The following is a 110,780-nucleotide window of genomic DNA, read 5'->3' on the forward strand; positions in this document are numbered from 1 at the left end:
CAGGACGAGGTGAAGGCCATCGTGGCCCATCTGACCGAAGCCGCCGTACCGGTCGTCACCATCAGCGGGCCGCCCGGCGTAGGCAAAACGGCCCTTGCCGTGCGGGTGGCGCATCTGGTGAAGGACCGCTACCCCGACGGCCAGTGGTTCCTTCGCGATGCCGACACGACGCCGCCACCGCCCGACAAGCGGGTCCTGATCGTGCTGGACGACGTCGAGGAGCTGGGGTGGGTCCCGGTCGGCAACAGCGCAGTACTGGTTACGAGCCGGAGCGACCTGGCTCTGGAGGGCGCATACGGTACGACGCTCGCAGTACTCGAACCTGCTGAGGCAATCGAGCTCCTTCGGGCCGTGCTCGGCGCAGAGCGTGCAGACCGGGAGCCGCAAGCGACAGCGGACATCGCCGACCTCTGCGGGTACCTGCCTCTCGCCCTGCGCATCGCTGCCGGGCACCTGGCCCTGAGGCCAGCTGAGCAGCTCGCTGCGTACGCCGATCATCTCCGGGGTAACAACAGGCTGCTCGCTTTGGCTCTGCTCGGTGACCACGACGCTGCTGTCGAAGCCGCCTGGTCGCCCTGGTAACTCAGCTGGACTGCTCCGGCAGCCGCGGCGCCACCTCGCCCTTGAGCGCCAGCTTCGCCAGGTGGTTGCGCGCCTCCTCGGCGAACTTGTGATCGCACAGTACGTCGTACGTCGTCGCCACCACCGCTGTGCGCGAGGTGAAGTCGCGGCGGCCACCGAGCTGGGCGTAGCCGATCGCGCCGAATGCCATCCCGAAGATCGCGCCCAGCACCACACCGGTGAGCAGCGCGGCCAGCCAGCCGCCATTGGTGGTGAACAGGCCGAGCAGGACGCCGACGAACAGACCGAACCAGGCACCGCTGGCCAGGCCGGCGGTGAGCGCACGGCCCCAGGTGAGCCGGCCGGTGATCTTCTCCACCTGTCGCAGGTTGTTGCCGACGATGGTCGTGTGCTCGACCGGGAACTTCTCGTCCGAGAGGTAGTCGACCGCTCGCTGTGCCTCCCGGTACGTGTCGTAGGTCCCGATCGTCAGGCCGGTCGGCCGGGGGTCCAGCGAGGGCATGCCCTGGGTGCTCATCGTCGTTCCTCTCCTCTTGCGTGCATGTCCATCATGGCCGACGGCTGGTGACGGCACATTGATAGCCTCGCGTCGATGACCGGGTGGAGGTGGGACATGGGCGCGACACGCCGGATGGGACGTGTGTTCGCGCGCCGGCCGGACCGTCCCGGTCCCCCGCTCGACCTGGTCGGCAGCGGCAAGCTGGAGGGCGCTCTGGTCGACTGGGCGTTCTACCGCGGCGGCCGTCGCGACACCCGCAGCGGCTCGTACGTCGACGCGCTGACCCGGGCCCGGCGTGGTGACGGCTTCGTCTGGATCGGCCTGTTCCAGCCGAACGAGCACCAGCTGGCCGTGATCGGGGCGGAGTTCGGGCTGCACGCGCTGGCGCTGGAGGATGCGACCGAGGCCCACCAGCGGCCGAAGCTGGAGCGCTACGACGACACGCTGTTCGCAGTACTGAAGACCGTTCGGTACGTGCCGCACGGGACGCTGACCGCGACCAGCGAGGTGGTCGAGACCGGTGAGGTGATGATCTTCTGCGGACCCGGGTTCGTGATCACCGTGCGGCACGGCGACCACGGAGAGCTGACCGGTCTGCGGCAGCACCTGGAGCAGGAGCCTGAGCGGCTCGCAGCCGGACCCGGCGGCGTACTGCACGCGATCACGGACCACGTGGTGGACAGCTACCTCGAGGTCGCGGACGCAGTACAGGCCGACATCGATCTCATCGAGACGGAGATGTTCAGCCCGCGCGGGTGGCGCAACATCGAGCGGGTGTACCAGCTCAAGCGCGAGGTGCTCGAGCTGAAGCGTGCAGTGGCGCCACTGACCGGTCCGATGCGAGCACTGTCGACCGGACGGCACCCGCTGATCGCCGACGAGACCAGAAACTACTTCCGCGACGTGGACGACCACCTCCTGCGGGTGAAGGAGCAGGTGATCTCGTTCGACGAACTGCTCAGCTCGATCCTGCAGGCCGGGCTGGCACAGGTCCAGGTCGCGGAGAACGAGGACATGCGGCGGATCTCTGCCTGGGTAGCCGTATTGGCGGTGCCGACGATGATCGCGGGGATCTACGGGATGAACTTCGATTACATCCCGGGACTGACCTCGAAGTACGGCTACTTCGTTTGTCTGGCAGCAATGGCGGCGGCCTGCTCCGGCCTCTACTGGTTGTTCAAGCGCAATAAGTGGCTCTGACATCTGTTGGTCAACTTCTGACCCCATTACTCCCCGGACGGTGAGTTGGCAACCTCGTGCCATGGCCGCCATTACCGGCGCCAGGCGGCCGGGGAACGGTTGTGGATGGTCTCAAGCACCTGATTCAATGCCGACATCGCGTTCGGTCAGTGGTCCACCACGGTCTGCAACCGACGGCATCGGGGGATGTCGAGACGATCCGTACCTGGGAGGGCTCCGTGCTACGCATTCACTTCACGCCGCGTGACCTGGCGCGGACGACCGTTTCGACGCGACCCGCACCGCTGTGGGAGATCCTCCTCAGCCTGCACATGCTGCAGCACTCCGACGGCCGGCTGGTCTTCGAGGACTGGCGCCGCCACGTCCGCACCAAGGTCGCGCCGGACCAGATGCGGCTGCTGCTCGAGCTGACCCCGGTGAAGGGCTACTCGCCCGATTTCCTCACCCCGGCCGAGTCCGCGCCCGACTTCGACACCGCGCTGGAGATGACGCTGGCCACACCCCGGCAGCAGATCCGCAGCCAGCTCGACCTGCTCAGCAAGTACCGTCCGGTCTCACCGTGGACCCGCGAGCTGGCCGAGGGCGACCGCAACTCGCTGCGCAAGCTCGGCCGGGCGATCAAGACGTACCACGACGCCGCCATCGCGCCGTACTGGAAGTCGATCGGCACTCACGTCACGGCCGACCACGCGCATCGCGGCGATGCGCTGGCCCGGCACGGTGTCGACCGGCTGCTGTCGTCGCTGCACCCGCGGGTCCGCTGGGTGGCGCCGGTGCTGCAGGTGCTCGACATGAACGACCGCGATCTCTACCTGGACGGCCGCGGTATCGAGCTGCAGCCGTCCGCCTTCTGCTGGCAGGTGCCCACCAAGCTGCGCGACCCGGAGCTCAAGCCGATCCTGGTCTACCCGATCCAGCACGCCCCCGGCATCCTGCGGCAGTCCGCGCTCGACACCGAACCACCCAGCGACGCCCTCGGCTCCCTGCTCGGCTCGACTCGCGCCGCCGCCCTGGAAGCTGCAGTGAGCGGCTGTACGACGACCGAGCTGGCCAAGCGCTGCAACATCTCCCCCGCGGCAGCAAGCCACCAGGCGACCGTACTGCGGGAAGCCGGCCTCATCACCACCCGCCGGGCCGGCGCCTCGGTCCGCCATGAGGTCACCCAACTAGGCATCTGGCTCCTTTCCGGCCACGGCTCCGGCACCCTGCGCCAAACCCCCATCGCCAGCTGAGCCCGGCTCCTGCGGGGAGTCAGAGCTTGTAGTCCTCGAGGAGGCGGCGGCCGATGATCATGCGCTGGATGTCGGCCGTCCCTTCGCCGATCAGCAGCATCGGGGCCTCGCGGTAGAGGCGTTCGATCTCGTACTCCTTGGAGAATCCGTAGCCGCCGTGGATGCGGAAGGAGTCCTCGACGACCTGCGAGCAGTACTCGCTGGCCAGGTACTTCGCGACACCGGCCTCGAAGTCGTTGCGGGAGCCGGCGTCCTTCTTCCGGGCCGCCTTCACCATCAGCTCGTGCGCCGCCTCGACCTTGACCGCCATGTCGGCCAGCCGGAACAGCACGGCCTGGTGCTCGGCGATCTTCTTGCCGAACGTCTCCCGCTGCTGGGCGTAGGAAATGCCGAGCTCGAACGCGCGCCGGGCAACCCCGCACCCCCGGGCCGCCACGTTCACCCGGCCGACCTCGACGCCGTCCATCATCTGGTAGAAGCCCTTACCCGGTACGCCGCCGAGGATCTGGTCGGCGGCGATCTCGTAGCCGTCGAAGATCAGCTCGGTCGTGTCGACGCCCTTGTAGCCCATCTTCTCGATCTTGCCGGGCACGGTCAGACCCTTGTCGACCTCGCCGAACCCGGGCTCCTTCTCGACCAGGAAGGTGGTCATGTTCTTGTAGACCGAGTCCTGTCCCTCATCGGTCTTCACCAGTACGGCGACCAGGTTGGCCGAGCCGCCGTTCGTCAGCCACATCTTCTGGCCGTTGACCGTGTAGGTCTCGCCGCCACCCCCCTCGCTTTCCTTCCCTTCTTTGTTCTTGGTCGCCTTGGTCTTGATGGCGGCGACGTCGGAGCCGCAGCCCGGCTCGGACATCGAGAAGGCACCTCGTACGTCGCCGGTCGCCATCCGCGGCAGGTACTTCCGCTTCTGCTCGTCGGTGCCGTGCTGCAACAGCATGTACGCCACGATGAAGTGGGTGTTGATGATGCCGGAGACGCTCATCCAGCCGCGGGCGATTTCCTCGACGCAGAGCGCGTAGGTGAGCAGCGACTCGCCCAGACCGCCGTACTCCTCGGGGATCATCAGCCCGAACAGGCCGAGTTCCTTCAGGCCCTCGACGATCTTGGTCGGGTACTCGTCCTTGTGCTCCAGTTCGGTGGCGACCGGGAGGATCTCGGACTCGACGAAGGCCCGGACCGTCTTCAGGATCTCCTCCTGGATGTCGGTCAGTCCCTCGGTCTGCTGCAACCTGCTCATAGTGAGGCTCCCTTGTCGCGCTTACTCGCGAGTATCGCGGTACACAGCATCGCCGTACCTCCCCGACACCCGCTGTGACACCGGCCACCCGAAAGCCGTCAGGTGGCTCACTCGTGATCGTTGTCACCGGACGGCATGGTCCGGCTGAGCGCGTTGAAGAGGATGACGATCTGTGGCGTCGCCTGCCAGCGGTGCTCGCGCTGGGCTTCGATGAGGCGCCGCCGGGCGTCGGCGAACTTGGTGGCCGCTTCCTCGTCGTCACCCTCGTCCAGCGCCACAGCCGCGTCGTCGACATCCTTCGCCGCAGCCTTGGCCGTCTTCGAGCCGCGGCCGTCCTGGGCCCGAAGCAAGGCGGCGAGGGTGCGCAGCTGGCTGATCCGCGTCGACGACGGGTTCGGGGTGACCTTCGGCTTCTTGGTGGGCTTGGGAGTCGGCGTCGGTGTCGGAGTCGGGGTCGGTGTGGGCTTCGGCTTCGCGGTGGCGGTCGCCTTGGTCACCACCGGTTGAGTCGGTACGTCACGCGCTTCGGCCTTCGGGTTGGACACGCCCTCCCTGAGCAGTGCCGCGATCACCACGCCGGCCAGCACGACCGCCAAGGCGAGGATGGCCTTCGCGAAAGGGAATCCGCCCTTCCTGCGCTGGTGTTCCGGCTCTCGTTCAGGCTGAAGCCCAGGCACGAGGTCAGCCGCTGGTGATACCGCGGGGGCCTCGGTCGGCGGCAGCACCGTCAGTACGCGAGTGCCTTGGTCTGCAGGGGCTTGCTCGAGGTAGCGGGTCACCTCCTCGACAGAGGCCGGCCGAGCTCCCGGTGCCTTGGCCAGTAGACGCGTGACGAGTTCGCCGAGACCAGCGGTCACCTCTGGACGGCGTACGACGATTGGTACCGGTACGGCTTCGAGGTGCTGGCGTAGTACGGCATCGAAGTTCTCGCCTACGAAGGGCGGTGCTCCGGCGAGCAGTTCGTACAGCACGCAGCCCAGCGAGTACCAGTCGCTGGCAGGAGTCGCCCGCTCGCCACGTACCTGCTCCGGCGACACGTACGCCGCTGTGCCGAGCAACACCGGTCCGGTAGCGCCATCAAGGCCCACTGCCTGCGCGATACCGAAGTCGGTGATCTTGAGAGTGCCGTCGGGCGCCAGCAGAAGGTTGCCCGGCTTCACGTCCCGGTGCACGATCCCGGCAGCATGTGCTGCGTCCAGCGCCCGCGCACCCTGTACGGCGATGTCGGCCACCAGCTCGACCGAGGGCAGCCCGCCGCTGCGCAGGAGCTTGGCCAGGTCGGGGCCGTTCACCAACTCCATCACCAGGAACACCTGGCCGTCCGCCATGCCGACGTCGTAGGTGGCGACCACGTTCGGGTGCAGCAAGCGGGCCGCCGACTGCGCCTCGGTGCGGAACCGGTCGGTGGCGTCCATCAGGTCGCCGTCCAGCCGGCGCAGCAGCTTCACCGCGACCGGCCGGGCCAGGGCCTCGTCCTCGGCCCGCCAGACCTCGCCCGCGCCACCGTGCCCCAGCAAGGTCAGCAATCGGTAGCGCCCTGCGAGTACCTCGCCGTTCACACCAACACCCCACAACACCTCAGCTGCCGACGGACCGACTCACCTTAGGCGGCAGCCGCTGCGTGTGCGAGTGGACGGTGAATTCCTTCAGCCGATCCGGAAGAACTTGTCGACGGGGAGTATTAGGTTGGTCGCATGAAGCGATCAAGAATCCCTGCCCTGATCGTGACGACGCTGGTCGCCGCCACGCTGACCACAACCACCGCCGCGGCCGCGCCCGCAGTACGGAGTGGTCATCGACCACCGACCGTGCAGTGTCAGTTCACGCCGACTCCAGAGAATCCGGCCGCGAAGCCGGTCACCCTGCCGCGGTCGACGGCGCTCGCGAAAGGCACCGTCGATGTGTACTTCTTGACCAACTACGGGCCTTTCGTGGTCCGGATGGACCGGGCGAACGCGCCGTGTGGCGTGTCGAACTTCGTGCATCTGACCAAGAGCGACTTCTACGACCGCACCCAGTGCTTCCGGCTGACCAACTCCGCGCGGCTCGGCGTGCTGCAGTGCGGTGACATCTACCGCCAGGAGGAAGGCGGACCGGGGTACAAGTTCCCCGACGAGGTGACCGGCAAGGAGACCTACCCGCGCGGCACCGTTGCCATGGGCAACCAAGGACCGGGGACGAACGGCAGCGAGTTCTTCGTCGTGCACTCGTTCGCGAACATCCCGCCGAACTACACGGTCCTCGGCCATGTCATCTACGGCATGTCCGCCTTCGACCGGATGGTCAAGGCCGGCATCACCGACCCGGACCAGGACGGCCCGCCCGTCCGCCCGATCCGCCTGCTGAAGGTCTTCACCCTCGGCTGAGCTCTCCGTCGATCCTCCCCCGGGCACGGATGGCTCGGGGGAGGGTAATTCGCCGGTCCCGGCGCTAGCGTGATCGGTGTGAGCAGACGCGGCCGGCCGCGGCATCCCGACGTACTGACTCCCGCCGAGTGGCGGGTCGTCGAGGCGGTCCGGCACGGGATGTCGAACCGGCAGATCGCCGGGCGGCGCGGGATCAGTGTCGACGCGGTCAAGTTCCATGTCGCCAACGCGTTGCTGAAGCTCGGCCTGGAGCGCCGGGCCGAGCTTCGGACCTGGCGAGGTGTGCCCGCGGACAGCGCTCTGCGTACCGGCGGAACCAGACAAGGAGTCGAAGCGATGAGCGTCCAACTGGGGTCGATCGGCCAGATCTCACGGCCGGTCAGCGACATCACGACAGCAGTCGAGTGGTATCGGGACGTACTCGGGCTGCCGCACCTCTACACCTTCGGTGACCTGGCCTTCTTCGACTGCGACGGAACGCGCCTGTTCCTCAACGCGGCGGAGGACCCCGATCGCGTCGGCGAACCGTCGATCCTGTACTTCCGCGTCGACGACATCCAGACGGCGTACGACGATCTCACCGCCCGGGGCGTCAGGTTCGAAAACGCTCCCCACCTGATCCACAAACACGAATCCGGCGTCGAGGAGTGGATGGCCTTCTTCCCCGACCCCGACGGCCACCTCCTCGCCGTCATGTCCCAGGTGCCACCCAGCTGACAATCAGTCGGTCGGTGGTTGCCAGACGTCGGTGCGGGTCATGCCGGCGGCGCGGCCCTTGGCGGAGATGACCAGGGCCATCTTGCGGGAGGCCTCGTCGATCATCTCGTCGCCGAGCATGACCGCGCCGCGGGCGCCGCCGGCCGCGGAGGTGTAGTGGTCGTAGGCGTCGAGGATGTTCTCGGAGTGGTCGTAGTCCTCCTGCCGCGGCGAGTACACCTCGTTCGCCGCCGCGATCTGGTCAGGGTGCAGCACCCACTTGCCGTCGAACCCGAGCGCCGCCGACCGTCCCGCGACGCGCCGGAACCCGTCCAGCTCCTTGATCTGCAGATACGGCCCGTCGATCGCCTGCTTGCCGTACGCGCGGGCCGCCATCAGGATCTGCATGAGGATGTAGTGGTACGCATCGCCCACGTCGTACCCGGGCGGCTGCTCCCCCACCACCAGCGACTTCATGTTGATCGACGCCATGAAGTCGGCCGGGCCGAAGATGATCGTCTCGACCCGCGGTGAGGCAGCGGCGATCGCGTTCACGTTCGTCAGCCCGAGCGCGTTCTCGATCTGCGCCTCGATCCCGAGCCGACCGACCTCGAGCCCGTGCACCTTCTCCAACTGCGTCAGCAGCAGGTCGAGCGCGACCACCTGCTCGGCGGTCTGCACCTTCGGCAACATGATGCAGTCCAGGTTGGCCCCGGCACCCGAGACCACCTCGATGACATCGGCGTAGGTCCACTCGGTGGTCCAGTCGTTCACCCTGACCACCCGGGTCTTCGTGCCCCAGCCGCCCTCGTTCAGCGCGGCGACGATGTTCTTGCGGGCATCCACCTTCGCGATCGGCGCGACCGAGTCCTCCAGGTCGAGGAACACCTGGTCGGCGTCCAGCCCTTTCGCCTTCTCCAGGAACCGCGAGTTCGATCCCGGGGTCGCCAGGCACGAACGCCTGCTCCGGAAGGCCTTGCCGGTGCTCGTCTCGTCAGCCATCGCCGCATCCTCTTGGCTCGGTTACCCGTCGGTCACCCGCAGCGTACGGCGAATCGGCCGCCACTCGCGGTGACCTCCCTCACGCGTTGCGCGGGTTGTGTCCAGCCTCACCCGTGCCGCGCTGTTGTGACAGGCTGAGGACGTGACGAGTGACGAGGCAGTGGCGGAGATCGCCGGGGTGATGAAGAAGGCCGGGCTCGTCTGGCTGGCTTGGGGCGGCGGCCGCCCGTTGCCGGCCTGGTTCGCCACCGTCGACGGCTCGTACGTCGTACTCGCGGATCGCTCGGGCAGCGCGGAGCAGCCCTTACCGGGGCTGGCCGAAGCGGGCGCCGCCGATGTCGTCGTACCGGCCAAGCCTGCTACGAACCGGTTGGCGGGGTGGAAGGCGAACGTGCGGCGGTTGGAGCCGGGCAGTGAGGAGTGGACCGCTGCTGCGCAGGTGCTGCGGACTGAGCGGCTCAATGCGGAAGACCTGGACACCCAGCTCGAACGCTGGAAGACCGAAGCTGATCTGCTCGTCCTGGAGCCCACCGGGGTGATCAGCGAGTCGGCGGGCCAGTGGGACGACCGATCGCGCCTGGAGACTCCGGCGGGCAGTCCGGCGACGACCCGCGGCAAGCGGCCCATCACCTTCCACCGGCGCAGCAAGCGCCGCCCCAAACTGAGCTGATCGGCGCCGAACGCGCTGGTCAGCGGGTCGGGTGGCGGGCGGGCGGCGTACGGGCGGTTAGCCTTCGGGCATGAGCAGTTCACCGTCGCGCGTTTACATCGCCCGGCTGGCTGGTCTCCCGGTGTACGACCCGAACGGGGACCAGGTCGGCAAGGTCCGCGATGTCGTCGTGATGCTCAGACAGGGTCACCAGCCGCCGCGGGTGCTCGGGCTGGTGGTCGAGGTGTTCACCCGGCGGCGGATCTTCCTGCCGATGACCCGGGTCACCTCGGTCGACGCCGGCCACGTGATCACCACCGGGCTGGTGAACATGCGGCGCTTCGAGCAGCGGGCGACCGAAGTACTGGTACTGGCCGAGCTCCTGGATCGCAAGGTCACCATCCGCGAGACCGGCGCGACGGCAGTCGTGTTCGACCTGGCGATGGAGCAATGGCGGACCCGCGACTGGGTGCTGTCGAAGGTCGCTGTGACCGAGGGAGCCAAGCGGTTCCGGCGGCGTGGGCAGTCGCACGTCCTGGACTGGGCCGATGTCAGCGATCTCGGGCAGGCCGAGGAGGGTCAGGGCGCGACGCACATCCTCGCCGCCTTCGAGTCGATGAAGCCTGCCGACCTGGCCGGCGTACTACACGAGTTGTCACCCAAGCGGCGCAAGGAGATCGCGGCCGCGCTGGACGACGAGCGGCTGGCCGACGTACTGGAGGAACTGCCGGAGGACGACCAGGTGGAGATCCTGGCCGGCCTGGACACCGAGCGAGCGGCCGACGTACTGGAAGAGATGTCACCGGACGATGCCGCAGACCTGATCGCGGACCTGCCGACCGAAACCGCCGAGCGGCTGCTGACGTTGATGGAGCCCGACGAGGCGGAGGACGTCCGGCGCCTGCTCACGTACGAGGAGCGTACGGCCGGCGGGCTGATGACCTCGGAGCCGGTGATCCTGCCTGCCGACGCCACGATCGCCGATGCGCTCGCGCACGTCCGCAATGCCGAACTGAGCCCGGCGCTGGCCGCGATGGTGTACGTCTGCAGGCCACCGCTGGAGACCCCGACCGGTCGCTTCATCGGGATCGGCCACATCCAGCGGCTGCTGCGCGAACCGCCGTCGGCGCTGGTATCCGTTGCCCTCGACACCGATCTCGACGGGTTGCGCGCGGACGACAGCCTGCACACCGTCAGCAAGTACCTCGCGACCTACAACCTGGTGGCGGCGCCGGTGCTGGACGACGAGGGCCGGCTGCTCGGCGCGGTCACCGTGGACGACGTACTCGACCATCTGCTCCCGTCCGACTGGCGCGAGTCCCAACAGCAGCCGGAGGTGGATCGCAATGCCCCGTGACGACCGCAGTTCCGACGACCGCCGGCTGATGCGGGCCGCGGACCGGCTGGACATCCCGCGCGAACTCCGCCGGACGATCGTGCGCCGGCGCGCGTACGACGCGGATGCGTTCGGCCGGCTGTCGGAGCGGATCGCCCGGTTCCTCGGCACCGGCCAGTTCCTGGTCTACATGACCGCGACGATCCTGTTCTGGGTCGGCTGGAACATCTTCGCGCCGGAGCACCTGCGCTGGGACCAGTACCCGTTCATCTTCCTGACCCTGGCCCTCAGCCTGCAGGCGTCGTACGCCGCTCCGCTGATCCTGCTCGCCCAGAACCGCCAGGAGGCCCGCGACCGGGTCCAGTACGAGCGCGACCGCGACGTGGATGCCCGCAGCCGCGCCGACATGGAGTTCCTGGCCCGCGAGATGGCGGCCCTGCGGATGTCGGTGGGCGAAGTGGCCACCCGCGACTTCCTCCGCTCCGAACTCCGCTCGCTGCTGGCCGAACTCGAGCACAAGGACCGCGAGGACGACCGGGTCTGAGATTCTTTGCGGCCGAGCTACCCTCGCCTTGAGCTGCGGGAGGATCGGATGAAGAGTCGTTTCAAGCCGGATCGTGGTCTGACCAACCGGATGGTGGTGACCAGCTTCCTGCTGGGCCTGCTGTACGTCGGTTTCGTCGCGGCGCTGATCGCGTTGACGAAGAGCGCCGTCCTGGCCGTCCTGATCGCGGGCGGGATGCTGTTCGCGCAGTACTGGTTCTCCGACCGGATCGCGCTCTACGCGATGCACGGCCGCATCGTCAGCCCGGAGGAGGCGCCGCAGTTGCACGGCGCGATCGACCGGTTGTGCGCGCTGGCCGACATGCCGAAGCCGCGGGTCGCGATCGCGGACGTCGACCTCCCGAACGCGTTCGCCACCGGCCGCAATCCGTCCAAGGCCGTCGTCTGCGTGACGACCGGGATCCTGCGGCGCCTGGACGCCGATGAACTCGAAGGTGTCCTCGCGCACGAGCTGTCCCACGTGGCGCATCGCGACGTGGCCGTGATGACGATCGCGTCGTTCCTCGGCGTACTGGCCGGGCTGATCACCCGCTTCGGCCTCTACAGCGGCCTGGGCGGACGGCGCGATCAGAACACGGCCGCCATCGTGCTGACCGTCGTGGCGGTCTCGGCCGTGGTCTATGCGCTCTCGTTCCTGCTGACGCGCGCCCTCTCGCGGTACCGCGAGCTGGCGGCGGACCGGGCCGGCGCCGTACTGACCGGGCGGCCGTCGGCGCTGGCCTCGGCGCTGACCAAGATCAGTGGGGACATCGCCCGAATACCGTCGCGCGACCTGCGCCAGGCGGAGGCGTTCAACGCGTTCTTCTTCGCTCCGGCCATTTCCGGCAAGGGCGTCAGCCTGTCGTCGCTGTTCTCCACCCACCCGCCGCTCGAGACGCGCCTCGACCGGCTCGGTGTGCTGTCCCGCGAGCTGGGCGAGCAAGCTTAGCCACATGGGCCTTCTCGACATCCTGCTCGGCAGGAGCAAAGCCGTACCGCCGAACCTCGACCAGCTGTTCTCGCTTCCCTCGGCCGCCATCACCTTGGAGACCGCGGCCGGTTATCGACCGACCGGCAGCGGCTCGGTCTGCTTCAAGGCAGCCGAAGGCGGCGGCTTCTCGACGCTCCGCGACGAGGTCGACAAACTGCTCGCCCTCGACAACGGCAAATTCACCAGTACGACGGACTTCTTCGGCTTCACCTGGCTCGTCCGCGAGACCACGCCCGACGATCTCGAAGGCCTCGTCACCGACCTGCACGCGGTGAACACCTCGCTCGTCGACGCCGGCTTCGGCGCTGCGCTGCTGTGCACGCTGGTCTCCTTCACCAACGGCACCCGGTCGCTGGGGCTCGTGTATCTGTACAAACGCGGCTCGTGGTACCCGTTCGTCCCCGTCGGCGCCGACCGGCGCGACAACGCGACCGAACTCCAGATCAAGTCCATCGTCGGCGCCGACCTCCGCTTCGAACCGGACCTGGCCCGCTGGTTCCCCGTCTACGGAGCACCCGGCCTGTAGCGGCGCTTGGTTAGGGTGCCCTTGCCGGGCCTACGTCACATGGACTGGAGTCGGGGGCTAGACGGGGAGCACGTAGCCTGGGACGTATGGGTCTTACTGCTGATCAGGTGACGGTTGCGCTCGGTTCCGTGATGGACCCGGAGATCAAGAAACCGATCACCGAACTGGGGATGGTCGAGTCCGTCGTCGTCCGCGAAGACGGCGTGGTCGCAGTACGGATCCTGCTGACTGTTGCGGGTTGTCCGATGAAGGACACGCTGCGTCGTGACACCACCGCCGCGGTGAGCGCGCTCGACGGTGTCACCGGCGTGGAGATCGACCTCGGGGTGATGTCGACCGAGCAGCGGGCTGCTTTGCAGACCCAGTTGCGTGGTGGCGTCGCCGAGAAGGAGATCCCGTTCGCGCGGGCCGACTCGCTGACCAAGGTGTTCGCGATCGCGTCCGGCAAGGGCGGCGTCGGCAAGTCGTCGGTGACGGTGAACCTCGCGGTCGCCATGGCGGCCAAGGGGTTGTCGGTCGGCGTACTGGATGCCGACATCTACGGACACTCGATCCCGGCCATGTTCGGCGTCGCCGACGAGCGCCCGACCGCGGTGAACGACATGATCATGCCGGTGCCCGCGCACGGCGTGAAGGTGATCTCGATCGGCATGCTGAAGCCCAAGCGCGACCAGGTCGTCGCCTGGCGCGGCCCGATCCTGGACCGCGCGCTGGTGCAGATGCTCGCCGACGTGTACTGGGGCGACCTCGACGTACTGCTCCTCGACCTCCCGCCCGGCACCGGTGACATCGCGATCTCCGTCGGGCAGCGGCTCACGTCCGCCGAGGTGATCGTGGTGACCACCCCGCAGGAGGCCGCCGCCGAGGTGGCCGAGCGCGCCGGGACGATGGCGCAGATGGTGCACCAGCGAGTGGCCGGCGTGATCGAGAACATGTCGTACCTGCCGTGCCCGCACTGCGGCCCCGAGCACCGGATCGAGATCTTCGGCTCCGGCGGCGGGGCGCGCGTCGCGGAGACGCTGTCGAAGCGGCTCGGCTACGACATCCCGCTGCTCGGCGAGGTACCGCTGGACGAGCGCCTCCGCAGCGGCGGCGACAACGGCCAGCCCCTCGCGATGGCCAATCCGGAGACGCCGGCAGCCCAGGTCCTAGAACAGATCGCCGACCGCCTAGGCGGCAAACCCCGAGGCCTCCTCGGCCGCCAACTAGGCCTGTCCCCCGTCGGCCGTTAATCAGCTCGTACGACGGTTAGCCCACGCGCGGTTGTTCGTCGCCCGCTCGCGCGCGGTTGTTCGTAGAAGTCAACTCATGACCGTTGGTTGGTGTTGACTTTTGGGATGCCGATTCCTATTGAGCATCCGGTGCTTACTGATGGTGTGGTGGTTTTGCGTGGGCCGCGGGCTGACGACCTTCCGGGGGCGATAGAGCGGAATGTCGAAGACGGTGGATCGTTCGGCGTGCAGGATGCGCGGAACTGGATCGGGTTCGGGATCGCCGAGGCGTGGGCGGCGGGGACTCAACTGGTGTTCGTGGTCGAGTACGAGGGCCGGTACGCCGGGTCGGTGGGGCTGCGGCCTGACTCGATGGGCAATGCGAGCGTTCATTTCGGGTTGAGCCGCTGGGCTCGGGGTGCTGGTGTGGCTGCGCGGGCTGTTCGGTTGGTGTTGGGGTTCGGGTTCGAGGTGTGCGGTTTTCACGTGATCCACTGGTGGGCCGCGGTGGGGAACTGGCCGTCGCGCAGGGTTGCCTGGGCGACCGGGTTCCGGGCGGGGCCGATGATCCCGGGGCTGGCGGAATTGGCGGGCCGGCGTACGGATGCGTGGACGGGATGGATCCTGCCGGGCGATCCGCGCGGGCCGAGGCAACGATGGTTGGAGGTTCCGGTGCTCGAGACGTCGCGGATCAGGCTGCGCGAATGGCGTGCCGACGAGGTCGACCGCATCAGCTCGGCGCGGACGAACCAGGCGACCGCGCATTTCCTGCCGTTCATCCCGCAACCGTTCAGCGTCGAGGACGCACGCTGGTGGCTCAAGGACATGGCCGAGCAGGCAGCGACCGGCCGCCGCCTCAACTGGTGTATCGCGGACGCCTCGACCGATCTCGGACTCGGCAACCTCACCCTGTTCAACCTCGACAGCCACGGCGACGGCGAGATCGGCTACTGGATGCACCCGGACGCCCAGGGCCGCGGCGTGATGACAGAAGCCCTGCGCTGCTTGACTTCCTGGTACTTCGCGGCGCCGGCCGACGGTGGTTTCGGCGGCACCCGCCTGGTGATCCGTACGGCGGCGACCAACAAAGCGGCCCGCAAAGTCGCCGAGTCAGCCGCGTTCCGCCACGTCGGTACCGAGCGGCAAGCTTTCCGCCTGGCAACCGGCTCCGACGACCGAGTCAGCTACGACCTACTCGCCGGAGACTCCGCCGCCTCCTGACAGCGGCAGCTAAGACCTCTTGGCGTCCGACCAGATCGCACGAAGTGGCGACATGCCCTCTTCGACGTAGCCGGCGATCGGCTGGTTGCCACCCTCCAGATACCACTGCTCGAGCGCCGCGAAGTAGCCGAACACCAGAGCATTCGCCGCCACCCGGGCCTGCGCCTCGGTCAGCCCTCGACCGCCGCCCGCCAAGAGCGGGGCGATGCGCTGACCAGCGCGGTCGAGAGCAGCACAGGCTGCCATCCGCACGGACGGCTCCTGGAAGAAATACCGCACCCGCCGCCAAGGACTCCGCTCCCCTCGCAAAGCCCCCTCGGCAGCAGGCGTCGCATCGTCAGCGGCCACCGCTTCGTACCTGAGCACGATCTGCAGCATGCTCTCGACCGGATCGTCGACGTCGAGGATCTCTGCGAGCGCCTCTTCGCTCATCGTGTCGAACTCGTCGGCGACCAGGATTCCCTCTTTGGTCCCGAAGTACCGGTAGACCGAGGACGGCGAAACCTCCGCGGCGGCCGCGATCTCCTCGATCGTCACCGCCCCGAAGCCACGCTCGTCGAACAGATCGAGCGCGCACTCCTGGATCGTGCGCCGCGCCTTCACGCGCCAGCGTTCCCGCAGACCGGTAGCCATGCGGCCAACCTACGAGAAAGTCACATGCTTCAGCAAGTCACTGCCTGATAAAGTCACTCGCATGAGACAGTCACTATCTGAAAATCGATCAACAGGGCGCGGCACGACGCTGATCGCCGCTGGTCTCTCACTAGTCGTGGGAGCAGCAGCGATCGTCGACCAGGCCGGGAGGCAGAGCCTCGTCGAGCACGCCACGACCGCCTACGCGTCGTACGGGAAGCAGCCGTCGGCAGGCCTGCTCTACGGCCTGCTGTACGGCGTGGCGGTGGTCGACGTGGCGCTGTGGTTGCTGGTCACCAGAGTCGCGCGCGGACGCCGACAGCTCGCTGCCGGCCTGGCAGCTGTCATGGCGCTGATCAGCGCAGGGCTGGCCGCACTGCTACTGACATCCTCCGAGTACGGCGTACGCATCTTCCCGCCGCTGTGGGGACTCCTCGCGCTGCTGCCCGCAATCGCCGGAGCAGTCGCGATCCCTTACCTGATCCGTCGACGGACCTAGGTGGACTCGGGGTCGTACGGCGCGCGCTGACCGGACGGCAGGCGTTGGGGGGTGTCCATCAGGTCCATCGACGACGAGACGGGCTTGTCGAAGTCGTCGTCGTCCATGCCTTCGAGCAGGTGTTTGCGGACGAAGCTGCGCGGGTTGAGGTCGCGGACGTCGAGGTCGGCGAACTCCGGGCCGAGTTCGTTGCGCAGGTCGTTCTGGGCGTTGTTGACCATCCGGCGGACCTGGCGGAGCAGGTTGCCCGCCGTACGGATGAACTCCGGCAGCCGGTCGGGGCCGAAGACGAGGATGGCCACGATCGCGATCACCACGATCTCGAGTGGCCCGATGTCGAACAGCATCTCCCTCACCCCTCCCACAACGACACAAGCACCGCGGACAGCGTAGCCCGCACCCGGTCGAACCGCCCGCCGGGTCAGTCAGTCCGGCCGGCCCGGTCGCCGGCGAACCCCGAAGTCAGCCAGTGCGATCGTCCCAAGTCGATTGGCGGACCCAAAGTCAGCCGTCCCGAGTTGACCGGCGGATCCGAGGTCAGCCGGTCTGTTGTCCCAGAGCCACGGTGACCTGGCGCGGTTTGCCACCCCGCTCGAACTCGAGGCGGACGTTCTCGCCCGGACGGTGGGTGCGGATCGCCACGATCAGCGCCTCCGCGCTCTCCACCACCAGGCCGTTGATCTTGGTGATCACGTCACCCGTGCGCAGCCCGGCGCGAGCCGCCGGTGAGCCGGCGTTCACTTCGCTCACCCGGGCGCCGCCCTCGAACTGCATGTCCACATTCGCACCGATCACCGGGTACGACGCCTTGCCCGACTCGATCAGCTGCTGCGCCGTACGCCGTGCCTGGTCGATCGGGATCGCGAATCCCAGCCCGATCGAGCCGCTCGTGCCCTCCTCGGCACCGCGCACCGTGGCGATCGCCGAGTTGATCCCGATCACCCGCGCGTTCATGTCGACCAGCGGACCGCCCGAGTTCCCCGGGTTGATCGCCGCGTCGGTCTGCAGCGCGTTGATGTAGGAGATCTCGCCTTCGCCGCCGGCCGTGACGGGCCGGTTCTTCGCCGAGACGATCCCGGAGGTGACCGTGCCGGCCAGACCGAGCGGCGACCCGATCGCGACCACGTCCTGGCCGACCACCGCGAGCTCCGACTGCCCGAACTGGACCGAAGGCGCATCCAGCCCGACCACCTGGACGACGGCCAGGTCGTACGCCGGCGAGCGGCCGACGAGCCGGGCCGTCGAGCTCTTGCCCTTCTGCGTCACCACCTGGATCGAGCCGCCCTTGGCCGCGGCAGCGACGACATGGTTGTTGGTCAGGATGTGGCCCGCGTTGTCGATCGCGAAACCGGATCCGGTCGCGCTCGAGTTGTCGGCGCCGTCGACCTTCAGCTGGACGACGCTCGGCAGCAGCGTCGCGGCGACGGCCGAGACCGAGCCGCTGCGGATCTTGGGATCGGCACCGACACCGATCGCCGGACCGCTCGGGTCGTCGACCGGACCGTTGTTGTTGTCCAGCGCGACCACGCTCACCGCAGCGCCGGTGCCTGCGATCAGACCGACGATCAGCGCCACGATGGCGGCGATCAGGATCGTGCGGTTGTTCTTGGGCGGCGGCGCCGGCGTGTACGCGCGGGCCTGCTGCTGATGCCAGTCGAGCGGCGGAGGCGGCGTGTACGCCGGTCGCTGCGTCGGCCAGGCCTGCCCCGGGTACGCCGGCCGGAACCCGCCGTCGAGCGGCTCGGGCCGCCCGAAGCTCCGCTGCGTCACCGACCGAGCCGGAGCCTGCCGGTACGGCGCGTTGCTCCCAGGCGCTGGAATCGACGCCGACCCGCCGCCAACCCCAGGCGCACCCACAGCACTAGGAGCACCCGGCGTGGGACCGGCCGTAGTACTGGCTTCGGGTACGACCGGGCCTGCTATCGGTCGCTCCGGCGGCAGTACGCGGGTGGGTTCCGGGTCGGCCGGGTCTCTCGGCGTACGGACCGTCGGTTCGGCGTCATCGGTGCTCACGGTGGCCGCCTCACGTCGTCGTTGGTTCGGTCGTGCAGTCCCCACCGGGCTTCCGATAGGCACTCCCAGAGTCGATTATCCCAGTTTCCAGGAGAGGGCACTCATCGGCGTGAGCCACTTCGCCATTTTGGCCAGCCCGGTGCCCACCCGTTCCACCGCCGTCACGCGGGGCAACGGCTGGTGCGGGAAGGCGGCGACGACCTTGCCGAGCTGGTCGTACGGGAGGTCGCCGACCAGGGTGTAGACGATGCCGCCGGAGGACCACATCGCGTACGACGGCATGCCGTACCGCTGGTAGACCGTCGCCCCCTCGTCGGTGGTGATCGCCGTGTACCCGGCGACGGCCGACGGATCCAGCTCGCCGCGCTGCTCGAAGAGGGAGACGTTGAACAACCCGTCGGAGTACGAGAACTGCAGGGAATTGCTCGCGGTGTCCTGGTGAACGTCGTACAGCTGCAGGTCGGAAGGCAGCGAGGCCGAGCACGTCCAGCCCTGGGAGCGCAGGCTGTCGACCTTGCTCATCCCGACCGACTCCACCCCGCCCGGCACCATCGGGGGTAGGTGGCTGAGGAACTCGGAGTTCTCGATCTCCAGCTCGGTGAACACGGTCGCCCGGACCAGCGTCGTACCGTCCGGGCCGAACAACTGCCGCTGCAGCAGCAAGCCGGTCGCCTTGTCGATCCAGAAGCGCGCCGCCAGCGTCTTGTCCCCACGCAGCGCCTCAACCAGTACTGCGGCGCGCCCGATCGTGGCCGTGCAGCACTTGTAGACCAGCTCGTACGTCGCTTTGAGCAGCGCGAGCGGTCCGCCGTCGACAGTAGGGCCGACCTCGTGGCCGGCGCGCTGCACGAACGCCTTGGCGCCCGGTGACGAGCCAGAGCCGACCACACTGATCTCGGAGCCCTGCGAGGCGGCATGGACGATGTCGAGCATCGCCGAGCTCGCCCCTGTCGGTCCCCAGGACGTGATGATCTGCGTGCCGTGGTACGAAACGCGGTCGGGCGCTGCCGCGGCTCGCTCCAGCCAGTTGACGGCTGTAGGTGAGTCATCGCGCGGCGCGACGGCGACGGCCGCGGCGGGCATGGGCAGGCCGAAGCCGATCAGTACGGTGCTGACCAGGACGGCGAGCCGGGAGAGGCTCACTGCTCAGCGCCCCGCGAGGGCCACCGGCTGGAGCGTCGGGCTCAGCCCTGCATACCCCGTCCCGTTGAAGGAGTTCAGCATCGCCACCGGGTCGGTGAACGGCGCACCGTTCGTCGCAGCGGCGTGGTCAGCGGAGAAGCTTGCTACTGGCGGCTGCAGCACCGGCGGCTGTTCTGTGCGCGCCGGGTCGCCCAGAACGAACGCAGTACCGAGCAGTGAAGCGACTGCGGCAGCCGAACTCGCTGCACCCAGTACGGCGGTACGCCGGCGGGCGCGGCTGACACGGGACCCCGGCCGGGTCGCACCGGTTCGCGCAGCGGGGAAGGCCGAGCGCTGCGGGAACAGCGAGACCGGCGTCACCACCGGCCGCACCTCCTCGCGCGGCTCGGTCGAGAACGAGGGCACACCCAGCAAGCGCTGCATCAGGTCACTGGACGGCTCGATCGGCTCAACTGCGGCCAACCGCGCCTTCAGCCGGCGCTGGGCGTCCACCTCGCCACGGCAGGTCTCACAGCCGACCAGGTGACTCAGCACCTTGTCCCGCGAGTCGTGGTCCAGCTCGCCGTCCACGACGGCGCTCAGCTTGTCCAGCGGGTGTTGCGGCGTCACTGCTCGTCACCTCCGGCGACGAACGGCCCGTCCGCGGGCGGGCCACTGACACGGGTCTGACCCGACCGTGGCGCGCGGTGCTCGAGGTGCTTGCGCAACATCGAGCGGCCCCGGTGGATCCGGCTCCGAACGGTCCCCAGCTTCACGTCCAGCACATCGGCGATCTCGTCGTACGTCATGCCCTCGATGTCGCAGAGCACCACGGCCGCGCGGAAGTCCTCCGGCAGCGCGTCCAGCGCGTACTGCACATCGTGGTCGAACAGGTCGGAGTCCAGCTTCTCGGCCGGGCCGGAGCCCTTCGCGGGCAGCCGGTCGTGCGCGTCCTCGGGCAGCCCGTCGAAGCGGATCCGCTGCCGGCGGCGCGCGCCGTCCAGGAACAGGTTGGTGGTGATCCGGTAGAGCCAGCCCTCGAAGGTGCCCGGCGTGTACGACGACAGCGAGCGGAAGACCCGGACGAACACTTCCTGGGTCAGGTCCTCGGCGTCGTGCTTGTTCCCGGTCAGGCGGTAGGCCAGCCGGTAGACGCGGGCGGAGTGGGTGCGGACGATCTCGTCCCAGGACGGCAGCACCTCGGGCTGCGGCTGGGGCGCGTACACAGGCGCCACGGAGGTGTCGACCGGCTTCACGACAACGCCTCCCTGGGCACCCGTCCTGCGATCCGCACTCTGCGGGGCAACGAGCGTGACCACCATAGTGTCGCGTTCACCGTCCTCTTCGCACTTCGGGAGCACCCGGGCCGAACCCTGAGATGCCGGTACGCCGAGTCAACGGGCCCCGCGACCGGGAAGTTCCCCGCTCGCGCGATCACTCTCGTAGTACAAGACGTATGAACAGGCATTTCGGTTGAACGCTATTTCTCTTCGATGACTGCGATGGGGTCGCCGTCGCGGACGACCTCGCCTTCGGAGACCTTCATCTCGGTGATCGTGCCGGCCACTTCGGCGAGCACCGGGATCTCCATCTTCATCGACTCGAGGATGACGAGGGTGTCCTCGGGGCCCACCGTGTCCCCGGCCTTGGCGGTGACCTTCTGGACATTGGCCACCAGCTCGGCCACCACGGTGTGACTCACGCGCCGCTCCTCCTCCGCCCGGAACGTTCCGGGCCTGCTGGAGGATCCTAGTTCTCGTTCCTGAGAGATTGCCTAGCCCGGTACGACGCGACGCGGGTCCGGCCGGCGCAGGTCGGCGTACAGAACTTCCGCGGGCGTCGCTCGGCCGAGTTGACGAAGACACGCTCACAGTCGGTCGCCGCACAGTGGTGCAGGGCTTCGAATCCGTGCCCCGCAGCGAAACCGGCGAGGCCGAGCGCCGCTCCGGCGGCCAGCCACTCGGCCCACGTCGCCCCCGGCTTCGCCACGTGCAGGTGCCACGGCGCCCCGTCGTGATCCGACAGATAGGGCCGTACTGCGTAGTCGGCGAGCAGGTCGTTGAGGACCCCGGCCGCCTCGCGTGGCTCGGCGCGGAAGACCGCCCGGAGACGTTCACGCACCGCCTTCACGGCCGCCAGATCGGCCTCGTCGACGGTCGCCGTCGGCTCGCCGTGCTCGAGCAGGAACCGCTGCAAGGCCTCCGGTGAGGTCAGCTTCTCCGGTTCGAGGGTCTTGGTGTTCACCAGGTCCACGGCGATCCGGATCATCCGGTCGGGCGTTGTCAGGCTTTCCACTCGACCGAGCGTAACGGCTTTGATAGCGTAACGCGTAACTTCATAGATCCCGTTACAGAGGAGTTGTGATGCTGGCCCGCTATCTGACCGCCGCGACGCTCGCGCGGGTCGGGGACGAGATGGTCGCGTTCACCCTCGTGCTGCTCGTGCTGGAGCGCACAGACAGCGCAGCGCTGGCCGGCGTCACCGGAGCGGCCTACGCAGTACCAGCGATTGCGACCGGTCCACTGCTCGGCGCGTGGCTCGACAGAACGCAGTACCGGCGTACTGCGCTCGCCCTGAACCAAGCCGTCCTGGGCGCGGTGATGCTCTCCATGCTGGTCGTGGTCGGGCACAGCGCTCACTGGGTGACGCCGGTGCTCGCAGCAGTCGCCGGTACGACGCTTCCGCTCGTCAGTGGCGGCTTCACGAGCATGCTGCCGAGCTTGGTCTCGCAGGATGCTCTCCCCCGGGCCAACTCGTTGGAGGCGGCCAGCTTCGGCGCAGCCACGATCACTGGCCCCGCAGCCGCCGCCACGATCAGCGCAGCCGTCTCGGTAGAGGCAGCCGCAGCGCTGATCGCTGTCACGGCAACTCTCAGCATCCTGGCCATCACGCGGCTCCCCGCTCTCTCCCCGGCCAACGGAAGCCACGAGCCCTTCCTGGGTTCAGTAGTAGCCGGCTTTGCCCACCTGGCCCGTACTCCGCGCCTGCGAGCGTCCACAGTGACCACGACTCTGCTCATGGGCCTCACCGGCATGCTCCTCATCACCCTGCCGCTCCACATGGGGTCGCTCGGCATGCCACGGTCGGCGGCGGGCTACTTGTGGGCGGTGTTGGAGTTAGGCAGTGTCACCACAGCGCTGGTGCTCGGCCGCCTTCAGACGCGATGGCGTCCCGAGCACGTCGTCATGGTGGCCGTGGCCGCTTATGGGCTGGCGTTCAGCGCGTGGCCGCTGGCTGGCAGCTTTGGCGTGCTGCTGGCACTGGCCGCGGCTACCGGCCTACTCGAAGGGCCGATGCTCCCGGCGATGTTTGCCGCTCGCCAGCTCTACAGCCCGCTGGAGCTGCAAGGCCGGGTGAGCACAACCGCCGCCAGCCTCCGAGTAGGCGCGGCCGCCCTCGGCCAAGCAGTAGCTGGCCTCCTGGTGCCGTCGGTAGGCACCCGCACAGCACTCCTGCTGATCGCCGCAGGTCTGGTCACCGCTTCAGTTGTCGGCAAGGGGTTCAGCCACGGCAGAAAGGAGGTCGCACATGCTGGTTAAAGCCTGGGCCGAGGGTTGGGCCATTGCTCGCGGGACACCCGCGCCTGTCGAGGTAGCCGAGGGCTATCGCATCGATGTCGGCCTACCGGGCCACGTCGTGCGCTATGTGCTCCCAGCCCACGCGCCTGCGCTGGCGGCTCGCCTGACGACTCCTGGCACGTGGCTGAAGATCTGCGACGCCGCACCGTCGCTCGACGAGCGCTGGCAGGTGCAGGCACCGGAGTACCTGATGACCGCACAGCTGACTACAGAGCCGCCGGCCAGCAGGCCGGAGTACCAGCTGCAACTAACGCAAACCGGCAGCGTCCTCGACGTGGTCGTCAGGAGCCAAGGCGAACTGGCGGCGCGCGGCAAGGCAGCGCTCGCCGGGGAACACGCGGTGATCGATCAGGTGGTCACCGAACCCGGGCACCGCCGCCGAGGGCTCGGCACCACCGTCATGCGCGCACTCAGCCAGGCGGCCCGCCACCGCGGCGCTCGTACCGGAGTACTGGTCGCGACAGCAGACGGCCGGGCGCTTTACCACGGCCTCGGCTGGTCCCTGGTGTCTCCAGTCACCGCTGCTCGACTGAAGACACCAGGCGACCCCGGCGAAGCACTGGAGCCATCTGGCGACCCCGGCGAAGCACTGGAGACGCCTGGCCGCGGCTGTGGGTGAAGGTCAGTCGAGGATGACTGAGCGGGTGAGGCTGCGGGGCTGGTCTGGGTTGAGGCCGAGGGACAGCGCCTTGGCGACCGCGACGCGCTGGGCGACCACGAGCGACGCCATCGGGTCGAGTTCCGGATGGTGCACGACCGTGGCACCGGTGGCGCGAACGTCGTCGAGCAGGCCGGCCGGCGCCTCGCCGAAGATCCACACGCCGCGCCCGGGCTGAGCGATCGCGATCGGGCCGTGCCGGTAGTCCATCGCCGGGTACGCCTCGGTCCACGCCGACGCTGCTTCACGCTGCTTGAGGCCGGCCTCGTGCGCGAGCCCCACGGTCCACCTGGTCCCGACGTACGTCACCTGCTCCAGCTTGGCGAGCTCGTCCACGTCGTACGCCAGCGCAGCTTCGGCATCGGCCGCCGCCTGACTCAGGTCCTGACCGAGCGACGCCCGCAACAGCCCCAACGTCGTGGTCGCGAACCGCGTCTGTACTACGGACTGCTCGTCGGCGAAGTCCAGCAGGATCGTCTGGTCGGCCAGCTCGACGATCGGGCTGTCCGCGGTCGCGGTGATCGCCACCGTCGGCAGGTCGGTGTTCCGGACCAGGTCGAGAATCTCGGTGGTCGTGCCCGAGCGGGTGATGACCACCACCGCGTCGTACTGGCGTCCGGCCGGGAACTCCGACCCGGCGAAGGCGTCGGTCTCCCCTTGGCCGAGGTCCTCGCGCAGGGCGGCGTACGCCATCGCCATGAACCACGACGTACCGCAGCCGACGGCTGCAACTCGTTGTCCAGGCTTGGGCAATGCGCCACCATATTGCGCGAAACCGGCCGAGACCTGCCGCCACAGCTCGGGCTGAGTGGCGATCTCAGTGCTCACAAAAGGCGTGTCGGTCATGTCGTCTCCGGACTTCTGATGGTCGAAACTGCTCGAACGTGATCGAATGGTGCCAACCGGCAGCCGTCCGGCTGACCGATTGTGTGAAGGAGGAGCCCCGGGTGAAACGTTATGAACGGCTGAACACGTTGCTCGAGTCGCTTGCGGAAAAGGGCGCCATCGATGTCGACGAGCTCGCCGAGCAGTTGCACGTGTCCGCGGCGACGATCCGGCGGGATCTCGACCACCTGGGCAAGCAGCAGCTCCTCACCCGGACCCGCGGGGGTGCCGTCGCCAACGCGGTCTCCTACGACCTTCCGCTGCGCTACAAGACTGCGCGTTTCGCCTCGGAGAAGCAGCGGATCGCGCAGGCCGCGGCGACGCTGGTCCGCCGCGGCATGGTGATCGGCATGAACGGCGGCACCACGATCTCCGAGGTGGCGCGGACGCTGGCGACCCGCCCGGAGCTGTCCGCCGAACACGGCGAGCCGGCCTTCACGCTCGTCACCAACGCCCTGAACATCGCCAACGAGCTGATCGTCCGGCCGCACGTCAAGATGGTGCTCACCGGCGGCGTGGCCCGGCCGCAGTCGTACGAGATGATCGGCCCGCTGTCGCACCGGATCCTGGCCGACCTGTCGCTCGACATCGCCTTCATCGGCGTCGACGGGATCGACGAGACCGGCGCCACCGCCCATCACGAGGGCGAGGCCAACATCAACCAGCTGATCGTCAGCCGGGCCGCCAAGGTGGTCGTGGTGGCCGACTCGTCCAAGCTCGGCCAGCGGGCCTTCGCCCGGATCTGCGAACTGAGCGAGATCGACACCCTGGTCACCGACGCGCAGGCCGACGAGTCCCAGCTGGCCGTCTTCAAGGAAGCCGGGATCGACGTCATCCGGTCCTGACATCCCGCACCTCCCGCTCGCTCGCTGATCCGCCGGGTGCCTGTTCCAGGCTGCCCGGCGGTTGGTTTTTGCCCACTCAACTAGATCATATCTGCTCAACCCCACAAGTTACGAGCAAGAGTGCGCAGTGTGAGCGCGGGAGACGCTGAATCGGGACCCGGGGACGCTAGGCTTCTCGTCAGCAGCTACACCGATCAGGGAGGGCATCATCGCCACGGGCATCGACCCCGCGTCCTGGGCCTACGCCGAGGACTACACCGGTGAGAACGAAGTCGTCACCGGTGCACGGGCGAGCGCCGAAGACAGCGGCGTGTCCCCGATCGGTCCCGGCGCGGCCTCCGCGCTGAGTCTGCTGGCGGCCGCGGTGGGCGCCAAGGCGGTCGTCGAGATCGGCACCGGCACCGGCGTCTCCGGGCTGGCGTTGCTGCGCGGGATGCGGACGGACGGCACCTTGACGACCGTCGACATCGACGCCGAGAACCAGCGGCTGGCCCGCAAGACCTTCCTCGACGCCGGCGTACCGTCCAACCGGTTCCGCCTGATCGCGGGCTCCGCGCTCGACGTCGTCACCCGGTTGACCGACGGCCATTACGACCTGGTCTTCTGCGACGCCGACAAGCGCGAGTACACGGCGTACCTGCACGAGGCCCTCCGCCTCCTCCGCCCCGGCGGCGTGGTCGCCTTCGCCAGCACCCTCGCCCACGGCCGCGTCGCCGACCCGGCCCACCGCGACCCCGACACCACCGCCATCCGCGACGTCATCCGAGCCATCCGCGACGACGACACCCTCGTCTCCGCCCTCCTCCCCGTCTCCGACGGCCTCCTAACCGCCGCCAAACGCTTCCCCTGAACCGAGCACCCCTTACGCACCGCAAGCAAGAACTACGCAGTGTGGTCGACGCTGTGGTAAAACTACCTAAGAAAACCGACAATGACGCTAATCTAGCCAGCGATTAGCATGATTGTAGGTTCTTTTAGGGGGTTTGAGAGATGCGGTCCTTTGCCGACCTCGATCGCTTGATCGGCCAGGTGCCGGCCCACATCGTCATCAGACTGCGCGACATCGACACCGGGCGCGGCAGCGAAGCGCTTTATCGCCACCAGTTGCCCGCCTTGCTGACCGAACTCGCGGCGCGGGCCAGAGTCGAGAGCATCACAGCGTCGTCAGCCATCGAGGGTGTCATAGTCCCCGATCCGCAGCGAGCAAGACGGATCATCAACGGCGAAGCCGGCCTACTCCGCACCCGCAGCGAGCAGGAACTGGCCGGCTACCGCAAGGCGCTCGACTACCTGTTCCAGGAGGACTGGCACCCGCTGAATGTCGGTCTCGTCCTGCACCTTCACCGATTGCTGTGGTCCGAAACGACCCTGGAGGGCGGGCACCTCAAGGTGGACGACAACCTTGTGGTGGACCGCTCTCCCGACGGCACCGTCACCGTGAGGTCCAAGCCCGTGCCGGCGTCGAAGACGGAGGCTTATCTCGCTGACCTACTCGACCGATATGTGGCGGCCCAGGCTTCGGCCAGGCATCATCCGGTACTCCTGGTCGGGTTGGCTGTTCTGGATCTCCTGGTCATCCATCCCTTTGCCGACGGAAACGGCCGGGTAGCCCGCGCGCTGACGAATGCCCTGCTCATTGATGCCGGTTACGAAGTCTGCAGATGGGTGTCACTCGAGCAGTCGATCGCAGACACCGCAGATCAGTACTACGAGACGCTGCTGCGCTCAACCCATGACTGGCACCAGGACTCCGCCGACCCGTGGCCGTGGCTCGGCTACTTCGTCGGCATGCTCGCCTCTGCCTACGACACCTTCGCCCGAAAGGCGGCCGCTGATCGGTCCGGCAACAACAAACAGGAAAGAGTGCGCACCTTCGTCCTCAAGCACGCAGCGGCGGTGTTCAAGCTGGCCGATGTCCGGACGGCCTTGCCAGGGATCAGCGATCAGACGATCCGGCTTGTTCTCGATCAACTGAAGTCCGAGGGGAAAGTGGCGCCCGAGGGAACCGGGAGAGCGGCCCGCTGGCGTCGCATTCCCCAGGACTAGCAAACAGTCCACCCTCGAAGGCTGCGTGGTGAGGATCAGGCCGTGAGTAGGTCGGCCAACCGGGTGATGGCTGTGGTTACTGCTTGTGGGGTTGTGGCGAAGCAGAGGCGGTAGTGGCCTGGGAGGGGGGTGTGGAAGGCGGCGCCGGGGGTGAGGTGTAGGTGGGCTTCGGTGAAGATGCGGTCGGCCAGGGTGCGTTCGGCTTCGAAGGTTGGTTCTGGGAGGAACTGGCTGAGGTCCAGGTAGAGGAAGAGGCCTGCGGTTGCCGGGAGGTAGGGGATGCCCGCGGCGGCCAGGGCTTCTGTTGTGAGGTGGTACGACGCTGCCAGGCGGGTGCGGGATTCGGTCAGGAAGGTTTTGGTCCACTCGCGGTCGGCGAGGAGGTCGCGGAGTACGGCTTGGGTGTCGCTCGAGGCGGTGGCGAGGCGGCCCAGGCGTTGGGCGATCGTGCGGACCTCGGGGTTGCGGGTGTGCAGGACGCCGACCTTGAAGCCGCTCAGGCCGAAGTCCTTTGCGAAGCCCCAGACGACGTGCAGTCGTTCGTGCGGCAGCGACGACGGCACCAGGCTTGCTGTGCTGACGAAGGATGCGGAGCCGTGGACGGAGCCGGCGTAGATCTCGTCGGCGATCAGATGCAGGTCGTGCGCCGCGGCCACCTCGGCCACAGCTCGCAGGGTCGGCTCGTCATAGGTGACGCCCAGCGGGTTGTTCGGGGACAGCAAGGCGATGGCGCGTACGGGCACCGGCGCATCGCGGATCGGCCGGTCGACGCTCTCCGCGGTCAGCTGGAGCCCGGTCTCGGGCCACGCCGGGACGACCTCCACGCCGGCCCTTGCGGAGAAGGCGAAGTCGACACCGGCGAAGTACGGAGCCGGTACGACGATTCCGTCGCCGGGGTCGCAGAGAGCGAAGGCGAGGATCTCGAGGACCGCGCCGGCTCCGCCCAGCACCACGAGGTCGTCCGGTTTCACCTCGGCACCCTGAAGGCCCGTCAGAAAATGAGCCACCTCTGCGCGAAGTGACGGAGATCCCGCCAGTTCCTGGTACTGCGTGTCCTCGGCTGTCAGTCGCCGAGGCGCAGTGAGTTTCGGTTCGAGGAGATCGAAGACCAGCCGGTTCTCCGCAACACTGAGATCGACATAGCCGTCGGGGTTGTCGGGTGACCACGGGTCCGCCGACATGACGGCGTACGGGTCGGCTGTCATCCGGAGAATCTTGTCAGTTCGGCGGTGACCTGGTGCCAGGCTTCGGTGAGTGGGTCGATCACCTCGAAATGCCCGGCGCCCTCCACCCGCATCAGCCGTGCGGTCGGATGCGCCGTCACGTAGGACTCCGCGACCGTGATCGGCACTCGCGCATCCGCCGTCCCGTGCACGATCGCCACCGGAGCGATCGGGGCCGGCAGATGCACGGGATCGAGGTCGTTGCGCACACCACTGCCGATGAAGTCCTGTACTGCGCCGTCGTCCAGCCCCAGCCGATCCGCGAGCAGCAAGTCGGCCACCGGAGCGAGCGCGACCGTCCCCCGCAGCAGCACGGGGTTGAGCGTCGCCGCGGCCCACAACGCCAAATGCCCACCGGCCGAATGCCCGGTCAGTACGAACCCGGCATGCACGTCCATCAACTCCGGCAGGCGATCGAGCGCAGTCCGTACGTCGGCGGTCGTCAGGTCCGGCTGCCCCGGCTCCCGCCGGTACTCCAGCGACGCCACCGGCCACCCCTCGTCGGCGAGCGCCTCACCGAGCGGGCGAGCATGGACCCGGTCGTACTCCGGCCGCCAGAACCCCCCGTGGATGAACACCACCACCGGCCGGTACGACTTGGCCTGCCAGACCTCGATCACCTGGTCCGCGTAGTCGCCGTACCGGAGCAGTTCGTCGGGCTCCCGCGCAGCACGGGTCAGGACGGAACGGTCCTCGCTCATTGAGACCTCCCATCGGGGAGGTCAGGACCTCCCGAGGTAACGCAACGCGTTCGCGGACAGCAGTTTGTGTTGCTGCCCGTCGGACAGGAAGCCGGCCTTCCGAACCACCTCGCCGACCGGCCGTTCGCCTAGCGGATAAGGGTAATCGCTGCCGAGAATCAGTTGGTCCTCGCCCAGAGTATCGACCAGCAACCGCAACGCGGGCTGCTCGAACACCACCGTGTCGACGAAGAATCTGCCGACGTAGTGGCTCGGCGGGTGCTCCGACCGGCCGCGGACGACGTCGCCGCGGCGCTGCCAGGCGTTCTCGACCCGGCCGAGCCAGAACGCGAAACTCCCACCGCCATGGGCGAAACAGATCCGCAGCGACTCGGGCAACTGGTCGAACGCACCGCCGAGGATCATCGCCAGCAGCGACAGGTGGGTCTCGCCGGGCATCCCGGCCAGCCAGCGCGCCATCCAGCGGTCCAGTCGCGGACCGCCCGGCATGTCCCACGGGTGCACGAGAACGGGAGCGCCGACCTCGGCACAATGCTTGAGGAAAGCAACGATCCCGACGTCGTCGAGGTCGCGATCGCCGACATGGTTACCGATCTCGACGCCCGCATGCCCGGCGGCGAGACAGCGGTCGAGCTCGGCGCAGGCCGCGTCCGGGTCCTGCAACGGCACCTGGCAGAACGGGATCAACCTGTTGTCGTCGGCAAGTGTTTCCAGGGTCAGGTCGTTGAAGATCCGCGCGACCTTGACCGCCTGATCCACCGGCCGGTCGTAGGCGAAGAAGACCGGTGTGGGCGATACCACTTGCAGATCGATGCCATCGGCATCCATATCCCCCCGCCGGACCGCCGGATCCCACGTCTGTGGGCCGATCGGACGGAACTCGGTCTCGCCGACCATGATCATCGCGGCCCGCTCGGAGTCGATCCGGAGCCATGGCCAATCGGCCCCGCCACAAGCTGCCGCGAGATCGGGCCAGCCCTTCGGGACCAGGTGCGTGTGGACATCGACGACCGGGTCGGTCACGCGAGCCACCCGGCGTAAGGCCGGACGCCCAGCCCTTCGCGCCGGCCGACCACCCCCTGGTACTGGCTCATCAGGCCTTGCCTGGGTGCACTGTGCCGCAGTTCGGGCAGGTGCGGGCGTCTTCGCTGTCGTAGAACGCTTTGAAGACCGGCGGCAGGTCCTCGACGATGTCGTTCACCTGCAACTCGACCTCGTGCACGATGCCGTTGCAGTTCGCGCAGTACCAGCGGAACTTCTCCAGCGTGCCCTGTTCGCGGACCCGCTCGATCACCAGGCCGATCGAATCCGCGTCGCGTTGCGGCGAGTGCGGCATATTGCGCGGCAGCACCCACATCTCGCCCTCGTTGATGTCCACCCGGGCCGGCCCGTCGTCGGTCATCACGTCGACGTGCATGGTGCCCTTGATCTGATAGAAGAACTCCTCGTACGGGTCGACGTGGAAGTCGGTGCGCGAGTTCGGCCCGCCGACCACCATGGTGATGAAGTCGTCCCCGGTCGGGAACATCTGCTTGTTGCCGACCGGCGGCTTCAGCAGGTGCTTGTTCTGCTCGATCCACTCGGGGAAGTTGGTTGACTCCAGGTTGACCATCGGGTGCTCACCTCTCCATTGAAGTGTGCGGCAGTACTGCGACCGCCTGGATCTCTATCAGCAGGTGCGGATGCGGCAGTTGGTGCACGGCCACCGTCGTACGGGCCGGTCCGGTCTCGTCGAAGTACTCCGCATACACCTCGTTGTACCCGCCGAAGTCGTTCATGCTGACCAGGTACGACGTCAGGCTGACCACGTCTTCCAGGCCGGCTCCGACCGCCGCGAGGATGTCCCGGATGTTCTCGATCACCGTCCGCGTCTGCACCCGGATGTCCAGTTCGACCGTCCCGAACTCGTCCACGGAAGCACCCGCGATCGTGTTGTCCGGGCGCCGGCTCGACGTGCCCGAGACGTAGGCGAACCCGCCCGCCACCTTCACGTGCGGGAACTTCCCCCGTGGCTGGGCCTTCCCCGCCACCACCTTGCCGTCGCTCATGAGAGCTCCACGCAGACGTTGGTGAGTTCGGAGTAGAAATGCAGGGAATGGGTGCCGCCCTCGCGGCCCAGACCGGAGAGTTTCATACCGCCGAAGGGCGTGCGGAGGTCGCGGAGGAACCAGGTGTTGACCCACACGATGCCGACGTCGAGCGCCGGTCCGGCGCGGTGAGCGCGGCCGACGTCGCGGGTCCACACGGTGGCCGCCAAGCCGTAGCGGCTGTTGTTGGCCAGCGCGAACGCCTCCTCCTCGGTGTCGAAGGGAGCGATGTGGCAGATCGGGCCGAAGATCTCCTCGGTATTGGTGCGCGCATCGGCAGACAGACCGGTGATGACCGTCGGTTGCACATAGCAACCACCGTCGCGAGCGTCGCCGAACGCCGGTACGCCGCCGCCCGCGAGGACCGTGGCGCCTTCGGAGCGCGCGAGGTCGTAGTACCCGAGCACCTTGTCGCGGTGCTGTTTCGAGATCAGCGGCATGTTCATGGTGGCTTCTTCGGCGGGCCAGCCGAAGGTCAACTCGTCGGCTCGCTGGGCCAGCCGCGAGCAGAACTCCTCGAAGACCGGCCGCTCGACATAGAGCCGTTCGGTGCACAAACAGACCTGACCGCCGTTGGTGAAGACCGACCGGACAGAGCCCTCGACGGCCGCGTCCAGATCGGCGTCGGCGAAGATCAGGCCCGCGTTCTTGCCGCCGAGCTCGAAGGAGACGGCCTTGACGCCGTCCGCCGCGGCCTTGGCGATCGCGCTGCCGGTGGACGATTCGCCGGTGAAGGTGATCGCGTCGACGCCCGGATGCTTCGTGAGGAACTCCCCAGCGGACGAGGGCCCGAAGCCGTGCACGAGGTTGAAGACACCCTCCGGTACGCCGGCCGCGGCCATCACCTCGGCGAGGACGGTCGCCGAGGCCGGGGTCTCCTCGGACGGCTTCACCACCACGGCGTTGCCACAGGCAAGGGCTGGCGCCACCTTCCAGGTGAGCAGCAGGAGCGGGAGATTCCAGGGCACGATGATCGCCACCACGCCCGCAGGCTTGCGTACGGCGTAGTTGAGCGCCCGCCGCCCATCAGCGAGCACGGTCGTGTACGACTCGGTCGGCGTGGTGGTGGCGAAGTCGGCGAAGGCGCGGAAGTTGGCGGCGCCGCGCGGGATGTCGAGCGTCCGGGCCTGGCTGATCGACTTGCCGGTATCGCCGACCTCGGCCGCGATCAGGTCGTCGAAGCGCCGCTCGAGCTCATCGGCGACCCGACGGAGTACGACGGCTCGTTCCTGCTCGCTCATCCGGCCCCACGGCCCACTCAAGGCCGCCCGAGCGGCATTGACGGCTGCGTCCACGGTCGCCTCGTCGGCCTCGCAGACGTCGAAGATCTTCTCCCCTGTCACCGGGCTCAGCTTGGCGAAGGTCGAGCCGCCTGCGACGAACTCTCCGCCGACAAAGTTGCGCAACAAGCCAGGCTCACCGGGCTGACCGGTGAGCAATTCGGGTCGCCAGAGCGACGTCATCTCCGCCTCCGCAGAACTCGAAGAACAGCCCCGAGAACACCGGTAGAAAGGAGAATCGAGGCCGCCAACGCCTGGTGCTGGCGGTGAACCCGAGCGCGGACCTCGGCGTACGGCGTAGTGGAGAACGAGACCAGTTCGTAGCGGGAGACGTAGCGACCCGGCAGTGCTCGTTCCAAGGCGTGCTCGATGCGTTTGCCGAGGCGGAAGACCGGTGAGGCGACCTTGTCGCGCATTTCGACGAAATTCGCGAGTGCCATCTCCGCGATCGCCTCGGTGTTCTCGCGCCGGCGGTGCTCGAACAGCGGCAACGCGCGCGCCCACGTCCCGGCCGTGTCGTCCAGGCAGCGATCCAGCTCGACGACGTCCTCGAACGCGCAGTTCGCGCCCTGCCCGTAGAACGGCACGATCGCGTGCGCGGCATCACCGATCAACGCAGTACGACCGTGTGCCTGCCACGGCGACGTGTGCACGGTCCCGAGCACACCGACCGGGTTGTACTGGTAGTCGGCGATCAGGGAAGGGGCCAACGGCAACAAATCCGGGTACTGCGAACGGAAGTGCGCCTCGATCGCGCCGGCGTCGGCCAGCGCGTCGAACGACCCGGTCGGCCAGAACAGCGTGCAGGTGAAGGACCGATCCGGGTTCGGCAACGCGATCATCATCGACGTACCGCGCGGCCAGATGTGCAGCGCACCAGGATCGAGCGCGAACTCCCCGTCGACGGCCGGAATGCTCAACTCCTTGTAGCCGTAGTCCAGGAAGTCGACGTCTTCGGTCACCGCTCCCTCGCCGAGCAATTGCCCACGTACTGCGGACCCGGCGCCATCCGCCCCCAGTACGACGTCCGCCGACGCCTCCACCTTGCCCGCGGGCGTCTCGAAGATCATCGACCCGGCCTGGGAATCGAGCTCCACCAGCCGATGCTCGAAGCGGATCTCCACCCCGGGCGCGGCAGCGGCCGCGTCCAGCAACGCGTTGTTGAGCGCGCCGCGGCTGATCGAGTTGATCGCCCGGTCCTGGGTCGCGCTGTACTGCTGGAAGTCCAGCGGTCCCTCCACCGGATGGATCATCCGGCCCTTCATCGGCAGCGCGTCGCGCATCACCTCGTCGACCAGCCCGATCCGGCGCAGTGCGTCCAGCCCGCGTTCGGAGATCGCCAGGTTGATCGACCGGCCGCGTTCGACCTGCGCGACCCGCGGGTCCGGCCGCCGTTCGTACAGCGTCACCGACAGGCCCCGCCGCGCCAGGAAACAGGCCAGCAAGGAACCGGTCAGGCCGGCACCGACGATGGCGACACGCTCTTTCATTCACACTCCGTCAGGTGGTGATCGGGAAGACGTCGGCCAGCGCTCGAGCGGCGCGCCAGCAGTCGTGGTACAGCGAGTAGAGCGGGACGGGCGCAAGCCGCAGTACGTCGGGCTCGCGGGCATCGGCGATCACGCCGTACTCCGAGCGGAGCACTTTGGCGAGCTCCCCCGCAGTACGGTCCCCGCCGATCCGAAGCGAGAGTTGGGCACCTCGCTGCAGCGGGTCGGTCGGCGTGATCACCTGCAGGGGCCGGCCTGGGGTCACGTCCGCGAGCAGCCGTTCCAGGTACGCCGTGAGGCGGATGCTGCGCTCACGGAGTACGCCGATGCCGACCTTGTCGAACAGCTCGAGCGACGTCCGGACCGGGCTCATCGAGAAGATCGGCGGGTTCGACACCTGCCAGGCATCCGCCGACGCGGGCGGGCGCGACTCGGGCGCCATCTGGAACCTGGTGGACGCCTCCGTGCTCCACCAGCCCTCGAAGCGCTGGATCGAAGGGTCCCCGAGGTGGCGCTCGTGCACGAACGCGCCCGCGAGCGCACCCGGGCCGGAGTTGAGGTACTTGTACGAACACCAGGCCGCGAAGTCCACATCCCAGTCGTGCAGCGACAACGGGACATTGCCGGCGGCGTGGGCGAGGTCCCAGCCGACGACGGCTCCGGCTTCGTGACCTGCCGCGGTGATCGTGGGGATGTCCATCAGCTGGCCGGTCAGGTAGTTGACCCCGCCGAGCAGGACCAGCGCCACGTCGGGAGTCAGGCGCGCCAGAACATCCGCAGTACGAAGGCAGTCTTCTCCGTCGCGGGGTTTGAGCCGTACTACGGCGTCGTCGGGATCCAAGCCGTGGAAGCGGGCCTGGCTGCGCACCGCGTAGCTGTCCGAGGGGAAGGCCGAGTCCTCGATGACGATGCGGAAGCGGTCCGCGGTGGGACGGTAGAACGACACCATCAGCAGGTGCAGGTTGACGGTCAGGGAGTTCATCACGACCGTCTCACCGGGGAGTGCGCCGACGAGTCGGGCGGCGGGAGCGGTGAGCAGTTCGTGGTACGGGAGCCAAGGGCGCGTCGCTTCGAGGTGTCCCTCGACGCCTAGCGCGGCCCAGGAGTCGAGATCCTCGAGCAGTTCGGTGCGGGTCGCCTTCGGCCGGAGTCCGAGCGAGTTGCCGGCGAAGTAGGCGACATCGGGGTAGTAGCCGTTGTCGACCGGCGGTACGTCGAACAGCTCGCGGTGCCCCGGGTCCGCCTTGTCCAGCGCGAACGACTCGGCCTCGGAACCCGGTTCTTCCAGCGGTGGTTGCGTCACGGTTTGACGACCTGGCCCTTGCCGAGCACCGTGACACCGCCCTTGGACACGGTGAAGCCGCGCTCGCGGTCGAGGTCCGGATCGACACCGATCTCGATACCGTCGGGGATCTCGATGTTCTTGTCCAGGATGACGTTCTTCAGGACGACGTTCGCGCCGATCTTGCAGTTGTCCATGATGACCGCGCGCTCGATTTTCGCGCCGGCGTTGACGATCACGTTCGCGCCGATCACCGAGTGGTCCACGGTCGCGCCGGAGATGATCGAGCCGGCACAGACGATCGACTCGCCGACGGTCGCGTTGTCGGTGAACTTCGCGCCGGGCAACTGCGGGTGCGAGGTGAAGATCGGCCAGTCGGAGTTGTACAGGTTGAAGACCGGCTGGATCGAGACGAGGTCCATGTGAGCCTCGTGGTACGAGTCGAGCGAACCGACATCGCGCCAGTACGAGCGGTCCCGGTCGAGCGCACCCGGGACGTCGTTGTCCTTGAAGTCGTAGACGCCGGCCTTGCCCTCGGCCACCAGCATCGGGACGATGTCGCCGCCCATGTCGTGCCGGGACGCCGGGTTGGCCGCGTCCTTGCGAAGCGCCTCGACCAGCACATCGGCGCTGAACACGTAGTTGCCCATCGAGGCGAACGTCTCGTCCGGCGAGTCCGGCAGCCCCGGCGGATCGGCCGGCTTCTCCAGGAACTCCGCGATCGCGTGGCCGTCGTCGGCCGTCTTGATCACGCCGAACTCCGAGGCCTCCGCGCGCGGTACCCGGATCCCGGCCACGGTCACGCCGTTGCCGCGCTCGATGTGTGCCTGCACCATCTGCGAGGCGTCCATCCGGTACACGTGGTCCGCGCCGAACACGACGATGATGTCCGGCTTGGCGTCGTTGATCAGGTTCATCGACTGGTAGATCGCGTCCGCACTGCCCTGGTACCACTGCGGGCCGAGCCGCTGCTGGGCCGGCACACAGGTGACGTAGTTGCCCAGGAACGTCGACATCCGCCAGGTGATCGTGACGTGCCGGTCCAGCGAGTGCGACTTGTACTGCGTCAGCACGCACAGACTGCGGATGCCCGCGTTGACCAGGTTGGACAGCACGAAGTCGATCAGGCGATAACTCCCGCCGAACGGCACAGCCGGTTTGGCCCGGTCCGCCGTGAGCGGCATCAGCCGCTTCCCCTCGCCGCCGGCCAGCACGATTCCCAGGATCTTCGGTGCCTTCGCCATGTCCGCACCTTAGCTTTGCTGTGCGGTTTGCATAAGGCGGTTGCGAGTGTCGGACACTGTGAGCATGCCCAGACTCGTCGAACCGACTACCGCCGTTCACCGATCCTTCCTCGAAGCCTGGGACGAGCTGGAGCCGGAGCAGGAGCGGTGGATGGGTGCGCACGGGGCTTGGCAGTCGTGGACCCGCGACGAACTGGAGGACCCGGAACAGTTCGCTGCACTGGTCGAAGCGATCCGCTCAGAGGCGCTGCCGGAGACCGAGCTGCCGCCGGACCTGGTGCACCAGACAATGCTCTGGTACGTCGAAGGCGACCAATGGCTCGGCCGCCTCTCGATCCGGCACACCCTCACCCCGGTCCTGCACGAACTCGGCGGCCACATCGGCTACACCGTCCGCCCGTCCGCCCAACGCAAGGGCTACGCGACCCGGATGCTCACCGAGTCACTCCCCTGGGCCGCCCGCCTAGGCATCGACACCGCTCTCGTCACCTGCGACGTCGACAACATCGCCTCCCGCCGCGTGATCGAGTCGGCCGGCGGCGAACTGGAAGACGAACGTCACGGCAAACTCCGCTTCTGGGTCCCCACCCACGTGAGCTGACCCGGCTCACGGCGTACCGGCGGTAGTAACCGGTTGCTCCGGGGAAGCGAGGACGAGTCGGCTGCGTGGAGGTAGAGGCGCGGCTATTGTCGGGGCATGAAGGTCGCGATCTTGACTCGTGAGTTCCCACCGGACGTGTACGGCGGGGCGGGGGTGCATGTGGACTTTCTGGTTCGCGAGTTGCGCCGGCTGCTCGAGGTCGAGGTGCACTGCATGGGTGAACCACGGCTGGGCGCGGTCGCGCACTCCGAGGACGACCCGCGGATGCCGCACGCGAACGCGGCGCTCCGGATCCTCTCGACCGACCTGACGATGACCGCCGGTGTCTCCTCGGCGGAGCTCGTGCACTCCCACACCTGGTACGCGAACATGGCCGGCCACTGGGCCAAGCTCCTCTACGGCATCCCGCACGTGGTGACCGCGCACTCGCTGGAGCCGCTGCGACCGTGGAAGGCGGAGCAGCTCGGCGGTGGGTACCGCTTGTCGAGCTGGGCCGAGCGTACGGCGTACGAGGCGGCCGATGCGGTCGTCGCGGTCAGCAACGCCACCCGCGACGACATCCTCGCGAGCTACCCGGCGATCGACCCCGCCAAGGTCCACATCATCACCAACGGCATCGACTCCGACTTCTACCACCCCGACCACTCGACGAACGTGCTCGAGCGGCTCGGCGTCGACCTGAACCGGCCGTACGTGACGTTCGTCGGCCGCATCACCCGGCAGAAGGGCGTCCCGCATCTGTTGCGCGCCGGGCTGCAACTGGATCCGTCCGTGCAGCTCGTCCTGCTCGCCGGCGCCGCCGACACGCCCGAACTGAAAGCCGAAACGGACGCACTGGTCGACGAACTCAAAGCCACCAGGGACGGCGTTTTCATCGTCTCCGAGATGCTGCCGCGCGAAGAGGTCCGCCAGGTACTCACGCACGCGCTCGCGTTCTGCTGCCCGTCGGTCTACGAGCCGCTCGGCATCGTCAACCTGGAGGCGATGGCCTGCGAGACAGCCGTCGTCGCCAGCGCGGTCGGCGGTATCCCGGACGTCGTCGTCGACGGTGAGACCGGCACGCTGGTCGCGTACGACGAGAACGACATCGCCACCTTCGAGCGGCAACTCGCCGAGGGCATCAACGCGCTGGTCGCCGACCCCGCCAAGGCCGAGGCGATGGGCAAAGCCGGCCGCGCCCGGGCCGTCTCCGACTTCGGCTGGGACGCGGTCGCCAACCGCACGGTCGAGCTCTACCAGTCGCTGCTCTAGCCGGCGTGGGTGGGCTTAGGTCCACTACCGGTTGGGGTTCAAGGCCCCTCGTGAGCGCGCGACGGCGGCGGTTGGGTTGAGGCATGAACTCGACCCTGACAAAGACCGTCGCAGCCGTCCTCGCGACTGCTGCCCTCGCCGCCGCTCCGCTGTCCGCCTTCGCCGGCACCACACCTCCGACGCATCCCTCGCTGGCTGAGGGAGCCACCTCGGCGGTCTCGTCGTTCCGCGGTTCGCTCGTTTCCGTGGTCGAGGTCGGCCAGGTGAGCACCGCGGAGCTGAACGCCGCCGCCGAGGCGACCGGGTTCCACGGCACACCTGCTGCCCGGTACGACGTCACGGCGTACCGGCTTGTCTACCGAACCGTGGACCACGACGGCCGTCCGACCACCGCGAGCGGGCTCGTCGTGCTCCCGAACGGCAAGCGCGGCCGGCTGACCGTGGCCGAGTACCTGCACGGAACCATGGCCGACAGGTCCACTGCGCCCTCGGTCGACGCCAGTGGCCCGGACAGCCTCGTCACCGCTCTGCTCGCCTCCACCGGTCTGGTCGGCATCGCGCCGGACTACCTCGGGCTCGGCGTCGGCCACGGCCTACACCCGTACGTCGACACCAGGACCGAGGTCGGCGCCAGCGCGGACCTGTTGCTCGCAGCAAGGACCTTCGCCGCGTGGCACGGCGTCGGCCTCAAGCGGGACGTCCTGGTCACCGGCTTCTCCCAAGGTGGCCGGGGCAGCCTCGCCTTCGGGCACGCGTTGTCCCGTGGCGAGGTGGGTCACTTCCGCCTCGGCGCGATCCAGGCGGTCGCCGGACCGTACGACCTGGTCGGTACCGAGATGCCTGCGGCCTTCGACGGGCGGGTGCTGCCCGCGACGGCCGCCTTCTATCTCGCCTACCTCGCGGTCGCATGGAACCGCACGGTGGGCTTCTACGACGATCCGGCGGAGATCTTCAAGTCGCCGTACGCGGGGACTGTCGAGGGGCTCTTCGACGGATCACACAGCTACGAGGACATCGTGGCCGGGCTGCCGGACTCGCCCGAGAAGCTCTTCCAACCGGCGTTCCTCGATCTGCTCGAGCATCCAGCCGGCCGCTACCTGCAGGCGCTGCGCGACGCGCATCAGGTCTGCAACTGGGCGCCGCCGGTGCCGGTCCACCTCTACACCGGCACTCTCGACACCGACGTCGCGCCGGCCAACGCGACCGCCTGCACCGCCAGACTGACTCGGCACGGCGCCAAGGTCAGCATCCACTCGATGGGCGCTGTCGACCACCCAGGCACCGCCCTGGCCGCCTACCCGCTCATCATCCGCGAGTTCGCCAAGGCGGCCTGAGCTGGTTCACCTCAGCTGGCCGCCGCCGCAGCCGATGCCGGTCTCTGCGGTTCAGCCGATGCCGGCGGTGGGGGTGTCGTTGGTGAGCCAGGTGGTGAGGAGGCGGGCGCCGGCTCCGGTGGCGCCGGTGGTGTATTCGAGCGCGTCCGCCGGCGACTCCGCGATGCTGGACAGGTCGAGGTGCGCCCACGGCACGTCACCCGCGAAAGCCTTGAGGAACAACGCGGCCGTGATCGACCCCGGCCCCTTCGACGAGTTCACCGAGTCCGCGATCGGCGTCGAGATCAGCTCGGTGTACTCGTCGGGCAACGGCATCCGCCAGAGCCGCTCGCCGGAGGCCTCGCCCGCGTCGGCCAGGTTGTCCGCGAGCGCGTCGTCGGTGGCGAACAACCCGCCGTACAGCATCGATCCGAGCGATACCTTGATCGCGCCGGTCAGCGTGGCGATGTCGACGATGACGTCCGGCCCGAGCTCCTTCACGGCGTACGCGAGTCCGTCGGCCAGTACCAGCCGGCCTTCGGCGTCGGTGTTCTTCACCTCGGTGGTGCGTCCGCCGTAGTGCCGGATCACGTCGTCCGGCCGGTACGCCGTACCCGACGGCATGTTCTCGGCCGAGCAGATCAGCCCGGTGACCTTCACCTTCGCGCCGAGATCGCGCAGTGCCGACATCGTCGCGATCACCGAGCCACCGCCGGTCATGTCACGCTTCATCGACACCATGCCCTCGCGCGGCTTCAGCGACAGACCACCGGTGTCGTAGGTGATCCCCTTGCCGACAAGGACGACGTACGGCGTGTCGTCGGTCGCGCCCGGCGGGGTGTAGTCGAGGCGGATGAATCGTGGCGGCCGGGTCGATCCCTTGCCGACGGCAAGGATCCCGCCGAACCCGTCGGCGGCCAGCTGCTTCTCGTCCCACACCGTCACCTCGAGCCCGGTGGCTGCGGCCAGCTCCGTCGCGCGGGCGGCCATCCAGGCGGGGTCCTTCTCATTCGACGGGGTGGTCGCGAACTCGCGCGCCAGCCAGCCGGTCCGGCCGACCACCAGGCCGCGGTCGATCGCGTCGTCGCGGTCCTCGTCGGTACCGTCGGTCAGCTCGATCCGGCCGACCACCGGCTTACCGGTGTCGACGGTCTTGCGGTGGAACGTGAACGAGCCGAGCACGACACCCTCGGCGAATGCCTGCAGGCCGGCATCATCGATGCCCTCGGCAACCACCACGGTGAGCTCGTCCTTGCCCCGGCCGAACCGCGCGATCGCCGCACCGGCGTGTCGCAGATCCCTCGGGGTGCCCGCACCAGCGCCGACCAGCAGCACCTCGGCGACCTCGCCGGTCAGCAACGGGTACGCCGCCGTGGTACCCGCGGATCGCCCGAAGCCGGCCGCCTCCTGCACCTCCAGCAATCGGTCGAGGTCGACCCCTAGACGTTCCCCAGCCTCCTTGGCGGCGGCGGGCAGACCCGCCTCGCCGACCACGATCACCCAGCTACGGGAACCGTGAACAGGAAGCCCCGGCTGCCAGACGACAGCCGGCAGGACGGGGAACACGGTGCGTGCACTTCGGCGAGCCACTTCGGCGACCTCACAGTTTGATCAAATGGACTGACTTCACGCTGGCCCCACCGTAACGACCCCGGCCGGTGCCCGAAAGCACCCACCGGGGTCGTTGGAGTTGTGCGGGTGCGCTCGTGCAGATGCACCCCGGAGAGTCGGCTCAGCCGACAACGGCCTTCAGCGCGTTCCCGAGCTCGGTCGCCTCGTCGGCGTTCAGTTCGACGACCAGCCGACCGCCGCCCTCGAGCGGGACCCGCATCACGATCCCGCGGCCCTCCTTGGTGACCTCGAGCGGACCATCGCCCGTCCGCGGCTTCATCGCCGCCATGCGCGCACCCCTTCCCTCATGGATCTTGCCCTCTTCGGTCTTGAGCGACGACACCACACGGTGGACCGTCGCCGGCGCCGTGCGGTGATGCGCCGTCGGCGCGTATCGCAGTGTGTATCGCGACCCATTATCCCCGATGTCAGGCCAAGGCCGTGCACCATACGGCAGACTCAGGTCTCGTGCACGCCCGTTCAGCTCTCTTCGACCTGTACGGCGACCACCTGCGCGCCCGTGGTGCGCGCGCTCCGGTGGCCGCCCTGGTCCGGCTGCTCGCGCCGCTGGGCGTCCATCCGCCGGCCGTCCGGACGGCCGTGTCGCGGATGGTCCGGCAGGGCTGGCTGGAGCCGGTCCGGATCGACGGCCTGCCGGGGTACGCGCTGACCGCCCGGGCGCGTCGCCGCCTCGACGACGCGGCCGCCCGGATCTACCGCACCGAGACCGGTTCCGACGGCAGCAGCGAGTGGGACCGGACCTGGCATCTGAGCATCCTCCGCGAGGTGCCCAACGCGCGCCGGCGCGAACAGCTCGCGAGCCAATTCGCCTTCCTGGGTTGGGCTCCGCTTTCCGACGCGGCCTGGGTCGGGCTGCGCAACGACACCGAGGTGGACCAGATCCTCGGCGTCGAGGGCATCGCCGCGGACCGGTTCCGGGCACCGATCGAGGACGACGCGGTCGAGTTCGCCCGACGGGTCTGGAAGCTGGACGAACTCGGCGCGTCGTACGACAGCTGGCTGAACGAGGCGAAGGCGCTGGCCGAGAGCGCCGGGCCCGATGTCACCGACGAGCAGGCGTTCGCGGTCCGGTCCAATCTGGTCCACGAGTGGCGCAAGTTCCTGTTCCTCGATCCGGGGCTGCCGGCCGAGTTGCTGCCCGAGGACTGGGCCGGCACCCGGGCGGCCGAATTCTTCGATTTCCATGCGAATCGGCTGGGCCACGCGGCCGGGCGTTTCGTGGACAACTGCCTGACCGTTCACTGAAAATCTCACCGACTGTTGGGAGCTAGGCACGATGAGTGACTCCGTCCTGTACGACGTGTCCGAGGGCATCGCCACGATCACCCTGAACCGGCCGGAAGCGATGAACTCGCTCGACACGGCCACCAAGGTGGCGCTGCGGGACACCATCCGGGTGGCCGCCGACGACAACGCCGTACGGGTTGTCGTGCTGACCGGGACCGGGCGCGCGTTCTGCGTCGGGCAGGATCTGAAGGAGCACATCGGCCTGCTCGAGGCGAACGACACCGAGGCGCTCTGGAGCACTGTGCCGGACCACTACGCGCCGATCGCGCTGGCGCTGGCGGAGATGCCGAAGCCGGTGATCGCGGCCCTCAACGGTGTCGCGGCCGGAGCCGGCGCGTCGATGGCGTTCGCGTGCGACTTCCGGATCGTTGCCGACACGGCCGGTTTCAACCTCGCCTTCACCGGCATCGCCCTGTCCTGCGACACGGGCATCTCGTGGACGCTCCCCCGGCTCGTCGGCCAGGCTCGCGCGACCGAACTGCTCTACTTCCCCCGCACGATTCCCGCCTCCGAGGCACTCGAGCTCGGCCTGGCGACCACCGTCGTACCAGCCGGCGAGCTCGCCACCGCCGTCGACGAACTCGCCGCCAAACTCGCGAACGGGCCGACTGTTGCCTACGGCGCGGTCCGCCAGTCGCTCGCGTACTCAGCGACTCATTCGCTGGCCGAGTCGCTCGCCTTCGAGGCCGCCAAGATGGAACTCACCGGCGACACCGAGGACCACAAGAACGCCGTCGCCTCGTTCGTAGCCAAGCAGAAGCCCAGCTTCCACGGGAGGTAGTCAGCGGGCGATGCAGTCGGCGAGGTGGTCGTTGACGATGCCGGTGGCCTGCATCAGCGCGTATGCGGTGGTGGGGCCGATGAAGACGAAGCCCTTCTTTTTCAGGGCTTTGGACATTGCGACCGACTCCGGGGTGGTGGCCGGGACGTCGTCGTTCGTCTTCGGGGCCGGGCGGTTCTCGGGCTGGAACGACCAGAGCAGCTCGGTCAGCTCGCCGTCTTCCAATTCGAGCAGAGCCCGGGCGTTGGCGATCGTCGCGTTGATCTTCAAGCGGTTACGCACGATGCCGGTGTCGGCCATCAGCCGGTCGAAATCGTCCGCGCCGTACGCCGCGATCAGCTGTGGGTCGAAGTGGTCGAACGCCTTGCGGAAGTTCTCCCGTTTGCGCAGGATCGTGATCCACGACAAGCCGGACTGGAACCCCTCCAGCGTCATCCGCTCGAACAGCCCGCGGTCGTCGCGGATCTCGCGACCCCATTCGGTGTCGTGATATTCGATGTACTCCGGGGCCGAGGTCGCCCAGGTGCAGCGGGGCTGCCCGTCTGGGCCGATCACCGTCATCGGGCAAGATCCTTCGTGAGGCGCTTGAACGAGATCCGCATCATCAGCTCGAAGCCGGGCCGGACCAGCGGCCAGGCGAGTCGGCCCAGACGGCCCAGGGGCGGGATCACGTCTTCCGACCAGACGAACGTGCTACCGCCCGGCGCGGGCCGGACCTCGAACGTGCCGGTCCCCCGGACGATGGTGCCGAGGTGTTTCACCGTGCAATCGCGCGGCGGATCCCAGTGCGTGATGACCATGTCGTCAGTGAACCCCAAGCCACCGACAGAAGTTCGCGCTGCGACTCCGCCGCCGACGCCACGGCCGTCGTTCTCGGTAGCCCATACGCGCGTGAACAGCATCCAGCGTGACTGGCGATCCCAGTCCATCACCGTGTCCCACGCCGCCTGCGGCTCCAGCGGCAACTCCACCGAAGCCTCCGCGTGACACGGCCCGCTGTCAGTCATCAGCCCGGTCAGCTCGGCCGCTGATAAGCACCCGCATCAGGCGCCGCACTATGCCGCCCTCTGGGTGCTTGCTCACTCGCTTGCCCGTTCTGTTCCGGCTGCTGATCAGTCGAGGTCGCTTGCGGCTCCTGGTGCCCATTGGCCACGGCCGCGGCTGCCGGATCGGCCCACAACTGCCCACTCCGCGGTGCTTCCTGCCCACCTGCCGCCGGACGCTCACCAGCCGACTCGGCTGCCGGCCACCAAGCTGCCTGCTCCTGCGCTTCCTCGGGCCGCTCCAGCACGGGCTCCGGCGGTACAGGCGGCAACGGCGCCTCCAGCACAGACCCACGCTCCGCCTGGGAGTCAGAATCAAGGTCGGTCTGGGCGATGGGCTCAGCCGGCTGCGCGATCTCGGGCTCGCCGGGCTGCTCGGGCTCAGCCGGTTGGGGAGTCGCCTGCGCCTCGGCGACCGGTAGGTCCGCGTCGCGCTCGGCGGGGCGTGGGGCCTCGGGGGTCTGGCGTGGTGCGTCGGCGACTGGTTGGTTTGCCGTCGGTGCAAGTTCGCGCTCGGGGGCCGGGGCGACCTCGGGCTCGGCCGTCTGCTGGGACTCAGGCGCCTGCGCGACGACGGCCGCCTGCTCAACCTCCGGTGCCTGCGCCTCGGCCGCCTGCTCAACCTCAGGTGCCTGCGCGACCTCGGCCGTCGGCTCAGCCTCAGGTGCCTGCTCAACCTCAGCTGCCTGCTCAAGCTTCGGTGCCTGCCCGACCTCAGCTGTCTGACCAACGTCAGCTGTCTGCGCAACCTCGGGTGCCTGCTCGACCGCTGGCGCCTGGTCGGCCTCCAGCGCCTGGTCGGGTGATGGGGCGGTGGTGGTTTCGGCGGGGAAGTCGCCGCCTACGAGGATGGGGAGTTGGTAGCCGGTGTCGTCGAAGTCGTCGGCGTCGTAGGTGTGGCGTGAGGTGAAGCCGGCGCCTTCAGGACCATGCATGATCGGGGTGACGGCTCGTTCGAGGTCGGCGATGCGGCGGTCGCGTTCGGCGACCTCGCGGGCGACCCGTTCGAGCAGCGTGTCGACCTCGTCCATCCGGTAGCCGCGCAGCGCGACACCGAAGCGGGCCGTCTCGATGTCGTCGGAGGTGAGCGCTTGCCGGGCCGGCACGGACATGTCCGGCCGGTCGTCGTACGCCGTACTCATGGCGCCCCAGCGCCCGGAGGCCACCACGGCGACGGCCCCGATCAGGACCACGACTATCAAGGCGAAGAACCACATCACGGGACCGATCGTGCCATGCCGCGGTACCTCACCGCACAATCGCTCCGGGTTTCACTGCCCGTCCGAACCCAGCCGGTGCGCCTCGCGCCGCTCGCGAGCCTCCGGGCTGTCCACCTCGGCCACGTCCCGGGCCGCCGCTTCGGCCGCCTCCTGGGCCGCGGCGTCGGCCAGCTCGCCGGACTTGACGATGTAGCTGATCGCCTCGTCCACGTCGTCGGTGATCACGAACATCTCCAGATCGGCCGCCGAGATCTTGCCGTCGGCAAGCATCGTCTCGCGCAGCCAGTCTGCCAGCCCGCTCCAGTACGACGTACCGAACAGCACCACCGGGAACGACGTGACCTTGCGGGTCTGCGCCAGCGTGAGCGCCTCGAACAGCTCGTCGAGGGTGCCGAACCCGCCCGGCATCACCACGAACCCCTGCGCGTACTTCACGAACATGGTCTTGCGGGTGAAGAAGTACCGGAAGTTCATCCCGATGTCGACCCACTCGTTCAGCCCGCTCTCGAACGGCAGCTCGATCCCGAGCCCGACCGACACCCCACCGGCCTCGGAGGCGCCCTTGTTCGCCGCCTCCATCACACCCGGTCCGCCGCCGGTGATGACGGCGTACCCGGCCTCGACCAGCTTGCGCCCGAACCGTTCGGCCGCGGCGTACATCGGGTCGTCCGGCCTGGTCCGCGCCGAACCGAACACGCTGATGGCAGCACCGAGCTCGGCAAGCATGCCGAAGCCCTCGATGAACTCCGACTGGATCCGCAGCACCCGCCAGGGGTCGGTGTGCACCCAGTCGGACGGTCCGCGGCTGTCCAGCAGGCGCTGCTCCGACGTCGAGTGCTGCACCTGGTTACGCCGCATCACCACGGGCCCGCGCTGCTGCGACTGCGGGCGGTCCGGGTGGATCGATGGTTCTGCCATACGCCCAGATTAGTGCGGCGGGCCACCACCGACCCGCCGCACGGCCGTGTTCAGCCAACCGTCAAGAGACGGCTAGTCCGCCGTCAACCAGCTTCTCAACCGCTGTTCACACTGCTCGATCTCCGCCTCGGGCACGTACTCCTCCTGCTTGTGCGCGAGCAGCGGGTCGCCCGGCCCGTAGTTCACCGCCGGTACGCCGAGCAGCGTGAACCGCGCCACGTCGGTCCACCCGAACTTCGGCTGCGGCTCCCCACCCACCGCCGCCAGGAACGCCGCGGCAGCCGGTCGCTCCAGCCCCGGCAACCCGCCCGGAGCAGAATCGGTGATGGCGACCTCGAACCCCTCGAACACCTCCCGGACATGCGCCTCGGCCTCGGCCTCCGACCGGCTCGGCGCGAACCGGTAGTTCACCGTCACCGTGCACAGATCCGGTACGACGTTGCCCGCGACGCCGCCGCTGATCCCGACCGCGTTCAGCCCTTCGCGGTACTCCAGCCCGTCGATCGGCACCCGGCGCGGTTCGTACGCCGCCAGTCGCGCCAGCACCTCACCGGCCGCGTGGATCGCGTTGCGTCCCATCCACGAGCGCGCCGAGTGCGCCCGCTCGCCGCGCGTGGTGATCTCGGCCCGCATCGTGCCCTGGCAACCGGCCTCGACCACCGCGTTCGACGGCTCCATCACGACCGCGAAGACGCCCTGCAGCAGTTCGGGATCCGACTGGGAGAGCTTGAACAAGCCGTTGCGCTCGGCCTCGATCTCCTCGCAGTCGTAGAAGACGTACGTCACATCGCGGACCGGCTCGGTCAGCGTCGCCGCGAGCCGCAGCCCGACCGCGACCCCACCTTTCATGTCGCAGGCGCCGAGGCCGTGGATCAGTCCGTCCGCGCGCCGCGACGGCAGGTTGTCGTTCAGCGGCACGGTGTCGAGATGCCCGGCGATCACGATCCGCTCGTCGCGTCCGAGCTCGGTCCGGGCCACGACCGTGTTCCCGTGCCGGCTCACCGCGAGATGCGCGTACGCCGACAGCGCCGCCTCTACCGCGTCCGCGATCTCCTCCTCCGTGCCACTGACCGACGAGATGTCGACCAGCGCTTGGGTCAGGTCGGGCCCGGACTGGGTGAGATCAAGCTTGGCCATCGGTCTCCTCGGCAGGTGGTGGCAGGAACACACAGAACTCGTTGCCCTCGGGATCGGCGCAGACCCACCAGCCGATCTCGTCGTCCTTGGGCCGCAGCAGTGTCGCACCCGCGTCGAGGACGGGCTGCAACTCGTCCGCGGTGACGTCCCAGTGGATCCGGTTCTTCACCATCTTCGGCTCCGGCACCGGGATGAACACCCAGTACGGGAACGGCAACCCAGGAACGTTCTCCAGCCAGTACCACGGGTTGGCCGGATTGTGCATGACATCACCGCCCACCACCCCCGCCCACCAACGAGCCTGCGCCTCCGGGTCGGCCGAATCCACGATCAACTCCATCAACCGGTACGCCGGAACGCTGTCCCGCACGAACCCACAGAACTCGCCGCCCTCGGGATCACCCAGCACGGCCCAGTGCTGCTCGTCGGTGATCGGGCTCTGCACCGTCGCGCCGAGCTTCTCCAGCTCATCGATCGAGGAAGTGAGCACGTCCAGATGCACCCGCTGCTTCACCGTCCGCGGCTCCGGCACCTGATTGATCCAGACCGTCTTCTCCGGCCGATCCCCCACCAGCACCGCCGGGTTGTCCGCCGGCGACGTCAACCCCAGCACCTGCCCCCAGAACGACGTCATCGCGCTCGGGCAGTTCACATCCACACACAGGTCCTTGAACCTCGCAACAGCCATCCCCAAAGGCTAGTGGGCCGCCGTGCTGTGTTTGCGTTGGTAGTGGCGATTGACTCGTTCACGATTGCCACAGGACGGCGAGCACCAGGTTTGGCGCGGATCGTCCTGCAGGAAGTACTTCACGCAGCGCGCCGCCGGGCAGGCACGAAGGCGCGCTCGGTCGGGGCTGATCAGGAAGTCGATTCCCGAGCGCCCCACAGCGCCGACAAGCAGAGCAGTCGGGTCCGAGCTACGAACAGACCAGGTGGTCGCAGGCCCACCGTCCTCCGGCCAGTCCAGATGCGCAGTGCCCAGCTTGTCGGCGGCTTTGTTCAGCACAGCGAGCGCAGCATCTGGTTCCAGCAGCCGGTCGGCATCGGCGCGACTCGGCGGCGCTGGGCTGACGGCACGAGCGAACAGCGAACGCACCGCACGCCGTACGGCGAGCAGCGCCTGCCGAAGGTCGTCGTCCACGGTCACGGCCGACGAATCAAAAGGACGCCCCAGTACTCCGGACGCCAGCGGCGCGATGTTGTCGACCCACTCGGCCAGCCCGCGATCCGTCGCCAGCAGATCCGCGACACCACCTTGCCCGTCGTGCCGGATCGTCGCGGCAAGCTCGAACGCCAGCGTGGTCATACCCTCCAGTCTAATGGCAAACCCACTTGCTCCCATGTGGATCGTCGATCTAGGTTTCTCTCGCGATCACTACCGTCAAGGGGAGCAGCGTGAAGCCCGAGGTGACAGCGGCCGTCGACCGGCTGAACGCAGTACTGGAGGAGGTTGACGAGGCGGCGGTGCGGGCGCCGTCGCGGTTGCCGGGCTGGTCCCGCGGACACTTGCTCACGCATCTTGCGAACTTCAGCGAGGCGATGACCCGGCAGGTCGAGGAAGCGCTCGCTGGACGGTTGGTGGAGATGTACGACGGCGGCCGTCCGGCGCGGGATGCCGCGATCGAGCGCGGCGCCGGGAGGCCGGCCGAGGAGCTGAAGCGGCATGTTCGGGAGGCGGGTCGCGGACTGATCCAGGCGTGGCAGGAAGTCGGGCCGGACGACTGGGACCGGCCCGTCCGGCATCGGGAGAGCACGGTGGCGGCGACGGTGTACACCGGTTGGCGGGAGTACGAGATTCACACCGTCGATCTCGGTTTGGAGCCGACCAGCGACGCGTGGTCGAAGGAGTTCTGTCTGCATCTGCTGGAGTTCCTGCGCCCGAGGACTCCCGACAACCTCCACTTGGTCCTGCGAGCGCCAGACCTCGAATGGGAAGCAGGCACAGGCGAAACCCGCGTGCTCACCGGTGCGCTGACGGACCTGACCGCCTGGATGGCAGGGCGCGAACCCCAGCGCCCGGTGAGCGGCGACCTCCCGACGCTCAACCCCTGGCCCTAGGAGCGGCTGACGACGGCTGTGCGGGCCACGCCGGACAGCTTCGCTGGGTTGCGGACGGCGTAGAGGCCGGTGATCAGGCCGTTCTCCACGTGGACGGTGAGGACAGCGTCGAGCTTGTTCTCGAGGTGCAGGATGAGCGCCGGGTAGCCGTTGACCTGGACGAGTTGCAGCGACGCCGAGGCGGGGATCCTGCTCAGCAGCTTGACGACCCGCTCGGCTCCCCGGACCGGTACCTTCACGGCCTGTACGACGCCGCCGCCGTCGGCCAGCATGACGACATCGGGCGCGAGCATGTCGAGCAACCCCTGCAGGTCGCCGGTCTCGACGGCCCGCTGGAAGGCGGTCAGCACCCGCCGGGATTGGGCCGGCGAGACCACCTCGCGCGGCCGGCGCGCCGCGACGTGGGCTCGGGCCCGGTGGGCGATCTGGCGGACGGCGGTTACGTTCTTGTCGACGGCCGCCGCGATCTCGTCGTACTCGAGCTGGAACACCTCACGTAGTACGAAGACCGCCCGCTCGGTCGGGGTCAGCGTCTCCAGCACCAGCAACATCGCCATCGAGACGCTCTCCGCCAGCTCGACATCGTCGGCGACATCGGGTGCGGTCAGCAGCGGCTCGGGCAGCCAGGGGCCGACATAGGACTCCTTGCGGCGCCGGAGTGTGCGCAGCCGGGTCAACGCCTGGCGGGTGGCGATCTGGACGAGGTACGCGCGCGGCTCGCGCACCGAGGCGAGGTCGACGCCCGTCCATCGCAGCCAGGTCTCCTGCAGCACGTCCTCCGCATCGGCGGCCGAGCCGAGCAGCTCGTACGCGACCGTGAACAGTAAGTTGCGATGGGCAACGAAAACCTCGGTGTGCTCGCTCATCCCCGGCTCCTTCCGCTCGGCCTGCCATCCACCAGACGCCGGCCGGCGCCGATTCGTGACATCGGCCGTCGGTGGCGCTCGTCACACGGTCGGAGGTGTCACAGGACAGCAGCGGCCGGCATCTCCTGGTCGTAACCATCCAATCCCACGAGTGAGGACGAAGTCATGGAACCCCGTATGGACCTGCTGACCAACGAGCTCGGCGCCAGGCTCGGCAAGCGATTCGCCGGTATCGGTCAGGCGATCCAGCAGACGACACTGCCCCGGAGCACCCAGGAACTGGTGATGCTCCGGGTCAGCCAGATCAACGGCTGTGGTTTCTGCGTCGACTTCCACACCAAGGAGGCCGCGGCCGGCGGTGAGACACCGGTCCGGATCAACCTGGTCGCGGCCTGGCGCGAGACGACGGTGTTCACCGAGGCCGAGCGGGCCGCTCTGGCACTCGCCGAGGAAGGCACCCGGCTCGCCGACGCGTTCCACGGCGTCTCCGACGAGACCTGGGAACAGGCACGCAAGTACTACGACGAGGACCAACTCGCCGCGCTGGTCTACCTGATCGCCGTGGTCAACGCGGCCAACCGGCTCGGCGTGATCGTCCGCAACCAGGGCGGCTCCTACGAACCGGGCATGTTCGCGAGCTACACCCACAACTAGCAGACGGGGTGATGGCGCCGGCCGGGAGTTGCGGGCCGGCGCCCGCGGCGAGCACCGAGCCGTACTGCGTTGCTGACGCTACTTCATGCCCGTCGTCTTCATCGCGTCGACCAGGCGTTTCTGGCCGGCGACGAAGACTACGACGGTCGGGATCGCCGCGATCACCGCGGCGGCGAGGATGAGGTTCCACGCGGAGGCGTACTGACCCTGCATGCCCGAGATGCCGAGCTGGATCACCCGCAGGTCGGGATTCCTCGTGATGGTCAGCGGCCAGAGGAACGCGTTCCAGTTCGCGAGGAAGAACAGCACCGACAACGAGGCGAGCACCGGCCGGCTGAGGGGCAGGATCACACTCCAGTACCGCCGCCAGTAGCCGCAGCCGTCGAGGTCGGCCGCCTCCTCCAGCTCCCGTGGGATGTTCAGGTAGTACTGCCGCAGCAGAAAGATGCCGAAGGCATGGAAGATGCTCGGCACGATCAGGCCGGCGTAGCTGTCGAGCAGGCCGAGTTGCTTGGCGACCAGGAACAGAGGCACCAGGATGACCGGCAGCGACACGAGCAGCGTCGACATGATGCCGGAGAAGATGAGCCCGCGCCCCGGGAACCTCAGCCGGGCCAATGCATATGCAGCCATCGAGTGGAAGAACAGCGCCACCACCGTCACGATCACCGCCACGATCGCGCTGTTCAGCAGGAAGCGCGGCATCGGGATCTTCAGCAGCACGTACTGCAAGTTGTCGAGCGTCCACGACGACGGCCAGCCGAACGAGAACACATCCTCGGCCGGCTTCAGCGCGCTGATCAGAATCCACAACAACGGCGCCACCGCGATGATCGCCAGCACGTGCGCCAAGATCGGAAAGAACCTAGTCCTCATCGAAGCGGCCTCCTCGGGTGAAGGCGAACATGAGACCGGTGCAGAGCACCAGGATCGCGACGACGACGGTGGTGAGCGCAGCGGCGTACCCCATGTTGTTGAAGGTGAACGCCTGTTCGTAGATGTAGAGCACGACCGTGCTGGTGGCGCGGGCCGGACCGCCCTTGGTGAGTACGTAGACCAGGTCGAACGCCTGGAGGCCGGTGACCGCGCCGATGGTCGAGTTCACCACCACGAAGAAGCTGGTCGGCCGCAGCAACGGCCAGATCACGTAGCGGAACCGCTGCCAGGCGCTCGCCCCATCGATCTGGGCGGCGTCCTCGAGTTCCTTCGGGACATCCTTCAGCCCGGCCAGGAAGACCAGCATCTGGTAGCCCATCAGGAACCACACGCTGATCACCACATAGGTGCCGAGGGCAAGCGACGGCGTACCGAGGAACGACACGTCGCCGAGCCCCAGCGGCGCCAAGAGGTTCGCGATCGCGCCGCGCTTGTCCACCAGCAGGAACTGCCAGATCAGGCCGACCACGACGAGGCTGACCACGTTCGGGAGGAAGAACGCCGAACGGACCCAACCGATCCCTCGGAAGTGGTTCCGGACCAGCATGGCCAGTGCGAAGCTGACCACGAACGCCAGCGGAACGAACGTGACCACGTAGATCCCGGTGATCCTCAGCGAGGACCAGAGCTGGTCGTCGTGCGCCATCAGTTTGTAGTTGGCGAGCCCGACGTACGAGTAGTTGCCGAAGCCATCGACCTTGAAGAACGCGACACCGAAGGCGAGCACCATCGGCAGGGCGACGAAGGCGAGCAGACCGAGCACGTCCGGTGCCAGGAACGCGTAGGCCGCCAGGGCCTCCCGCCGCTTCTTGGTCATCGAGGCCTTGGGCCGCCGGGGCCTGGTGACCGCGGCGGACGGACGCGGGGGTGCTGTCGTGGTCACCATCAGCTGATGGGAGCGCCCTGGTAGGTCTTCAGGAAGGTGTCGATCCTGGCCGCCGCGTCTGCCGCCGCCTTGCCGGGGTCGGCGCCGTTCAGCTGGCAGGCCTGGATCGCGTCGGCGATCGGCTGGTAGACCTCGGGTGGGAACCGCGGCTCCGGCTTGCCGGTCGGCGCGATCTCGCTGACGAACTTCTTCAGCACGCCCTCGCCGAACGCACCCTTGGCGTCGGCGGCGGTCTGGACCGACTTGCGCGGCGGCACGTTGGTCTTCACGACGGTGTTCCACTGCCGCTGCCGCTCGACCCCTTCGGCATCGGTCGAGCCGAGCGCCCAGGTGATGAACTTCGCGGCCGCCTCCGGGTTCTTGCCCTTGGCATTCGCCACGAACGCCCAGCCGCCGAGGTCGGTGGCCGGCTTGCCGCCGTCGGGCGTCGGATGCGGGATGATCCCGTACTTGAAGTTCTTCGCCTTGGTCCGCAGATCCGCGACGGCCCAGATGCCGCTCTGCTGCATCGCGACCGCACCGGAGCCCAGGTTCGACACCACGTCGCCGCCGCCGTCGCCGAGGGCCTTGCGCGGAGCGACCTTGTTCTTGATCGTGTCCTGCCAGAACTTCAGCGCCTGGACGGCCGCCGGCGAATCGAAGGCGACCTTGCCGTCCTTGATCGGCGTCCCGTCGCCCTGCCAGAGGAACGGGTACCAGGTGAAGTTCTGGTAGTACCCCGGCAGCGTCTCGAACATCACGCCGTTGCGCTTGGCACCGGTCAGCTTCTGGGCGACGGCCAGTGTCTGGTCCCAGGTCTTCGGCAGATCTGCCTCCGACAATCCGGCCTTCTCGAACGCGGCCTCGCTGTAGTACATCGCCAGCGGCTCGATCTCCATCGGCAGCCCGTAGATCTTGCCGTCGACACTGCGTGCCTCGAGCAGTCCGGGCAGGTAGTCCGCCTTCGACTCGGCCGGTAGTGCCGACGACAGATCCTGCAGTACTCCGCCGTTGTAGTAGCGCAGGAAGTCTCCCGGGCTGATCAGGAAGATGTCGGGCCCCTGGCCGGACTGGAACGCCGTCTGCAACGTAGTACCGCTGAGGTAGTCCTTGCCGGGGATGTAGCGCAGCTTGACCTTGACGTCGTTGTTCGCGTTCCACTGCTCGGCCAGCGACACGAACCACTTGCTCTGCGGCCCCTGGTCGTCGGACGGTCCGTAGAAGTTCCAGAACGACATCTCCTTGCCGCCGCCACCGCTGTTGTCATCACCGCAAGCAGTCAGCAGCGGGCCGCCGACCGCCGAAGCAGCGAGTGCGCCGAGGCCGCCGCGCAGGACGGTACGCCGGCTGGGGCGGCTGGGTGGCCTTGCAGAGAAGGGAGTTGCGGACATCAGAGACTCCAGGAGGTTTCGAGCGTCCGGGCGGGCAATCGATTTCTCGCAATCTACGATCGCGAACCTGACCGGTCAAGGGGGCCACCTCGCCAAGCTCGATCAGACCACTCGAGCGCCCTTGTTTTGAACGTTTCGAGCAGGATGCAGACGTTGACACTGCGTCAGCCCACTGCCTACGCTGCGGAAATCGATTTCTGAGTTCGAGCCGGAAGCGGGGCGAGGATGCCGAACCGTGCGGGCGAGTTGCCGCGGGAGCTGGTGACGCGAGGACTGGAGGCGGCCCGCAGTGCGATCGAGACCGAGGCGGCTGCGGTGTCAGCGCTGGCAGGCCGCCTCGACGGAGTGTTCCTCGACGTACTGACCGCGGTCGCCGCCTGCGAAGGGCATCTCGTCGTCACCGGGCTCGGCAAGTCCGGCCTGGTCGGCCGGAAGATCGCCGCCACCCTCGCCAGTACCGGTACGCCGGCCACCTTCATCCATTCCGGTGACGCCCTTCACGGCGACTCCGGTGCGGTCACCCCACGCGACCTGGTGCTGGCTCTGTCCGCCTCGGGCGAGACCGCCGAGGTGTGCGCCTTTGCCCAGATGCTCGCGGACCGGGACATCCCGGTGATCGCGATGACGGGCGCTGAGGAGTCCACGCTGGCCAAGCTCGCGACGTACACGCTCGACACGATGGTGTTGCGCGAGGCCGATCCACTGAACCTCGCCCCGACCGCTTCGACGACCGCGGCCTTGGTGATGGGCGACGCGCTCGCCTGCGCCCTCGTAGTACTGCGGGAGTTCACGCACCAGGATTTCGCCCAGTTCCATCCGTCGGGAGCACTCGGCCGCAAACTCCTCGGTCGCGGAGAAACTCTGTGAACCGCCGGTACGACGTATGTGTGCTCGGCTCGTTCATGAAGGACCTGGTCGCCAGCGCCGAGCGGCGGCCGCTGCCCGGCGAGACCTTGCACGGCACCGGTTTCGCGGAGTTCCTCGGCGGCAAAGGGGTGAACCAGGCGATCGCCGCGGCCCGGATGGGCGCCCGGACCACCATCGTCGGGACGATCGGCGACGACCGGTACGGCGAGGAGTTCCTCGAGCTGCTCAAGTCGGACGGCGTCGACACCGAATGGGTGCTGCGGCATCCCGAGCTCGGCACCGGCGTCGGGTTGCCGCTGGTCCTGCCCGATGGCGGCAACTCGATCATCATCGTGTCCCGCGCGAACTCCGCGATCACCCCGGCCGACATCGAAGCAGCCGCCGAGGTGCTCGCGGCAAGCGGCGTACTGAGCGTGCAACTGGAACTCCCGGTCGAGGCGAGCCGCGCTGCCCTCGAGCTCGCCTCGGCCGCGGGGGTGACGACGATCCTGACCCCGGCGCCGGTCGGCACGGTGGACCCTTCGCTGGGCGAGTTCGTCGACATCCTGGTCCCGAACGAGGTGGAGGCGGCCGCGCTGACCGGGCTCGACTGTGACGACGAGTCGGAAGTACCGGCGATCGCCCGGCGGCTGACCGCGGAGTGGGACCTGCGCGGCTGCGTGATCACGCTCGGAGCCCGCGGGGCCTTTGTCCGCGACGAACTCACCGGCGAGGAGCTCCGGGTTCCCGCGCACCGCGTCGCCACAGTGGACACGGTCGGTGCGGGCGACGCCTTCTGCGGATCGCTCGCGGCGTCACTGGCGGCAGGCGCCGGCCTTGCGGACGCAGTACGGCTTGCCAATGCCGCGGGCGCTCTGTCCACGACGATCCACGGGGCCGCTGTCTCCGCACCCGACCGGTCCTCGGCCCTCCGCCTGCTCGACGCGCAATCCGTCGAAGAGCCTGTTGGTCGCCTTCGCTCATGAGACCCTAGTGCCGTCCAGACGGCCGGTGGTTGTGGAGCGGAGAGCGAGCATGACGACGATCTACGACGTCGCGCGTAGATCCGGCGTGTCGCCGGCGACCGTTTCGCGGGTACTGAGTGGCCGTCGCAACGTGGATCCGGAGCTGTCCGAGAAGGTCCGCGCCGCCGTCGCCGAGCTCGGCTACCGGCCCAACGGCGTCGCGCGGAACCTGCGCAAGGCGAGTACGAACCTGTGGGCCGTGGTCATCTCCGACATCGAGAACCCGTTCTTCACCTCGCTGGTGCGCGGGCTCGAGGACGTCGCGCAGACCGAGGGCTACCACGTGGTGCTGTGCAACTCCGACGAGGATCCGGCGAAGGAAGCGGCGTACGCGTCCGCCGTACTGACCGAGCAGATGGCCGGCGTGGTCGTCTCCCCCACCTCGACCGCCGAGGGCGTGCTGCAGTTGGCCGAGGCGAAGACGCCGATGGTGTTGATCGACCGCCGGGTGGACGGCGTCGAGGCCGACACCGTGCTGGTCGACAACGAACACGGCGCGGCCGAGGGCGTGAAGCACCTGATCGACGGCGGCTACGAACGGATCGCCTGCATCACCGGCCCGCGCCGCGTCAGTACGGCGATGGACCGGCTCGCCGGGTACCGGTCAGCGCTACGGGCAGCCGGGATCCCTTACGACAAGGACCTCGTCCGGCATGCCGACTTCCGCGAGGCCGGCGGGTTCGCCGCTATGGAGAGCCTGCTCGAGTTGCCCGAACCACCCGAGGCGCTGTTCGTCAGCAACAACCTGATGACGGTCGGCGCGCTGGAATGCCTGGCGAAGCGAGGACTCCGAGCGCCTGACGACATCGCCCTGGTCGGCTTCGACGACATCCCGTGGGCCGACCTGGTCGTCCCCTCGCTCACCACGGTCGCCCAGCCGACGTACGAACTAGGCCGTACTGCGGGCCTGCTGCTCAAGGACCGCATCGCCGCGCCGGGGCGTCCCCCGTCGACCGTCACGCTCCGGACCGAGCTCCACGTCCGGGCGACATCGGCGCCGAAGCAGAAGTAGCAGCCTTCCGCGGGTCGTAGTACGGAACCCAGCGGGCGAGCCAGCCGGTGCCCGCGACGGTGAGCGCGCCGAGAGCGACGGCGGCAGCGGCCAGCGGCGCGACGAAAGTGATCGCGCTGATCAGGATCGGACCGACCACGCTGCCGAACTCCGCGCAGAAGGTCCATCCGCCGAGGAACTGGGCACGCAGGTGGGCGGGCGCGGCATCGGCGCCGAGCGTCTTGACGATGCCCGAACCGAGACCGTTGCCTATGGCCATCAGTACGGCGACGGCGAGCACCCCGAGCAGCGCCGTACTGAAAGGAAGCGTGAGCATCCCGACGCCGAGCAGCAGCGTCGACGGGACGGCGATCCAGACCCGGCCGAAGCGGTCCATCACCAGACCGGCCGGATAGAACAGCAGCATCTCGATGCCGTTCGTGATGCCGAAGACGATCGAGGTATCGGTCGCGGACAGCCCGATGTGCTCACCCCACAACGGAATCAGGCTCGTCCGGGCCGCGCGGGCGACGGCGATCACGAAGACGCCCGCACCGAGCGTGAGGAACGTCCGCCGGTAGTCCCAGAGCACCTTCCTGATCGGCTGCGGCTCGGATTTCACGGCGACGCCCTCGGGTTCACCGGCGGTCAGGAGAAGGATGCCGGCACCCACGGATCCTGCGACGCCGACACCGTAGGCCCCGGTCAATCCCCAGAAATGCCCGGCTGCGGCACCCAGGAACGGGCCGATGAAGAGGCCGATCCGGCTGACACCACCCAGCGTGGACAGAGCACGGGCGCGAAGCTCGACGGGCACGACTTCGGTGACGTACGACTGCCTCGCCAGGCTGAAGACCGCGCCGGCCAGCCCCGCCACCAGGAGTGCGACGCCAAGCAGCCAAGGTGTTCCGGCCAGCATCGCACCGGCCCACGCGACGGCACTCACGGCCGCGGCGGCGAGCAGCGCTCGGCGTTCCCCGATCCGCACGACGAGCGCCCCGGCCGGAAGCGATCCCGCGAACTGCCCGATCCCGAGCACCCCGACGAGGAAGGCCGCGAATCCCACGGACGCGCCAAGCCGCAACGCCGACAACGCCACCACCGGCAGCACCGCGCCTTGCCCAACCGCATTCAGCACCGTCGGCCCGAAAGCCGGCACCGCTACCTGCCAGAGACTGAACTCCCGCGAACCCATCCGCGTCTCCTCGCCGCTTTATCTCGACATCAAGATACACGACATGAAGACAAGCGGTCAGTGCAAGTTGTCCACCACGTCCTCGAGCTCGGTGACGAGTGGGGCGATCCAGTTCTTTGACGGTGGGACTGTGATGGTGCCTTCGGTGATGATCCAGGCCAGTGCGCGGGTGATGAAGCAGACGCCACCGACGGCCAGCTGGCGGCGTACGAGGTCGGGGTCGGCGCCGGAGACTTCGGTGTAGTGGGCAACGATCGGGTCGGGTTGGTGGCCGAGGGCGGCGGCGTCGCGGACGAGTGTGTAGAGGTCGCTCAGGTGCGGAGCCAGGTAGGCCAGCGGCCAGTCGACCGCGGCCCAGCGGGTTCCGTCGGTGACCAGGTTCTTCGGTACGAAATCGCCGTGTACGACGGCTGCCGGCGTCTCGTGATGCAGTTGGTCGAGCGCCGGTACTGCGGTCGCGATCACCTTGGCGGCGAGCTCGGCTCCGATCGGCTCCATCCCGCCGACGAGTTCGGCCAGCTGATCGGCGGTGAACTCGCTCTCACCGGCCGCCGGTCGCGACTGAATCTCCGCGAGCACCTCGATCGCGGCGAGGAAGCCGTCGGCAGACGGTTCCTGCTCCAGATTCAACCGGCCGACGTCTGCCAGGACCAGCACCACCGCATCGTCGAGGTCGGCATGATGGATCAGCCGCGGCGCGGGCAGGTCGAGCGGCACCACGAAGCGTTCGTACGCCGCCGCCTCGCCGGCCTGGGCGTCGCTGCCCCGCTTCACGATCACACTGCGGAGCCCGAAGGAGACCCGCCAGACCTCCGACGAACCCCACTCGCGCAGCAGTTCGCCTTTCAGTTCGTGCAACGAGGTCGCCTGGGTCGCAGTGAGTACAGGCTCCGCCACAGCGTCGATCCAGCCGGGCAGCATGGTCAGCTCCTTGCCTCCGGGCAGCCGATCACGCACCGCTGCCGATTCCTCGCGAAGTGTCCGGCCCCGAGGGTATTCGGTCCGGCCGACCAAGCGTCTGGCAGGCTTTGCGGTATGACTGACAACGCCACTCACGCCTGGGGCTACGGCCTTGCCACCGTCACCGAACAGGGCAGCACCCTGGACGTCTGGTATCCGGCCCCCGAACTGGGCGCCGCGCCCGCGGAGAGCAAGGCACCGGCCGAGCTGATCGCTGCCGAGGGCAACGACGATCTGCGCCGGGTCCGCCGGGTCGTGGTCAAGTCCGACATAGTCCTCGAGCAGGCGCCGGCCGACACGGCGGATGCGTACCTGCGGCTGCACCTGCTGTCGCACCGGCTGGTCCGCCCGCACGGCGTGAACCTGGACGGCATCTTCGCCGCGCTGCCGAACAACGCGTGGACCTCGCACGGCCCGGTCCCGGTCGAGCAGGTCGAGCAGGTCCGGCTACGGGCCCGCGCGGCCGGACTGCACCTGGCCGTGACGAGCGTCGACAAGTTCCCGCGGATGACGGACTACGTCGTACCGAGCGGTGTCCGGATCGCCGACGCCGACCGGGTCCGGCTGGGCGCGCACCTCGCCGCCGGGACCACCGTCATGCACGAGGGCTTCGTCAACTTCAACGCCGGCACGCTCGGTACGTCGATGGTCGAGGGCCGCATCGTCGCCGGCGTGGTGGTCGACGACGGCAGCGACATCGGCGCGGGCTCGTCGATCATGGGCACTCTGTCGGGCGGTGGCAAGCAGGTCATCTCGATCGGCAAGCGCTGCCTGCTGGGCGCGAACGGCGGCATCGGCATCTCGCTCGGCGACGACTGCGTAGTCGAAGCGGGCCTCTACGTCACCGCCGGTACGAAGGTCACGCTGCCGGACGGCACCGTCGTCAAGGCACGCGAGCTGTCCGGTCAGCCCGGGCTGCTCTACCTGCGGAACTCGGTCACCGGCGCTGTCGAGGCGCGCCCCCGCAAGGGCGAGGGCATCACTCTCAACGAAGCGCTGCACGCCAACGCGTAGACCGGTGGATGCCAACCAACGCGCGCCACAGTACGTCGTACCGACTGTGACTCATCCAACGGAACCAGGGCCCTCCCGCCGGACGTTGAGACACGTATGCCGGTGAAGCGCGGTCCGATAGTCGCTGTAGCAGCAGTGGGTGTGCTGGCGCTCGCTGTCGCCGCGGGTATCTCCGCGATCAACGGCAAGGGCGTCGGACCGCTGCTGCCGCCACGGGAGCAGTGCGAAGCGACAGCGGGCGGCAACACGGTCGTACTCGACCTGGACCAGGCGGAGTCGGCCGCGATCATCGTCGGAGTCGCCGTACGACGTGGGCTGCCGGCCAAAGCCGCCACGATCGCCTTGGCCACGGCGTACCAGGAATCCAACCTACGCAACGTCAACCACGGCGACCGCGATTCACTGGGTCTGTTCCAGCAACGGCCGTCGCAGGGCTGGGGAACGGCCGCGCAGGTGCGTGATCCGCACTATGCGTCCTGGAAGTTCTACGACGCGCTGTTGAAGGTGCGGAACTACCAGCAACTCGCGGTGACCGTCGCTGCCGACAGGGTGCAGCGCAGCGCGTTCCCCAACGCGTACGCCGATCATGAGGCTGACGCGCGGGTTCTGGCGTCAGCGTTGACAGGCAACACCAAGCAGGCATTGAGCTGCACCGTCAACACCTCGTCGATGCAACCGGAAGCGATGGGCACCAACGGCCTGACTCCACGCGCCGAGGCTGTTCGCCAGGATCTGCTGAAGACCTTCGGGAAGCTCTCGATAGGGGGCTACGAGCCCGGCGGCACCAAGACCGGACACATGGAAGGCTCCGCGCACTACGACGGTCGCGCGCTCGATATCTTCGTCAAACCGATCTCGACGGCGAACACTCTCAAAGGCTGGGCGCTCGCGCAGTACCTCGTCGCCCGGGCAGACCATCTGAAGATCCGCACGGTCATCTTCTCCGACCGCATCTGGACGGCAGGCTCCAAGTCCGACGACGGGTGGCGCACCTACACCCCACCCGACCGCCCGGGCAACAAAGACACCCTCCGCCACCTGGACCACGTCCACGTCGACGTCATCGAACACTGATTGCTGTCAGGGCAGCGGGATGGAACGTACTCACGGCTCCCCCAGCCGATGCTGGAGGAGCCGTGAGAGGTGAGCTGTTCGTTACTCGTCGTGTTCCTGCGGGGGCAGGGCGGCGATGAACGGGTGGTCCTTGTCGATCTTGCCGAGCTTGGAGGCGCCGCCGGGCGAACCCAGGTCGTTGAAGAAGTCGACGTTCGCGGTGTAGTAGTCCTTCCACTGCTCTGGGGTGTCGTCTTCGTAGTAGATCGCCTCGACCGGGCAGACCGGCTCGCATGCTCCGCAGTCGACGCACTCGTCGGGGTGGATGTAAAGCATCCGGTTGCCCTCGTAGATGCAGTCGACGGGGCATTCCTCGACGCAGGCGAGGTCCTTGAGGTCAACACACGGCTGCGCGATGACGTAGGTCACTGGTACTCCTCCTATAGCCAGCAAGCGCAGCGGTCAGGGTGCTGCGGTGCGGTGGTGCTCGATGCAGTCTCTAGTATCAGGCTAGTACTACGCCCACTCTGCCAGGAGTCCGCATCGTGTCAGGCCTCAGCGCCCGTGATATCGGCCACCGTGTCGTGGTTCGCCATCGGCTCCCCGGCGGTCAGCTGACCGATGTGCTCGGCGTGCTCCAGTCCCTGGACGCCGACTCGCTCGTGGTGCGTCATGCCGACAGTACGCCGTACGCGGTCAAGCTGGCCGATGTGAGCGCGGCCAAGCCGATCCCCCCGCTCCCGCTCCGGCCGGTGGATGTGGAGCAACTGTTCCTCACCACAGCGCTCGGCCGCCCCGCTGTGGAGACCGTGCACCTTGGGCAGTGGTTGCTCCGGGCCTCGCAGGGCTGGACGGGCCGGGCCAACTCGCTCCTGCCCGCCGGAGACCCTGGGATGCCGCTGAGCGACGCGCTGAAGCAAGCCGTGGCCTTCTACGAGGAGCGAGGACTTCGTCCGCTGGCTCTGGTCAGGCTTGGCACGCCCCTCGAAGCCGAGTTCCGGCAGCACGGCTGGGTCGAGTCGAGGCCGGGTGAATCGGATGCGCTCGTCCTGCACACGTCGTTGGATCTGGTGAACGGCGTACCGGCGTACGAGGTCGAGGTGCACGGCAAGCCCGACGACGAGTGGTACGGGACCGCCTTCGACGGTGAGGTGCCTGCCCCGGCGCCCGCGGTGATGGAGGGTGCTCCCAAGGCGGTCTTCGCCTCGGTCCGCCTGGACGGCACAGTCGTCGCCGTCGGCCGCGGGTCGATGACGGGCCATTGGCTCGGCATCGACGGAGTCCGCGTCGTTCCGGAGTACAGGAGGAGGGGACTGGCCACCGCCGTGCTCCAGGGGCTCGCGCGCTGGTCAGGGGCTCAGGGCGGCCGGCGGACCTACCTTGAAGTGCTCGAAGGCAACACCGCCGCGCTCAGTACCTACCTGAGCCTCGGCTACACAGAGGCCTACCGCTATCGCTACCTGACCAACCGGTGAGCAGAAGCCGCCCCAAGCACCGCCAGCACGACAAAGCCAGCCAGTACGACGCTCAGCGCGTCGGCGGGCGACGTGTGCCCCGAGGTGAGCCACGCGTACACAGAGCCCGACACAGCGACTCCGAGAGCCCCCGAGAGCTGGGCGTTGGTAGCGACGACACCGGAGAGGTCTGACGCGTACTGCGTCGGCATGCTCGACGTCACCGCTCCGATCAACGTGTTGGCGCTGATCCCCAGCCCTAGCCCTCCGATAGCGAGCAGGCCGAACAGCAGCGGCCCAGCGACTCCACCGAGCAGCAGGTAGACCAACACAGCCAGGTAGCCCGTTGCCAGCAGCAAACACCCGATCACGGGCATCCCGCGGTAGGTGCGCCGCAACCGAGGCAGTACCGGCCCGGCCACGCCGAACGCGGCCACCCAAGCAACCATCGCGAATCCCGCGTACGCCGGGCTCTTGCCGAGTCCCTGCTGGAGATACAACGCGAGGACGAACAGCAGTGCGAAGTACGTGCCAGTGGTGAACGCGTGCGCGAGTAGGCCGGCGCGGACCGAGGCGTTTCGTAGTACGGGACGGGCGATGAGCGGACGGCCACCGCGAGCGACGGCTTGGCGTTCGCCGTACTCGAAGAGGGCGAGCATCGGGGCGCTGAGGGCGAGGCAGATCCAGGACCAGGCGGGCCAGCCGCGTTCCGATCCGAGCAGCAGCGGCACGATCACCAGCAGGACGGCAGCGGACAAGGTGAGTACGCCGCGCAGGTCGAGCGGCTGCCGCTCACCGTGGACCTCGTCAGCCGGTAGGACGCGGCGAGCGACCAGCAGCAGGACGACACCGATCGGCACGTTGATCAAGAAGATCGGCCGCCAACTGGTACCGAACAGGTTCGCCGCGATCAGCAGGCCGCCCAGGACCTGGCCGGCCACGGCTCCTCCCGACAACGCGATCGAGAAGTACCCGAGCGCCCGCAGCCGATCCCGGCCGGCGAAGTGCAACTGGATACCGCTCAGCACCTGCGGAACCATCAGCGCCGCACCCGCGCCCTGGACGAACCGCGCCACCGTCAGCGAGTAGATCTCCGGCGCGACCCCACACACCAGCGAAGCCGCGGTGAACACGGACAGACCGAGCACGAAGACGCGCTTGTAGCCGAACGACGACCCCAGTCGCGCACCGGTGATGAGCAGTACTGCGAACGCGACCACGTACCCGGAGACCACCAGCGCGACCTGTCCTTCCGACGCGCTCAGATCGAGGCCGATCGACGGCGCGGCGATGTTGGCGACGGCCGTATCCACGTTCGCCATGAACTGCCCGGTGAGCAGAACTGCCAGCAGAGCGGACCGGCGGGAGGTGCGGGTGAGTAGGAGCATGTGGATGGAACGGCGTACGGACCGATCGTGTGAGGGCACAGTAGGGTCGGCCCATGGCAGACCACACGGCGGAGCGGCCGGAGTACGTGGGTGACTACGAGGGCACCGTGCGGGTGGAGTACACCCCGCATCCGGACGACGGCGTGGCGGATCCGGGCGAGATCGTCTGGACCTGGGTGCCGTTCGAGGAGGACCACCACCGCGGCAAGGACCGGCCGGTGCTGGTGGTCGGATCGGACGGTCCCTGGCTACTCGCGCTGATCCTGACCAGCAAGGACCACGACCGCGATGCCGCCGACGAGGCGCGCTGGGGCCGCGTTTGGCTCGACATCGGCAGCGGCCCGTGGGACAAGGACGGCCGGCGGTCCGAAGTACGGCTGGATCGCGTACTACGGATCGATCCCGGCCAGGTCCGCCGGGAGGGCGCCGTGATCGGCGAGGACCTCTTCAACGACGTCGCCGATCACCTGCACCAGCTCCACCGCTCCTGAGCCGAACCGTCCGGCGAGCCTGTGAGCCCGATCGGAGCAGGCTCGTGGCGGACGATCAGCTCGGCGGACGCGGTGACGTCGGGGTCGAGGGCGGCGTGGTGCCCGGCTTCGGGCCGCAGCGGATGTCGTCGGCGGCGTTGTACTTCGTGGTGAAGGACTCCGTCTTGACCCGCTGACCGTTCTTCGCGAAGTACCGGTAGATGGTGATGTCGAAGCCACCGGTCGGCGCCTGCGTCCGGCAGTCGGCCGCGGTGTTGTAGACCACCGAGGGCGAGCGGAAGTTCGACTTCGCCGAGGCGCCCGCGGTGATGTCCCAGACCTTGGTGCCCCAGATCTTCACCGTCAGCGTGCCCTGGTTGCCGGGCGTCGACGGCGTGAAGATGGTCTGCACCAGGATGCCGTGACCGGAGTCGTTGAGGAACTTCAGATCGACCGAACCCCAGGCGACGGTGGCCTCGCGGCCGACCGGGTAGCGGCTGATGTAGACGCTGTGCGCCTTGTGCTCGACATCCTTCAGCCCGGCGAAGAAGGCCGCATTGAAGGTGGTGGTGGCCGACTGCGAGACGCCACCGCCGAGGTCGAGGACGAACTTGCCGCCGTTGATGATGTTGCCCTCGGTGAAGCCGTTCTCCTTGGTGCGCTCGCCGACGATCTTGTTCAGGCTGAACATCTCGCCCGGCTTCAGCAGCGTGCCGTTGATCCGGCGGGCCGCCGTACCGATGTTCACGTTCCGGTAGGTGGCGTGCGGGAAGTGGGTGGTGAACTGACCCATCACTTCCTTGATCCCGAGCGCCTGCGCCGCCTCGGTGGTGACCTTCGCCTTGGACTTGGCCAGGCCCACCGACGCCTTCCGCTCGCTGCCGGTCTTCGGCAGGATCGACAGGATCGCGGGCACCACCTTGTCGCGGGCGACGACCATGCCGTCGACGGCTGGGATCACCTGCGGCTTGCCACCCACGATCTCGACCCGGGCGTCCTTCGGCAGCGACTCGAGCTGCTTGAACCTCTCTTTGAACAGCGGCTCCAGCTTGGCCGCGTCCAGGCTCGGGGTGAAGTCACCGTCCTTGGCGACCAGCTTCAGCGCGGGGGCGAACTCGCTCGGCTTGAGGTCGACGCCCTTGTCCCCGACGGTGAGCCGGATCGGCCCGGACATCGCCGGCTCGGCGTACTCCTTCATGGCCTTGTTGATCGCGTCCGTGCCGGCCGAGGGCTTGCTCACGTCGACCGGGAGGTCGCGCGGATTGCCGTCGGACGGGAAACCCGACACCAGGGTGTCGGCGGCCTTGTCGTTGTCCAGCTGGAGACCGTCGGCGGGCGCGTGCTGCACCGGCTTGGCGTCGGTGAAGGTGATCGTGCCCTCGGTGGCCGGACGGTTCACCTGCTCGGCCAGCTTGTCGACCGCGGCCTTCAGCTTGGCCTCGTCGCGATCGATCACCGGCGCGACCGCGTCGCCACCGGTCAGTACCTGCCACATCCGGGCCGGGTTGAGGCTACGGCCGGCCCCGGCCGCCTCGACGGTCGCGTCCACGTCGAAGCTGAGCCCGGCATCGGCCGGCTTGACCTGGTACGTCGAGTCGCCGGCCTTGACCTTGATCGGCACGCTCAGCCGGTCCTTGATCCCGGCCTGCAACTTCGCCTTGGCCGCCGCCTCGGACAGGCCGCCGAGCGGGATGCCGAGGACGGTCGTGTCCCCTGGAGTCTTGTCACCGGTGAATGCGTACGCGGCGCCGTAGGCGATCACGAGCACCCCGAATCCGGCCGCGGCGATGATCCCCGCGAGCTGTTTTCTCCCCACCGGACAGAGTCCTCCTGCTCGAACAACCAGACAGACGCCACTACCTGTCGAATGGCAGAACCGGCATTCTACGGGATGAGGGCAGCCTCAGTTGCCCCGTAGTTCCCGGTATCGCCCCGCGTAGTAGATCAGTGCCGCAGGGTCAACGGCCTCGTCCGCGCCCAGGCTCAGCACCTCGCCGACCACGATCGTGTGGTCCCCGCCGTCATAGGTCGCCGAGGTCCGGCACTCCAGCCAGGAGAGCGCTCCCCCGATCACCGGGCAGCCCGTCTTCGGTCCGGGCGCCGTACCGATGCCGTCGAACTGGCTGAGCAGATCGCGCCCCGACTTCGCGAACCGCTCCGCGATCGGCTGCTGGTCGGCACCGAGCACCGAGACGGCCCAGAACCCGCACTCCAGTACCGCGTCGTGCATCCGGACCCCCTTGTCGACACAGACCAGCACCAGCGGCGGATCGAGCGACACCGAGGTGAACGCGTTCGCGGTCATCGCGTGCGCGACGCCACCCTGCAGGGTGCTCATGATCGTGATACCCGAGGCGAACCGGCCCAACGCCGTACGGAACTCCCCAGGCGCGACGCTGCCACCGGGATCCGAAGTCACCACAGCAGCCTAAGCCGCGGGATTGGTTGACGGCTCAACGCGGTGTGTGTCACCTGTCACTGTCGTCCCTCACCTCCCGTACTCCGCCGCCGCGGGCCGACCCGTAGCGCCGGGTCCGCGTCGTCGCGGCGGCGTTGTCGGTCAGAGGCCGGCGAACAGGTCGTGTTCCTGTCCGTCGGGGCCTGGTGCCGGGGTGCCCTTGACGAGGCGGTAGTGCTCGCTGGCCCAGATCTGGTGGCCGTTGTTGTTGGACAGCGCGAAGAACGGACCGTCGACGGTGATCTGGGTGGCGTGCGCCTTCATCGCGTTCATCTTGCGGTCGACGTACTCCTCGCCGTCGATCACACAGTCGATCAGCCGGTCGGGGGTGATCATCTTGTACTCCGCGTCGGGGTCCATGCCCTCGAACGTGGTGGTGTCACCGGCCTCACGGAGCCTGCGCAGGCTGTCGCGGAAGCTGTTCTCCGACATCGCCATCCAGTAGATCTTCGCGATGTCCCAGGGCTCGCCCAGGTCTTCGCGGTACGACCGGGCGGCGGCGAGCGCGGCCGCATAGGTGGCGACGCGGTGGGCCTTGATGTGGTCGGGGTGTCCGTAGTTGCCGAACTCGTCGTAGGTGACCAGGACCTGCGGGCGCAGCTCGCGGATGATCGGGACCAGGTCGTTGGCCGCGGCGACCAGGTCGGCCTGCCAGAAGCTCTCCGGCCGGGTCTGGGGCGGAACGGCGGCGTTGCCCTCGTCGTCGTAGATCATCCCGGTGTCGCGGTACTTGCCCGGGCCGCCGAGGAACCGGTGGTCGGTCACGCCGAGCTCGTCCATCGCGGCGGCCAGCTCACCGATCCGGTGCCGGCCGAGCTGGTCGGTCTGGTCGGCGGCCAGGTGCTCGAGCTCGGGAACCAGCACCTCGCCTTCCTCGCCGAGAGTGCAGGTGACCAGGGTGACGTGGGCGCCTTCGGCCACATACCGGGCCATGGTGACGCCGTTGTTGATCGTCTCGTCGTCGGGATGGGCATGCACCAGCAGCAGCCGGCGGTCGGGAAGCTCGCTCATGCGGCCAGCCTACGTCGCAGCGCAGACAGTTCTCGGCGACCGCGGTGGGCCCGCCGGCTGCTCGATCTCAGCCGAACCGGCGCACCAGCAGGCAGCCGGCCTGGAACCTCGACCGGGCGCCGAGCCCGGCGATCAGCGCGCTGATCTCCGACCGCACGGTGCGCAGGGAAAGCCCCAGTTGGCGCGCGATCGCGGCGTCCTTGGCACCGGTGGCCATCAGCCGGCCGATCAGCACCTGACGGTTGGACAGTTCGCTCGCGGCAGCCGCGGACCGGCGGCGCGACCCCAGCTCATAGACCTCGCAGACGACCTCCGGCGCGAAGTCCTCGATCCGCACCGCAGGAACAGCCTGGTAAACCGACATCCCCATCTCCTCCCCAGTTGTCCAGCAGGCTCAATTCTCGATTGGTCCAGACCGGCTCACCAGGTACAACCCATACAGTTCACCCATACAAAGGCGCCGATCGAGGGGATGTGCGGGTGGAATCCCAGTTCGCTGCTTTGCTCCGCCGGCATCGCACGGCGGCTGGGTTCACCCAGGACGAACTGGCGGAAACAGCCAAGCTGAGCGTCCAGGCGATCAGCACACTCGAGCGTGGTACACGGCGCTTTCCCCAGCCGGCCACCGTCGACGCCCTGGCCGACGCGCTCCGGCTCGACCCCGACCAGCGCGCCGCACTGGCCTCCGCGGCCTCGCGTCGCGGAAAGACTGCTGCTGATCGCAAGAGCCGGTCCGAGCCGCAGGAAGCCCCCTCGCCCCGGCAATTGCCGTTCATCAGCGGTGACTTCACCGGCCGGGTCCAGGAGCTCTCCGCGCTCATGGAGTACCTGACCGGCGGCAGCGGCGTGCACGTGGCCGCCATCACCGGCATGGGCGGCATCGGCAAGACCTCGCTGGCAATCCATGCCGCTCACCAGCTGGCCGACCACTACAAGGACGGCCAGCTGTACCTCGACCTGCGTGGCTTCGGCATCGGACCGCCACTGGAACCACTGGACGCCCTGACCTACCTGCTCGAGGACCTCGGCGAGACACCCAGCGCAGACCTCACCGTCGCCGCGGGGAGACTCCGTACTGCGCTGGCCGGGCGCCGGCTGGTCCTGCTGCTCGACAATGCGTCCGACCAGGAGCAGGTCCGCCACCTGCTGCCCGGCATGGGTGGTTGTGCCGTGATCGTGACGAGTCGACGCAGCCTGGCCGGACTCGGCGGCCGCCAGTTCCACCTGGGCGAGCCACCGCTGGAGGAGGCGGTGGCGATGCTCCGGCGCATTTCTGAGCGCCCGGACGCACCAGAGGCGGAGTGCGCGGAGGTGGTGCGGCAGTGTGGCGGTCTTCCGCTGGCGATCCGGATGGCCGGTGCGCGGCTGGCCTCCCGTCCGACCTGGCCGGTCGCCCATCTGGCCGAGCGGCTCGCGGACGGGCGTCGCAGGCTGGACGAGTTGCAGCTCGACGACTCCGGCGTACGGGCCACTCTGGTGCTGTCCATCGAGCAGTTGGCCGGCAGTGACGACCCGGTCGATGTCCAAGCGGTGACGATGTTCGCGCTGCTCGGTCTGTCCGACTGTGTGGACCTGACCTCGGCCCTGGCGGCCGCACTGTCGGACAGCCCTGAGCCAGAAGCTGTCGTCGTACTGGAGCGGCTTGTGGACGTGCATCTGCTGAACACGCCGGGTCCCGGGCGCTACCGTCTGCACGACTTGGTCCGGGTAGCTGCGCGCGAGCTGGCCGAGCAGATGCTGACCAAGGAGGACAGGGCCGAGGCGAAGACCCGGTGGATCAAGCGACTCTCCGCTGTGGTGTGGAAGGCTAGCGAGCACATCGGGCACGGCGTCACTCGCGAAGGCTGGCTCCAGCCCGAGTGGCTCGAAGGCGCTGACGACCTGACCAGCCAGGACGACGTGCTGCACTGGCTCGACGTACAGCGGTCCAACCTCACGCCGACCCTGCAGCAGACGGTCGCCGACCACCCGGAGTACGCAGTACAGCTCGCTGTCGGACTGAACGCGTACTACGCCCTTCGCCGCGGCTGGCTCGAATGGCTCCAGGCCAACGAGGCCGTACTGCGACTCGCCACCGAGGGCGACGACCGGATCGCCGAAGGACTCGTGCTGCACGACCTCGGCGCCGCCCACGCCGAGCTGGGCAACTACGAGCAGGCCGTCGATCCCTTGCGCCGGGCCATCGTCGCGGCCGAGGCCTCCGGCGACGGCAACCTGCAGGCCCTCTGCCTGAGCAGCCTCAGTCACGTCCTCGAACGCACCGGCCGGATCGCCGCCGGCATCCCGTACGCCGAACGCGCGCGCGAGATCGGCCTGCGACTCGGGATCCCACCGCGAGCCGCCTGGGCCTGTCTGGCGCTCGGCATGCTGTACCTCAAGACGGACGCCGCCGAGGACGCAAGACGACTGTTCACCGAAGCACTGGAACTCCTGGCCGAGCCCGGGCAGGAACGGTTCCGCGGCATGGTCGCGCAGAACATCGGCGTCGCCTACCGCGAGGCCGGCCAGTACGACGTCGCCGCCGAAGCGCTCCGGGAGAGCCTCGAGCTGTACCGCGCAGCAGGTGCCGCGATCTCGCAGGCAGAGGCACTCAACGAGCTGGGCCGGCTGTGCCTCGCACAGGGCCGCTACGAAGAGGCAGTCGAGTACCAGAGTGAGGGCCTGGCGATCGCCGGCCAGTACGGCGACTGGCTGTGCGAGGCAGACATTCGCCAGAGCCTCGGTGAGGCACACCGCGCGCAAGGGATGCTCGCGGAGGCCCGCAGGGAGTGGCGTATCGCGCTGTCGATCCACGAGCAGCACAACACCCACGCCGCGGGCCCACTGCGCGCACTGCTCAGCTCAGCCTGACGTCAGCTGTTCCCGGAGAACAGAAAGGAACGGACGATCGGGAGCAAGCCAGTCGAGCTGGTCCAGCTCGGCCGGACCGACCCAGCGGATCTCGGCGTGCTCGTGCAGAACCGGCTCGCCCGCGACCAGCTCAGCGAAGTAGACGCGTAGTAGGTACCGCTCGCCGATCGGCTCCTCCAAGCCGAACGACTTCCCTACTGACACGTGCAGGCCGAGCTCCTCGACGAGCTCCCGCTCCCCCGCGGCCTCGTCGGTCTCGCCCGGCTCGACCTTCCCGCCGGGAAACTCCCAGCCGCCATCAGCTCCACCGCGACGCGCCACGAGCACCTGCCCGGCCCGGAGCACCGCGACGCCGATCACCACCTGCCTGTCACCCATGGGTGAGCGCATGAGTGAGCCCATGAGTGAGCACTGTGCCAGAAACTGTCGGCGCACTGGGGCAGGATGCGGACATGCCGTTGCAGAACAGGGTGTTGCCCACCCAGGAGATCGTGGCCGAGCCGGGCCGCGGTCTGCTGATGGGTAATCGCGGATCCCTGCACGGCATCGACCGGCGACTGGGCACGACCCGCTGGCGGTCGAAGGCCTGGATCTGCTGCGTGCTCGACTGGAAGGGCGTGCAGCGCGATCCGATGCCACCAGGACGCTGGACCGCGCTGTTCTTCTTCGACGAGGCCGTGGCACTTGCCGCCGGCCACCGTCCGTGCGCCTACTGCCGGCGCCGCGATTTCCTCCTGTACGCCGGCGCCTGGGCCGCTGGGCACGATCTGCCCACCCGCCCTCGCGCCGCGGAGATGGACGCACAACTTCATCTGGAACGTGTCGAACCACGTACCCGCCGACAACGGACAACCATCGCCGAACTGGCCAAGCTCCCCAGCGGCGCGATGATCCGGTACGACGGAACGCCGGCCCTGGTGCTCGACGGATCGGTGCTGCCGTGGTCGTGGAAGGGCTACGGCGCAGCCCTGGAAGTGCCGGGCCACCGACAGGTCGAAGTACTGACTCCACCGGCGAATCTCGTTGTCCTGCAGGGCGGATTCACTCCATTACTCCACCTGTCGGCCATCGGCAACTCAGGGGAACCTAAGTAGAAACACGCCGTACCGACAGGTCTTCCGTTGTGCGCCGAGCGAGGGCAAAGTGTGCCCATACTTACAGCGACAAAACCATCACTGGAGTCGGTATGGGCGACGGCAACAGCACTGTGGCAGCAGTGCAGCGTGCTCTAGAGGTGTTGCACACCACAGTGGGCAAGCTCAGCCAGGAGTACGGTGACACCCTCGGCGTCCGCCGGTTGGTGTCCGACGTGGCCAGGCTGAGTGACGACCTGGTAGAGCTCGGCCCTCCCGACCCGCATCACAGACCCGGACCTGTTCCGGAGGAACTCGAGGAGATCCCCGACGTGGAATACGACGCGTCCATGTGGACCGACGCGGAGCACGAAGGCTTCGGCGCACCTGACCGGCACGCTCCCTGATGGCGACCACGGGAGTGAGTGCGCCTGGGCGCGCGCAGATCAAGCAGAAGACGCTCCGGACCGATCGCTGGTGGCTGGCGCCGCTGCGGATCGGTGTGATCCTGGCTTTCTTCGTCGTCTACGCGACGGTCCGGATCTTCATGAACAAGTACTACTGGGTCGACGCGTACCACTACCTGACCCCGCTGTACTCGCCGTGCGTGACGTCCTCCTGTGTCGAGGGCTCGAGCCACCTGGGCACCTGGTTCGGGGACTTCCCCCGGGTCATCCCGTTCAGCATCATCACGTTCGTGGTGCTGGCCGGCTTCCGCGGCACCTGCTACTACTACCGCAAGGCGGGCTGGCGGTCACTGCTGCTGGCACCGGCCGCCTGCGCCGTGCCGGAGCCGCACAAGAAGTACAACGGTGAGCGCAAGTTCCCGCTGACCGCGGTGAACCTGCACCGCTACTTCTTCTACGGTGCGCTGGTCTTCGGTCTGCTCAACGTCTACGACGGCACGCAGGCCTTCCACGGCAAGGACGGCGGCTTCGGCATCGGTCTGGGCACGCTGATCATCTGGATCAACCTGGTGATGCTGTGGATGTACACGCTGTCCTGCCACGCCTGCCGGCACATCGTCGGCGGCCGGCTGAAGAACTTCTCCAAGCACCCGTTGCGCTACCGGTACTGGACCTTCGTGTCGAAGCTGAATCCCAAGCACGGCACGTACGCGATGATCTCGCTCTTCACCGTGATCATCACCGACGCGTACATCATGTCGGTCTCGGCCGGCTGGTTCTCCGACCTGCGCTTCATCAACTGATTCGGACGCATCACACTTATGACTGAGCTGGAACGACACCAATACGACGTGATCGTGATCGGCGCCGGCGGCGCCGGTCTACGGGCCGCGATCGAGGCCCGCGAACAGGGCAAGCGCACCGCGATCGTCTGCAAGTCGCTGTTCGGCAAGGCGCACACCGTGATGGCCGAGGGCGGCTGCGCGGCGGCGATGGGCAACGCGAACTCCAACGACAACTGGCAGACCCACTACCGCGACACCATGCGCGGCGGGAAGTTCCTGAACAACTGGCGGATGGCCGAACTGCACGCGCAGGAAGCCCCCGACCGGGTCTGGGAACTGGAGACGTACGGCGCGCTGTTCGACCGCACCCCGGACGGCAAGATCAGCCAGCGCAACTTCGGCGGTCACACCTACCCGCGGCTCGCCCACGTCGGCGACCGGACCGGACTCGAACTCATCCGCACCCTGCAGCAGAAGATCGTCTCGCTGCAGCAGGAGGACTTCGCGGCCACCGGCGACTACGAGGCCAACCTCAAGGTGTACGCCGAGTGCACGATCACGGAGCTGCTCAAGGACGGCGACGCGATCTCCGGGGCCTTCGGGTACTGGCGCGAGTCGGGCCGCTTCATCCTGTTCGACGCACCCGCGGTCATCCTGGCCACCGGCGGTGTCGGCAAGTCGTTCAAGGTCACCTCGAACTCGTGGGAGTACACCGGTGACGGGCACGCCCTGGCGATGCGGGCCGGCGCGACCCTGATCAACATGGAGTTCATCCAGTTCCACCCGACCGGCATGGTCTGGCCGCCGTCGGTGAAGGGCATCCTGGTCACCGAGTCGGTCCGTGGTGACGGCGGGGTGCTGAAGAACTCCGAGGGCAAGCGGTTCATGTTCGACTACGTGCCGGACGTGTTCCGCGCGCAGTACGCGGAGACCGAAGAAGAGGCGGATCGCTGGTACAAGGACGCCGACAACAACCGGCGCCCACCGGAGCTGCTGCCGCGTGACGAGGTCGCCCGGGCGATCAACTCCGAGGTGAAGGCCGGCCGCGGTACGCCGCACGGTGGTGTCTTCCTGGATGTCTCGTCCCGGCTCCCCGCCGAGGAGATCAAGCGCCGGCTGCCGTCGATGCACCACCAGTTCAAGGAACTGGCCGATGTCGACATCACGGCCGAGCCGATGGAGGTCGGGCCGACCTGCCACTACGTGATGGGTGGTGTCGAGGTCGACCCCGACACCGCGTCGTCCGTCGTACCGGGTCTGTTCGCTGCCGGTGAGGTGGCCGGTGGCATGCACGGGTCGAACCGGCTGGGCGGCAACTCGCTGTCCGACCTGCTCGTGTTCGGCCGCCGGGCCGGCGCCGGCGCGGCCATGTACGTCGAGTCGCTCGGCCAGAACCGGCCGAAGATCGCCGAGGCCGACATCGACTCGGCAGCGGCCGAGGCGCTGGCGCCGTTCGAGCTCGAGGGCGGCGAGAACCCGTACACGATCCACCAGGAACTGCAGCAGTCGATGAACGACCTGGTCGGCATCATCCGCAAGGCCGAGGAGATGGAGCAGGCGCTGGCGAAGCTGGCCGAGTTCCGCGGCCGGATCGCGAAGATGACCGTCGAGGGGCACCGGCAGTTCAACCCGGGCTGGCACCTCGCGCTCGACCTGCGCAACATGCTGACCGTGTCGGAGTGTGTCGCGAAGGCGGCCCTGCTGCGTGAGGAGTCCCGTGGTGGTCACACCCGGGACGACTTCCCGGGCATGAACGCCGACTGGCGCAAGCTGCTGCTGGTCTGCTCGCTGCAGGCCGACGGCTCGGTCGACGTGGTGAAGAAGGACCAGATCCCGATGCGCGAGGACCTGCTGGAACTGTTCGAGCTGGACGAGCTGAAGAAGTACCTGACTGAGGAGGAACTGCCGGCATGAGTTACAAGGGCAAGTTCCGCGTCTGGCGCGGGGACGCCGAGGGTGGTGACCTCAAGGACTACGAGGTCGAGGTGAACGAGGGCGAGGTCGTCCTCGACGTCATCCACCGGCTGCAGGGCACCCAGGCGCCGGATCTGGCGGTCCGCTGGAACTGCAAGGCCGGCAAGTGCGGCTCGTGCAGCGCCGAGATCAACGGCAAGCCGAAGCTGATGTGCATGTGCCGGATGAACACGTTCGAAGAGGACGAGGTCGTCACGGTCACGCCGATGCGCACCTTCCCGGTGATCCGCGACCTGGTCACGGACGTCTCGTTCAACTACCAGAAGGCCCGCGAGATCCCCGCGTTCACGCCGCCGGCCGACCTGAAGCCGGGCGAGTACCGGATGCAGCAGGTCGACGTGGAGCGCTCGCAGGAGTTCCGCAAGTGCATCGAGTGCTTCCTGTGCCAGGACACCTGCCACGTGATCCGTGACCACGAGGAGAACAAGGAGTCCTTCTCGGGTCCGCGTTTCCTGATGCGCATCGCCGAACTGGACATGCACCCGCTGGACGCCGCCGACCGCAAGAACGCGGCCCAGGAGGAGCACGGCCTCGGCTTCTGCAACATCACCAAGTGCTGCACCGAGGTCTGCCCCGAGCACATCAAGATCACCGACAACGCCCTCATCCCGATGAAGGAACGCGTCGCCGATCGCAAGTACGACCCGATCGTCTGGCTCGGCAGCAAGATCCGCCGCCGCGCCTGACACCCGCAGTACGAAAGGAGCCGCCCCCAGCCACAGGCTGGGGGCGGCTTCTGGTTTCGGTGAGGCTAGTTCTTGGCGGCCTTGGCGAAGTCGGTGGTGTAGGTCTTGCTGATGTCGATGGTGTCCTTCTTCGGCTTGACCGCCGGGGAGAACTTGCCGAGGACGGCGAGCGCGTTCTTGGCGCCGTCGGGATCCATCACGCCGGTGGCGTTGAACATGCCCTTGGAGTCGGTGATCGACTTGATGTAGAGCTCCTTGTCGGTGCCCGCGTAGTCGGCCGGCATCTTGGCGGCGATGGCCGCCGCGTCGTTGCTCGTGATGAACCCAAGCGTCTTCACGAAAGCGTTCGCCAGCTTCTGTACGACGTCCTTGTGCGCGGCAACGTAGTCGCAGGCCATGTAGAGCGAGCTCGCCGGGTACAACCCCCCGAGCGCCTTCTTCGTCCCCTCCTCGGTCCGCATGTCCAGCAGGATCTTGCCGTCACCCGTCTTCGTCAGCCGCGCGACGGTCGGGTCGGTGGTCATCCCGGCGTCGATGCCGCCGGAGTTCATCGCGGCGATGAAGGTCGAGTCCGCGCCGGCCTTCACGGTCGTGTAGTCGGCCGTCCCGACTCCGGCGTTACCGGCCAGGTACTGGGTCAGGAAGTCGGTCGAGGATCCGGCGCTGGTGACGCCGAGCTTGCGGCCCTTGAAGTCCGCCGGGCTCTTGATCGTGCCGGCCTGGGCCTTGGACACCATCTCGACCTCGCCCGGCACGTTCGCGAACTGGACGACGCTCTGCAGGCACTTGCCCTTGGCCTGCATGTCGATGGTGTGGTCGTAGAAGCCGACCACCCCTTGGGCCTGGTTGGCCAGCAGCGCGGTCTCGGCGGTGACACCGGCCGGGGTGTCGACGAGTTCGACGTTCAGCCCCTGGTCCTTGAAGTAGCCGAGTTGTTCGGTCAGTTTGGCCGGCATGTAGATCACCTTGGCCGCGCCGCCGACCATGATGGTGACCTTGTCCGAGGACGACGAGCCGGACGACGTACCGGACTTGTTCTGGGTCTGGCAGCCGGTGAGGACGAGGACGGCGGCCAGCACGGGGACGCCGATTGCAGCAGGACGGATTGTCACGGTTGTCTCCTAGGGGAAATCAGATGGCGGCGACGAAGGATGCCTGGGCCGGTGGACGCCAGCGCAGCAACCGCCGTTCGGCGAGGCCCAGCACGACCTCGGCCAGCAGTGCGAGCACGGTGGTGATCAGCATTCCGGCGTAGATACCGGCTGCGTCGAAGGAGCCTTGGGCGGTGCTGATCAGCAGGCCCAGGCCCCGGGTGGCGCCGGTGTACTCACCGACGATGGCGCCGATCAGGGCGAACCCGAAGGCAGTGTGCAGAGACGCCAGGATCCACGAGGTGGAACTCGGGACGACGATCGACCAGAGCACCTGGGCCCGGCCTGCACCCAGAATGCGAGCGTTGTTGACCAGGTTGCGGTCCACCTCACGGGCGCCCTGGAAGGCGTTGAAGAAGACCGGGAAGAAGACCAGCACGAACGCGGTGGCGATCTTGGACTCCATCCCGAGCCCGAACCAGATCACGAACAATGCGGCCAGCACGATCCGCGGTACGGCGTTGAGGGCCTGGATATAAGGCGACACGACCTCGGCGAGCAGCCGGGCCCGGCCGAGCAGGATGCCGAGCACGACGCCGACCAACGAGCCGAGGATGAAGCCGAGAGCGGCTTCCTGCAGGGTCACGCCGATCTGCGCCCAGATCGAGCCCTGCGCTGTGCCGTCGGTGAACCAGATGACCAGCTTGTCCCAGATCAGACTCGGCTTGGAGTAGAAGAACGGGTCGAGCCACAAGCTGACGGACAGCTCCCAACCGCCGAGGATCAATACCAGCAGCAGTAAGCGGAGCGCGTAGACGAGTGTCTTGTGCCTACGGCGTACGGCGACGGCCGATCGGCCGGTGCGGCGGGAATCACGCAACACGGGAGGCTCCTGTCTTGCGGGCGATCGCGACCTCGTCGGACAGCGAACTCCACACTTCGCGATAGATGGCGATGAACTCGGGCGTCATCCGGATCTCCTCGACGTTGCGGGGACGCTCCAGGTGGACTTCGAAGGTGTCCTTGATCCGGGCCGGGCTGGCGGTCATCACCACGACCCGGTCGGCGAGCGTGATGGCCTCCTCCAGGTCGTGGGTGACGAAGATGACCGCGGCGCTCGTGCCGGACCACAGGTCGAGTAGTTCGTTCTGCATCAAGGCCCGGGTCTGGACGTCGAGGGCCGAGAACGGTTCGTCCATCAGCAGGATCGACGGCTCGTTGACCAGCGTCTGGGCCAGCGCCACCCGCTTGCGCATGCCGCCGGACAACTGGTGCATGTAGTAGTCCTCGAACCCGGCCAGGCCGACCCGGGCGACCCAGTCCCGGGCCAGCGCGTCGGCCTGCTCCTTCGGCTTGCCCTGCCAAAGGGGGCCGGAGGCAACGTTTGCCAGCACGGTCCGCCACGGCAGCATGGCGTCGGCCTGGAACATGTACCCGACGCCCGCCGGGATGCCCCGGACCGGTTGACCGTTGACGCTCACGCTGCCCTCGGACGGCGGCTCGAGCCCCGAGACGAGCGACAAGGTGGTCGACTTGCCGCACCCGGTCGGCCCGACCACCGCCACGAACTCACCGGCCGTCACCTGCAGGGTGATGTCCTGTACTGCGGTGTGGGCGGTCCCCGCGCTGGTCAGGAACCGCTTGGTCGCATGGTCGATGTCGACCAGATAGCTCATCGCTCGCCCACCTCTCCTCGAACCCGCCGGCCCGGTTACGGGCGCCTTGCCGGCGGATGACAGCTCTGTTGCTTCGAAAAGGTAGGGAGGATTCGCCGCAGGCGGATCCCTTGCCGTCGTTACCCGCCCATTCCCCATAGCCCGCGTTCTGCGCATTTCGCTCAGAGCCGGGTTTACGGTGGGCAGATGGTGGCTCGATTGCGCGGCATGCGCTTCACGCGGCAGCTCCTGCTGCTGCAGATCGGCCTGGTCGCGCTGGTCGTCGGCATCGGTTTCGGGCTGGTCGCCTGGCTGCTCGACCAGAGCCTGGAACATCAGTACGAGCAGCGCGCACTCAACGTCGCGCGAACCGTCGCAGCGGAGCAGCACCTGGGTGATCTCGTCCGGGCCGGCGACCAGCCGGCGGTCCAGCAGATCGCCCTCAACGCCTCGCGGGCGACCGGGGCACTGTTCGTCGTGGTGACCGACGCGCGCGGCATCCGGCTCGCCCATCCGACCCCGGACCAGATCGGCAAGCCCGTCAGCACGGATCCGTCCGAAGCGCTGTCCGGCCGCGAAGTGGTGAACATCGAGCGCGGCACGCTCGGGCTGTCCGCGCGCGGCAAGGTCCCGGTCCGCGACTCGGCCGGTGCGATCGTCGGTGAGGTCAGTGTCGGCTTCGATGCGGCCGAGATCCGGCACGCGCTGCAGGATCTGATCGGCGCCACCGCTCCCTTCGCCGTCGGAGCGCTGCTGCTCGGCGTCGCCGGATCGACCTGGCTGTCCCGGGTGCTGAAGCGTGGCACGTTCGGGCTCGAACCGGCCGACCTGGCCGACCTGGTCCGCGAGCGGGAAGCGGTACTGCACGGGATCGGCGAAGGAGTTCTCGCGGTCGACACCGACCGCCGGGTGACGATGTGCAACGACGAGGCAGTCCGGCTGCTCGGCCGGCCGGTCGAACCGGGGATTTCGCTGAGCGACCTGGATCTTCCACCCCGGTTGAGATCCGTGCTCGACGGCGACCGGGCGGACAACATCCTCACGGTGGCCGGCGATCGGGTGCTGGTGGCCAACCACCGTCCGGTCCATCGCGACGGGCGGGATCTCGGCAGCGTGCTGACGCTGCGGGATCGCACCGACCTGGAGCAGCTGACCAGCGAGCTGGACGCAGTACGGAGTATGACCGGGGCGCTTCGTGCACAGCGGCACGAATTCGCGAACCGGATGCACACAGTTCTGGGGCTGTTGCAAGCAGACGCGCAGGACGACGCATTGGAGTATTTGCGAGCCGTCACCCAGTTCCAGGACGCCGACTCGATCAGCGAGTCGCCGGCCGTCCGATCCGCGACCATCAGGTCGTTCATGGCGGCCAAGACCGCACGGGCGGCCGAGCTCGGGGTGACGCTGACGCTGTCCGAGGCCAGTTGGGTTCAGCAGCGGCTGGTCGCGCCGGTCGAGGTGGTGACGGTTCTGGGCAACCTGGTCGACAACGCACTGGACGCGGCGCACGCGTCGACGCGTCGACCGGGTGGTGTCGAGGTCGACCTGCTGTCGGAGGGCACGCGGCTGGTGATCTCGGTGGCCAACACCGGCGACGGGATAGCGCCTGATCAGACCGAGGCGATCTTCGTCGAGGGCATCTCCAGCCGGGGTACCGATCGAGGGCTCGGGCTGGCGATCGCCCGCCAGACGGCCCGGCGGCTCGGTGGCGACATCGCCCTGGCGAACCCGGGCTGCGACGGTACCGAGACCGTGTTCGTCGCGCAGCTGCCCGACGTACTGGAGGAGGCGGGCAGATGATCGGCGTTCTGGTGGTGGAGGACGACTTCCGGGTGGCTCAGGTGCACGCGCTGTTCGTTGCCCAGGTCATCGGTCTGGAGGTCGTCGGGGTGGCGCACACTGCTGCCGACGCACTCGGGCTGGCCGCGGACCTCAGGCCCGATCTCGTGCTGCTGGACAGTTATCTGCCCGACCGGCCGGGGATCGAGATCGCCGCCGAACTGCACGCCGACATCTTCATGGTGACAGCGGATTCGTCGGCCGCCTCGGTCCGTGCGGCGTTCGCCGCGGGTGCGCTCAACTATCTGATCAAGCCCTTCGGCTCGGAGCAACTGACGTCCCGGCTTCGTGCGTATGTGCGGTATCGGACGTTGCTCGGTGACCCGTCGGACGAGCTGACCCAGCAAGCGATCGACCGGGCCGTCGACGCACTGCACGAAGCCGATCGGCCGCCGACGCCGAAGGGTCAGTCGCCGGTGACGGCACGGCTGGTGACGACCGCGCTACGGCAAGCCGGTGGACCGCGGACCGCGGCCGATCTGGCTGCCCAGCTGGGGATCTCCCGGGCGACCGCCCAGCGGTACCTGGCCGCGCTGGCCGACGACGGACGCGCAGTACTGAGTCTGCGGTACGGCTCGACGGGACGGCCGGAACACCAGTACCGCTGGGCATCTCACTCTCGCGGGTGAACGCCGATCGGGGGACGGCTCCCCTGCCGGGGTGACGCGGCATGGGCCCGTGCTGTCCTAGGGTCGCGACTATGGATGTGGTGCTGGTCGGGCTGATCAACGTCGGCGTGTTCATGGTCATCTTCGTGCCGGTCTCGCAGCGGCTGCTCGGCGTGCGATTCGGGTTCGGCCGGCTGGCGATCGGGGCCGGGCTGACGCTGGCGATGTTCGCGCCCTTGATGAACGCGCTCGCCGGGCCGTTGCCCTGGACCGGCTCGACCGGAGCGGCGATCGCCCTGCTGGCACTGGACGCGATCTGCTCGATGCTGGCCGGGCTGATCTTCCTGGTGCTGGCCGAGGCCGTGGTACCGACCGGTTCGTTGCCGAGGGTCCGCGATCTGCGGCGCGATCTGACCGGGCGGGTCGCCCGTACGCAGCGCTACCTGCAGATTCTGCGGATCGCGATCCGGCACGGCCTCGGACCGTACCTGCGTGGCCGTCGCCGGCCGGGGCGCGAAAACGCTGCTGGGCAAGCAGATCTCGCCCGCTCGCTCAGGCTCGCGCTGGACGAAGCCGGTGTCACCTTCGTCAAGCTCGGTCAGGTGTTGTCCACTCGCAGCGACGTCATACCGGCCTCCGTCGCGCTGGAGCTGAGCCGCCTGCAGGACCAGGTCTCCCCTGCTCCCTGGCCGCAGATCGAAGAAGTGCTCAGCCAGGAGTTGGGCGCGCCGCCCCGGCAGATCTTCGCCGAGTTCGGCCCGGAACCGCTCGCCGCCGCCTCGGTGGCCCAGGTCTACCCGGCGCGCCTGATCGACGGCGAACAGGTTGTCGTGAAGGTCCAGCGGCCCGGTATCTCCGCGCTGGTCGAACGCGATCTCGACATCGTCCAGCGGCTGGCCAGGACGCTCGAACGCAACACCGACTGGGGCCGCTCGATGGGCGTCCGCGCACTCGCCGCAGGGTTCGCCGACGCGATGCGGGAGGAACTCGACTTCACCGTCGAGGCGACCAACATGACCAGCGTCGCGGCCGGCCGAACGATTGCCGCCAGCAACGACATCGTCGTACCCGAGCTGCATCCGCGGCTGTGCAGCCGGCGGGTGCTCACGATGCAACGGCTGGACGGGATCCAGCTGGGCACGGCGGCCCGCTCGATCGCCGAGCGCGGCCTGGACGCCGCCCGGCTGGCCAAGGTGTTGTTCGAGTGCCTGCTCGGCCAGGTCGCGATCGACGGGGTGTTCCACGCCGACCCGCATCCCGGCAACTTCCTGCTGCTCACCGACGGCCGGATCGGGATGCTCGACCTCGGCTCGGTCGGCCGCCTCGATCCGTCCACCCGCGAAGCCCTGCAGCGGTTCCTGCTCGCGGTCGACCACGGCGACCCGACGGCCGCGACCGACGCCCTGCTGGAGATCGTCTACCGGCCGGACACGATCGACGAACAGTCGCTCGAACGCGCGGTCGGCCAGTTCATGGCCCGCCACCTCGGCGCCGGGGCCGCCCTCGGACCGGCCATGTTCAACGACCTGTTCAAGATCATCACCGGGCACGGACTCGGCGTTCCGCCCGAGGTGGCCGCGGTGTTCCGCGCCCTGGCCACCATCGAGGGCACGATCTCGCGGATCTCGCCTGGCTTCGACCTGGTCGCCGCGTCCCGCCAGTTCGCGGCCGCCCATGTCACCGACCGGCTCGCCCCCGACGCCTTACGCCGTACGGCGACCCAGGAGCTGGCCACCTTGCTGCCGATGCTGCGCCGGTTGCCTCGGCGGATCGACCGGATCGCCGCGGCGGCCGAGTCGGGCCGATTGAGCGTCAACGTGCGCCTGCTCGCCGACGAGCGCGATCGCCGGCACCTGACCGGCCTGCTCCACCAGGCGTTGCTCGCGGTCCTCGGCGCCACCGCCGGCTTGATGGCGGTTCTGCTCCTCGGTACGCCGGGAGGCCCACAGGTCACCAAGTCGCTGGGGTTGTACCAACTGTTCGCCTACAACCTGCTGGTGATCTGCGCAGTGCTCGTACTGCGGGTGCTCGTCCTGGTCTTCCGGCTGCCCGACAGCCGGAGTTGACTTCAAGTTCACTTGAACTCTCAGGATAGCGGGCATGTCCTTGACCGAAGCGCACAAGCCCAAGCTGTTCACCGGACCGCACTTGCCCCTGGTGCTCGGGGTGATCGCGCTGGTCACCCTGGGCGCGTTCGAGAACCGTGCGGTCGGTACTGCGTTGCCGACGATGGTCCGCGAGTTCGACGCGATCGGCAGCTTCGGCCTGGCCAATGCCGCCCCGAACGCGAGCTACCTGGTGTCGCTGGCCATCGCAGGGCTCTGGGCCGACCGGCGCGGCCCGATCCCGACGCTCCGGGCCGGTGCGATCACCTTCGCGCTCGCCCAGCTGCTGGTCGGCACTGCGCAAGGGATGCCGATGGTGGTCGCCGGACGACTGCTGAGCGGTCTGGCCGAGGGCCTGCTGGACGTCGCGCTGATGGTGCTGGTCGCGCGCGCACTGCCCGCCGTACTGCGGCCGCGGATGTTCTCGTTGTTCGCGGCGATGTGGATCCTGCCGTCCGTCCTCGGACCGTTCGTGACGGGACTGGTGACCGAACAGGTCGGGTGGCGATGGGTGTTCATCGGCGCGGTCGCGTTGCTGGTCCCGAGCTGGCTACTGCTCCAGCCCGCGATGCGGTTGTCCGCGCGCAGCGCCGCGCCTGAACGCAGCCCGAAGGAGACGGCCGAACTGGAAGCGTGGCGATCCGCATTGCCTTGGGCGTTTGCCGCGTCGGTGGCCTTGTTCGCGATGACGCTGGCCGGTGACAAGCTCCAGGCTCACCGCTTCGCGGGCGGCCTGGCGATCGTGCTCAGCGTGGTGGTGCTCGCGCTGGCCGCCGTACGGGTGATGCCGCAAGGCACGTTCGTCGCGCGACGCGGGTTCCCGGCAGTGGTCGCAGTACGGGGGCTTGGTGGCGCCGCGTTCGCCGGGACAGGCGCTTATCTTCCGCTGCTGTTGACCTTGCGGCACGACTTCAGCCCTTCGAGGGCAGGCATCACGCTGTCGATCACCGGCGTGAGCTGGGCGTTCGGCTCCTGGCTGCAGGGCCGCGACCACGGCCTGCAACGAGTGTCCGTACTACGTATCGGCCTGGTCCTGATGACGCTCGGGCTCGCTGTCACCTCGTTGCTCGCGTGGAGCGACGGAGCCGGCTGGGTGGGGTTGATCGGCTGGTCGTTCGCCGGCGTCGGCATGGGTCTCAGCTCGTCGAGCCTGTCGGTACTCACCCTCGATCTCTCCGACGCGGGCAACTCCGGTCGCAACACGAGCGCCGGTCAGATGGCGGGAACGATGAGCATCGCCACCGCGCTCGCGGTCAGCGGCACGCTGCTCGCCCTGAATTCCTCGGATCCCGGACCCTGGGTCTTCGGCACGATCATCATCACCAGCGCGGGCCTTGCTTTCGGTGCACTCCTCACCTCGCACCGGGTCCGCCCGATCACCTCCTGACCGGCAGCTCCGTCCCGCCGCCGGCCGACGGCGTACTGGCACTAGAGTGTGCGCATGGCTGAGCTGCTGACGGACGACCAGATCGATGCCGCGATCCGCGACCACCTCCCGCAGTGGAAGGTCGACGAGAACGCGCTGGTCCGCAGCGTCAAGAAGGACAGCTTCCTGGACGGCATCCGGCTGGTCGCGACCGTCGCCCAGCTGGCCGAGTCGATGAACCACCACCCCGACATCGACATCCGCTACACCACGATCACCTTCCGCGTCAGCAGCCACGACGCCGGCGGCATCACCGACGACGACCTCGTCCTAGCCCGCCACATCGACACCGCCGCCGGCTGACCCCTACCTCCACGAGCGGCTGCGCCTGGGCCGCGGGCGGTGGAAAACGACGATATTCGGGGCATGCGGCAACGGTAGTAACTATTTGACGGTTACGGTTGTGTCGTGACGACTGCTGACGAGTACCGCCTGCTGGGGTTCACCGACGCCGATCGGGAGGCCGCCGAGAAGTACGAGGCCGACCCCGTGGCCGTGGCCAAGCTCGCCTCCGAGCTCCGCCGGGAGATCGGTGGCTTCCGCGGCGAGGGCGCGGGGCCGACCATGCCTGACGACACCCGGGACTCGGTCGCCGCGTTCCTCGAGACGCTGCCGGACATCCGCCGGTACCACGCCGAGCGCGGGATCAGCGACGAGATCAGCTGGGCCACCCTCGCGGATCTCGGCAAACAGCTCGATGTGAGCCGCCGGACCAACGGCGAGTACGGGCTCGAGACGCACTGGTGGATGACGATCCACTGGACCGGCGCGATCTACGCCCTCGGCCGGCTGCAGTTCCTGCTCCACCAGGTGCCGGACAAAAACCCGGTCCCCGGCGTCGAGCCGGGCGAATGGGTGATCGGCGTCCACATCCCCGAGACCGGCCCGCTCACTCCCGAGGCGGTCGACGACAGCTTCGCCCAGGCCCGCGAGTTCTTCCCGCGCCACTTCCCGGAGTACCCGGTGAAGACCGCGACGCTCGGCTCCTGGCTGATCGACCCCTACCTGCTGGACAACCTGCCGCAGGACTCGAACATGGTCCGGTTCGGCCGCCGCTTCACCCCGTACGGCGAACCCCGCGACGCCCAGGACAGCGCCATCTTCTTCACCTTCCGCAGCCACGACCTCGAACACCTCGACAAATACCCCCAGGACACCACCCTGCAGCGCCTCGTCATCAACCGCATCAAATCCGGCGGCACCTGGCAAAACGCCTTCGGCTACCTCCACCTCTAACCGGGTGGGAGGCGGTTAGCGGCGTGGGGTGCCGTTCTTCTCGAGCCAGGTCAGGAGTTCGATGTTGCTGACGCAGCGGATGTCTGGCTGGGTGCAGGTGTCTTGGACGAAGGTGGTGAGGGCGTCGGAGTACACGCTGTTGTTCCAGTGGTTGAAGTGGTTGCCGAGGAAGAGCGGTGGGTTGCCGGTGGCTCGGGAGCGTCGGAGCGCGAGCCGGTACGTGGCGAGGACCTGTGCCTTCAGAGCGGGCGCCTGTGACGCCGGTGCCTCGCGTGCACCCGTCTGGGCGTACCAGAGGTTGTAGTCCATCGACAGCGTGTTCTTGTGCGTCCCGGCCAGTTCGACCGACTGCAACGGGAAGTTCCAGATGCCGTCGGTCTTCTTCGGCCAGGCGATGTACCCGGGCTCGGACGCGTCGTACAGCATCCCGCGCTGCCGCATGACCTGCCGGTACGCCGAACGGTTGCCCTCCAAGCACGGCGTCCGCATCCCCTTGACCGTGGCCGGGTCGAAGGGAGCGGCCAGCGGCTTACCCGCAGCCAGGGTCGGCCCGTTCGCGACCATCAGGTCGAAGGCCTTGAGTTCGTCATTCCACTGAGTCGCGTTCCAGCCACCGATCCCGGTCTTCCCGCAGAAATGCCCGTTCGCATGCGTGCCGATCTCGTGCCCCTCGGCGATCGCCTGCCGCAGTACGGCGGTCCGCCGCACCACCTTCGCCGGATCACCCCAGCCGATCTCGGAGGCGCCCGGGCTCTTACCCGGCGGCTTGTAGTCGGCCCGGTGCGAACCGGGGTAGAGATACGGCCCGGACAGGAAGAACGTCATCCGCGCGTTGACCTGCTTGGCGATTTGCCGCCAGTGCGACCACAGTGTCAGATCGCCGGCGCCGTCGAACGACACGACCACGAACAGCGGCGGTTTGCCGTTCGCCAGCTTCGCCGGGAACGTCCGCGTCACCCGAGCCGCATTCGCACCCTTCACCGGCGAAGGCGTCGGCGTGCTCGGTGTCTGCGAAGGGCTAGCTGTCGGCCTAGGCGTCGAGGACGGGCTCGGCGTCGGCGACGTGCCCGGAGACTTGGAGGGCCGCACCGAGGGCGTCCCCGCAGTACCGGACGGGGCTCCCTCCAACGGAACGTCCCCGCAGCCAGAAACCAGCGCCGCGGCAACCACCACCGCGCCGATCAGTACGCCGATCCTTCGCCTCACCACGCCTCTACTGACGCACGCCCGGGCGACCTGGTTGGCCCAGGACACACCCTTGCGGGGAAAGCGAACGTTCGATCGTTACCCGGCCGTGACCTTGGCGGCTTTGCGGCGCCCGGCGATCCGGCGCGACGTCTCCAGCACCAGACCGATCAGGAACGCCAGCCCGAGGCTGAACGCGAGCGCCTTCAGCGAGTCGTGCGCGAACGCGTCGCCGCCGATGTAGCCGAGCAACGCGACGTACGTGTAGGCGATCGTCACGCCCGCGATCGTGAAGACGATGAACTTGCGGAACGAGTACGCCGTGGCGCCGGCGGTCAGCGTCGCCACCATCCGCGCACCAGGGATGTAGCGGACGGTCATCAACACCAGCCCACCCCGCGTGTGCAACGCATGCGAGACCTTCTCGTACATCGCCTGCCGCGCGTCCTGCCGTCGCATCCAGCGCCGCAGCGCCGGACCGGAACCGCGACCGAGCAGGTAGCAGACCGATTCGCCGATCACCGAGCCGACCATCGCGACCACGATCACCAGCAGCAGGTTCTGGTGACCCGCGGCGGCCGCCATCCCGGCGGTGACGACCATGCCCTCACTGGGCACGATCGGGAACACCGCATCGACCGCGGCGGCCACGAAGAGAATGAGCAGCAGCCAGTGCGAGGCCATCGCCACACTCAACAGGTGCCGAACGACCTCCATCAACTGTGTCACGCACCGAGCCTCTCATCCGGTGTCAACACGAACCCAATCGGCGAGTGCCGCTCAGGCGGAACCGAGCCAGGAATTCATCCGCAGGGAGGCCAGAGTTTCCAGTGGGGCGCCGGCGAACTCCCCGGGCTCGCGGCGCAGTGCCCGATCCCACACCAGCGCCCGGGCGACCTTGCCGATCCAGCAGGCGAGGTCGAGTTCGGCGAGCAGGCCGGCCGGGTCGCCGAACACCTCGAGATAGGCGTCGCGCGGACGGCGTACGAGTTCGTCGCCGGGGTCGACCTCGAGCCAGCGCGCCAGCGAGCCGAGTGCGACCAGCATGCTGGAGAACGGGTGCGCGAGCACGCTGTCGCCCCAGTCGTAGAACTTGACCGAGCCGGCCGGGCCGCCGAGGACGTTGTTCGTGTGCAGGTCGTTGTGATCCAGGCTGGCCCGGTCGGGCAGGTCGGCGCAGCGCGCGGCGAACTCGGCCCGCTGCCCGCTGACCCACGCGTGCTGCTCCTTGGCGACCTCGCTCCCCGACGCGGCGGCGTACCGGCCGGTGATCTCCAGCGCTTCGTCCAACCGCTGCGGCATCACCGTCGCACGCATATCGGTGACTCCGGCCGCGAGGAGATCCTCGGCATGCGGCATCAGGTCGAGCTGCAACTGCCCGTACTGCGGAAGCACGCTCACCAGCGCCTCGGACCACCCGGACGGCTCACCGAGTCGCTCCCGCAGAGTCGGACCGCCGTCGGGCAGCAGGACCCAGCCGCGATCGACGTCCACGGCAATTGGGTCGAGCACCCACTGCGGCACCACGGACGCCAGCAAGCGATACAGCGGTACTTCGAAGACCATCTCCGGAGCCGGGGCCTTCAGCCACACCGCACCGCGCTCGGTGTCGGCCCGCAGTACGGTCCCCCACGGCTTCAACCGCGGCTGGGTCACCTCACCGACCCGCTTGATGCCGGCAGCCGTCAACTGTTCGTCGAGCCAGTTCGCAGCGTCCGAGAACCATTCGGCGGAGCTCCACAGGGAGGTCGTCTCACTGGTTTCGCTGATCGGCGAAGTCATGCCGGCCAGCCTACGGATTCCCGGGGCCGAGCTGCCTGGCCAATTCCGTTCGCGAGTGGATGCCGAGCTTCGCGTAGACCTTGCGCAGGTGGTACTCGACCGTCTTCGGGCTGAGGAACAACCTCGCCGCCGCGGACCGGATACTCTCGCCGTCCACCAGCAGCATCGCGATCTGGCGTTCCTGCGGGGTGAGCTGGTCCGCGGTCGACGGCTCGCGGCGGCGGGCGGTCTCGCCGGTCGCCTTCAGTTCGGCCGCGGCCAGATCGGCCCAGCCCGGCGCACCCAGCCGATCGAAGTCACTGACCGCCAGCCGAAGTTGGGCACGCGCATCGACTCTCCGCCGGGCCCGCCGCAGCCAACCGCCGTAGGCGAGCCTGGTCCGCGCCGTCTCGAACACGTCGAGCGTCCGCTGATGCCAACCGAGCGCCTCTTCGAAGAACCGCTCGTCCTCCTCGACCAGACCACGAGCCCGCGCCGACCGGCCCAGCGCCCACGGCTGCCCCTTGCCCTCGGCCAGTACGGCGAACTCGCGCGCGACGGCGACCGCGTCCTCCGTCCGGCCGAGCCGCAGATAGACTTCGACCATCTCCGGCGCGGGCGACAGATCGGGGTCCAGCAACCCCAGCGAATCAAGCACTTCCGCCAGCTGCTCGTACGACGCGAGGGCACCGGCCGGATTGCCCTGGCCGAGCTCGAGATCGCCCAGCGCGAACAACGCCCAGGCCCGGCCGATATGGATCTGCCGTTCGGTGCAGATCCCGATCGCTTCGGTCGCCAGCGAGCGGCACTCCTCGGCCCGGCCGCGATGCGCGGACAGCCACGCCTGCCCGGCCAGGCAGATCGCCAACTCGGTGGTCTGCCCGGTCTCGCGGGACAGCCTGATCCCCTCGTCGTACGCCGCGGCCGCATCCGCCCAGCGGTCGGTCGTCGCCTCATCACGGGCGAGGTGCATCAACAGGGCGGGCAGCGTCCCGACCGCGACCTGGTCCCGCCGCTCACGCATCGCCTGCTCGAGCAACGCACGACCCGTTCCGGCTTCGCGCAGGAAGAGCGGCGCGAGCGTCATCCAGATCTGCCGGCGCCGATCGCGATCCAGGGCGGCGGACGGTTCCAGCCTGATGGCTTCCCGGATCTGCTCGGTCCCGGGCCGCCCGGCCAGAATCTTGGCGCTGCCGCTGGCCAGCAGCCCGAGAATCCGGACACCCGGCCGATCAGTTGCCTCCAGCAATCGATCGATGCCGTCGGCGGCCTGCAGCGCGCCGGCCGCGTCGCCCAGCCGGAAGCAGGCGTTGACCGCATCGCTCAGCAGTCCGACGGCGGCCTCCGGATCGGTCGTCTCGTCCGCCGCGGCAAGCAGGATGTCGCGCGCCCGGGCAGGCGATCCGCACTTCACCGCGATGTCGGCACGCAACTCGTGCGCCCAGGTCGTGGTCGCCGCCGGCGGCTCGAACGCCAGCGCCTCACCGAGCAGGCTGTCGCCCCGGTCCGGCATCCCCGCGAACCAGGCCGCCTGCCCGGCAGCGACCAGTCGAGCCGCGCGTTCCTGGGCGTGTTCGGTCAATCTGGCCGCCCGTTCAAAGGCAGTCGCGGCGACCGCGTGTGCACCGCGCTCAGCTGCATGATCGCCCGCGAGCTGGAGTGCCGCGGCGACCTCGTCGCTCTCCCCGAGCACAGTCTCCGAGAGATGCCAGGCCCGCCGGTCGGCTTCGTGCGGCCCCAAGATCGCGGCCACCGCTTGATGCACCGTACGCCGTTGCGCCGGCTCCGCGCTCGCATAGATCGCCGACCTGACCAGGGGATGCCGGAACTCGACCCGGCCGTCTCCGATCACCACGAGGGTTGCCTGCTCCGCCTCTGCCAACGCGGCCACGTCGACACCGAGCTCGTCGCAGGCCCTCGCGATCACGCCCAGTTCGCCGTCCTCCACGGAGGCCACGAGCAACGCCGTACGGGCAGCGGGACTGAGCCGGGATGCCCTTACAGCAAAGGCGTCCGCCAACAAGGCCGGGACCAGAATCGGCCGGCCGGGCGGCAGCCGGTGCAACTGTTCCGGATCGTTCGCCAGTTCCAGCAACGCCAAGGGATTGCCCGCGACGCGACGATGCAACTGGGCCACGAGATCGACCGGCAGTCCGCCGATAATGCGCTGAGCGGCTGGGAGATCGATGCCGGTGAGTTCGAGCCTGGGCAGATCCGCATCGGCCAGCGGGTGCGGTTCGCCGGCACGCGCGGCGACCAGCAGGACGATCGGGTCCGCGAGCAACCGGCGGGCGGCGAACAGCAGCGCCTCGGCGGACGGCCGGTCGAGCAGCTGCGCGTCGTCGACGAGGATCGCGACCGGCGCGGATTCGGCGTACCGGCAGATCAGGCTCAAGGTGGCGGCGCCGACCGCGAACCTGTCGGCCGCGGCGCCGGGGCTGAGCGCGAGGGCCGCCGCCAGCGCATCCCGTTGTGGTGCAGGGATGTGAGCGAGTTCGCCGAGCGCCGGCCGGAGTAGCTGGAGCAGGCCGCCGAACGGGATCTCGCGTTCGGCCTCGGTACCGCGGGCCCGGAGTACGCGGAGGCCGTCGGCGAGTGTCACCGCTTCGGCCATCAACGCCGACTTCCCGATCCCCGGCTCCCCGGTGATCAGCAGCACTCCACTGGTGCCGACCCGCGCCCCCGCGACCAGCCGCTCGATCACCCGCCGTTCGGTCTCCCGCCCGATCAGCATCCCCGCAGTCTGCACGCCACTCCCCCGTCGCACCAGCCCCCGGGACTAGGTGGGTCACCTGATGCGACTGGGGGCCGGGCGCTTCTACGGTCGAGCGCAATGAGTCCCAGGGAGGGGAATCGACAATGACCACGGTCGAACAACAGATCGACGGCGACAAGTTGATGGCGTTCGTGTTCCGCGCGGTGGACGAGGTGGGGGCGACGCTCAACGCGGGCCTGGTGGTGATGGGCGACAAGCTCGGCTACTACCGCGCGCTCGCGGGCGCCGGTCCGCTGACACCGGCAGAGCTGGCCGAGCGCACACAGACCAGCGAGCACTACACCCGCGAGTGGCTGAACGCGCAGGCCGCGGGTGGTTTCGTCGAGTACGACGACGGCCGGTACGTCCTGCCGCCCGAGCACGCGATCGCACTCACCGACGAGAGCAGCCCGGCGTTCCTGCCCGGCTTCTTCCAGATCGCGCTCGGCACCGTCCACAACACCACGCAGACGATCGACGCCGCTCGCAGCGGTGCCGGCATCGGCTGGCACGAGCAGGACACCGATGTTCACGACGGTTGCGAGCGCTTCTTCCGGCCCGGCTACAACGCGAATCTGCTGACCAGTTGGCTGCCTGCGTTGACCGACGTCGTCGGCAAACTCGACCGCGGCGCCAAGGTGGCCGACATCGGCTGCGGTCACGGCGCCTCGACGATCCTGATGGCGAAGGCGTTTCCGCAGTCGACGTTCCTCGGCTTCGACTACCACCCGGCGTCGATCGAGGTCGCCCGGAAGCGCGCCGCCGAAGCCGGAGCCGACGTGACGTTCGAGGTGGCGCCGGCGACGGCGTACAGCGGGACCGGGTACGACCTGGTGACGACGTTCGACGCGTTGCACGACATGGGCGACCCGGTCGGCGCCGCGCGCCGGGTCCGCGAGTCGCTCGCCGAGGACGGCACCTGGATGGTCGTCGAACCGATGGCCGGCGACCGCGTCGAGGACAACCTGAACCCGGTCGGCCGCGCGTACTACGGCTTCTCCACGCTGCTCTGTACGCCGGGATCGCTGTCGCAGGATGTCGGCCTGGCGCTCGGCACTCAGGCCGGGCCGGCCAGGATCCGCGACGTCACCACGGCGGCCGGTTTCACCCGGTTCCGGGTCGCCGCCGAGACGCCGTTCAACCTGGTGTACGAAGTCCGCCCCTGAGACAGTGCTCGCGAGGGGGCTCGCAGATGACTTCGAAGCCGCAACGCCCAGCGCGCCCGGCCGACCAGGAGGGGACGGTCGAGCGCGACGGGGTGACGATCGCCTACAAGGTCCACTCCGGCCTTCACGCGACAGCCGAGGATGCAACAAATGTTGCTGCAGCGGATGTTGCGGCAACAGATGTTGCAGCTCCGACGGTGGTGTTCTTGCCGACCTGGTCGATCGTGCCGTCGCGGATCTGGAAGGCGCAGGTGCCGTACCTGGCCAAGCACTTCCGGGTCGTGACGTTCGACGGCCGCGGGTCGGGCGAGTCGAGTGCACCCGCAGGCGCCGCGGCGTACGCGGACAGCGAGTTCGTCGCGGACACCCTCGCCGTACTGGCCGCCACGAGGACCGGCACCTGCGTTCTGGTGTCGCTCTCCCGTGGCGTGCCGTGGGCGTTGCAAGTCGCCCATCAACTCCCCGATCAGGTGCTCGGTGTTGTGTGCATCGGCTCGGCCGCCGGGCTCGTACCGGCACAGGAGGAACGCATCCGCTGGTCGTGGAACGAGCGGCACGACACAACCGACGGGTGGGCGAAGTACAACAAGCACTACTGGACAGAGGGCGGGTACGACGATTTCCTGCGCTTCTTCTTCGCGCAGATGTTCCCCGAACCGCACTCCACCAAGCAGATCGAGGACGCCGTCGGCTGGGGCCACGAGATCAGCCCCGAGCGGCTGGTCGACACCGAGGCGGCCCGCCAGGATCGCGTTCCCGGCGTACCGGCGATGTCCTGTCCGGTCCTGGTGGTGCACGGCTCCGACGACAAGATTCGCCCCCTGGCCGAAGGTGTCGCGCTGGCCGACCAGACGGGTGGTTCGCTGATCACCGTCGAAGGCGGCGGACACGCCCCGAACGCCCGCGACCCGGTGCTGGTGAACCGCCTGCTCAAGGACTTCGTTTCAGGTGTCACCCCACCACAACCGGTACGGCGTACGTTGGTGCGCGCCTCGAATCGCCCGAAGCGGGTGCTCTATCTGTCCTCGCCGATCGGCCTCGGCCACGCCCGCCGGGATCTCGCGATCGCGCGCGAACTGCGGATGCGGAATCCCGGACTCGAGATCGACTGGCTCGCCCAGCACCCGGTCACGCGAGTCCTGGCCGATGCGGGCGAATCGGTGCACCCGGCATCGGCGTACCTGCTGAACGAGTCGAGCCACATCGAGTTCGAGGCCGACGAGCACGACCTGCACGCGTTCCAGGCGATCCGGCGGATGGACGAGATCCTGGTCGCGAACTTCCTCACCTTCACCGATGTGGTCGACGACCGGCCCTACGACCTGGTGATCGGCGACGAGGCCTGGGACGTCGACTACTTCCTGCACGAGAACCCGGAGCTGAAGCGTTTCGCCTATGCCTGGCTGACGGACTTCGTCGGTTGGCTGCCGCTTCCTTCGGGCGGCCCTGCCGAAGCTGCGCTGACCGCGGACTACAACGCGGAGATGCTCGAGCAACGGGCCCGCTTCCGCCGGCTCCGTGATCGCTCCCTCTTCATCGGCGACCCGGACGACATCGTCGAGGACACCTTCGGTCCGGGGTTGCCGTCGATCCGGTCGTGGACGGCGCAGAACTTCGACTTCACCGGGTACATCACCGGCTTCGACCCCGCGGAGACCGCCGACCGCACGGCTCTCCGTGCCCGGCTCGGCTACCCGCCCGACGCCAAGCTCTGCCTGGTCACCGTCGGCGGCTCGGGTGTTGGAAAATCCTTGCTGCAAAGGGTTTTAGACGCTATCCCGGTCGCGCGGCGAGCCGTTCCCGGCCTGCACTTCGTCGTCGTCACCGGACCTCGCATCGACCCGTCGACGCTGCCTTCGATGCCCGGGGCAACCATTCACGGCTATCTGCCGAACCTTCACCACCACCTGGCCGCCGCGGACGTCGCGATCACCCAGGGCGGCCTCACCACCTGCATGGAACTCACCGCCGCCCGGGTGCCCTTCATCTACGTCCCACTCCAGCACCACTTCGAGCAGACCTTCCACGTCCCTGCCCGGCTGAACCGCCACAACGCCGGCCACCTCGTGCCCTACTCGGCCTGCACTCCCACCACCCTCGCCGAAACCCTCGCCAAGCTGTTGATCACCGACGTCGACTACCTCCCCGTCCCCACCACCGCCGCCCAGACCGCCGCCGCCCTCCTCACGGACCTGCTCTGAAAACCACCCCACCCTCGCGACCAACAAGGGGCACCAGCATCCCGCGGTACGGCGTACCGACGGACAGGAGGTGTCAGGCCGGTCACCTGAATACCACCCTCAAGCGGAGGCCGCCCGGGCATTTTCAGGCCGTACCTCCTGTCCGTCGGTACGCCGGCTTCGGCACAGGCGATTGACAGGACACTTCACCAGATGGTGAAGTGTCCTGGTGTTGGCGACGACGTTTGCAGCTCTCGGAGACGGCACGCGGCTGGCCGTGGTGACTCGGCTGAGCCGCGGCGAGGCGACGATGGGCGAGCTCGCGGCGCCTCACCGAGTGAGCCTGCCCGCGATGACCAAGCACGTCGGGGTGCTGGTCGATGCCGGGTTGGTGAGCCGCCGGAAAGTCGGGCGGACGGTGGTCTGTTCGCTGCGCCCCGAGGCGTTCACCGAAGTACAGACGTGGCTCGGCGACCTCACGACGTACTGGAACACGACCATCGACCGGCTGGAAGACCTGTTGCGAGGGAGCGATGATGAGCACTGACGTCCGGATCGAAAGGGTGCTTCCGGCAACGATCGGCCGGGTGTACGACGCCTGGTCGCGCCCCGAGCTGCTGACCCGCTGGTACTGCCCGAACCCGAGTCACGAGCTGCAGGTCGAGGCCGACGTACGCATCGGCGGCGAGTACGTCGTGATCATGGGCCCGTATGTTGTCCGGGGCACCTATCTCGAGGTCGACCCGCCGCGCCTGCTCACCTTCACCTGGAAGTGGGACGACGGCGGCGACGACATCTCCCAGGTCCGCGTCGAACTCTCCGAGGTCGACGGCGGCACCCACCTCCTGCTCAGCCACACCGCGCTGGCCACCGCCGACGACGCCGCCGGCCACCTGCAGGGCTGGGAACTCCAACTGACCCGCCTCACCGACCTCCTCACCGCCGAGGCCCTCACCTGAGCCTCCGACTCCGCGCGAGGTCAGCCCGGAGCAATGTCGACAAGTCGAGCCCGCGTACGGCGTACCGGCAGGTGGCTCTTCCTCGTCGCCGCCGTACTCATCGCTGTGGTGGGCAAAAGTTGAGCCCCGGGCGGTGACCCGGGGCTCGGAACGGATGGATGGGCGGCGAAATCAGCTGCCGGACTTGCGCCGGAACTGGCGCTTCTGCTTGTCGTTGTGCGCCTCGCCGACGCCCTCGTGCCGCGGCCCGGTTCCCGGGTGCGCCTCGTGGTGGGCGTTCTTCTTGGCAAGTGCTTCACGGAACTTCTTCTGCAGATCGTCCTGCGCCGGCTCGCTGGGCTTGTCGCTCATACCGTCTCCTTACAAACCGTCAGGCGTACAGGCTCTAGCCAACCAATTGTGACCGCCCCAGCGCCAGCCATTTACAGCGGGGCCTCCCCAGCCGATGCCGGCTGGACCTTGGCGAGCGGAACTGTCGGCGTCCGCCACTACTGTGTGCGTCCTGATGACAGCGTTCCAGGAGGACCAGGTACGGCGACTGCTGGCGAGCGGGTGGGGCACGTGCGAAGGGATCGCCGGGCAGGTCCGAGCCAGCGGCCTGCCTTCGATCAACCGCGAATACCTTAACGATGCCTTCCGCTCCGACCAATGGCAGTTCGCCGAGGAGGCCGTTCGCGCACTCACCGACCAGTTCAGCTCGGCACGATTCGCCGACGAGGTCCGGTACGGCGTGGTGCTGGTGCCCGCAGCTTCGGCATTGGACACCCGCGGGGCGATGCCGGCCGCAGTACGAGCTGATCAGGCCGGCGCGGAATCCGGCGATGTGTACGACGAACGGTTGCCGGCCGGAACTCTGCTCAGCACCGCCGAGCGCGACTGGACGATGGTGGCCGGAGTCGTGGGCGACTACGGCCCCGCACTCGGCAGCTATTACCAGGTGGCCGGCGCTCCAGCGGAGGACTTCACCATCTTCGGCCAAGACACTCGTCGACTGATGACGCGCCAGGTCTGGGGAGCCCGGGTCCTGCAGTGCGGCCGAACGCCGCCGGACTGCGAACTCAACGAGCGCTGGACGTTCACGCTGTTCCCCGGCGAGCCGCTGGTCGACGGCCTGGCCGAATCCGGCACCGTGCTCAAGGGACGTGTGCGGTTCCGCCTCGGCAAGCCCGACCGCGGTATCGGCTCGGCTCGCGTCGCCCCCGCCATCGCCATCTCACCGTAGGAAAAATGTCTCCGGCGCGGGCTCGGTGCCTGTTAGTTTCAAGGCTCCGACAGCTCGGGGAGGGATGGCCGACATGCTGGTCAGCAGTGAGGCACTGGCAGGAATCGCGTTGGTAGAGCTGGGTCTGGTGATCGTGCCGGGACCGAACATGATCTACCTCGTCTCCCGCTCCGTCACCCAAGGACGACGCGCCGGCCTGACATCGCTCGCCGGAGTGGGCGTCGGCTTCCTCGCCTACCTCCTCGCCGCGACCGCCGGCCTCGCGACCCTCTTCGCGCTGGTCCCCGAGATCTACGTGACGCTCAAGCTCGCCGGCGCCGCCTACCTGCTCTGGCTCGCCTGGGGCGCTCTCCGTCCCGGCGGCAGCTCGGCGTTCACCCCGGAGGCGCTCACCCCCGATCGCCCCCGCAAGCTCTTCGGCATGGGTCTGCTGACCTGCATCCTCAACCCGAAGATCGCGATCCTCTACATCTCGCTGCTCCCCCAGTTCGTCGACCCCGCCCGCGGGCACGTCGGCACCCAGAGCCTTCTTCTCGGCCTCACCCAATTGGCCGTCGGCGTCATCATGAACGCCGTGTTCGTCATCACCGCCGGATCCGTCGCCACCTTCTTCACCCGCAGGCCCCTGTGGTCCCGTATCCACCGCTACCTCACCGGCACCGCCCTGGCCGCGTTCGCGATCAAGCTCGCCACCGACCGTGCCCAGCCCGTCGCAGCTCCGTAAACCGGACCGCCGCCGTTTGTCCCTCGCCGTACAGTAGATTCCACGGCCCCGAGCCCACCGGCACCAATCGCGACAGCCACCTCACAGGCGCAGTCGCCCACTCCTTGCCACCCGCACTCGCCCGCGCCGCCACACCGCACATTCGCGGCCTCCCCTGACAGGTCAGGGTGCCGGGTGAGCCACATTCCCCTGCCCCGGCACCCTGGCCGCACCACCCTCAAGCAACCTCAGCCACAAAGACGAACTCCTTGCCTGGGCGATCGGGTGCATCCCGTATGTCGGTAACCGCGAACCCGGCTTCGCTCAACGACTCCTCGACCTCGGCACGACTCCGGAACCGCAGCGTCGACTCCGACGTCATCCGCGCTCCGTCCGACTCGAACACGTACGTCGACCGGAACGTCACGAAGGGCTCATTCACCTCGAGCAAGTCGGTCCAATTCTCCACGTGGCCGACACCCGGTACGTCGATGCGCTTGTACGTCGCCTCGCGATTCCACTCCAACCACGCCCGCCGCTTTGGATCCCTTGTCTCAAACACAAACCGCCCACCCGGCACCAGCGCCGCCCGTACGCCGTACAGCGTCGCCATCCACTCCTCATCGGTGAGAAACACCTGCGCCACGTTCCCAGTCATCACCGCCATCTCCACCTGCAACGGCGGCAACCCGGTCGCATCCCCATGAATCCACCGAACCTTCTCAGCCCCCACCTTCCCCCGCGCCACCTCCAACGAAGCCAACGCCGGATCCACCCCCACCACCTCGACCCCAGCCGCTACCAACAGCCTCGCCAACTCCCCCGTCCCACACCCCACGTCCAGCACCGACCGAGCCCCAAACTCCCCCACCATCCCCACATACACCTCCAAATCCCCCCGCCCCTCCTCCAACGCGTCATAAACCCCCACCAACCGCCGATCCCCGAACAACGCATCAACCATCCCCCGAACCTATTCCGCCGCCCCTTCCCCACCAACCGACTTTCCGCAGGCGGCAAACACAGAGACCTTGTTGCGTAAGACATAGTGTCTTACGCTGACTGCATGGCTGACACCATCACGATCCGCACCGATGCGGAGACCGAGCACGCCTTGGATGTTCTGACCCATGACGGCAGCTCCCGGTCAGCGGCGATCCGCCAAGCCGTGCTGGAAGCGGCACTGCGCAAGGAACGGGCTGCGGCGATGCGACGCGAGGTACTGCGGATGCCGCTCGGGGAACCCGACGGCATCGACATCGCCGCCGAGATCAGCCGCGACCGCGAGGACGACCGCGGATGATCTACCTCGACTCGGCCGCCATCGTGAAACTCGTCCACGCCGAGAGCGAAACGCAGGCTCTGCGCGACTGGCTCGACGAACGAGCGGACATCGGGTGGACCAGTTCGGTCCTGGCGGAGATCGAGTCGTCGCGTGCGCTGGCACGGTATGCCCCAGGAGCTGTCGCTCGACTCCATCCCGTCCTCGACCTGATCGAGCTGGTGGAACTGGACGCAGGGGTTCGCATTATCGCCCAGACCGTGAAACCGGTAACAGTCCGGAGCCTCGACGCCATACATCTCGCAACAGCTCTCCGCCTCCGCCCGCAGCTCACGTCATTCATCACGTACGACAAACGCCTCGCCGATGCTGCCCAGGCGGCCGGACTGACCGTCGACGTGCCTACCTGAGACATCTCCTTCGCCGCCGCGCACAACTTCAACACGCCGTGGCAGGAGAAAACCGCAACTCCACCAATGCGCGAAGCTCCACAAAGTCGTTTATCGTGCGGGGGCCTTGAGGCCGATGCGGTGACCGTCGGGGTCGAGAACGATCGCGAAGCGCTGGCCCCAGGGCATGAGGGTCGGCGGTTTGACGACGGGCGCGCCGGTTGCGACCAGTTCGGCGATGACGTGGTCGAGTTGCTCTTCCGATTCGAGTTCGAGATCCAGTTGCGAGCCACCCGAGGACGGTTGCGGCGCAGTTTCGTCCCACCAGGCAGCGAATGCCGTCGAATGCAACACGATGGTGACTCCGGTGTTCGTCGACACCCACGCCTCTGCGTCGCCGTTCCCCTGCCGATTCCGAGCGCGAAACAACACTCCAAGGCGCTCATAGAACGCACGGCTGCGTTCAAGATCCGCGACGATGAAGTTGACCTGAGCGACAACAACCACCATCACAGCGTCCCACGCACAACGCTCAGACGCTGAAGCGGAACTCCACGACGTCGCCGTCGCCTTCCCGCAACACTCTTTTCTTTTCAGACGTTGAAGCGGAACTCCACCCAGTCATGTCGCCAACCAACGTCAATTGGCGTCTGAGTAGCCGAGCGTAGAATGTTTCGATGCCCAATCCCCGCACTATCCCCTTGCTGCCTTGCGCCGACATCGACGAGATCGAGACGTTCTTCGCCGCCCTGGGATTCCGCACCACCTACCGCCAGCTCCGACCGTACGCGTGCCTCGCCCTCAACGGTCACGGCTTCGACCTGCAGTACTACGGCCTGGACGGCCACACACCAGAGTCCTCGCACAGCTCCTGCCTCGTGATCGTCGATGACACCGGCCAGATCTGGGAGGAGTTCGCCGCAGGACTGCGCGAGGCGTACGGCCGCCTGCCGGTCAAGGATTTCCCTCGGATCACGCGGCCGCGCCAGCGAAAGAACGCCGACGGGCGGAGCGGCTTCAGCCTCGTCGACCCGGCAGGCAACTGGCTTCGCTTCTTCCGCGACGGCAGCACAGAGACCTCGCCGGCCGAAGTCAGCCGGTTGGGCGCGGCCGTTCAGAACGCGGTTGTGCTCGCGGACAGCAAAGGCGACGTAGCCCAGGCTGCCAAGGTCCTCCAGGGCGCACTCAATCGCGCACCGGCCGACGATCCGGCACAAGATGAAGCCCGGAGTTTCCTCGCCGAGCTGACCGAGCGCCTGCCGGAAGGCTGACCTTGGACCAGCACCCGCTCAGACGTTGAAGCAGAACTCCACGACGTCGCCGTCGCCTTCCCGCAAACCGTCTTTTTTCTTCTTTAGACGTTGAAGCGGAACTCCACGACGTCGCCGTCCGCCATGATGTAGTCCTTGCCTTCGATGCGGACTTTGCCTGCGGACTTGGCGGCGGTCATGGAGCCGGCGGCTACGAGGTCGTCGAAGGAGACGATTTCGGCTTTGATGAAGCCGCGCTGGAAGTCGGTGTGGATGACGCCGGCGGCTTCGGGGGCGGTGGCGCCCTTCTTGATGGTCCAGGCGCGGGATTCCTTCGGGCCGGCCGTCAGGTACGTCTGCAGGCCGAGGGTTTCGAAGCCGACCCGGGCCAGGGTGTCCAGGCCGGGCTCCTCGACGCCCATCTCGGTGAGCATCTCGCGGGCCTCGTCCTCGTCGCCGAGTTCGACCAGTTCGGCCTCGAACTTGGCGTCCAGGAAGATCGCCTCGGCCGGTGCCACCAGGTCGCGCATCTGCTGCTTCAGCGACTCGTCGGCCAGTTCGTCGGCGTCACAGTTGAAGACGAACAGATAAGGCTTGGCCGTCATCAGCATCAGCTCGCGGATCGCGGCCCGATCGACGTTGGTGGCGCTGATCGGCGTACCGGCCTCCAGGTGCTTCTGCGCTTCCCGGACCGCTTCCAGTACGGCGACACTCTCCTTCTTCAGTCGCGCTTCCTTCTCCAGCCGCGGGATCGCCTTCTCGACGGTCTGCAGGTCGGCCAGGATCAGCTCGGTCTGAATCGTGGAGATGTCGTCGGCCGGCGAGACCTTGCCGTCGACGTGGGTGACGTCGTCGTCGCGGAACACCCGGGTGACCTGGCAGATCGCGTCGGACTCGCGGATGTGGCTGAGGAACTTGTTCCCCAGCCCCTCCCCCTCGGACGCGCCGCGGACGATGCCGGCGATGTCGACGAACTGCACCGTGGCCGGCAGGATCTTGGCCGAGCCGAAGATCTCGGCGAGCTTGCCGAGTCGCGCGTCCGGCACGCCGACCACACCGACGTTGGGCTCGATCGTGGCGAACGGGTAGTTCGCCGCGAGCACGTTGTTCTTGGTCAGCGCGTTGAAGAGCGTGGACTTGCCCGCGTTGGGGAGCCCGACGATTCCGATGGTGAGTGCCACGGGCGACAAGAGTACGCGGCTCACCCCGCCGTACCCCAATCCGCCGACCACCGCCACGTACCGCGAACCACCCGCCGCCGCGCATCCGCAGTACACGAAACCCATCCCGTACTGCGAACCAGGCACCCGCGTGCCCTGGAAATCCAGCCCGTACTACGGAATCAGATCACAAAGGACTCCAGCTCGGCGCCGTACCAGCGACTGGTGAGGCCCAGCGGGCGCATTCCCAACCGTCCGCACACGGCCAACGACGCGATGTTGCCAGGCCGCACGACTGCGTAGATCTCCCCGATCCCCGACCGCAGACCGTGCCTGATGGCTCCCCGCGCCGACTCGGTCGCCAGGCCGCGCCCCCACGCGTCAGGGTGGAAGTGCCACCCCACCTCGACCTCACCTGCGCCTGGAGAGTCAGCCGGCTCGGGCAACGGAACCAGCAACACCGTCCCCGCCACGACGCCCGACAACTTCTCCTCGACTGCCCAGACCCCGAACACGGCATCTTTGTTGCGCTCGTTCCAGCGTTCGATCGCCCGGCCGGCCGTGTCGCGGTCCGCCATCACCCGCGGATCGGCACCGAGCCAGCGGGCCACCTCCCAGCGCCGGTAGATATCGAACACGCGGTCGCCGTCACCCTCGGCCCAGTCGCGGACGAGCAGCCGATCTGTCTCGAACACCACCTTCGGATCCATCCCCCCTCCCTGAGCAAGAGATCTACCGAGCGCGCCGACCGGTCGCAAGCGAAACCGTGAAGTGTGACCGGAGAGAGACTTCTGCTCCGCCGGCTGCCGAGATCTGCTCGCACGATCGCGATGCCAACCAGATCAGGAGTTCGGGCGTCTCTTCCTATGACAGCTCCTGAGGGGGAGCACTGGGGAACATCCGCCTGATCCACAAGGAGCATCGTCATGTCCAGAAAGCTTGCTGCCGTCTTCGCCACCGCCGCAGCGGCCGCCCTGGTCGTCGGTTCACTGATCGCGATGGCGCTGGTCCACGAGAGTCCGCCGAAGCCGACGTCGGCCGCCAGCACCACGTCGAGCGTGACGCCCACCACAACGCCCACGGACGAACCGACCGACGAGCCGACCGGCACACCGAGCAAGACGCCGGACAACAATGCCGGCAGCCCTGCCGCGGACCCGACAGCCGCCGCTGCCGCCGGCAACAAGAAGGTGTTGTTCTTCAGCTTCGACGACGGCCCGGACCCGGTCTGGACGCCGAAGATCCTTACTGTGCTGCAGAAGTACAACGCGCACGCGACCTTCTTCGAACTCGGTGCCATGCAGGCCGCCCACCCGGGGCTGCGTGAGCAAGTACTTGCCGCAGGCAACACCATCGGCAGCCACTCGATCACGCACCCGCAGCTGACCGCGATCTCCGCAGCCAGGCGGCACCACGAGATCTTCGACGGCCCGCAGTCGAAATGCTTCCGGCCGCCGTACGGCGCGTCGAACCCGCGGGTGCGGGCGGACATCAAGGCCGCGGGAATGACCCAGGTGCTCTGGGACGTCGACCCGCGGGACTGGGCCCGGCCGGGTGTCAACGCGATCGTCAGCAACATCCTGCACAACGCCCACCGGCGCAACATCATCTTGATGCACGACGGCGGTGGCGACCGCAGTGAGACCGTCACCGCGCTCGACAGGGCCCTGCAAACGCTGAAGGCCCAGGGCTACACCTTCGCCGCGATGGACTGCTGATCCGGAAAATCAGGCGCTGCCGACTGTTGCTCACGGAAACTGTCGGCGGCGTCTGCCACTGTCTGTGACATGACCGGTACGACGTTGCTCATGGTGCTCCTGTTCCTCGCGGTCGGGCTGCTGCTCGGCGCGGTGTTCGGGGTGCTCTGGTCCCGTGGACGCGACGGCGCCGAGCTCGCCCGGATCACCGCCGAGCGCGACGCCGCCGAGGACCGGGTCGTCGAGCTGACCCAGGAGCGGCATTCGGTCGGCCAGCAGATGTCGGGCCAGGCCGTCGTGAAGGAGTCGCTGGACCGCCTGCATGCGCAGCTGAACCAATTGGAGAAAGGCCGAGCGGCCTGGCAGAGCCAGCTCCACCAGCAGGTGAACGAAGTACGGATGAGCGGCGAGGCGCTGCGTCGCGAGACCGCGTCATTGTCGACAGCGCTACGAAAACCTCAGGTGCGAGGGCGCTGGGGCGAGCTGCATCTGAAGCGGACCGTCGAGCTGGCCGGCATGGTCGCGCATTGCGACTTCACCGAACAGACGTCGACGGTGACCGACGACGGACTGCTTCGCCCGGACATGGTGGTCAGGCTCGCCGAGGGGAAGAATCTCGTCGTCGACTCCAAGGTTCCGCTGGCCGCGTTCCTGGAGGCCGCCGAGAGCGAGGACCCGGACTTCCGCGAGGAGCGGCTGCGGGCACACGCACGACATCTGCGGACGCATGTCGACCAACTGTCGGCCAAGGCGTACTGGTCGAGACTGCCGTCGACGCCCGAGTTCGTCATCCTGTTCGTGCCCGGTGAGTCGTTCCTGTCCGCCGCGCTGGATATCGAGCCGTCCCTGCTGGAGTACGCCGCCGAGCGCCGCGTGATCCTGGCGACGCCGACAACGCTGATCGCGACGTTGCGCGCGGCCGCCTATGCGTGGAACCAGTCCGCGCTGACCGAGTCCGCTCAGCAGGTGTTCGAGCTCGGCCGCGAGCTGTACGAGCGGCTCAGCACGATGGGCGACCATCTCGGGCGCGTCGGCCGGTCGCTGACCTCGGCCGTGGACGCGTACAACCGCACGGTCGGCTCGTTCGAGAGCCGCGTCTTCACCACCGCCCGCAAACTCCGCGACCTGCACGTCACCGAGGCAGAACTGGTCGCAATGGAGGCGATCGAAGCTTCAGTCCGCCCCCTCACCGCCCCCGAGCTGCTGGCCCTGGAAGAAGCCGAAACCGAAGACCAAACCCGCCGCTGGGTCCAGGGCCCACTGATCGACCGCACCCCGCGCCCCTCCCCAGGCCTCAACCCCGCAACCCCACAAACCGACCTTCCCCGCCCCGCCCCCGCAAGCCCCCGAACCGACTCCCCCCTCCCCGACCTCGACTCCCAAACCGGCTGAGCACAACCGCCTGTCGGGAGGCGTCGGGTTTCCGCCACAGGTGCGGCATTGACAATCCCAGCGCGCTCGCCCAAGTATGAGAGCGCTCTCACTCACCGGTGATTCCACCGTCCCTCACCGGCTGAGCAGTGGGCACCGGGTGATCCAGGTCCGCGCAGTGTTCGGGCCGTCTGCCCGCGGAACTGCTGCGGCCTGGTAGCGCAGTCGTTCGGCGAGCTTGCCGGTGCTCCGCCTTCCTCTCGCATGGGACAAACCTGAGGAGGAGTTGTGCGTATCAATCGCAAGCTGACGGCGGCCCTCGCCGCCGCGGCCACTGTCGCCGCGGGCCTTATCGCCACCATGGCGGGCCCTGCCAACGCCGTGCCGCCGACCATTCCGCTCAAGATCACCAACAGCTCCGGCCGCGGTGATCCGGTCTACATCTACAACCTCGGCACCAACCTGACCACCGGCCAGCAGGGCTGGGCCGACGCAAGCGGCACCTTCCACGCCTGGCCCGCCGGCGGCAACCCGCCGACCCCGGCGCCGGACGCCTCGATCGCCGGCCCCGGCAACGGCGGCTCGATCACGATCCAGATGCCGAAGTTCTCCGGCCGGGTCTACTTCTCCTACGGCCAGAAGCTGGTCTTCAAGCTGACGACCGGCGGCCTGGTGCAGCCCGCGGTCCAGAACCCGAGCGACCCGAACCGCAACATTCTCTTCAGCTGGACCGAGTACACGCTGAACGACTCCGGTCTCTGGATCAACAGCACCCAGGTCGACATGTTCTCGGTGCCGTACGCCGTCGGCGTACTCCAAGGCAACGGCAACACCCTGAGCACGGGTCACCTGAAGCCCGGCGGGTACAACAACTTCTTCAACGCCCTCCGCGGCCAGCCGGGTGGCTGGGCAAACCTGATCCAGACAGCACCCGACGGACGGGTACTGCGCGCGCTGGCGCCGACGTACGGCGTGGAGATCGGCGCGTTGCCCGCGACCGTGATGGACGACTACGTCAACCGGGTCTGGTCGAAGTACAGCTCGCAGACGCTCACCGTCACCCCGTTCGGCGATCAGCCGAACACCAAGTACTTCGGCCGCGTCTCCGGCAACGTCATGAACTTCACCAACAGCGCCGGCCAGGTCGTCACGTCGTTCCAGAAGCCCAACTCGGCCAGCATCTTCGGCTGCGCGGGCCTGCTCGACGCGCCCAACGATCTCGTCCGCGGACCGATCTCCCGCACGCTGTGCGCTGGCTACAACCGGTCCACGTTGCTGACCAACCCCAACCAGCCCGACGCGAACGACTCAGGCTTCTACCTCGACAACGTCACCAACCACTACTCGCGCAAGATCCACGCCCAGATGGCCGACGGCAAGGCGTACGGGTTCGCCTTCGACGACGTCGGCAACCACGAGGCCCTGGTCCACGACGGCAACCCGCAAACGGCGTACATCACCCTCGACCCGTTCAACTGAAATCCGACGACCCAGCCCCGATCAGGTCGTGCCGAACAACTGGTGCCTGAGCACCTGACGCGTTGACCACCCCGGGTCCCCACCCGCTGCCCGGCCGGGACCCGGGGTTCTCCACGTCCGCGGCCACCCCTCATCGCTCTGCCGAGGGGGGACGATGGGCGAGTGACGACTGTGCTGGTGCCTCTGCCACCCGGGCAGGCGTTCGAGCTGTTCACCAGCGGCATGTCCACCTGGTGGCCGCTCTCGACTCACTCGGTCGGCAAGCACGAAGCAACCGGCGTACGGTTCGAGGGCGCTGTCGGCGGCCGGATCGTGGAGTACGGCGTACAGGGCCCTGTCGGCTATTGGGGCACCGTGTCTGACTGGGATCCGCCCCTCGAGGTGAGCTTTACCTGGCACCCGGGCAGCGATCCGAAGCGAGCCGGCCACGTCACGGTCAGATTCCGCCACGTTGCCGCAGGCACCGAGGTCGAGCTCACTCACACCCCCTGGGACGGCTGGGATCACGTCCTCGACTTCTACGTCAGGCACAGCCGATAGTGGGCGAATGGCGAACGCACCGGTCGATCCCGTCGCGCTGGCGGCAACACTCCGCCCCCACGGCGAGTCCGTCATGCTCCCTCAGGCGGCCTACACGGACCCCGCGGTACTGGCCTGGGAGCGGCGAAACTTCTTCGCAGCGCACTGGACCTGCCTAGGTCGCGTCGACGAACTGGCGGCCGGTACGACGCATCGCGCGACCGTCGTCGGCGACGTGCAGGTGCTTCTCACCTTCGGCGACCGCCCGCGCGCCTTTGCGAACACCTGCCGCCATCGCGGCCACGAGCTCCTGCAGCAAGGCGAATCAGGTCGCCATCATGCGGTCGTCTGTCCGTACCACGGCTGGTCGTACGAGTTGGGCGGCGCGGTGAAGGCGGCACCGCGGATGGGCGAGTCGTTCGACCCCACGCCGTACAACCTGGTGGAGCTTCCGAGTGAGGTGTGGCAAGGCTGGTACTTCGTCAACGCCCTTGGTACGGCGCCCGCGTTCACGGAGCACCTCGGCGGAATCACCAGCCTGGTCGCGCCGTACCAGCCGGAACAGTTGACGTTGAAGGCTCGGCACAGCTACGAAGTGGCCTCCAACTGGAAGACGATCGTGGAGAACTACCACGAGTGCTACCACTGCCCGTTGATCCACCCTGAGCTCTGCAAGGTATCGCCACCGAACTCTGGCGACAACTGGAACCTCCCCGGCGCCTGGGTCGGCGGACTGATGGACCTCAGACCAGGAGTCGAGACGATGTCGCTCGACGGGCGATCGCTCGGGATCCCGCTGCCAGGTGTGGATCCACGGACCGTCAACTACCTGGGCCTCTTCCCGAACCTGCTGATCTCGCTGCACCCGGACTACGTAATGACGCACCGGCTGGAGCCGCGCGCACCCGGGCTGACCGGGATCGAGTGCTCCTGGTACTTCCCGGCGGAGGTGACCGATCCGTCGTACGCCGTCGAGTTCTGGGACGTCACCAACCGCGAGGACTGGGCCGCCTGCGAGTCCGTCCAGCGCGGCGCCGAGTCCCCACACTTCCGGCCGGGTCCGCTCGCCCCGGCCGAGGACGCCGTCTACCAGTGGGTCACCATGGTCGCTCGCGGTTACCTGGGCAAGAGCCTGTCACCATGAATCTCCGGCCGCGACTCAACCTTTCCGGTGGCCAGGCTCATCGGAGTAGGTGACCGCGGCAGGACTACTGGGGGTAGGGACGACAATGGATCCAGGGCTGGACAAGGAGTTTGCGAGCTTCGTCGACGGGCGGTTCACCGCTCTGCGGCGGTTCGGCTACCTGCTCACCGGTGAGTGGCACTTGGCCGAGGACCTGGTCCAGACGTCCCTGACCAAGGTGTGGTTCAAGCGCAAGTCCCTGCGCAGCGCGGCCGCGCTGGAGAGCTATACCCGCACGGTGATGGTCAACACCAACATCCAGTGGTGGCGGCGCAAGTGGAGGGGTGAAGCGCCCACCGAGGTGCTGCCTGAGCCGCCGGCGGCTCCCTCGCAGTACGGCGTGGTCGACGACCGCGACCAACTGCTCCGGGCGCTGGCCGAGCTGCCCAGACGGACCAGGGCCGCACTCGTACTGCGGTACTTCGAAGATCTGCCCGATGCGGAGGTCGCACAGATCATGGGCTGCTCCAGCAGCACGGTCAAGAGCCACATCTCCCGCGGCCTGGCCCGGCTGCGGGAGCACCACCTCCTGACCGACCTGCCGTCGACCGCGTCCACCCGAAAGGAGGGCTGAGCCATGACCGACGAGCTCAAGCACAAGTTCGAGCAACTGGTGGCCGATGCGCCGCCGCCGACCGGCGTACCGAGTGAAGGCGTCTTCGAACGTGTCCGAATCGTCAAGCGCCGCCGCAGGGCGACGGCCGGCATCCTCGCCACCGCCGCCGTCGTGGCCGCCGCGATTGCCGCCGGCAACCTGACCGGCCTCAACTCGGCCCCCGCCCCGGCCACCAACACCCCCGGCCCGACGCCGATCGTCACCGGGCCGCCGACGATCAAGCCGAGCAGTCCGATCACCAGGACGACGATCGCCGGCTCGGTCAACACGTTGCCGCCGGTGCAGAACTCCGCAGACAAGCCCTCCGGCGACCCGTCGTCCCCGACCACTCAGTCGTCGTCCCCGGACAAGACCGGCCTCGCGGCCCCACCCGGCCCCTACCAGCTGAACTTCAGCTTCACGACCTCGACCGACGGTCTGACCGGGCGAATCAACATCACCGCCACTGGCAGCGTGCTGGCACCGGTCTTCGAGGAGGGCGGCAGTGTCACCAGCAGCAAGTTTCACGACAACCTGCTGTACTCCGAGTACTGGTGGGGCGACGGCACGCATGTCGAGGAGGACAAGTACGGCGGGATGTTCTGCCCGCAGCCGGATCAGCCTGCGACGATGAAGAAGGTCACCGGCCAGGGGGTCCGGCCGATGACGCACAAGTACGCCAAAGCCGGCAGCTACCAGTTCGCTTACCGGGTCACCTACTGCACGCCTTCGGGGCCGGTGAAGTTCGCCCGGGCGTGGGACATCACCGTCTTCGACCCGGCCTCGCCGAAGCCCTAGGAGAGGAAGTTGTAGAAGCCGTGGTACTGGTCAGGCGTGGTCCGACGTTCCGGTCGTGGCCATTCCCGCGGCTTTGAGATCGGTGCGGAGTTCGCGGGGGAGGGAGAAGACCAGGCTCTCCTCCGCGGTGGTGACCTCCTGGACCTCGGCATATCCGCGCTCGGCCAGCCAGCTGAGTACATCGCGGACCAGGAGCTCCGGCACGCTAGCGCCGCTGGTGACGCCGACCGAGTCGACCCCTTCGAGCCACGCCTCGTCGATCTCGGCGGCGTAGTCGACCAGGTAGCCCGCCTTGGCGCCGTGCTCGACGGCGACCTCGACCAGGCGGACCGAGTTCGACGAGTTGCGTGAGCCGACCACGATCATCAGGTCCGCCTCGGGGGCGAGCTTCTTCACCGCCGCCTGACGGTTCTGGGTGGCGTAGCAGATGTCGTCGCTGGGCGGGTCCTGCAACTTCGGGAACCGCTCGCGCAACCGGCGTACGGTCTCCATCGTCTCGTCCACCGACAGCGTGGTCTGGGACAGCCAGACGACCTTCTCCGGATCCCGGACGACGACGTTCGGTACGTCGCTCGGTCCGTCGACCAGGTGGATGTGCTCCGGCGCCTCGCCGCTGGTCCCGATCACCTCTTCGTGACCCTCGTGACCGATCAGCAAGATGTCGTAGTCGACGGCGGCGAACCGCTTCGCCTC

117 protein-coding genes (2 of these 117 cut by a window edge) are annotated in these 110,780 nt (G+C 68.0%); 60 read left to right on the forward strand and 57 right to left on the reverse strand.

The features are described from left to right. Window positions 1-582, forward strand: partial view of an AfsR/SARP family transcriptional regulator gene (locus DIZ26_RS21250; protein WP_112244116.1) — the 3' portion only. Its footprint begins 762 nt before the window's first position; only the last 582 of its 1,344 coding nucleotides appear in the window; its start codon lies beyond the left edge, outside the window; it ends in the stop codon at window positions 580-582. Between the two features lies 1 nt (window position 583). Here the strand turns inward: DIZ26_RS21250 and DIZ26_RS21255 are convergent, their stop codons facing one another. Then, entirely contained in the window at window positions 584-1,099 is a 516-nt protein-coding gene (locus tag DIZ26_RS21255; protein ID WP_112244118.1) for a general stress protein, read from the reverse strand. A 75-nt stretch (window positions 1,100-1,174) separates the two neighbouring features. On the opposite strand from DIZ26_RS21255, the gene DIZ26_RS21260 reads away from it, so the two are divergent. After that, window positions 1,175-2,281: a magnesium and cobalt transport protein CorA gene (locus DIZ26_RS21260; protein WP_112244120.1), complete on the forward strand. Its 1,107-nt coding sequence runs from the start codon at window positions 1,175-1,177 to the stop codon at window positions 2,279-2,281. A 218-nt stretch (window positions 2,282-2,499) separates the two neighbouring features. Continuing rightward, window positions 2,500-3,513: an ArsR/SmtB family transcription factor gene (locus tag DIZ26_RS21265; protein WP_112244500.1), complete on the forward strand. Its 1,014-nt coding sequence runs from the start codon at window positions 2,500-2,502 to the stop codon at window positions 3,511-3,513. Window positions 3,514-3,532: 19 nt separating this feature from the next. Here the strand turns inward: DIZ26_RS21265 and DIZ26_RS21270 are convergent, their stop codons facing one another. Then, window positions 3,533-4,753: an acyl-CoA dehydrogenase family protein gene (locus DIZ26_RS21270; protein WP_112244122.1), complete on the reverse strand. Its 1,221-nt coding sequence runs from the start codon at window positions 4,751-4,753 to the stop codon at window positions 3,533-3,535. A 107-nt stretch (window positions 4,754-4,860) separates the two neighbouring features. Next, on the reverse strand, window positions 4,861-6,312 hold the full coding sequence (locus DIZ26_RS21275; protein ID WP_112244124.1) for a serine/threonine-protein kinase: 1,452 nt from the start codon (window positions 6,310-6,312) through the stop codon (window positions 4,861-4,863). 135 nt (window positions 6,313-6,447) lie between these two features. Between DIZ26_RS21275 and DIZ26_RS21280 the strand changes: the two genes are divergently transcribed. Together DIZ26_RS21280 and DIZ26_RS21285 are read left to right on the forward strand one after the other, a co-directional pair. After that, window positions 6,448-7,119 carry a peptidylprolyl isomerase gene (locus tag DIZ26_RS21280; protein ID WP_112244126.1) on the forward strand — a complete coding sequence of 224 codons (672 nt, stop codon included), beginning with the start codon at window positions 6,448-6,450 and terminating at the stop codon, window positions 7,117-7,119. Between the two features lie 78 nt (window positions 7,120-7,197). After that, a complete protein-coding gene (locus DIZ26_RS21285) occupies window positions 7,198-7,836 on the forward strand; it encodes a VOC family protein (protein ID WP_198676198.1) in 639 nt (212 codons plus the stop codon). Window positions 7,837-7,839: 3 nt separating this feature from the next. On the opposite strand, the gene DIZ26_RS21290 is transcribed toward DIZ26_RS21285, so the two are convergent. Next, complete coding sequence (locus DIZ26_RS21290) at window positions 7,840-8,817, reverse strand: HpcH/HpaI aldolase/citrate lyase family protein (RefSeq protein WP_112244130.1); 978 nt, start codon at window positions 8,815-8,817, stop codon at window positions 7,840-7,842. A 142-nt stretch (window positions 8,818-8,959) separates the two neighbouring features. On the opposite strand from DIZ26_RS21290, the gene DIZ26_RS21295 reads away from it, so the two are divergent. The 7 genes from DIZ26_RS21295 (at window position 8,960) to DIZ26_RS21325 (ending at window position 15,294) form a co-directional block, all read left to right on the forward strand. After that, complete coding sequence (locus DIZ26_RS21295) at window positions 8,960-9,487, forward strand: hypothetical protein (RefSeq protein WP_112244132.1); 528 nt, start codon at window positions 8,960-8,962, stop codon at window positions 9,485-9,487. Window positions 9,488-9,557: 70 nt separating this feature from the next. Then, window positions 9,558-10,823 carry a magnesium transporter MgtE N-terminal domain-containing protein gene (locus tag DIZ26_RS21300; protein ID WP_112244134.1) on the forward strand — a complete coding sequence of 422 codons (1,266 nt, stop codon included), beginning with the start codon at window positions 9,558-9,560 and terminating at the stop codon, window positions 10,821-10,823. After that, the gene (locus DIZ26_RS21305) at window positions 10,813-11,346 is read left to right on the forward strand and encodes a DUF1003 domain-containing protein (RefSeq protein WP_112244136.1); all 534 of its coding nucleotides are present in this window, start codon (window positions 10,813-10,815) and stop codon (window positions 11,344-11,346) included. Before DIZ26_RS21300 ends, DIZ26_RS21305 begins: the two co-directional genes overlap by 11 nt. A 48-nt stretch (window positions 11,347-11,394) precedes the next feature. Further along, a complete protein-coding gene (gene htpX / locus DIZ26_RS21310; RefSeq protein ID WP_112244138.1) occupies window positions 11,395-12,294 on the forward strand; it encodes a zinc metalloprotease HtpX in 900 nt (299 codons plus the stop codon). Window positions 12,295-12,298: 4 nt separating this feature from the next. Next, window positions 12,299-12,862 carry a PspA-associated protein PspAB gene (gene pspAB / locus DIZ26_RS21315; protein ID WP_112244140.1) on the forward strand — a complete coding sequence of 188 codons (564 nt, stop codon included), beginning with the start codon at window positions 12,299-12,301 and terminating at the stop codon, window positions 12,860-12,862. An 86-nt stretch (window positions 12,863-12,948) separates the two neighbouring features. Then, window positions 12,949-14,094: an Mrp/NBP35 family ATP-binding protein gene (locus DIZ26_RS21320; protein WP_112244142.1), complete on the forward strand. Its 1,146-nt coding sequence runs from the start codon at window positions 12,949-12,951 to the stop codon at window positions 14,092-14,094. A gap of 105 nt (window positions 14,095-14,199) precedes the next feature. Beyond that, window positions 14,200-15,294 carry a GNAT family N-acetyltransferase gene (locus tag DIZ26_RS21325; RefSeq protein WP_112244144.1) on the forward strand — a complete coding sequence of 365 codons (1,095 nt, stop codon included), beginning with the start codon at window positions 14,200-14,202 and terminating at the stop codon, window positions 15,292-15,294. A 9-nt stretch (window positions 15,295-15,303) separates the two neighbouring features. Here the strand turns inward: DIZ26_RS21325 and DIZ26_RS21330 are convergent, their stop codons facing one another. After that, window positions 15,304-15,927, reverse strand: a complete 624-nt coding sequence (locus DIZ26_RS21330) for a TetR/AcrR family transcriptional regulator (RefSeq protein WP_112244146.1) — start codon at window positions 15,925-15,927, stop codon at window positions 15,304-15,306. Window positions 15,928-15,988: 61 nt separating this feature from the next. On the opposite strand from DIZ26_RS21330, the gene DIZ26_RS21335 reads away from it, so the two are divergent. After that, window positions 15,989-16,426, forward strand: a complete 438-nt coding sequence (locus tag DIZ26_RS21335; protein ID WP_157979772.1) for a hypothetical protein — start codon at window positions 15,989-15,991, stop codon at window positions 16,424-16,426. Here DIZ26_RS21335 and DIZ26_RS21340 read toward each other — a convergent pair. From DIZ26_RS21340 to DIZ26_RS21370, 7 genes are all read right to left on the reverse strand, one after another. Beyond that, a complete protein-coding gene (locus tag DIZ26_RS21340; RefSeq protein WP_198676199.1) occupies window positions 16,423-16,773 on the reverse strand; it encodes a sec-independent translocase in 351 nt (116 codons plus the stop codon). The two genes, DIZ26_RS21335 and DIZ26_RS21340, sit on opposite strands and share 4 nt — an antisense overlap. Before the next feature lie 190 nt (window positions 16,774-16,963). Then, window positions 16,964-18,439: a S1C family serine protease gene (locus DIZ26_RS21345; protein WP_112244151.1), complete on the reverse strand. Its 1,476-nt coding sequence runs from the start codon at window positions 18,437-18,439 to the stop codon at window positions 16,964-16,966. Window positions 18,440-18,514: 75 nt separating this feature from the next. Then, a complete protein-coding gene (locus DIZ26_RS21350; protein WP_112244152.1) occupies window positions 18,515-19,582 on the reverse strand; it encodes a transcriptional regulator in 1,068 nt (355 codons plus the stop codon). Between the two features lie 3 nt (window positions 19,583-19,585). Next, window positions 19,586-20,191, reverse strand: coding sequence for an anti-sigma factor family protein (locus tag DIZ26_RS21355; RefSeq protein ID WP_112244154.1), 606 nt, complete (start codon window positions 20,189-20,191; stop codon window positions 19,586-19,588). Continuing rightward, entirely contained in the window at window positions 20,188-20,883 is a 696-nt protein-coding gene (sigE, locus tag DIZ26_RS21360; protein ID WP_112244156.1) for an RNA polymerase sigma factor SigE, read from the reverse strand. The genes DIZ26_RS21355 and sigE overlap by 4 nt, the downstream gene beginning before the upstream one ends. 158 nt (window positions 20,884-21,041) lie before the next feature. Continuing rightward, window positions 21,042-21,263: a biotin/lipoyl-binding carrier protein gene (locus DIZ26_RS21365; protein ID WP_112244158.1), complete on the reverse strand. Its 222-nt coding sequence runs from the start codon at window positions 21,261-21,263 to the stop codon at window positions 21,042-21,044. Window positions 21,264-21,310: 47 nt separating this feature from the next. Next, complete coding sequence (locus DIZ26_RS21370; RefSeq protein WP_112244159.1) at window positions 21,311-21,856, reverse strand: ABATE domain-containing protein; 546 nt, start codon at window positions 21,854-21,856, stop codon at window positions 21,311-21,313. Between the two features lie 68 nt (window positions 21,857-21,924). Between DIZ26_RS21370 and DIZ26_RS21375 the strand changes: the two genes are divergently transcribed. Both DIZ26_RS21375 and DIZ26_RS21380 read left to right on the forward strand, forming a co-directional pair. Continuing rightward, window positions 21,925-23,100, forward strand: a complete 1,176-nt coding sequence (locus tag DIZ26_RS21375; protein WP_112244161.1) for an MFS transporter — start codon at window positions 21,925-21,927, stop codon at window positions 23,098-23,100. Beyond that, window positions 23,090-23,758, forward strand: coding sequence for a GNAT family N-acetyltransferase (locus DIZ26_RS21380; protein WP_112244163.1), 669 nt, complete (start codon window positions 23,090-23,092; stop codon window positions 23,756-23,758). The genes DIZ26_RS21375 and DIZ26_RS21380 overlap by 11 nt, the downstream gene beginning before the upstream one ends. Window positions 23,759-23,761: 3 nt before the next feature. Here DIZ26_RS21380 and DIZ26_RS21385 read toward each other — a convergent pair whose 3' ends face one another. Next, window positions 23,762-24,643, reverse strand: a complete 882-nt coding sequence (locus tag DIZ26_RS21385; protein WP_112244165.1) for an SIS domain-containing protein — start codon at window positions 24,641-24,643, stop codon at window positions 23,762-23,764. 101 nt (window positions 24,644-24,744) lie between these two features. Here DIZ26_RS21385 and DIZ26_RS21390 point away from each other — a divergent pair, with 101 nt between their 5' ends. The 3 genes from DIZ26_RS21390 to DIZ26_RS21400 all read left to right on the forward strand — a co-directional run bounded on the left by DIZ26_RS21390 (window position 24,745) and on the right by DIZ26_RS21400 (window position 27,573). Further along, the gene (locus DIZ26_RS21390) at window positions 24,745-25,527 is read left to right on the forward strand and encodes a DeoR/GlpR family DNA-binding transcription regulator (RefSeq protein ID WP_112244167.1); all 783 of its coding nucleotides are present in this window, start codon (window positions 24,745-24,747) and stop codon (window positions 25,525-25,527) included. Between the two features lie 310 nt (window positions 25,528-25,837). After that, complete coding sequence (locus DIZ26_RS21395) at window positions 25,838-26,377, forward strand: O-methyltransferase (protein WP_456298635.1); 540 nt, start codon at window positions 25,838-25,840, stop codon at window positions 26,375-26,377. 140 nt (window positions 26,378-26,517) lie between these two features. Next, entirely contained in the window at window positions 26,518-27,573 is a 1,056-nt protein-coding gene (locus tag DIZ26_RS21400) for a Fic family protein (RefSeq protein WP_112244171.1), read from the forward strand. 35 nt (window positions 27,574-27,608) lie between these two features. Here DIZ26_RS21400 and DIZ26_RS21405 read toward each other — a convergent pair whose 3' ends face one another. The 9 genes from DIZ26_RS21405 to glgC form a co-directional block, all read right to left on the reverse strand. Then, a complete protein-coding gene (locus DIZ26_RS21405) occupies window positions 27,609-28,778 on the reverse strand; it encodes an aminotransferase class I/II-fold pyridoxal phosphate-dependent enzyme (protein WP_112244173.1) in 1,170 nt (389 codons plus the stop codon). Then, window positions 28,775-29,497, reverse strand: a complete 723-nt coding sequence (locus DIZ26_RS21410) for an alpha/beta hydrolase family protein (RefSeq protein ID WP_112244175.1) — start codon at window positions 29,495-29,497, stop codon at window positions 28,775-28,777. Before DIZ26_RS21410 ends, DIZ26_RS21405 begins: the two co-directional genes overlap by 4 nt. A 21-nt stretch (window positions 29,498-29,518) precedes the next feature. Next, window positions 29,519-30,520, reverse strand: a complete 1,002-nt coding sequence (locus DIZ26_RS21415) for an amidohydrolase family protein (RefSeq protein ID WP_112244177.1) — start codon at window positions 30,518-30,520, stop codon at window positions 29,519-29,521. A 70-nt stretch (window positions 30,521-30,590) separates the two neighbouring features. Beyond that, window positions 30,591-31,109 (reverse strand): 3-hydroxyanthranilate 3,4-dioxygenase, encoded by a 519-nt coding sequence (locus DIZ26_RS21420; protein ID WP_112244180.1) that lies wholly within the window; start codon window positions 31,107-31,109, stop codon window positions 30,591-30,593. A 7-nt stretch (window positions 31,110-31,116) separates the two neighbouring features. Further along, a complete protein-coding gene (locus tag DIZ26_RS21425; protein ID WP_112244182.1) occupies window positions 31,117-31,545 on the reverse strand; it encodes a RidA family protein in 429 nt (142 codons plus the stop codon). Further along, window positions 31,542-33,047 carry a 2-hydroxymuconic semialdehyde dehydrogenase gene (locus tag DIZ26_RS21430; RefSeq protein ID WP_112244184.1) on the reverse strand — a complete coding sequence of 502 codons (1,506 nt, stop codon included), beginning with the start codon at window positions 33,045-33,047 and terminating at the stop codon, window positions 31,542-31,544. The genes DIZ26_RS21425 and DIZ26_RS21430 overlap by 4 nt, the downstream gene beginning before the upstream one ends. Continuing rightward, window positions 33,044-34,354 (reverse strand): FAD-dependent oxidoreductase, encoded by a 1,311-nt coding sequence (locus DIZ26_RS21435; RefSeq protein ID WP_112244186.1) that lies wholly within the window; start codon window positions 34,352-34,354, stop codon window positions 33,044-33,046. The genes DIZ26_RS21430 and DIZ26_RS21435 overlap by 4 nt, the downstream gene beginning before the upstream one ends. A 10-nt stretch (window positions 34,355-34,364) precedes the next feature. Beyond that, a complete protein-coding gene (kynU, locus tag DIZ26_RS21440; RefSeq protein ID WP_198676200.1) occupies window positions 34,365-35,657 on the reverse strand; it encodes a kynureninase in 1,293 nt (430 codons plus the stop codon). Continuing rightward, the gene (gene glgC / locus DIZ26_RS21445; RefSeq protein WP_112244188.1) at window positions 35,654-36,880 is read right to left on the reverse strand and encodes a glucose-1-phosphate adenylyltransferase; all 1,227 of its coding nucleotides are present in this window, start codon (window positions 36,878-36,880) and stop codon (window positions 35,654-35,656) included. Before glgC ends, kynU begins: the two co-directional genes overlap by 4 nt. A 64-nt stretch (window positions 36,881-36,944) precedes the next feature. Between glgC and DIZ26_RS21450 the strand changes: the two genes are divergently transcribed. The 3 genes from DIZ26_RS21450 to DIZ26_RS21460 all read left to right on the forward strand — a co-directional run bounded on the left by DIZ26_RS21450 (window position 36,945) and on the right by DIZ26_RS21460 (window position 40,066). Further along, on the forward strand, window positions 36,945-37,481 hold the full coding sequence (locus tag DIZ26_RS21450; protein ID WP_112244190.1) for a GNAT family N-acetyltransferase: 537 nt from the start codon (window positions 36,945-36,947) through the stop codon (window positions 37,479-37,481). Window positions 37,482-37,577: 96 nt separating this feature from the next. Beyond that, window positions 37,578-38,732: a glycogen synthase gene (gene glgA, locus DIZ26_RS21455; protein WP_112244192.1), complete on the forward strand. Its 1,155-nt coding sequence runs from the start codon at window positions 37,578-37,580 to the stop codon at window positions 38,730-38,732. Between the two features lie 83 nt (window positions 38,733-38,815). Further along, the gene (locus DIZ26_RS21460) at window positions 38,816-40,066 is read left to right on the forward strand and encodes a hypothetical protein (protein WP_112244194.1); all 1,251 of its coding nucleotides are present in this window, start codon (window positions 38,816-38,818) and stop codon (window positions 40,064-40,066) included. 51 nt (window positions 40,067-40,117) lie between these two features. On the opposite strand, the gene DIZ26_RS21465 is transcribed toward DIZ26_RS21460, so the two are convergent. Both DIZ26_RS21465 and DIZ26_RS21470 read right to left on the reverse strand, forming a co-directional pair. Then, on the reverse strand, window positions 40,118-41,635 hold the full coding sequence (locus DIZ26_RS21465) for a leucyl aminopeptidase family protein (protein ID WP_112244196.1): 1,518 nt from the start codon (window positions 41,633-41,635) through the stop codon (window positions 40,118-40,120). A gap of 142 nt (window positions 41,636-41,777) precedes the next feature. After that, entirely contained in the window at window positions 41,778-41,945 is a 168-nt protein-coding gene (locus DIZ26_RS21470; protein ID WP_012923066.1) for a DUF3117 domain-containing protein, read from the reverse strand. A gap of 179 nt (window positions 41,946-42,124) precedes the next feature. Here DIZ26_RS21470 and DIZ26_RS21475 point away from each other — a divergent pair, with 179 nt between their 5' ends. Further along, the gene (locus tag DIZ26_RS21475; RefSeq protein ID WP_112244198.1) at window positions 42,125-42,922 is read left to right on the forward strand and encodes a PaaX family transcriptional regulator; all 798 of its coding nucleotides are present in this window, start codon (window positions 42,125-42,127) and stop codon (window positions 42,920-42,922) included. Between the two features lie 31 nt (window positions 42,923-42,953). Next, window positions 42,954-43,745, forward strand: coding sequence for an enoyl-CoA hydratase/isomerase family protein (locus DIZ26_RS21480; protein ID WP_112244200.1), 792 nt, complete (start codon window positions 42,954-42,956; stop codon window positions 43,743-43,745). On the opposite strand, the gene DIZ26_RS21485 is transcribed toward DIZ26_RS21480, so the two are convergent. From DIZ26_RS21485 to DIZ26_RS21515, 7 genes are all read right to left on the reverse strand, one after another. Then, entirely contained in the window at window positions 43,746-44,306 is a 561-nt protein-coding gene (locus DIZ26_RS21485; protein WP_112244202.1) for a DNA-3-methyladenine glycosylase I, read from the reverse strand. After that, window positions 44,303-44,716 carry an SRPBCC family protein gene (locus DIZ26_RS21490; RefSeq protein WP_232828498.1) on the reverse strand — a complete coding sequence of 138 codons (414 nt, stop codon included), beginning with the start codon at window positions 44,714-44,716 and terminating at the stop codon, window positions 44,303-44,305. Before DIZ26_RS21490 ends, DIZ26_RS21485 begins: the two co-directional genes overlap by 4 nt. A gap of 44 nt (window positions 44,717-44,760) precedes the next feature. Continuing rightward, window positions 44,761-46,005 (reverse strand): DivIVA domain-containing protein, encoded by a 1,245-nt coding sequence (locus tag DIZ26_RS21495; protein WP_112244206.1) that lies wholly within the window; start codon window positions 46,003-46,005, stop codon window positions 44,761-44,763. Window positions 46,006-46,059: 54 nt separating this feature from the next. Beyond that, complete coding sequence (locus tag DIZ26_RS21500; RefSeq protein ID WP_112244208.1) at window positions 46,060-46,926, reverse strand: TIGR00730 family Rossman fold protein; 867 nt, start codon at window positions 46,924-46,926, stop codon at window positions 46,060-46,062. A gap of 72 nt (window positions 46,927-46,998) precedes the next feature. Then, complete coding sequence (dapE, locus tag DIZ26_RS21505; protein ID WP_112244210.1) at window positions 46,999-48,063, reverse strand: succinyl-diaminopimelate desuccinylase; 1,065 nt, start codon at window positions 48,061-48,063, stop codon at window positions 46,999-47,001. Then, complete coding sequence (locus DIZ26_RS21510; protein ID WP_112244212.1) at window positions 48,050-48,751, reverse strand: VOC family protein; 702 nt, start codon at window positions 48,749-48,751, stop codon at window positions 48,050-48,052. Before DIZ26_RS21510 ends, dapE begins: the two co-directional genes overlap by 14 nt. 9 nt (window positions 48,752-48,760) lie before the next feature. Then, on the reverse strand, window positions 48,761-49,369 hold the full coding sequence (locus tag DIZ26_RS21515) for a CGNR zinc finger domain-containing protein (RefSeq protein ID WP_112244214.1): 609 nt from the start codon (window positions 49,367-49,369) through the stop codon (window positions 48,761-48,763). 89 nt (window positions 49,370-49,458) lie between these two features. Between DIZ26_RS21515 and DIZ26_RS21520 the strand changes: the two genes are divergently transcribed. Further along, a complete protein-coding gene (locus DIZ26_RS21520) occupies window positions 49,459-50,121 on the forward strand; it encodes a maleylpyruvate isomerase family mycothiol-dependent enzyme (RefSeq protein WP_112244216.1) in 663 nt (220 codons plus the stop codon). Here DIZ26_RS21520 and DIZ26_RS21525 read toward each other — a convergent pair. Continuing rightward, a complete protein-coding gene (locus DIZ26_RS21525; RefSeq protein WP_112244218.1) occupies window positions 50,118-50,987 on the reverse strand; it encodes an RNA polymerase sigma-70 factor in 870 nt (289 codons plus the stop codon). The two genes, DIZ26_RS21520 and DIZ26_RS21525, sit on opposite strands and share 4 nt — an antisense overlap. A gap of 165 nt (window positions 50,988-51,152) precedes the next feature. On the opposite strand from DIZ26_RS21525, the gene DIZ26_RS21530 reads away from it, so the two are divergent. Continuing rightward, on the forward strand, window positions 51,153-51,641 hold the full coding sequence (locus DIZ26_RS21530; RefSeq protein ID WP_112244220.1) for a carboxymuconolactone decarboxylase family protein: 489 nt from the start codon (window positions 51,153-51,155) through the stop codon (window positions 51,639-51,641). Window positions 51,642-51,719: 78 nt separating this feature from the next. Here DIZ26_RS21530 and DIZ26_RS21535 read toward each other — a convergent pair whose 3' ends face one another. From DIZ26_RS21535 to DIZ26_RS21545, 3 genes are read right to left on the reverse strand one after another with little or no spacing between them, the layout of a single operon-like run. Next, entirely contained in the window at window positions 51,720-52,517 is a 798-nt protein-coding gene (locus tag DIZ26_RS21535; RefSeq protein WP_112244222.1) for a carbohydrate ABC transporter permease, read from the reverse strand. Further along, window positions 52,507-53,463, reverse strand: a complete 957-nt coding sequence (locus tag DIZ26_RS21540; RefSeq protein WP_198676201.1) for a carbohydrate ABC transporter permease — start codon at window positions 53,461-53,463, stop codon at window positions 52,507-52,509. Before DIZ26_RS21540 ends, DIZ26_RS21535 begins: the two co-directional genes overlap by 11 nt. After that, window positions 53,463-54,833 carry an ABC transporter substrate-binding protein gene (locus tag DIZ26_RS21545; RefSeq protein ID WP_112244224.1) on the reverse strand — a complete coding sequence of 457 codons (1,371 nt, stop codon included), beginning with the start codon at window positions 54,831-54,833 and terminating at the stop codon, window positions 53,463-53,465. The genes DIZ26_RS21540 and DIZ26_RS21545 overlap by 1 nt, the downstream gene beginning before the upstream one ends. A 225-nt stretch (window positions 54,834-55,058) precedes the next feature. Here DIZ26_RS21545 and DIZ26_RS21550 point away from each other — a divergent pair, with 225 nt between their 5' ends. The 3 genes from DIZ26_RS21550 to DIZ26_RS21560 are packed head-to-tail and all read left to right on the forward strand — an operon-like array spanning window position 55,059 to window position 57,716. After that, on the forward strand, window positions 55,059-55,700 hold the full coding sequence (locus DIZ26_RS21550) for a KpsF/GutQ family sugar-phosphate isomerase (RefSeq protein ID WP_112244226.1): 642 nt from the start codon (window positions 55,059-55,061) through the stop codon (window positions 55,698-55,700). Then, window positions 55,697-56,665: a ribokinase gene (locus tag DIZ26_RS21555; protein WP_232828499.1), complete on the forward strand. Its 969-nt coding sequence runs from the start codon at window positions 55,697-55,699 to the stop codon at window positions 56,663-56,665. Before DIZ26_RS21550 ends, DIZ26_RS21555 begins: the two co-directional genes overlap by 4 nt. Window positions 56,666-56,714: 49 nt before the next feature. Then, window positions 56,715-57,716, forward strand: coding sequence for a LacI family DNA-binding transcriptional regulator (locus DIZ26_RS21560; protein ID WP_112244228.1), 1,002 nt, complete (start codon window positions 56,715-56,717; stop codon window positions 57,714-57,716). On the opposite strand, the gene DIZ26_RS21565 is transcribed toward DIZ26_RS21560, so the two are convergent. Then, complete coding sequence (locus DIZ26_RS21565) at window positions 57,661-58,890, reverse strand: MFS transporter (RefSeq protein WP_112244230.1); 1,230 nt, start codon at window positions 58,888-58,890, stop codon at window positions 57,661-57,663. The genes DIZ26_RS21560 and DIZ26_RS21565 overlap by 56 nt on opposite strands. 57 nt (window positions 58,891-58,947) lie before the next feature. Beyond that, window positions 58,948-59,847 (reverse strand): phosphotransferase family protein, encoded by a 900-nt coding sequence (locus DIZ26_RS21570; protein ID WP_232828500.1) that lies wholly within the window; start codon window positions 59,845-59,847, stop codon window positions 58,948-58,950. A 78-nt stretch (window positions 59,848-59,925) separates the two neighbouring features. Between DIZ26_RS21570 and dapD the strand changes: the two genes are divergently transcribed. Next, the gene (gene dapD, locus DIZ26_RS21575; RefSeq protein WP_112244232.1) at window positions 59,926-60,864 is read left to right on the forward strand and encodes a 2,3,4,5-tetrahydropyridine-2,6-dicarboxylate N-succinyltransferase; all 939 of its coding nucleotides are present in this window, start codon (window positions 59,926-59,928) and stop codon (window positions 60,862-60,864) included. Window positions 60,865-60,960: 96 nt separating this feature from the next. Then, window positions 60,961-61,938: a hypothetical protein gene (locus DIZ26_RS21580; RefSeq protein ID WP_112244234.1), complete on the forward strand. Its 978-nt coding sequence runs from the start codon at window positions 60,961-60,963 to the stop codon at window positions 61,936-61,938. A gap of 81 nt (window positions 61,939-62,019) precedes the next feature. Here DIZ26_RS21580 and fdxA read toward each other — a convergent pair whose 3' ends face one another. Further along, window positions 62,020-62,346, reverse strand: a complete 327-nt coding sequence (gene fdxA, locus DIZ26_RS21585; RefSeq protein ID WP_012923087.1) for a ferredoxin — start codon at window positions 62,344-62,346, stop codon at window positions 62,020-62,022. 116 nt (window positions 62,347-62,462) lie between these two features. Between fdxA and DIZ26_RS21590 the strand changes: the two genes are divergently transcribed. After that, window positions 62,463-63,392, forward strand: a complete 930-nt coding sequence (locus DIZ26_RS21590) for a GNAT family N-acetyltransferase (RefSeq protein ID WP_112244236.1) — start codon at window positions 62,463-62,465, stop codon at window positions 63,390-63,392. Here the strand turns inward: DIZ26_RS21590 and DIZ26_RS21595 are convergent. Continuing rightward, a complete protein-coding gene (locus DIZ26_RS21595) occupies window positions 63,374-64,759 on the reverse strand; it encodes an MFS transporter (RefSeq protein WP_112244239.1) in 1,386 nt (461 codons plus the stop codon). The genes DIZ26_RS21590 and DIZ26_RS21595 overlap by 19 nt on opposite strands. A 53-nt stretch (window positions 64,760-64,812) precedes the next feature. Here DIZ26_RS21595 and DIZ26_RS21600 point away from each other — a divergent pair, with 53 nt between their 5' ends. After that, window positions 64,813-65,250 carry a type II toxin-antitoxin system PemK/MazF family toxin gene (locus DIZ26_RS21600; RefSeq protein ID WP_112244241.1) on the forward strand — a complete coding sequence of 146 codons (438 nt, stop codon included), beginning with the start codon at window positions 64,813-64,815 and terminating at the stop codon, window positions 65,248-65,250. 55 nt (window positions 65,251-65,305) lie between these two features. Here the strand turns inward: DIZ26_RS21600 and DIZ26_RS21605 are convergent, their stop codons facing one another. From DIZ26_RS21605 to DIZ26_RS21620, 4 genes are all read right to left on the reverse strand, one after another. Then, window positions 65,306-67,045 carry a VanW family protein gene (locus DIZ26_RS21605; RefSeq protein WP_112244243.1) on the reverse strand — a complete coding sequence of 580 codons (1,740 nt, stop codon included), beginning with the start codon at window positions 67,043-67,045 and terminating at the stop codon, window positions 65,306-65,308. Between the two features lie 87 nt (window positions 67,046-67,132). After that, window positions 67,133-67,648 carry a flavin reductase family protein gene (locus tag DIZ26_RS21610; RefSeq protein WP_112244512.1) on the reverse strand — a complete coding sequence of 172 codons (516 nt, stop codon included), beginning with the start codon at window positions 67,646-67,648 and terminating at the stop codon, window positions 67,133-67,135. Window positions 67,649-67,789: 141 nt separating this feature from the next. Then, the gene (gene mshB / locus DIZ26_RS21615) at window positions 67,790-68,698 is read right to left on the reverse strand and encodes an N-acetyl-1-D-myo-inositol-2-amino-2-deoxy-alpha-D-glucopyranoside deacetylase (protein WP_112244245.1); all 909 of its coding nucleotides are present in this window, start codon (window positions 68,696-68,698) and stop codon (window positions 67,790-67,792) included. Window positions 68,699-68,765: 67 nt separating this feature from the next. Further along, window positions 68,766-69,062, reverse strand: coding sequence for a response regulator transcription factor (locus DIZ26_RS21620; RefSeq protein ID WP_232828501.1), 297 nt, complete (start codon window positions 69,060-69,062; stop codon window positions 68,766-68,768). A gap of 116 nt (window positions 69,063-69,178) precedes the next feature. Here DIZ26_RS21620 and DIZ26_RS21625 point away from each other — a divergent pair, with 116 nt between their 5' ends. Further along, window positions 69,179-71,548 (forward strand): ATP-binding protein, encoded by a 2,370-nt coding sequence (locus DIZ26_RS21625; protein ID WP_112244249.1) that lies wholly within the window; start codon window positions 69,179-69,181, stop codon window positions 71,546-71,548. On the opposite strand, the gene DIZ26_RS21630 is transcribed toward DIZ26_RS21625, so the two are convergent. Further along, the gene (locus DIZ26_RS21630) at window positions 71,540-71,926 is read right to left on the reverse strand and encodes a (deoxy)nucleoside triphosphate pyrophosphohydrolase (protein WP_112244250.1); all 387 of its coding nucleotides are present in this window, start codon (window positions 71,924-71,926) and stop codon (window positions 71,540-71,542) included. The two genes, DIZ26_RS21625 and DIZ26_RS21630, sit on opposite strands and share 9 nt — an antisense overlap. Before the next feature lie 74 nt (window positions 71,927-72,000). Here DIZ26_RS21630 and DIZ26_RS21635 point away from each other — a divergent pair, with 74 nt between their 5' ends. The 5 genes from DIZ26_RS21635 (at window position 72,001) to DIZ26_RS21655 (ending at window position 76,473) form a co-directional block, all read left to right on the forward strand. Next, window positions 72,001-72,642: a hypothetical protein gene (locus tag DIZ26_RS21635; RefSeq protein ID WP_112244252.1), complete on the forward strand. Its 642-nt coding sequence runs from the start codon at window positions 72,001-72,003 to the stop codon at window positions 72,640-72,642. A 92-nt stretch (window positions 72,643-72,734) separates the two neighbouring features. Further along, on the forward strand, window positions 72,735-73,028 hold the full coding sequence (locus DIZ26_RS21640) for a hypothetical protein (protein ID WP_112244254.1): 294 nt from the start codon (window positions 72,735-72,737) through the stop codon (window positions 73,026-73,028). Next, window positions 73,028-73,831, forward strand: a complete 804-nt coding sequence (locus tag DIZ26_RS21645) for a hypothetical protein (RefSeq protein WP_112244256.1) — start codon at window positions 73,028-73,030, stop codon at window positions 73,829-73,831. Before DIZ26_RS21640 ends, DIZ26_RS21645 begins: the two co-directional genes overlap by 1 nt. An 18-nt stretch (window positions 73,832-73,849) precedes the next feature. Continuing rightward, entirely contained in the window at window positions 73,850-75,727 is a 1,878-nt protein-coding gene (locus tag DIZ26_RS21650) for a fumarate reductase/succinate dehydrogenase flavoprotein subunit (protein ID WP_112244258.1), read from the forward strand. Continuing rightward, window positions 75,724-76,473 (forward strand): succinate dehydrogenase/fumarate reductase iron-sulfur subunit, encoded by a 750-nt coding sequence (locus DIZ26_RS21655; RefSeq protein ID WP_112244260.1) that lies wholly within the window; start codon window positions 75,724-75,726, stop codon window positions 76,471-76,473. Before DIZ26_RS21650 ends, DIZ26_RS21655 begins: the two co-directional genes overlap by 4 nt. 65 nt (window positions 76,474-76,538) lie before the next feature. Here DIZ26_RS21655 and DIZ26_RS21660 read toward each other — a convergent pair whose 3' ends face one another. Genes DIZ26_RS21660 through DIZ26_RS21670 form a run of 3 tightly spaced genes read right to left on the reverse strand, consistent with a single transcriptional unit; the run spans window position 76,539 to window position 79,240 of the window. Then, entirely contained in the window at window positions 76,539-77,585 is a 1,047-nt protein-coding gene (locus tag DIZ26_RS21660; RefSeq protein ID WP_232828502.1) for an ABC transporter substrate-binding protein, read from the reverse strand. Between the two features lie 19 nt (window positions 77,586-77,604). Further along, the gene (locus DIZ26_RS21665; protein ID WP_198676202.1) at window positions 77,605-78,447 is read right to left on the reverse strand and encodes an ABC transporter permease; all 843 of its coding nucleotides are present in this window, start codon (window positions 78,445-78,447) and stop codon (window positions 77,605-77,607) included. Further along, complete coding sequence (locus tag DIZ26_RS21670) at window positions 78,437-79,240, reverse strand: ABC transporter ATP-binding protein (protein WP_112244262.1); 804 nt, start codon at window positions 79,238-79,240, stop codon at window positions 78,437-78,439. The genes DIZ26_RS21665 and DIZ26_RS21670 overlap by 11 nt, the downstream gene beginning before the upstream one ends. A gap of 186 nt (window positions 79,241-79,426) precedes the next feature. On the opposite strand from DIZ26_RS21670, the gene DIZ26_RS21675 reads away from it, so the two are divergent. The 6 genes from DIZ26_RS21675 (at window position 79,427) to DIZ26_RS21700 (ending at window position 86,433) form a co-directional block, all read left to right on the forward strand. Then, window positions 79,427-81,019, forward strand: coding sequence for an ATP-binding protein (locus DIZ26_RS21675; RefSeq protein WP_198676203.1), 1,593 nt, complete (start codon window positions 79,427-79,429; stop codon window positions 81,017-81,019). Next, window positions 81,016-81,687 carry a response regulator gene (locus DIZ26_RS21680; RefSeq protein ID WP_112244266.1) on the forward strand — a complete coding sequence of 224 codons (672 nt, stop codon included), beginning with the start codon at window positions 81,016-81,018 and terminating at the stop codon, window positions 81,685-81,687. The genes DIZ26_RS21675 and DIZ26_RS21680 overlap by 4 nt, the downstream gene beginning before the upstream one ends. Before the next feature lie 71 nt (window positions 81,688-81,758). Next, the gene (locus DIZ26_RS21685; RefSeq protein WP_112244268.1) at window positions 81,759-83,732 is read left to right on the forward strand and encodes an ABC1 kinase family protein; all 1,974 of its coding nucleotides are present in this window, start codon (window positions 81,759-81,761) and stop codon (window positions 83,730-83,732) included. Window positions 83,733-83,766: 34 nt separating this feature from the next. Continuing rightward, window positions 83,767-85,158, forward strand: coding sequence for an MFS transporter (locus DIZ26_RS21690; protein ID WP_112244270.1), 1,392 nt, complete (start codon window positions 83,767-83,769; stop codon window positions 85,156-85,158). A 54-nt stretch (window positions 85,159-85,212) separates the two neighbouring features. Beyond that, window positions 85,213-85,500, forward strand: a complete 288-nt coding sequence (locus tag DIZ26_RS21695) for a 4a-hydroxytetrahydrobiopterin dehydratase (RefSeq protein ID WP_112244272.1) — start codon at window positions 85,213-85,215, stop codon at window positions 85,498-85,500. A gap of 105 nt (window positions 85,501-85,605) precedes the next feature. Next, on the forward strand, window positions 85,606-86,433 hold the full coding sequence (locus tag DIZ26_RS21700) for an acyltransferase domain-containing protein (protein WP_112244274.1): 828 nt from the start codon (window positions 85,606-85,608) through the stop codon (window positions 86,431-86,433). A gap of 15 nt (window positions 86,434-86,448) precedes the next feature. On the opposite strand, the gene DIZ26_RS21705 is transcribed toward DIZ26_RS21700, so the two are convergent. The 4 genes from DIZ26_RS21705 to DIZ26_RS21720 all read right to left on the reverse strand — a co-directional run bounded on the left by DIZ26_RS21705 (window position 86,449) and on the right by DIZ26_RS21720 (window position 92,113). Continuing rightward, window positions 86,449-87,390, reverse strand: a complete 942-nt coding sequence (locus DIZ26_RS21705; RefSeq protein ID WP_198676204.1) for a polysaccharide deacetylase family protein — start codon at window positions 87,388-87,390, stop codon at window positions 86,449-86,451. Between the two features lie 327 nt (window positions 87,391-87,717). Continuing rightward, window positions 87,718-88,347, reverse strand: coding sequence for a DedA family protein (locus DIZ26_RS21710; protein ID WP_166678670.1), 630 nt, complete (start codon window positions 88,345-88,347; stop codon window positions 87,718-87,720). A 51-nt stretch (window positions 88,348-88,398) separates the two neighbouring features. Continuing rightward, entirely contained in the window at window positions 88,399-89,400 is a 1,002-nt protein-coding gene (locus DIZ26_RS21715; protein ID WP_112244280.1) for an aminoglycoside phosphotransferase family protein, read from the reverse strand. 10 nt (window positions 89,401-89,410) lie between these two features. After that, complete coding sequence (locus tag DIZ26_RS21720; protein WP_112244282.1) at window positions 89,411-92,113, reverse strand: AAA family ATPase; 2,703 nt, start codon at window positions 92,111-92,113, stop codon at window positions 89,411-89,413. Between the two features lie 125 nt (window positions 92,114-92,238). Here DIZ26_RS21720 and DIZ26_RS21725 point away from each other — a divergent pair, with 125 nt between their 5' ends. The 4 genes from DIZ26_RS21725 to DIZ26_RS21740 all read left to right on the forward strand — a co-directional run bounded on the left by DIZ26_RS21725 (window position 92,239) and on the right by DIZ26_RS21740 (window position 96,439). Then, window positions 92,239-93,300: a class I SAM-dependent methyltransferase gene (locus DIZ26_RS21725; protein ID WP_112244284.1), complete on the forward strand. Its 1,062-nt coding sequence runs from the start codon at window positions 92,239-92,241 to the stop codon at window positions 93,298-93,300. A 26-nt stretch (window positions 93,301-93,326) separates the two neighbouring features. Next, complete coding sequence (locus DIZ26_RS21730; protein WP_112244285.1) at window positions 93,327-95,501, forward strand: alpha/beta fold hydrolase; 2,175 nt, start codon at window positions 93,327-93,329, stop codon at window positions 95,499-95,501. Window positions 95,502-95,709: 208 nt separating this feature from the next. Beyond that, complete coding sequence (locus tag DIZ26_RS21735; RefSeq protein WP_112244287.1) at window positions 95,710-96,027, forward strand: ArsR/SmtB family transcription factor; 318 nt, start codon at window positions 95,710-95,712, stop codon at window positions 96,025-96,027. After that, window positions 96,017-96,439 carry an SRPBCC family protein gene (locus tag DIZ26_RS21740; protein ID WP_112244289.1) on the forward strand — a complete coding sequence of 141 codons (423 nt, stop codon included), beginning with the start codon at window positions 96,017-96,019 and terminating at the stop codon, window positions 96,437-96,439. Before DIZ26_RS21735 ends, DIZ26_RS21740 begins: the two co-directional genes overlap by 11 nt. A 171-nt stretch (window positions 96,440-96,610) precedes the next feature. On the opposite strand, the gene DIZ26_RS21745 is transcribed toward DIZ26_RS21740, so the two are convergent. Further along, window positions 96,611-96,790 carry a DUF5302 domain-containing protein gene (locus DIZ26_RS21745; RefSeq protein WP_112244291.1) on the reverse strand — a complete coding sequence of 60 codons (180 nt, stop codon included), beginning with the start codon at window positions 96,788-96,790 and terminating at the stop codon, window positions 96,611-96,613. Between the two features lie 154 nt (window positions 96,791-96,944). Between DIZ26_RS21745 and DIZ26_RS21750 the strand changes: the two genes are divergently transcribed. Together DIZ26_RS21750 and DIZ26_RS21755 are read left to right on the forward strand one after the other, a co-directional pair. Next, a complete protein-coding gene (locus DIZ26_RS21750; protein ID WP_112244293.1) occupies window positions 96,945-97,661 on the forward strand; it encodes a hypothetical protein in 717 nt (238 codons plus the stop codon). 73 nt (window positions 97,662-97,734) lie between these two features. Continuing rightward, window positions 97,735-98,385, forward strand: coding sequence for a LysE family translocator (locus tag DIZ26_RS21755; RefSeq protein ID WP_198676205.1), 651 nt, complete (start codon window positions 97,735-97,737; stop codon window positions 98,383-98,385). 217 nt (window positions 98,386-98,602) lie between these two features. Here DIZ26_RS21755 and DIZ26_RS21760 read toward each other — a convergent pair whose 3' ends face one another. Continuing rightward, on the reverse strand, window positions 98,603-99,328 hold the full coding sequence (locus tag DIZ26_RS21760; RefSeq protein ID WP_112244295.1) for a class I SAM-dependent methyltransferase: 726 nt from the start codon (window positions 99,326-99,328) through the stop codon (window positions 98,603-98,605). 102 nt (window positions 99,329-99,430) lie between these two features. Between DIZ26_RS21760 and DIZ26_RS21765 the strand changes: the two genes are divergently transcribed. Both DIZ26_RS21765 and DIZ26_RS21770 read left to right on the forward strand, forming a co-directional pair. Then, window positions 99,431-99,667: a hypothetical protein gene (locus DIZ26_RS21765; protein ID WP_112244297.1), complete on the forward strand. Its 237-nt coding sequence runs from the start codon at window positions 99,431-99,433 to the stop codon at window positions 99,665-99,667. Then, on the forward strand, window positions 99,664-100,056 hold the full coding sequence (locus tag DIZ26_RS21770) for a type II toxin-antitoxin system VapC family toxin (protein WP_112244299.1): 393 nt from the start codon (window positions 99,664-99,666) through the stop codon (window positions 100,054-100,056). The genes DIZ26_RS21765 and DIZ26_RS21770 overlap by 4 nt, the downstream gene beginning before the upstream one ends. A gap of 90 nt (window positions 100,057-100,146) precedes the next feature. On the opposite strand, the gene DIZ26_RS21775 is transcribed toward DIZ26_RS21770, so the two are convergent. Beyond that, entirely contained in the window at window positions 100,147-100,545 is a 399-nt protein-coding gene (locus DIZ26_RS21775) for a VOC family protein (RefSeq protein ID WP_112244301.1), read from the reverse strand. A gap of 167 nt (window positions 100,546-100,712) precedes the next feature. Here DIZ26_RS21775 and DIZ26_RS21780 point away from each other — a divergent pair, with 167 nt between their 5' ends. Continuing rightward, window positions 100,713-101,306 (forward strand): VOC family protein, encoded by a 594-nt coding sequence (locus DIZ26_RS21780; protein WP_157979775.1) that lies wholly within the window; start codon window positions 100,713-100,715, stop codon window positions 101,304-101,306. An 83-nt stretch (window positions 101,307-101,389) separates the two neighbouring features. Here the strand turns inward: DIZ26_RS21780 and ychF are convergent, their stop codons facing one another. Both ychF and DIZ26_RS21790 read right to left on the reverse strand, forming a co-directional pair. After that, entirely contained in the window at window positions 101,390-102,466 is a 1,077-nt protein-coding gene (gene ychF, locus DIZ26_RS21785) for a redox-regulated ATPase YchF (RefSeq protein WP_112244519.1), read from the reverse strand. Between the two features lie 161 nt (window positions 102,467-102,627). After that, entirely contained in the window at window positions 102,628-103,155 is a 528-nt protein-coding gene (locus DIZ26_RS21790; RefSeq protein ID WP_112244305.1) for a GNAT family N-acetyltransferase, read from the reverse strand. Window positions 103,156-103,371: 216 nt separating this feature from the next. Here DIZ26_RS21790 and DIZ26_RS21795 point away from each other — a divergent pair, with 216 nt between their 5' ends. The 7 genes from DIZ26_RS21795 to DIZ26_RS21825 all read left to right on the forward strand — a co-directional run bounded on the left by DIZ26_RS21795 (window position 103,372) and on the right by DIZ26_RS21825 (window position 110,087). Further along, complete coding sequence (locus DIZ26_RS21795; RefSeq protein WP_112244307.1) at window positions 103,372-104,163, forward strand: polysaccharide deacetylase family protein; 792 nt, start codon at window positions 103,372-103,374, stop codon at window positions 104,161-104,163. Window positions 104,164-104,232: 69 nt separating this feature from the next. Continuing rightward, entirely contained in the window at window positions 104,233-105,534 is a 1,302-nt protein-coding gene (locus DIZ26_RS21800; protein WP_232828503.1) for a DNA recombination protein RmuC, read from the forward strand. Window positions 105,535-105,801: 267 nt separating this feature from the next. Further along, window positions 105,802-106,992 (forward strand): glycoside hydrolase family 64 protein, encoded by a 1,191-nt coding sequence (locus tag DIZ26_RS21805; protein ID WP_112244309.1) that lies wholly within the window; start codon window positions 105,802-105,804, stop codon window positions 106,990-106,992. A 162-nt stretch (window positions 106,993-107,154) separates the two neighbouring features. Then, window positions 107,155-107,532: an SRPBCC domain-containing protein gene (locus tag DIZ26_RS21810; protein ID WP_232828504.1), complete on the forward strand. Its 378-nt coding sequence runs from the start codon at window positions 107,155-107,157 to the stop codon at window positions 107,530-107,532. Between the two features lie 7 nt (window positions 107,533-107,539). Further along, window positions 107,540-108,655 (forward strand): aromatic ring-hydroxylating oxygenase subunit alpha, encoded by a 1,116-nt coding sequence (locus DIZ26_RS21815; protein ID WP_112244311.1) that lies wholly within the window; start codon window positions 107,540-107,542, stop codon window positions 108,653-108,655. An 85-nt stretch (window positions 108,656-108,740) separates the two neighbouring features. After that, window positions 108,741-109,268 carry a SigE family RNA polymerase sigma factor gene (locus DIZ26_RS21820; RefSeq protein WP_112244313.1) on the forward strand — a complete coding sequence of 176 codons (528 nt, stop codon included), beginning with the start codon at window positions 108,741-108,743 and terminating at the stop codon, window positions 109,266-109,268. A gap of 3 nt (window positions 109,269-109,271) precedes the next feature. Further along, entirely contained in the window at window positions 109,272-110,087 is an 816-nt protein-coding gene (locus DIZ26_RS21825; protein WP_112244315.1) for a hypothetical protein, read from the forward strand. A 30-nt stretch (window positions 110,088-110,117) separates the two neighbouring features. Here DIZ26_RS21825 and DIZ26_RS21830 read toward each other — a convergent pair whose 3' ends face one another. Further along, window positions 110,118-110,780, reverse strand: the 3' portion of a protein-coding gene (locus tag DIZ26_RS21830; RefSeq protein WP_112244317.1) for a 4-hydroxy-3-methylbut-2-enyl diphosphate reductase. It continues 369 nt past the right edge of the window; 663 of the gene's 1,032 nt are visible here — the last part of the coding sequence; the start codon falls outside the window, past its right edge — the gene reads right to left on this strand; the stop codon is at window positions 110,118-110,120.

Origin of the sequence: Kribbella monticola (assembly GCF_003261635.1) — a bacterium.
GTDB classification, from domain to species: Bacteria; Actinomycetota; Actinomycetes; order Propionibacteriales; family Kribbellaceae; genus Kribbella; species Kribbella monticola.

Bases quoted from the DNA above. Each gene is read 5' to 3' on its own strand.
- DIZ26_RS21675 (WP_198676203.1), top strand. From the start codon at position 79,427: ATGGTGGCTCGATTGCGCGGCATGCGCTTCACGCGGCAGCTCCTGCTG.
- DIZ26_RS21580 (WP_112244234.1), top strand. From the start codon at position 60,961: ATGCCGGTGAAGCGCGGTCCGATAGTCGCTGTAGCAGCAGTGGGTGTG.
- glgC (WP_112244188.1), bottom strand. From the start codon at position 36,880: ATGGCGAAGGCACCGAAGATCCTGGGAATCGTGCTGGCCGGCGGCGAG.
- DIZ26_RS21480 (WP_112244200.1), top strand. From the start codon at position 42,954: ATGAGTGACTCCGTCCTGTACGACGTGTCCGAGGGCATCGCCACGATC.
- DIZ26_RS21620 (WP_232828501.1), bottom strand. From the start codon at position 69,062: ATGTCGGTTTACCAGGCTGTTCCTGCGGTGCGGATCGAGGACTTCGCG.
- DIZ26_RS21335 (WP_157979772.1), top strand. From the start codon at position 15,989: ATGAGACAGTCACTATCTGAAAATCGATCAACAGGGCGCGGCACGACG.
- DIZ26_RS21640 (WP_112244254.1), top strand. From the start codon at position 72,735: ATGGGCGACGGCAACAGCACTGTGGCAGCAGTGCAGCGTGCTCTAGAG.
- DIZ26_RS21765 (WP_112244297.1), top strand. From the start codon at position 99,431: ATGGCTGACACCATCACGATCCGCACCGATGCGGAGACCGAGCACGCC.
- DIZ26_RS21385 (WP_112244165.1), bottom strand. From the start codon at position 24,643: ATGACCGACACGCCTTTTGTGAGCACTGAGATCGCCACTCAGCCCGAG.
- DIZ26_RS21420 (WP_112244180.1), bottom strand. From the start codon at position 31,109: ATGGTCAACCTGGAGTCAACCAACTTCCCCGAGTGGATCGAGCAGAAC.
- DIZ26_RS21515 (WP_112244214.1), bottom strand. From the start codon at position 49,369: ATGACCACGCTGGCGTTCGAGCTTGCCGCGACGATCCGGCACGACGGG.
- DIZ26_RS21300 (WP_112244134.1), top strand. From the start codon at position 9,558: ATGAGCAGTTCACCGTCGCGCGTTTACATCGCCCGGCTGGCTGGTCTC.
- DIZ26_RS21730 (WP_112244285.1), top strand. From the start codon at position 93,327: ATGACTTCGAAGCCGCAACGCCCAGCGCGCCCGGCCGACCAGGAGGGG.
- DIZ26_RS21820 (WP_112244313.1), top strand. From the start codon at position 108,741: ATGGATCCAGGGCTGGACAAGGAGTTTGCGAGCTTCGTCGACGGGCGG.
- DIZ26_RS21325 (WP_112244144.1), top strand. From the start codon at position 14,200: ATGCCGATTCCTATTGAGCATCCGGTGCTTACTGATGGTGTGGTGGTT.
- DIZ26_RS21485 (WP_112244202.1), bottom strand. From the start codon at position 44,306: ATGACGGTGATCGGCCCAGACGGGCAGCCCCGCTGCACCTGGGCGACC.
- DIZ26_RS21565 (WP_112244230.1), bottom strand. From the start codon at position 58,890: ATGGGTTCGCGGGAGTTCAGTCTCTGGCAGGTAGCGGTGCCGGCTTTC.
- DIZ26_RS21695 (WP_112244272.1), top strand. From the start codon at position 85,213: ATGGCTGAGCTGCTGACGGACGACCAGATCGATGCCGCGATCCGCGAC.
- DIZ26_RS21525 (WP_112244218.1), bottom strand. From the start codon at position 50,987: ATGAGCGAGCACACCGAGGTTTTCGTTGCCCATCGCAACTTACTGTTC.
- DIZ26_RS21470 (WP_012923066.1), bottom strand. From the start codon at position 41,945: ATGGCGGCGATGAAGCCGCGGACGGGCGATGGTCCGCTCGAGGTCACC.
- DIZ26_RS21380 (WP_112244163.1), top strand. From the start codon at position 23,090: ATGCTGGTTAAAGCCTGGGCCGAGGGTTGGGCCATTGCTCGCGGGACA.
- DIZ26_RS21775 (WP_112244301.1), bottom strand. From the start codon at position 100,545: ATGGTGGTTGTTGTCGCTCAGGTCAACTTCATCGTCGCGGATCTTGAA.
- DIZ26_RS21540 (WP_198676201.1), bottom strand. From the start codon at position 53,463: ATGGTGACCACGACAGCACCCCCGCGTCCGTCCGCCGCGGTCACCAGG.
- DIZ26_RS21690 (WP_112244270.1), top strand. From the start codon at position 83,767: ATGTCCTTGACCGAAGCGCACAAGCCCAAGCTGTTCACCGGACCGCAC.
- DIZ26_RS21740 (WP_112244289.1), top strand. From the start codon at position 96,017: ATGAGCACTGACGTCCGGATCGAAAGGGTGCTTCCGGCAACGATCGGC.
- DIZ26_RS21655 (WP_112244260.1), top strand. From the start codon at position 75,724: ATGAGTTACAAGGGCAAGTTCCGCGTCTGGCGCGGGGACGCCGAGGGT.
- DIZ26_RS21645 (WP_112244256.1), top strand. From the start codon at position 73,028: ATGGCGACCACGGGAGTGAGTGCGCCTGGGCGCGCGCAGATCAAGCAG.
- DIZ26_RS21430 (WP_112244184.1), bottom strand. From the start codon at position 33,047: ATGACGTCGCTCTGGCGACCCGAATTGCTCACCGGTCAGCCCGGTGAG.
- DIZ26_RS21790 (WP_112244305.1), bottom strand. From the start codon at position 103,155: ATGGATCCGAAGGTGGTGTTCGAGACAGATCGGCTGCTCGTCCGCGAC.
- DIZ26_RS21770 (WP_112244299.1), top strand. From the start codon at position 99,664: ATGATCTACCTCGACTCGGCCGCCATCGTGAAACTCGTCCACGCCGAG.
- DIZ26_RS21725 (WP_112244284.1), top strand. From the start codon at position 92,239: ATGACCACGGTCGAACAACAGATCGACGGCGACAAGTTGATGGCGTTC.
- dapE (WP_112244210.1), bottom strand. From the start codon at position 48,063: ATGGCCAAGCTTGATCTCACCCAGTCCGGGCCCGACCTGACCCAAGCG.
- DIZ26_RS21270 (WP_112244122.1), bottom strand. From the start codon at position 4,753: ATGAGCAGGTTGCAGCAGACCGAGGGACTGACCGACATCCAGGAGGAG.
- DIZ26_RS21255 (WP_112244118.1), bottom strand. From the start codon at position 1,099: ATGAGCACCCAGGGCATGCCCTCGCTGGACCCCCGGCCGACCGGCCTG.
- DIZ26_RS21600 (WP_112244241.1), top strand. From the start codon at position 64,813: ATGGCAGACCACACGGCGGAGCGGCCGGAGTACGTGGGTGACTACGAG.
- sigE (WP_112244156.1), bottom strand. From the start codon at position 20,883: ATGGTGGTCACGCTCGTTGCCCCGCAGAGTGCGGATCGCAGGACGGGT.
- DIZ26_RS21400 (WP_112244171.1), top strand. From the start codon at position 26,518: ATGCGGTCCTTTGCCGACCTCGATCGCTTGATCGGCCAGGTGCCGGCC.
- DIZ26_RS21685 (WP_112244268.1), top strand. From the start codon at position 81,759: ATGGATGTGGTGCTGGTCGGGCTGATCAACGTCGGCGTGTTCATGGTC.
- DIZ26_RS21320 (WP_112244142.1), top strand. From the start codon at position 12,949: ATGGGTCTTACTGCTGATCAGGTGACGGTTGCGCTCGGTTCCGTGATG.
- pspAB (WP_112244140.1), top strand. From the start codon at position 12,299: ATGGGCCTTCTCGACATCCTGCTCGGCAGGAGCAAAGCCGTACCGCCG.
- DIZ26_RS21305 (WP_112244136.1), top strand. From the start codon at position 10,813: ATGCCCCGTGACGACCGCAGTTCCGACGACCGCCGGCTGATGCGGGCC.
- DIZ26_RS21410 (WP_112244175.1), bottom strand. From the start codon at position 29,497: ATGAGCGAGGACCGTTCCGTCCTGACCCGTGCTGCGCGGGAGCCCGAC.
- DIZ26_RS21715 (WP_112244280.1), bottom strand. From the start codon at position 89,400: ATGACTTCGCCGATCAGCGAAACCAGTGAGACGACCTCCCTGTGGAGC.
- DIZ26_RS21745 (WP_112244291.1), bottom strand. From the start codon at position 96,790: ATGAGCGACAAGCCCAGCGAGCCGGCGCAGGACGATCTGCAGAAGAAG.
- dapD (WP_112244232.1), top strand. From the start codon at position 59,926: ATGACTGACAACGCCACTCACGCCTGGGGCTACGGCCTTGCCACCGTC.
- DIZ26_RS21530 (WP_112244220.1), top strand. From the start codon at position 51,153: ATGGAACCCCGTATGGACCTGCTGACCAACGAGCTCGGCGCCAGGCTC.
- DIZ26_RS21825 (WP_112244315.1), top strand. From the start codon at position 109,272: ATGACCGACGAGCTCAAGCACAAGTTCGAGCAACTGGTGGCCGATGCG.
- glgA (WP_112244192.1), top strand. From the start codon at position 37,578: ATGAAGGTCGCGATCTTGACTCGTGAGTTCCCACCGGACGTGTACGGC.
- DIZ26_RS21260 (WP_112244120.1), top strand. From the start codon at position 1,175: ATGACCGGGTGGAGGTGGGACATGGGCGCGACACGCCGGATGGGACGT.
- DIZ26_RS21500 (WP_112244208.1), bottom strand. From the start codon at position 46,926: ATGGCAGAACCATCGATCCACCCGGACCGCCCGCAGTCGCAGCAGCGC.
- DIZ26_RS21720 (WP_112244282.1), bottom strand. From the start codon at position 92,113: ATGCTGATCGGGCGGGAGACCGAACGGCGGGTGATCGAGCGGCTGGTC.
- DIZ26_RS21780 (WP_157979775.1), top strand. From the start codon at position 100,713: ATGCCCAATCCCCGCACTATCCCCTTGCTGCCTTGCGCCGACATCGAC.
- DIZ26_RS21535 (WP_112244222.1), bottom strand. From the start codon at position 52,517: ATGAGGACTAGGTTCTTTCCGATCTTGGCGCACGTGCTGGCGATCATC.
- DIZ26_RS21435 (WP_112244186.1), bottom strand. From the start codon at position 34,354: ATGAAAGAGCGTGTCGCCATCGTCGGTGCCGGCCTGACCGGTTCCTTG.
- DIZ26_RS21760 (WP_112244295.1), bottom strand. From the start codon at position 99,328: ATGGTTGATGCGTTGTTCGGGGATCGGCGGTTGGTGGGGGTTTATGAC.
- DIZ26_RS21795 (WP_112244307.1), top strand. From the start codon at position 103,372: ATGTCCAGAAAGCTTGCTGCCGTCTTCGCCACCGCCGCAGCGGCCGCC.
- DIZ26_RS21545 (WP_112244224.1), bottom strand. From the start codon at position 54,833: ATGTCCGCAACTCCCTTCTCTGCAAGGCCACCCAGCCGCCCCAGCCGG.
- DIZ26_RS21560 (WP_112244228.1), top strand. From the start codon at position 56,715: ATGACGACGATCTACGACGTCGCGCGTAGATCCGGCGTGTCGCCGGCG.
- DIZ26_RS21630 (WP_112244250.1), bottom strand. From the start codon at position 71,926: ATGGGTGACAGGCAGGTGGTGATCGGCGTCGCGGTGCTCCGGGCCGGG.
- DIZ26_RS21290 (WP_112244130.1), bottom strand. From the start codon at position 8,817: ATGGCTGACGAGACGAGCACCGGCAAGGCCTTCCGGAGCAGGCGTTCG.
- DIZ26_RS21595 (WP_112244239.1), bottom strand. From the start codon at position 64,759: ATGCTCCTACTCACCCGCACCTCCCGCCGGTCCGCTCTGCTGGCAGTT.
- DIZ26_RS21680 (WP_112244266.1), top strand. From the start codon at position 81,016: ATGATCGGCGTTCTGGTGGTGGAGGACGACTTCCGGGTGGCTCAGGTG.
- DIZ26_RS21460 (WP_112244194.1), top strand. From the start codon at position 38,816: ATGAACTCGACCCTGACAAAGACCGTCGCAGCCGTCCTCGCGACTGCT.
- htpX (WP_112244138.1), top strand. From the start codon at position 11,395: ATGAAGAGTCGTTTCAAGCCGGATCGTGGTCTGACCAACCGGATGGTG.
- DIZ26_RS21670 (WP_112244262.1), bottom strand. From the start codon at position 79,240: ATGAGCTATCTGGTCGACATCGACCATGCGACCAAGCGGTTCCTGACC.
- DIZ26_RS21650 (WP_112244258.1), top strand. From the start codon at position 73,850: ATGACTGAGCTGGAACGACACCAATACGACGTGATCGTGATCGGCGCC.
- mshB (WP_112244245.1), bottom strand. From the start codon at position 68,698: ATGAGCGAGCTTCCCGACCGCCGGCTGCTGCTGGTGCATGCCCATCCC.
- DIZ26_RS21450 (WP_112244190.1), top strand. From the start codon at position 36,945: ATGCCCAGACTCGTCGAACCGACTACCGCCGTTCACCGATCCTTCCTC.
- DIZ26_RS21510 (WP_112244212.1), bottom strand. From the start codon at position 48,751: ATGGCTGTTGCGAGGTTCAAGGACCTGTGTGTGGATGTGAACTGCCCG.
- DIZ26_RS21280 (WP_112244126.1), top strand. From the start codon at position 6,448: ATGAAGCGATCAAGAATCCCTGCCCTGATCGTGACGACGCTGGTCGCC.
- DIZ26_RS21550 (WP_112244226.1), top strand. From the start codon at position 55,059: ATGCCGAACCGTGCGGGCGAGTTGCCGCGGGAGCTGGTGACGCGAGGA.
- DIZ26_RS21405 (WP_112244173.1), bottom strand. From the start codon at position 28,778: ATGACAGCCGACCCGTACGCCGTCATGTCGGCGGACCCGTGGTCACCC.
- DIZ26_RS21495 (WP_112244206.1), bottom strand. From the start codon at position 46,005: ATGTGGTTCTTCGCCTTGATAGTCGTGGTCCTGATCGGGGCCGTCGCC.
- DIZ26_RS21425 (WP_112244182.1), bottom strand. From the start codon at position 31,545: ATGAGCGACGGCAAGGTGGTGGCGGGGAAGGCCCAGCCACGGGGGAAG.
- DIZ26_RS21755 (WP_198676205.1), top strand. From the start codon at position 97,735: ATGCTGGTCAGCAGTGAGGCACTGGCAGGAATCGCGTTGGTAGAGCTG.
- DIZ26_RS21340 (WP_198676199.1), bottom strand. From the start codon at position 16,773: ATGCTGTTCGACATCGGGCCACTCGAGATCGTGGTGATCGCGATCGTG.
- DIZ26_RS21800 (WP_232828503.1), top strand. From the start codon at position 104,233: ATGACCGGTACGACGTTGCTCATGGTGCTCCTGTTCCTCGCGGTCGGG.
- DIZ26_RS21815 (WP_112244311.1), top strand. From the start codon at position 107,540: ATGGCGAACGCACCGGTCGATCCCGTCGCGCTGGCGGCAACACTCCGC.
- DIZ26_RS21375 (WP_112244161.1), top strand. From the start codon at position 21,925: ATGCTGGCCCGCTATCTGACCGCCGCGACGCTCGCGCGGGTCGGGGAC.
- DIZ26_RS21635 (WP_112244252.1), top strand. From the start codon at position 72,001: ATGCCGTTGCAGAACAGGGTGTTGCCCACCCAGGAGATCGTGGCCGAG.
- DIZ26_RS21750 (WP_112244293.1), top strand. From the start codon at position 96,945: ATGACAGCGTTCCAGGAGGACCAGGTACGGCGACTGCTGGCGAGCGGG.
- DIZ26_RS21330 (WP_112244146.1), bottom strand. From the start codon at position 15,927: ATGGCTACCGGTCTGCGGGAACGCTGGCGCGTGAAGGCGCGGCGCACG.